Annotated in this window: 99 protein-coding genes, 8 tRNA genes and 2 pseudogenes (1 of these 109 running past the window's edge); 73 read left to right on the top strand and 36 right to left on the bottom strand. The window is 58.9% G+C overall.

Features of this window, described 5'->3' with window-relative positions; translation table 11 throughout:
• Window positions 1-78, top strand: partial view of a hypothetical protein gene (locus DFS28_RS16100; RefSeq protein WP_008151412.1) — the final stretch only. 156 nt of this gene lie to the left of the window's left edge; the window shows 78 of its 234 coding nt (coding positions 157-234); its start codon lies off the left edge, out of view; the stop codon is at window positions 76-78.
• 93 nt (window positions 79-171) lie between these two features.
• On the opposite strand, the gene sulA is transcribed toward DFS28_RS16100, so the two are convergent.
• Together sulA and lexA are read right to left on the bottom strand one after the other, a co-directional pair.
• On the bottom strand, window positions 172-645 hold the full coding sequence (gene sulA / locus DFS28_RS16095; RefSeq protein ID WP_076030379.1) for an SOS-induced cell division inhibitor SulA: 474 nt from the start codon (window positions 643-645) through the stop codon (window positions 172-174).
• 10 nt (window positions 646-655) lie between these two features.
• A complete protein-coding gene (gene lexA, locus DFS28_RS16090) occupies window positions 656-1264 on the bottom strand; it encodes a transcriptional repressor LexA (RefSeq protein WP_007933171.1) in 609 nt (202 codons plus the stop codon).
• A 229-nt stretch (window positions 1265-1493) separates the two neighbouring features.
• Here lexA and DFS28_RS16085 point away from each other — a divergent pair, with 229 nt between their 5' ends.
• The 3 genes from DFS28_RS16085 to DFS28_RS16075 all read left to right on the top strand — a co-directional run bounded on the left by DFS28_RS16085 (window position 1494) and on the right by DFS28_RS16075 (window position 4120).
• Window positions 1494-2201, top strand: a complete 708-nt coding sequence (locus tag DFS28_RS16085) for a TetR/AcrR family transcriptional regulator (protein ID WP_111450588.1) — start codon at window positions 1494-1496, stop codon at window positions 2199-2201.
• Window positions 2202-2371: 170 nt separating this feature from the next.
• The gene (nagZ, locus tag DFS28_RS16080; protein ID WP_178082215.1) at window positions 2372-3370 is read left to right on the top strand and encodes a beta-N-acetylhexosaminidase; all 999 of its coding nucleotides are present in this window, start codon (window positions 2372-2374) and stop codon (window positions 3368-3370) included.
• A 12-nt stretch (window positions 3371-3382) separates the two neighbouring features.
• Window positions 3383-4120, top strand: coding sequence for an S-methyl-5'-thioinosine phosphorylase (locus DFS28_RS16075; protein ID WP_111450586.1), 738 nt, complete (start codon window positions 3383-3385; stop codon window positions 4118-4120).
• Window positions 4121-4257: 137 nt separating this feature from the next.
• On the opposite strand, the gene DFS28_RS16070 is transcribed toward DFS28_RS16075, so the two are convergent.
• From DFS28_RS16070 to mfd, 3 genes are read right to left on the bottom strand one after another with little or no spacing between them, the layout of a single operon-like run.
• Window positions 4258-6945: a DEAD/DEAH box helicase gene (locus DFS28_RS16070; protein ID WP_111450585.1), complete on the bottom strand. Its 2688-nt coding sequence runs from the start codon at window positions 6943-6945 to the stop codon at window positions 4258-4260.
• A 10-nt stretch (window positions 6946-6955) separates the two neighbouring features.
• The gene (locus DFS28_RS16065) at window positions 6956-7522 is read right to left on the bottom strand and encodes a CsiV family protein (RefSeq protein ID WP_111450584.1); all 567 of its coding nucleotides are present in this window, start codon (window positions 7520-7522) and stop codon (window positions 6956-6958) included.
• Window positions 7523-7532: 10 nt separating this feature from the next.
• Window positions 7533-10982, bottom strand: coding sequence for a transcription-repair coupling factor (gene mfd, locus DFS28_RS16060; RefSeq protein WP_111450583.1), 3450 nt, complete (start codon window positions 10980-10982; stop codon window positions 7533-7535).
• A 362-nt stretch (window positions 10983-11344) separates the two neighbouring features.
• On the opposite strand from mfd, the gene DFS28_RS16055 reads away from it, so the two are divergent.
• Entirely contained in the window at window positions 11345-12808 is a 1464-nt protein-coding gene (locus DFS28_RS16055; protein WP_033061910.1) for a glyceraldehyde-3-phosphate dehydrogenase, read from the top strand.
• 171 nt (window positions 12809-12979) lie between these two features.
• Here DFS28_RS16055 and DFS28_RS16050 read toward each other — a convergent pair whose 3' ends face one another.
• Window positions 12980-14281, bottom strand: a complete 1302-nt coding sequence (locus DFS28_RS16050; RefSeq protein ID WP_111450582.1) for an MFS transporter — start codon at window positions 14279-14281, stop codon at window positions 12980-12982.
• A 258-nt stretch (window positions 14282-14539) separates the two neighbouring features.
• Here DFS28_RS16050 and DFS28_RS16045 point away from each other — a divergent pair, with 258 nt between their 5' ends.
• Both DFS28_RS16045 and sthA read left to right on the top strand, forming a co-directional pair.
• Window positions 14540-15526, top strand: a complete 987-nt coding sequence (locus tag DFS28_RS16045) for an FAD:protein FMN transferase (protein ID WP_111450581.1) — start codon at window positions 14540-14542, stop codon at window positions 15524-15526.
• Between the two features lie 207 nt (window positions 15527-15733).
• The gene (gene sthA / locus DFS28_RS16040; RefSeq protein WP_074875140.1) at window positions 15734-17128 is read left to right on the top strand and encodes a Si-specific NAD(P)(+) transhydrogenase; all 1395 of its coding nucleotides are present in this window, start codon (window positions 15734-15736) and stop codon (window positions 17126-17128) included.
• A gap of 42 nt (window positions 17129-17170) precedes the next feature.
• Here sthA and DFS28_RS16035 read toward each other — a convergent pair whose 3' ends face one another.
• Together DFS28_RS16035 and DFS28_RS16030 are read right to left on the bottom strand one after the other, a co-directional pair.
• Window positions 17171-17893: a glycerophosphodiester phosphodiesterase family protein gene (locus tag DFS28_RS16035; RefSeq protein ID WP_111450580.1), complete on the bottom strand. Its 723-nt coding sequence runs from the start codon at window positions 17891-17893 to the stop codon at window positions 17171-17173.
• Between the two features lie 14 nt (window positions 17894-17907).
• Window positions 17908-18489: a PilZ domain-containing protein gene (locus DFS28_RS16030; RefSeq protein ID WP_111450579.1), complete on the bottom strand. Its 582-nt coding sequence runs from the start codon at window positions 18487-18489 to the stop codon at window positions 17908-17910.
• A 94-nt stretch (window positions 18490-18583) separates the two neighbouring features.
• Between DFS28_RS16030 and DFS28_RS16025 the strand changes: the two genes are divergently transcribed.
• The 3 genes from DFS28_RS16025 to DFS28_RS16015 all read left to right on the top strand — a co-directional run bounded on the left by DFS28_RS16025 (window position 18584) and on the right by DFS28_RS16015 (window position 21834).
• Window positions 18584-19834 carry a lipoprotein-releasing ABC transporter permease subunit gene (locus DFS28_RS16025; protein WP_111450578.1) on the top strand — a complete coding sequence of 417 codons (1251 nt, stop codon included), beginning with the start codon at window positions 18584-18586 and terminating at the stop codon, window positions 19832-19834.
• Window positions 19835-19841: 7 nt separating this feature from the next.
• Entirely contained in the window at window positions 19842-20525 is a 684-nt protein-coding gene (lolD, locus tag DFS28_RS16020; RefSeq protein ID WP_165934003.1) for a lipoprotein-releasing ABC transporter ATP-binding protein LolD, read from the top strand.
• Window positions 20526-20589: 64 nt separating this feature from the next.
• A complete protein-coding gene (locus tag DFS28_RS16015; protein ID WP_111450576.1) occupies window positions 20590-21834 on the top strand; it encodes a lipoprotein-releasing ABC transporter permease subunit in 1245 nt (414 codons plus the stop codon).
• A 123-nt stretch (window positions 21835-21957) separates the two neighbouring features.
• On the opposite strand, the gene DFS28_RS16010 is transcribed toward DFS28_RS16015, so the two are convergent.
• The gene (locus tag DFS28_RS16010; protein ID WP_111450575.1) at window positions 21958-23307 is read right to left on the bottom strand and encodes a heavy metal sensor histidine kinase; all 1350 of its coding nucleotides are present in this window, start codon (window positions 23305-23307) and stop codon (window positions 21958-21960) included.
• Complete coding sequence (locus DFS28_RS16005) at window positions 23307-23987, bottom strand: heavy metal response regulator transcription factor (RefSeq protein WP_111450574.1); 681 nt, start codon at window positions 23985-23987, stop codon at window positions 23307-23309. The genes DFS28_RS16010 and DFS28_RS16005 overlap by 1 nt, the downstream gene beginning before the upstream one ends.
• Window positions 23988-24142: 155 nt before the next feature.
• Between DFS28_RS16005 and DFS28_RS16000 the strand changes: the two genes are divergently transcribed.
• Together DFS28_RS16000 and queF are read left to right on the top strand one after the other, a co-directional pair.
• Entirely contained in the window at window positions 24143-24673 is a 531-nt protein-coding gene (locus tag DFS28_RS16000; RefSeq protein WP_111450573.1) for a plastocyanin/azurin family copper-binding protein, read from the top strand.
• Between the two features lie 61 nt (window positions 24674-24734).
• On the top strand, window positions 24735-25565 hold the full coding sequence (gene queF / locus DFS28_RS15995) for an NADPH-dependent 7-cyano-7-deazaguanine reductase QueF (RefSeq protein WP_111450572.1): 831 nt from the start codon (window positions 24735-24737) through the stop codon (window positions 25563-25565).
• Window positions 25566-25737: 172 nt separating this feature from the next.
• Here the strand turns inward: queF and DFS28_RS15985 are convergent, their stop codons facing one another.
• Together DFS28_RS15985 and DFS28_RS15980 are read right to left on the bottom strand one after the other, a co-directional pair.
• The gene (locus DFS28_RS15985) at window positions 25738-26001 is read right to left on the bottom strand and encodes a DUF4404 family protein (protein WP_008151367.1); all 264 of its coding nucleotides are present in this window, start codon (window positions 25999-26001) and stop codon (window positions 25738-25740) included.
• 110 nt (window positions 26002-26111) lie between these two features.
• Window positions 26112-26732 (bottom strand): HAD family phosphatase, encoded by a 621-nt coding sequence (locus tag DFS28_RS15980; RefSeq protein ID WP_111450571.1) that lies wholly within the window; start codon window positions 26730-26732, stop codon window positions 26112-26114.
• Window positions 26733-26934: 202 nt separating this feature from the next.
• On the opposite strand from DFS28_RS15980, the gene DFS28_RS15975 reads away from it, so the two are divergent.
• The 3 genes from DFS28_RS15975 (at window position 26935) to rssC (ending at window position 29642) form a co-directional block, all read left to right on the top strand.
• Window positions 26935-27624: a VacJ family lipoprotein gene (locus DFS28_RS15975; protein WP_111450570.1), complete on the top strand. Its 690-nt coding sequence runs from the start codon at window positions 26935-26937 to the stop codon at window positions 27622-27624.
• A 354-nt stretch (window positions 27625-27978) separates the two neighbouring features.
• Window positions 27979-29160, top strand: coding sequence for a two-component system response regulator RssB (rssB, locus tag DFS28_RS15970; RefSeq protein WP_010456296.1), 1182 nt, complete (start codon window positions 27979-27981; stop codon window positions 29158-29160).
• Window positions 29160-29642 (top strand): anti-sigma factor antagonist RssC, encoded by a 483-nt coding sequence (gene rssC / locus DFS28_RS15965; protein ID WP_111450569.1) that lies wholly within the window; start codon window positions 29160-29162, stop codon window positions 29640-29642. Before rssB ends, rssC begins: the two co-directional genes overlap by 1 nt.
• 241 nt (window positions 29643-29883) lie before the next feature.
• On the opposite strand, the gene tal is transcribed toward rssC, so the two are convergent.
• Together tal and dusA are read right to left on the bottom strand one after the other, a co-directional pair.
• Window positions 29884-30810, bottom strand: coding sequence for a transaldolase (gene tal, locus DFS28_RS15960; protein ID WP_076030394.1), 927 nt, complete (start codon window positions 30808-30810; stop codon window positions 29884-29886).
• 178 nt (window positions 30811-30988) lie between these two features.
• Entirely contained in the window at window positions 30989-31984 is a 996-nt protein-coding gene (gene dusA / locus DFS28_RS15955) for a tRNA dihydrouridine(20/20a) synthase DusA (RefSeq protein WP_111450568.1), read from the bottom strand.
• Window positions 31985-32401: 417 nt separating this feature from the next.
• On the opposite strand from dusA, the gene DFS28_RS30430 reads away from it, so the two are divergent.
• Window positions 32402-33718 carry a hypothetical protein gene (locus DFS28_RS30430; protein ID WP_132834307.1) on the top strand — a complete coding sequence of 439 codons (1317 nt, stop codon included), beginning with the start codon at window positions 32402-32404 and terminating at the stop codon, window positions 33716-33718.
• A 335-nt stretch (window positions 33719-34053) separates the two neighbouring features.
• Window positions 34054-34890, top strand: coding sequence for a macro domain-containing protein (locus DFS28_RS15945; protein WP_111450566.1), 837 nt, complete (start codon window positions 34054-34056; stop codon window positions 34888-34890).
• A gap of 182 nt (window positions 34891-35072) precedes the next feature.
• On the opposite strand, the gene DFS28_RS15940 is transcribed toward DFS28_RS15945, so the two are convergent.
• The 3 genes from DFS28_RS15940 to DFS28_RS15930 all read right to left on the bottom strand — a co-directional run bounded on the left by DFS28_RS15940 (window position 35073) and on the right by DFS28_RS15930 (window position 36767).
• Window positions 35073-35582 carry a TIR domain-containing protein gene (locus DFS28_RS15940; RefSeq protein WP_111450565.1) on the bottom strand — a complete coding sequence of 170 codons (510 nt, stop codon included), beginning with the start codon at window positions 35580-35582 and terminating at the stop codon, window positions 35073-35075.
• 391 nt (window positions 35583-35973) lie between these two features.
• Window positions 35974-36204: a hypothetical protein gene (locus DFS28_RS30875; protein WP_256596887.1), complete on the bottom strand. Its 231-nt coding sequence runs from the start codon at window positions 36202-36204 to the stop codon at window positions 35974-35976.
• Between the two features lie 293 nt (window positions 36205-36497).
• Window positions 36498-36767 (bottom strand): hypothetical protein, encoded by a 270-nt coding sequence (locus DFS28_RS15930; protein WP_046057033.1) that lies wholly within the window; start codon window positions 36765-36767, stop codon window positions 36498-36500.
• A 471-nt stretch (window positions 36768-37238) separates the two neighbouring features.
• On the opposite strand from DFS28_RS15930, the gene DFS28_RS15925 reads away from it, so the two are divergent.
• Window positions 37239-37457 carry a hypothetical protein gene (locus DFS28_RS15925; RefSeq protein WP_111450564.1) on the top strand — a complete coding sequence of 73 codons (219 nt, stop codon included), beginning with the start codon at window positions 37239-37241 and terminating at the stop codon, window positions 37455-37457.
• Between the two features lie 78 nt (window positions 37458-37535).
• On the opposite strand, the gene DFS28_RS15920 is transcribed toward DFS28_RS15925, so the two are convergent.
• From DFS28_RS15920 to DFS28_RS15885, 8 genes are all read right to left on the bottom strand, one after another.
• Window positions 37536-38321: a transporter substrate-binding domain-containing protein gene (locus DFS28_RS15920; RefSeq protein WP_111450563.1), complete on the bottom strand. Its 786-nt coding sequence runs from the start codon at window positions 38319-38321 to the stop codon at window positions 37536-37538.
• Window positions 38322-38406: 85 nt separating this feature from the next.
• Window positions 38407-38676, bottom strand: a complete 270-nt coding sequence (locus DFS28_RS15915) for a heavy-metal-associated domain-containing protein (protein WP_111450562.1) — start codon at window positions 38674-38676, stop codon at window positions 38407-38409.
• A 99-nt stretch (window positions 38677-38775) separates the two neighbouring features.
• Window positions 38776-39198: a hypothetical protein gene (locus tag DFS28_RS15910; RefSeq protein WP_111450561.1), complete on the bottom strand. Its 423-nt coding sequence runs from the start codon at window positions 39196-39198 to the stop codon at window positions 38776-38778.
• A 282-nt stretch (window positions 39199-39480) separates the two neighbouring features.
• The gene (gene copD, locus DFS28_RS15905; protein WP_111450560.1) at window positions 39481-40416 is read right to left on the bottom strand and encodes a copper homeostasis membrane protein CopD; all 936 of its coding nucleotides are present in this window, start codon (window positions 40414-40416) and stop codon (window positions 39481-39483) included.
• A gap of 3 nt (window positions 40417-40419) precedes the next feature.
• Window positions 40420-40791, bottom strand: coding sequence for a copper homeostasis periplasmic binding protein CopC (gene copC / locus DFS28_RS15900; protein WP_111450559.1), 372 nt, complete (start codon window positions 40789-40791; stop codon window positions 40420-40422).
• 55 nt (window positions 40792-40846) lie between these two features.
• Window positions 40847-41758 carry a copper resistance protein B gene (locus tag DFS28_RS15895; protein WP_111450558.1) on the bottom strand — a complete coding sequence of 304 codons (912 nt, stop codon included), beginning with the start codon at window positions 41756-41758 and terminating at the stop codon, window positions 40847-40849.
• Window positions 41759-41769: 11 nt separating this feature from the next.
• The gene (locus tag DFS28_RS15890; protein ID WP_111450557.1) at window positions 41770-43467 is read right to left on the bottom strand and encodes a copper resistance system multicopper oxidase; all 1698 of its coding nucleotides are present in this window, start codon (window positions 43465-43467) and stop codon (window positions 41770-41772) included.
• Between the two features lie 110 nt (window positions 43468-43577).
• Window positions 43578-44282, bottom strand: a complete 705-nt coding sequence (locus tag DFS28_RS15885; RefSeq protein ID WP_111450556.1) for a murein L,D-transpeptidase catalytic domain family protein — start codon at window positions 44280-44282, stop codon at window positions 43578-43580.
• Between the two features lie 82 nt (window positions 44283-44364).
• Here DFS28_RS15885 and DFS28_RS15880 point away from each other — a divergent pair, with 82 nt between their 5' ends.
• The 4 genes and pseudogenes from DFS28_RS15880 to DFS28_RS15860 form a co-directional block, all read left to right on the top strand.
• On the top strand, window positions 44365-46122 hold the full coding sequence (locus tag DFS28_RS15880) for a murein L,D-transpeptidase (protein ID WP_111450555.1): 1758 nt from the start codon (window positions 44365-44367) through the stop codon (window positions 46120-46122).
• Window positions 46123-46315: 193 nt separating this feature from the next.
• The gene (locus DFS28_RS15875) at window positions 46316-47107 is read left to right on the top strand and encodes a lipopolysaccharide biosynthesis protein (RefSeq protein ID WP_165934002.1); all 792 of its coding nucleotides are present in this window, start codon (window positions 46316-46318) and stop codon (window positions 47105-47107) included.
• Between the two features lie 357 nt (window positions 47108-47464).
• Complete coding sequence (locus DFS28_RS15865) at window positions 47465-49036, top strand: GGDEF domain-containing protein (protein WP_111450554.1); 1572 nt, start codon at window positions 47465-47467, stop codon at window positions 49034-49036.
• Between the two features lie 21 nt (window positions 49037-49057).
• Window positions 49058-49171 (top strand): annotated as a pseudogene (locus DFS28_RS15860) (DUF1214 domain-containing protein); the annotation flags it as partial.
• Between the two features lie 32 nt (window positions 49172-49203).
• Here the strand turns inward: DFS28_RS15860 and DFS28_RS30870 are convergent.
• Window positions 49204-49542 (bottom strand): hypothetical protein, encoded by a 339-nt coding sequence (locus tag DFS28_RS30870; protein ID WP_111450553.1) that lies wholly within the window; start codon window positions 49540-49542, stop codon window positions 49204-49206.
• Between the two features lie 281 nt (window positions 49543-49823).
• Here DFS28_RS30870 and DFS28_RS15850 point away from each other — a divergent pair, with 281 nt between their 5' ends.
• From DFS28_RS15850 to DFS28_RS15840, 3 genes are all read left to right on the top strand, one after another.
• Window positions 49824-52394 (top strand): EAL domain-containing protein, encoded by a 2571-nt coding sequence (locus tag DFS28_RS15850; RefSeq protein ID WP_111450764.1) that lies wholly within the window; start codon window positions 49824-49826, stop codon window positions 52392-52394.
• A gap of 99 nt (window positions 52395-52493) precedes the next feature.
• The gene (locus DFS28_RS15845) at window positions 52494-53288 is read left to right on the top strand and encodes an exodeoxyribonuclease III (RefSeq protein WP_111450552.1); all 795 of its coding nucleotides are present in this window, start codon (window positions 52494-52496) and stop codon (window positions 53286-53288) included.
• A 110-nt stretch (window positions 53289-53398) separates the two neighbouring features.
• Window positions 53399-54226 (top strand): arylamine N-acetyltransferase, encoded by an 828-nt coding sequence (locus tag DFS28_RS15840; RefSeq protein WP_111450551.1) that lies wholly within the window; start codon window positions 53399-53401, stop codon window positions 54224-54226.
• Window positions 54227-54229: 3 nt separating this feature from the next.
• On the opposite strand, the gene DFS28_RS15835 is transcribed toward DFS28_RS15840, so the two are convergent.
• On the bottom strand, window positions 54230-54715 hold the full coding sequence (locus DFS28_RS15835) for a hypothetical protein (protein WP_111450550.1): 486 nt from the start codon (window positions 54713-54715) through the stop codon (window positions 54230-54232).
• Between the two features lie 239 nt (window positions 54716-54954).
• Between DFS28_RS15835 and DFS28_RS15830 the strand changes: the two genes are divergently transcribed.
• On the top strand, window positions 54955-56472 hold the full coding sequence (locus DFS28_RS15830) for a nucleobase:cation symporter-2 family protein (protein WP_111450549.1): 1518 nt from the start codon (window positions 54955-54957) through the stop codon (window positions 56470-56472).
• Window positions 56473-56743: 271 nt separating this feature from the next.
• On the opposite strand, the gene DFS28_RS15825 is transcribed toward DFS28_RS15830, so the two are convergent.
• Window positions 56744-57202 carry a hypothetical protein gene (locus DFS28_RS15825; protein WP_111450548.1) on the bottom strand — a complete coding sequence of 153 codons (459 nt, stop codon included), beginning with the start codon at window positions 57200-57202 and terminating at the stop codon, window positions 56744-56746.
• A gap of 269 nt (window positions 57203-57471) precedes the next feature.
• Window positions 57472-57547: transfer RNA gene (locus DFS28_RS15820), tRNA-Asn, on the bottom strand.
• 227 nt (window positions 57548-57774) lie between these two features.
• On the opposite strand from DFS28_RS15820, the gene DFS28_RS15815 reads away from it, so the two are divergent.
• Complete coding sequence (locus DFS28_RS15815) at window positions 57775-58005, top strand: hypothetical protein (RefSeq protein ID WP_008007186.1); 231 nt, start codon at window positions 57775-57777, stop codon at window positions 58003-58005.
• Here the strand turns inward: DFS28_RS15815 and DFS28_RS15810 are convergent.
• Window positions 58002-58202 (bottom strand): hypothetical protein, encoded by a 201-nt coding sequence (locus DFS28_RS15810; RefSeq protein ID WP_111450763.1) that lies wholly within the window; start codon window positions 58200-58202, stop codon window positions 58002-58004. The genes DFS28_RS15815 and DFS28_RS15810 overlap by 4 nt on opposite strands.
• 247 nt (window positions 58203-58449) lie before the next feature.
• On the bottom strand, window positions 58450-59646 hold the full coding sequence (locus tag DFS28_RS15800) for an amino acid aminotransferase (RefSeq protein ID WP_008151296.1): 1197 nt from the start codon (window positions 59644-59646) through the stop codon (window positions 58450-58452).
• A 351-nt stretch (window positions 59647-59997) separates the two neighbouring features.
• On the opposite strand from DFS28_RS15800, the gene uvrB reads away from it, so the two are divergent.
• Window positions 59998-62013 (top strand): excinuclease ABC subunit UvrB, encoded by a 2016-nt coding sequence (gene uvrB / locus DFS28_RS15795; protein ID WP_111450547.1) that lies wholly within the window; start codon window positions 59998-60000, stop codon window positions 62011-62013.
• Window positions 62014-62155: 142 nt separating this feature from the next.
• Here the strand turns inward: uvrB and DFS28_RS15790 are convergent, their stop codons facing one another.
• Both DFS28_RS15790 and DFS28_RS15785 read right to left on the bottom strand, forming a co-directional pair.
• On the bottom strand, window positions 62156-63706 hold the full coding sequence (locus DFS28_RS15790; RefSeq protein WP_111450546.1) for an MDR family MFS transporter: 1551 nt from the start codon (window positions 63704-63706) through the stop codon (window positions 62156-62158).
• Entirely contained in the window at window positions 63696-64745 is a 1050-nt protein-coding gene (locus DFS28_RS15785) for an HlyD family secretion protein (protein WP_111450545.1), read from the bottom strand. The genes DFS28_RS15790 and DFS28_RS15785 overlap by 11 nt, the downstream gene beginning before the upstream one ends.
• 219 nt (window positions 64746-64964) lie before the next feature.
• On the opposite strand from DFS28_RS15785, the gene gltX reads away from it, so the two are divergent.
• The 10 genes from gltX to DFS28_RS15735 all read left to right on the top strand — a co-directional run bounded on the left by gltX (window position 64965) and on the right by DFS28_RS15735 (window position 70947).
• On the top strand, window positions 64965-66446 hold the full coding sequence (gltX, locus tag DFS28_RS15780; protein WP_111450544.1) for a glutamate--tRNA ligase: 1482 nt from the start codon (window positions 64965-64967) through the stop codon (window positions 66444-66446).
• Between the two features lie 204 nt (window positions 66447-66650).
• Window positions 66651-66726 (top strand) — tRNA-Ala (locus DFS28_RS15775).
• Window positions 66727-66805: 79 nt separating this feature from the next.
• Window positions 66806-66881, top strand: a tRNA-Glu gene (locus tag DFS28_RS15770).
• Window positions 66882-66934: 53 nt separating this feature from the next.
• Window positions 66935-67010, top strand: a tRNA-Ala gene (locus tag DFS28_RS15765).
• Window positions 67011-67090: 80 nt separating this feature from the next.
• A tRNA-Glu gene (locus tag DFS28_RS15760) sits at window positions 67091-67166 on the top strand.
• A 184-nt stretch (window positions 67167-67350) separates the two neighbouring features.
• Window positions 67351-67890: a TetR/AcrR family transcriptional regulator gene (locus tag DFS28_RS15755; RefSeq protein ID WP_008151286.1), complete on the top strand. Its 540-nt coding sequence runs from the start codon at window positions 67351-67353 to the stop codon at window positions 67888-67890.
• Between the two features lie 31 nt (window positions 67891-67921).
• Window positions 67922-68755: an alpha/beta fold hydrolase gene (locus tag DFS28_RS15750; RefSeq protein WP_111450543.1), complete on the top strand. Its 834-nt coding sequence runs from the start codon at window positions 67922-67924 to the stop codon at window positions 68753-68755.
• A gap of 48 nt (window positions 68756-68803) precedes the next feature.
• Window positions 68804-69253 (top strand): thioesterase family protein, encoded by a 450-nt coding sequence (locus DFS28_RS15745; RefSeq protein WP_111450542.1) that lies wholly within the window; start codon window positions 68804-68806, stop codon window positions 69251-69253.
• A gap of 166 nt (window positions 69254-69419) precedes the next feature.
• Window positions 69420-70379: a tRNA-dihydrouridine synthase gene (locus DFS28_RS15740; RefSeq protein ID WP_008151277.1), complete on the top strand. Its 960-nt coding sequence runs from the start codon at window positions 69420-69422 to the stop codon at window positions 70377-70379.
• 121 nt (window positions 70380-70500) lie between these two features.
• The gene (locus tag DFS28_RS15735) at window positions 70501-70947 is read left to right on the top strand and encodes an Hsp20 family protein (protein ID WP_111450541.1); all 447 of its coding nucleotides are present in this window, start codon (window positions 70501-70503) and stop codon (window positions 70945-70947) included.
• A 104-nt stretch (window positions 70948-71051) separates the two neighbouring features.
• On the opposite strand, the gene DFS28_RS15730 is transcribed toward DFS28_RS15735, so the two are convergent.
• Both DFS28_RS15730 and DFS28_RS15725 read right to left on the bottom strand, forming a co-directional pair.
• Window positions 71052-74330 carry an EAL domain-containing protein gene (locus DFS28_RS15730; RefSeq protein WP_111450540.1) on the bottom strand — a complete coding sequence of 1093 codons (3279 nt, stop codon included), beginning with the start codon at window positions 74328-74330 and terminating at the stop codon, window positions 71052-71054.
• A 64-nt stretch (window positions 74331-74394) separates the two neighbouring features.
• A complete protein-coding gene (locus DFS28_RS15725; RefSeq protein ID WP_111450539.1) occupies window positions 74395-75285 on the bottom strand; it encodes a LysR family transcriptional regulator in 891 nt (296 codons plus the stop codon).
• A 146-nt stretch (window positions 75286-75431) separates the two neighbouring features.
• On the opposite strand from DFS28_RS15725, the gene leuC reads away from it, so the two are divergent.
• From leuC to DFS28_RS15550, 35 genes are all read left to right on the top strand, one after another.
• Window positions 75432-76850: a 3-isopropylmalate dehydratase large subunit gene (leuC, locus tag DFS28_RS15720; RefSeq protein WP_008151269.1), complete on the top strand. Its 1419-nt coding sequence runs from the start codon at window positions 75432-75434 to the stop codon at window positions 76848-76850.
• A 10-nt stretch (window positions 76851-76860) separates the two neighbouring features.
• A complete protein-coding gene (leuD, locus tag DFS28_RS15715; protein WP_024164598.1) occupies window positions 76861-77505 on the top strand; it encodes a 3-isopropylmalate dehydratase small subunit in 645 nt (214 codons plus the stop codon).
• 146 nt (window positions 77506-77651) lie between these two features.
• Entirely contained in the window at window positions 77652-78419 is a 768-nt protein-coding gene (locus tag DFS28_RS15710; protein ID WP_111450538.1) for a class I SAM-dependent methyltransferase, read from the top strand.
• 62 nt (window positions 78420-78481) lie between these two features.
• Window positions 78482-79564 carry a 3-isopropylmalate dehydrogenase gene (leuB, locus tag DFS28_RS15705; RefSeq protein WP_111450537.1) on the top strand — a complete coding sequence of 361 codons (1083 nt, stop codon included), beginning with the start codon at window positions 78482-78484 and terminating at the stop codon, window positions 79562-79564.
• A gap of 69 nt (window positions 79565-79633) precedes the next feature.
• Window positions 79634-80746 (top strand): aspartate-semialdehyde dehydrogenase, encoded by a 1113-nt coding sequence (asd, locus tag DFS28_RS15700; protein ID WP_111450536.1) that lies wholly within the window; start codon window positions 79634-79636, stop codon window positions 80744-80746.
• Between the two features lie 247 nt (window positions 80747-80993).
• Entirely contained in the window at window positions 80994-82004 is a 1011-nt protein-coding gene (locus tag DFS28_RS15695) for an aspartate-semialdehyde dehydrogenase (RefSeq protein ID WP_111450535.1), read from the top strand.
• Between the two features lie 207 nt (window positions 82005-82211).
• Window positions 82212-85109 (top strand): FimV/HubP family polar landmark protein, encoded by a 2898-nt coding sequence (locus DFS28_RS15690; RefSeq protein WP_111450534.1) that lies wholly within the window; start codon window positions 82212-82214, stop codon window positions 85107-85109.
• Window positions 85110-85306: 197 nt separating this feature from the next.
• Complete coding sequence (gene truA, locus DFS28_RS15685; protein ID WP_111450533.1) at window positions 85307-86161, top strand: tRNA pseudouridine(38-40) synthase TruA; 855 nt, start codon at window positions 85307-85309, stop codon at window positions 86159-86161.
• Window positions 86162-86224: 63 nt separating this feature from the next.
• Entirely contained in the window at window positions 86225-86845 is a 621-nt protein-coding gene (locus tag DFS28_RS15680) for a phosphoribosylanthranilate isomerase (protein ID WP_111450532.1), read from the top strand.
• A 182-nt stretch (window positions 86846-87027) separates the two neighbouring features.
• A complete protein-coding gene (accD, locus tag DFS28_RS15675) occupies window positions 87028-87948 on the top strand; it encodes an acetyl-CoA carboxylase, carboxyltransferase subunit beta (RefSeq protein ID WP_111450531.1) in 921 nt (306 codons plus the stop codon).
• Entirely contained in the window at window positions 87945-89252 is a 1308-nt protein-coding gene (gene folC / locus DFS28_RS15670; RefSeq protein ID WP_111450530.1) for a bifunctional tetrahydrofolate synthase/dihydrofolate synthase, read from the top strand. Before accD ends, folC begins: the two co-directional genes overlap by 4 nt.
• The gene (locus DFS28_RS15665) at window positions 89236-89895 is read left to right on the top strand and encodes an SPOR domain-containing protein (protein ID WP_111450529.1); all 660 of its coding nucleotides are present in this window, start codon (window positions 89236-89238) and stop codon (window positions 89893-89895) included. Before folC ends, DFS28_RS15665 begins: the two co-directional genes overlap by 17 nt.
• Window positions 89896-89993: 98 nt before the next feature.
• The gene (locus DFS28_RS15660; protein WP_008145596.1) at window positions 89994-90554 is read left to right on the top strand and encodes a CvpA family protein; all 561 of its coding nucleotides are present in this window, start codon (window positions 89994-89996) and stop codon (window positions 90552-90554) included.
• Between the two features lie 41 nt (window positions 90555-90595).
• A complete protein-coding gene (purF, locus tag DFS28_RS15655) occupies window positions 90596-92101 on the top strand; it encodes an amidophosphoribosyltransferase (RefSeq protein WP_008145601.1) in 1506 nt (501 codons plus the stop codon).
• A gap of 65 nt (window positions 92102-92166) precedes the next feature.
• Window positions 92167-93378, top strand: a complete 1212-nt coding sequence (locus DFS28_RS15650) for an O-succinylhomoserine sulfhydrylase (RefSeq protein WP_111450528.1) — start codon at window positions 92167-92169, stop codon at window positions 93376-93378.
• Window positions 93375-94151: an SDR family oxidoreductase gene (locus DFS28_RS15645; protein WP_008145603.1), complete on the top strand. Its 777-nt coding sequence runs from the start codon at window positions 93375-93377 to the stop codon at window positions 94149-94151. Before DFS28_RS15650 ends, DFS28_RS15645 begins: the two co-directional genes overlap by 4 nt.
• Window positions 94152-94310: 159 nt before the next feature.
• A tRNA-Val gene (locus DFS28_RS15640) sits at window positions 94311-94386 on the top strand.
• Between the two features lie 55 nt (window positions 94387-94441).
• Window positions 94442-94518 (top strand) — tRNA-Asp (locus DFS28_RS15635).
• A 93-nt stretch (window positions 94519-94611) separates the two neighbouring features.
• Window positions 94612-94688: transfer RNA gene (locus tag DFS28_RS15630), tRNA-Asp, on the top strand.
• Between the two features lie 392 nt (window positions 94689-95080).
• Window positions 95081-95590 (top strand): sigma-70 family RNA polymerase sigma factor, encoded by a 510-nt coding sequence (locus DFS28_RS15625; RefSeq protein WP_111450527.1) that lies wholly within the window; start codon window positions 95081-95083, stop codon window positions 95588-95590.
• Window positions 95587-96537, top strand: coding sequence for a FecR domain-containing protein (locus DFS28_RS15620; RefSeq protein ID WP_111450526.1), 951 nt, complete (start codon window positions 95587-95589; stop codon window positions 96535-96537). The genes DFS28_RS15625 and DFS28_RS15620 overlap by 4 nt, the downstream gene beginning before the upstream one ends.
• 67 nt (window positions 96538-96604) lie before the next feature.
• Window positions 96605-99028, top strand: a complete 2424-nt coding sequence (locus tag DFS28_RS15615) for a TonB-dependent receptor (RefSeq protein ID WP_111450525.1) — start codon at window positions 96605-96607, stop codon at window positions 99026-99028.
• Between the two features lie 355 nt (window positions 99029-99383).
• Window positions 99384-100760, top strand: coding sequence for a diaminobutyrate--2-oxoglutarate transaminase (locus DFS28_RS15610; protein ID WP_111450762.1), 1377 nt, complete (start codon window positions 99384-99386; stop codon window positions 100758-100760).
• A gap of 212 nt (window positions 100761-100972) precedes the next feature.
• Window positions 100973-102757, top strand: coding sequence for an IucA/IucC family siderophore biosynthesis protein (locus tag DFS28_RS15605; RefSeq protein WP_111450524.1), 1785 nt, complete (start codon window positions 100973-100975; stop codon window positions 102755-102757).
• A complete protein-coding gene (locus DFS28_RS15600; protein WP_111450523.1) occupies window positions 102750-103961 on the top strand; it encodes a type III PLP-dependent enzyme in 1212 nt (403 codons plus the stop codon). The genes DFS28_RS15605 and DFS28_RS15600 overlap by 8 nt, the downstream gene beginning before the upstream one ends.
• Complete coding sequence (locus tag DFS28_RS15595) at window positions 103958-105385, top strand: DHA2 family efflux MFS transporter permease subunit (RefSeq protein WP_111450761.1); 1428 nt, start codon at window positions 103958-103960, stop codon at window positions 105383-105385. The genes DFS28_RS15600 and DFS28_RS15595 overlap by 4 nt, the downstream gene beginning before the upstream one ends.
• A 19-nt stretch (window positions 105386-105404) precedes the next feature.
• Window positions 105405-107276 carry an IucA/IucC family siderophore biosynthesis protein gene (locus tag DFS28_RS15590; RefSeq protein WP_111450522.1) on the top strand — a complete coding sequence of 624 codons (1872 nt, stop codon included), beginning with the start codon at window positions 105405-105407 and terminating at the stop codon, window positions 107274-107276.
• On the top strand, window positions 107270-108043 hold the full coding sequence (locus tag DFS28_RS15585; protein ID WP_165934001.1) for an HpcH/HpaI aldolase/citrate lyase family protein: 774 nt from the start codon (window positions 107270-107272) through the stop codon (window positions 108041-108043). Before DFS28_RS15590 ends, DFS28_RS15585 begins: the two co-directional genes overlap by 7 nt.
• A gap of 4 nt (window positions 108044-108047) precedes the next feature.
• On the top strand, window positions 108048-109895 hold the full coding sequence (locus tag DFS28_RS15580; RefSeq protein WP_111450520.1) for an IucA/IucC family siderophore biosynthesis protein: 1848 nt from the start codon (window positions 108048-108050) through the stop codon (window positions 109893-109895).
• The gene (locus DFS28_RS15575) at window positions 109888-110808 is read left to right on the top strand and encodes an ABC transporter substrate-binding protein (RefSeq protein WP_111450519.1); all 921 of its coding nucleotides are present in this window, start codon (window positions 109888-109890) and stop codon (window positions 110806-110808) included. The genes DFS28_RS15580 and DFS28_RS15575 overlap by 8 nt, the downstream gene beginning before the upstream one ends.
• Window positions 110805-111794: an iron ABC transporter permease gene (locus DFS28_RS15570; protein ID WP_111450518.1), complete on the top strand. Its 990-nt coding sequence runs from the start codon at window positions 110805-110807 to the stop codon at window positions 111792-111794. The genes DFS28_RS15575 and DFS28_RS15570 overlap by 4 nt, the downstream gene beginning before the upstream one ends.
• Window positions 111787-112818: an iron chelate uptake ABC transporter family permease subunit gene (locus DFS28_RS15565; RefSeq protein WP_111450517.1), complete on the top strand. Its 1032-nt coding sequence runs from the start codon at window positions 111787-111789 to the stop codon at window positions 112816-112818. Before DFS28_RS15570 ends, DFS28_RS15565 begins: the two co-directional genes overlap by 8 nt.
• 12 nt (window positions 112819-112830) lie before the next feature.
• A complete protein-coding gene (locus tag DFS28_RS15560) occupies window positions 112831-113622 on the top strand; it encodes an ABC transporter ATP-binding protein (RefSeq protein ID WP_111450516.1) in 792 nt (263 codons plus the stop codon).
• Window positions 113619-114401: an IucA/IucC family C-terminal-domain containing protein gene (locus DFS28_RS15555; RefSeq protein ID WP_111450515.1), complete on the top strand. Its 783-nt coding sequence runs from the start codon at window positions 113619-113621 to the stop codon at window positions 114399-114401. The genes DFS28_RS15560 and DFS28_RS15555 overlap by 4 nt, the downstream gene beginning before the upstream one ends.
• Entirely contained in the window at window positions 114392-115024 is a 633-nt protein-coding gene (locus tag DFS28_RS15550; RefSeq protein ID WP_111450514.1) for an RraA family protein, read from the top strand. The genes DFS28_RS15555 and DFS28_RS15550 overlap by 10 nt, the downstream gene beginning before the upstream one ends.
• Window positions 115025-115084: 60 nt before the next feature.
• Here the strand turns inward: DFS28_RS15550 and DFS28_RS15545 are convergent.
• Window positions 115085-115343, bottom strand: a pseudogene (locus DFS28_RS15545) (FAD-binding oxidoreductase); the annotation flags it as partial.

Below are 115343 nucleotides of genomic sequence, written 5' to 3'. Positions count from 1 at the left end.
AGCGTCGGCGTTCAGATGGCCGGACGCTTGGTTGAAGGCGATTTCAATACGGACGAGGCGTCTCGGGTTCTTCATTGATCCCGCCTGTCGGTTTTTGTTGATATCGCTACAGGTTGGCTTCTCTATCCTTGGAGAAGCCCCGCGCTGTTCAGCACGCGCACTATTTGTCAGTTAACCCAGTCGAATATTCAGGCTTTGTGCGTCCCCGATCCGGGCGGCGCTGATCAACTGTTGCCGTGAAGTTGTACTCAATGGGTTGAGCCAGCTGACCACCGTGTGGCTGCGGCCCAGGCGCAAGGCCTCGCAGGTCAACTGCTGAGCGCTCTGAGTGCCGCGCGGTTGCAGCAGCAGGATGCGTTCGCGGTTAAGGCCGGCGTCCCGCAACCAGGCCTGGGTCAGGCTGGCGGGCGGAGCGATCAGCGTCAGCCAGCGCGCGTCCTGGTCTTGGCTCAGTTCCCTGAGAATCGGTGCAAGAAGGTTCAGGCAATTCCCGGCTGCACCACGCAGCGACAGCTCACTGAAGACTTCGGGCTCGGTACTCCAGGGTGACTCGACCACGTCTTTCAGGATCGGCGCCAATGGCTGCACCATGAAAGCCTCGAACAACGGCAGTTGGGCTTGCTGTGATGTGTGTGGGAACTGCATAAAGCCTCCTTTAGCGGCGAATGACGCCGACACTCAAGCCTTCGATCACCAGTTCCTGATCTTTCAGGTTCACTTCGATAGGGGCGAATTCAGGGTTTTCGGCAATCAACCAGACCTTGCTGCCATCGCGCTTGAAACGCTTGACGGTCACTTCGTCACCGATCCGCGCCACTACGATCTGGCCGTTGCGGGCTTCGCGGGTGGTGTGCACTGCCAGCAGGTCACCGTCGAAAATCCCCACATCCTTCATGCTCATGCCATGAACCCGAAGTAGATAGTCGGCGCGAGGATGGAAGAACGACGGGTTGATGTTGCAGGACTCTTCGATGTGCTGCTGGGCGAGGATCGGGGCACCGGCAGCCACTCGGCCAATGATCGGCAGGGTGGACTCGTCGGCCTTGGCTTCGAAGCCGGGGATGCGAATACCACGGGAAGCACCGGGCGTCATCTCGATCGCACCCTTGCGGGCCAGCGCCTTGAGGTGTTCTTCCGCCGCATTGGGCGACTTGAAACCCAGTTCCTGAGCGATTTCCGCGCGGGTGGGTGGGTAGCCGTTGTCTTCGAGGCAGCGTTTGATGAAGGCCAGAATCTCTGCTTGGCGTGGCGTCAGCTTTAGCATATTGATCGCTCTGTCTTTTTATACAGTGACTGGGATTATATACAGTGGAACGATCTTGGCAATGCTCCTTTTTTTGCCGACCGCCAGACGGTCGATGAGCCTGCTGATTCACGCTTGCGAGTTGTATGGTTAAATAGCTGACCGACCATTCCCAAAACGAACCGTCAGGCTTGACAAGGCCTGGGCTGAAACGTATGTTTCAAACAAGTGTTTGTCAGGCGGAGTAGCCATGGCCCAGTCGGAAACCGTTGAACGCATTCTTGATGCTGCCGAGCAATTGTTCGCGGAAAAAGGTTTTGCTGAAACCTCATTGCGTCTGATCACCAGCAAGGCGGGTGTCAATCTGGCGGCGGTGAACTATCACTTCGGTTCTAAGAAGGCGCTGATCCAGGCAGTTTTCTCGCGCTTTCTCGGGCCGTTCTGCTTAAGCCTTGATAAAGAACTCGAGCGGCGTCAAGCCAAGCCGGAGAACAAGCCGACGCTTGAAGAGCTGCTGGAAATCCTCGTCGAGCAAGCCCTGGTGGTGCAACCACGCAGCGGCAACGATCTGTCGATTTTCATGCGTTTGCTGGGCCTGGCTTTCAGTCAGAGCCAAGGGCACTTGCGGCGTTATCTGGAAGACATGTACGGCAAGGTGTTCCGCCGCTACATGATGTTGGTCAACGAAGCTGCACCGCGTATTCCGCCGATTGAGCTGTTCTGGCGTGTGCACTTCATGCTCGGCGCCGCCGCGTTCAGCATGTCCGGCATCAAGGCCTTGCGCGCAATTGCCGAGACAGACTTCGGCGTCAACACCTCCATTGAGCAAGTAATGCGTCTGATGGTGCCGTTTCTGGCCGCGGGCATGCGCGCCGAAACCGGTGTGTCCGATGTGGCCATGGCCACTGCGCAGCTGCGTCCGCGCAGTAAATCAACCCCGGTTGCCGCCAAGGTTTAACTGCACACGGGTGGGCGCGGCAGCTGACATCCGCTAAGCTAGCCGCCCATGCCGACTCTCGTTCTGAACCCGCTCCCTATTTATATCGTCGACCTGCCGGGCATAGCCCATGGCGGCGATTGCGTGCGAGCCGGGTTTATCGTTATCAAGGAATCTCTATGACTGCTGGCCTGCAAGGCTCGTTGATGGTGGACGTCGCCGGTACCTGGCTGACGGCTGAAGATCGCCAATTGTTGCGCCAGCCCGAAGTGGGCGGCCTGATCATTTTCGCCCGCAATATCGAACACCCGCGTCAGGTGCGCGAGTTGAGCGCCTCAATCCGCGCCATTCGCCCCGATCTGCTGTTGGCCGTCGACCAGGAGGGCGGCCGGGTTCAGCGTTTGCGTCAGGGCTTTGTACGACTGCCAGCCATGCGCGCCATTGCTGACAATCCGAATGCCGAGTACCTCGCCGAGCAGTGCGGCTGGATCATGGCGACTGAAGTGCTGGCCGTCGGTCTCGATTTGAGCTTCGCTCCGGTGCTGGACCTCGACTTCCAGCGCAGCGCCGTAGTCGGTACCCGTTCATTTGAAGGTGATCCCGAGCGTGCAGCATTGCTGGCGGGAGCCTTCATTCGCGGCATGAACAGCGCCGGCATGGCCGCCACCGGCAAGCACTTTCCCGGTCACGGCTGGGCCGAGGCCGATTCCCATGTTGCGATCCCTGTTGATGAGCGCAGTCTCGACGAAATTCGCGCCAATGACCTGGTGCCGTTCACCCGACTGAGCAAGCAATTGGCTGCGGTCATGCCGGCCCACGTGATCTATCCACAAGTCGATTCCCAGCCTGCCGGCTTCTCCCGCCGCTGGTTGCAGGACATCCTGCGTGGCGAGCTGCAATTCGATGGCGTGATCTTCAGCGATGACCTGTCCATGGCCGGTGCCCACGTGGTCGGCGATGCGGCCAGCCGTATCGAAGCGGCGCTGACGGCCGGTTGCGACATGGGCCTGGTGTGCAACGATCGTGCGGCCGCTGAACTGGCCTTGAGTGCCGCCCAGCGTCTGAAGGTCAAGCCGTCCGAGCGCATCGCGCGGATGCGCGGCCAGTCGTACGCCAGCACTGAATACCGTCAAGACCCGCGCTGGCTGACAGCCGTGGGCGCGCTCAAAGAGGCTCAACTGATAGATTGAGGACTTTTCGTGATGACGGTTTACGCGATTATCGGCGGCACCGGCCTGACTGAGCTCGAAGGCCTGAGCATTCGTCAGTCACTGGTTGTGGACACCCCTTACGGCGCGCCTTCGGCTGAAGTGCAGATCGGCGAGTACGCCGGCAAGGAAGTGCTGTTCCTCGCGCGTCACGGTCATCCTCACCGCTTCCCGCCGCATCAGGTGAACTACCGCGCCAACCTCTGGGCGCTGAAGCAGGCTGGCGCCGAAGCGATTCTCGCGGTCAACGCCGTGGGTGGGATTCATTGCGCGATGGGTACCGGACATTTCTGCGTGCCGCATCAGCTGATCGACTACACCAGCGGTCGCGAACACACCTATTTCGCCGATGATCTCGAACAGGTCACACACATCGACTTCAGTTATCCCTACAGCGAGCCACTGCGTCAGCAGTTGATCGCGGCGCTGGCGGCCGAAGGTGTCGGCTACAGCAGTCATGGCGTGTACGCCTGCACTCAAGGGCCGCGGCTGGAAACTGTCGCTGAAATCGCCAGACTGGAACGCGACGGATGCGACATCGTCGGCATGACCGGGATGCCGGAAGCGGCCTTGGCTCGTGAGCTGGAACTGGATTACGCCTGTCTGGCGCTGGTCGTAAACCCGGCGGCGGGCAAGTCGACGGCAGTGATTACCATGGCCGAGATCGAGCAAGCGTTGCGTGACGGGATGGGGAAGGTGAAGTCGACGTTGGTGCGGGTGCTTAGAGGCTGAGCGGTCGTCACCCCGAGTTGACCCCATCGCGAGCAGGCTCGCTCCCACATTGGATCTGTGTTTACCGACAATAATGGAGGAAAAACTAAACTAATGTGGGAGCGAGCCTGCTCGCGAAGGCGATCTACCTGTCGCCGCTATTTTTCGAGTTTATCCGGCAACGGCGCAAACAACGCTTCAATATCATCACTCTGCAACTTCCAGTCCCCGGTCTTGCGTCCATCCAGCACGCCAGCCGCCAAGTCGGATTTTTCCTTCTGCAGATGCTGAATCTTCTCTTCCACCGTGCCCCTGGCAATCATCTTGTAGACGAACACCGGTTTCTCCTGACCAATGCGGTACGCCCGGTCAGTCGCCTGATTTTCTGTCGCCGGGTTCCACCACGGATCGTAGTGAATCACCGTGTCGGCTTCGGTCAGGTTCAGGCCGACGCCACCGGCCTTCAAGCTGATCAGAAAGATCTGACGCTTGCCGCTCTGGAAGTCTTTGACCGGTGCGCGCCGGTCGCGGGTCTGCCCGGTTAGCAGCGCATAATCGACTCCGCGTTTTTTCAGCTCATCTTCGATCAACGACAGCATTGAAGTGAACTGCGAGAACAGCAGAATCCGCCGACCCTCATCGAACAATTCCTCAAGCATTTCCATCAGGCTGTCGAGCTTGCCCGACGTGCTGCCGCGAGTGGGCAGGGTGGCATCGTTGACCAGACGCAAATCGCAGCAAACCTGACGCAGTTTCAGCAGCGCCTCAAGAATGATGATCTGGCTGCGCGCCACACCCTTGCGGGTGATCTCGTCGCGGACTTTCTTGTCCATCGCCAGGCGCATGGTTTCGTACACGTCGCGCTGGGCTTCGTTAAGTTCGACCCAATGGATGATTTCAGTTTTCGGCGGCAGCTCAGTGGCCACTTGTTCCTTGGTTCGACGCAGCAGGAACGGTTTTATCCGACCGTTGAGGTGCTGAAGTCGCACTTCGCTGGCGCGCTTTTCGATCGGCACGCGGTAATCGCGGTTGAAGCTTTTTACGTCACCCAGCCAGCCGGGCAGCAGGAAGTGGAACAGAGACCACAGCTCACCCAGGTGGTTTTCCAGCGGCGTGCCGCTCAGGCACAGACGCTGACGGGCATTCAATTCGCGGGCAGCGTGGGCGGCCTTGCTGTTGGGGTTTTTGATGTATTGCGCTTCGTCCAGAACCAACACGTGCAAAGGCTGCGCAGCGAGACGTTCGACGTCTTTGGGCAGCAGTGCATAGGTGGTCAGGATCAGGTCGTAATCGGCCAGCGTGTCGAAATGCTTTTTGCGACTGGCGCCGTACAGCGCCAGCACTTTGAGTTGCGGTGTGAAGTGCGCCGCTTCATCCAGCCAGTTGGGGATCAGGCTGGTGGGCATCACCACCATGCACGGCCGATCGAGGCGTCCGGCGTTCTTCTCGCTGAGAATGTGCGCCAGGGTCTGTAGGGTTTTGCCCAGACCCATGTCGTCCGCGAGAATCCCGCCGACTTCCAGTTGTCGCAACGACTGCATCCAGCTCAAGCCTTCCAGCTGATAGGGGCGCAAGGTCGCGTTCAAGCCTTCCGGTGCGGTCGCGGTGAAGTCCTTGATGTCCCGCAGCCGCTGGGCAAAGGTGCGAATTTGCTCGCCGCCCTCCCAGAGCAAAGGCAGGTCTTCCAGCGGATTCAGTCGCGTGGCATCGGCCTTGCTCAGGCGCAGCGTCGTTTCGCCGGGCCCTTGCAGGTAGAACTCGCCGAGGGTCGCCAGTACCGGTTTCAATCGGCCGAAGGGCAGGGCGACTTGCAACGGCCCGTGCTCGGAGTTCGGTCGATTGGGAATATTCACCAGGATCAACTCGTCGTCGCGACGTCGTGCAAGGCGTTCCGGATTGAGGATCTCGGTGTGAGAGCGCATCAGGTTCAGCAGGATCGGCAGCAGGCTCAGCCGCTCGCCGTTGACGATGATTCCCAGCTCCAGATCGAACCAGTCGCGCTCCGGCGCTTGTTCGACGGTGGCGTACCAATCGTCCACGGCAGTCAGGTCGAAACCGAAGTCTTCGTCGATCTGCAACTCCCAACCCTGGGTACGCAGCTTCGGCAGTTCATTGAGGGTGAAGGTCAGCCAGGCGCTGTCGTTGACCATTTCGAAAAGTTCGCCGGCGCTTTCCGGCAAGGCCTTGCTTTGCCGGGTGGCAACCTTGAAACCGAGGATTCGCAGCTGTTCCCTGTAGGTCTGTTCGACTTCCGGGTGGCGTTTTATCCGTAACGTTTGCGTCTCCTGACGAATCAGAATGTCGGCGTTCTTCTGCCCGGAAACGTATTCATCCAGATAGCTGAATGACAACGCCGCGCGATGCTGAATGTAACGCTGCATTTTGCCATTGCGCGGTTCGAAGGCGCTGAACTCGATGCTCGCCAGCCACAAGCGAGGTACCGGTTGCACGTTATCCACCAGCACTTGCGGGGCCTTCGGGCTACGGTTTTCCAGTACGGCTTGAAGTTTCTCGAGTAGCTCGGCGTCTTGCGCGGCGGCTGGGTAGGCGAGGGTTTCCTGCACCTTCAGGAGCACCGCTGCGCAATGTTTGCAGTTGCTGTGGACCGGGCAGGTGCACGTGGCATCGATCATCAGCAAAGTGGCTTTGGCCGACTCGCGCAGGCGAATGGTCTGACGGTAAACGTTACCGCCAGAGCCCTCGCAGGCGGCAATGATCGTGGCGTCGCCGGCCTCGACGATCCTGACGCGGTTCTCCAAAGCGTAGCGACGGCCACGCTCCAGGCTCTGTTCCTTGAATCGGCTGACCCAGGAAGGTGCCAGGGGTTTGCTCAGGGTCGCTGACATAAGGACTCAATCAGTCCGGAATTTCATCGGGGGCTGGCCGAGGCGCAGGGGCGGTGAGCGAGGTGATCTTGATCAACATGCCCAAGTGGCCGTTGTCGAGGAAGTTCAGCTGGCCGTTCTTGGTGTGGCTTTCCTGGTTCATGCGTTCGCTGGCGGTGACCATGCCGTTGGCGTCGATCTGGTTAACCCAGAAATCCGCGTCTACATCAGTGAAACGTCCCAGTTTCAAGCTCAGGGTGCCTTCGATCGGGAACTGGCCGAACTGTTCCGCGCCGTCGCTGATCGCGATTTTGCTGGTTGTTTCACCGAGCATCTGTTGCCAGGCCTTGTGCAGCAGTACGGTGTAGTCGCTGCTGGCGGTGAGTTTTTTCACTTCGTCATTAAGGCTTGGCGTGCGCAGGCTGTCAGGGCTGATGTGTTGGGCGCCGGCCGCCCAGTCTTCCGGTGCGGCGCGGCTGATGATAGCGGGCACGGCGTTTTGGCGGACCAGAATCATTTCTATCTGATAGAGGTCATCGGCAAACGTCGTTGGCGCAACCAGGGTCATCAACAGGATCAGTGAGCGAAACAGGCGCATGCGGCGTCCTTCAAGCAGTTTTCGGAATGAGGTGCTCAAACAGCGCCTCTACAGTATTAAAGCGCTCTTCCGGGCGCTCCATCGGCACCTGGAACTTAAACATCGTGGCGCCTTCGAATTTGTAGCGTTTGGGCTGGCTCTGGATCAGTTTGATCAGCGTCAGCGGGTCGACCGGGGTTTGTGTCGCGAACTCGATTCGGCCACCTTGCGGGCCGCCGTCGACTTTCTTGATGCCCAGTAGCTCGGCCTGCAATTTCAGCGCGGTAATGCGCATCAGGTTCTTGGTCGGTTCCGGCAACAGACCGAAACGATCGATCATCTCCACCTGCAAATCCTTGAGGCCTTCCTCGTCGGAGGCCGAGGCGATGCGTTTGTAGAGAATCAGTCGGGCGTGTACGTCCGGCAGATAGTCCTCGGGAATCAACGCCGGTACCCGCAGATTGACTTCCGGACCACCGCCGAGCGGTTGATCGAGGTTCGGTTGTTCGCCCTTGCGGATCGACTTCACCGCGCGCTCGAGCATTTCCATGTACAGGGTGAAACCGACGGCCTGGATCTGTCCGCTCTGCCCGTCGCCGAGCAATTCACCGGCGCCACGGATTTCCAGGTCGTTGGTGGCGAGCACGAAGCCCGCGCCGAGGTCCTGGGTATTGGCGATCGCTTCCAGACGTTTTTCGGCGTCAGGCGTGATTTGCTGGCGCGGCGGCGTCAGCAAATAAGCGTAAGCCTGGTGGTGGCTGCGACCGACCCGGCCGCGCAACTGGTGCAGCTGCGCCAGGCCGAACTTGTCGGCACGCTCGATGATGATGGTGTTGGCGCTCGGCACGTCAATGCCGGTCTCGATGATGGTCGAGGCGATCAGCACGTTGAAGCGCTTGTGGTAGAAGTCGCTCATCACTTGTTCGAGATCACGTTCGCGCATCTGCCCGTGGCCGATGCCGATCCGTGCTTCCGGCACCAGTTCAGCGAGGTCGGCGGCGCATTTCTCGATGGTCTTCACATCGTTGTGCAGGTAGTAGACCTGACCGCCACGCAGCAGCTCACGGAGCAAGGCTTCTTTGACCGTGCTCTTGTTCTGCTCCATGACGAACGTCCGTACCGACAGGCGACGGGCCGGCGGCGTGGCGATGATCGACAGATCGCGCATGCCCGACACGGCCATGTTCAGCGTGCGCGGAATCGGCGTGGCGGTCAGGGTGAGAATGTCGACTTCACTGCGCAGGGCCTTGAGCTGTTCCTTCTGACGGACACCGAAACGGTGCTCTTCGTCGATGATCACCAGCCCCAGGTTTTTGATTTTCACGTCGTCCTGCAGCAGCTTGTGCGTGCCGATGACGATGTCGATCTTGCCTTCGGCCAGGTCCGCAACCGCAGCGTTGACTTCCTTGGTCGACTTGAAGCGGCTCATCACTTCCACGCTCACCGGCCAGTCGGCGAAGCGGTCGCGGAAGCTGTTGTAATGCTGCTGGGCGAGCAGGGTGGTCGGCACCAGAATGGCTACCTGGCGACCGCCGTGTACCGCGATGAACGCGGCGCGCATCGCCACTTCGGTCTTGCCGAAACCGACGTCGCCGCAGACCAGCCGGTCCATCGGTTTCGGCGCGAGCATGTCGGTGCGCACGGCGTCGATGGTGGTTTGCTGGTCCGGTGTTTCTTCGAACGGGAAGCCGGCGCTGAAGGTCGCGTAATCGGCTTTCGGGTCGGCGAACGCATAACCTTCGCGAGCGGCACGGCGGGCATAGATGTCGAGTAATTCCGCCGCCACATCGCGCACCTGTTCGGCAGCTTTGCGTTTGGCTTTCTGCCAGGTCTCGGAGCCGAGGCGGTGCAGCGGGGCCAAGGCATCATCGCTGCCGGTGTATCGGGCGATCAGATGCAGGTTGGCCACCGGCACGTAAAGCTTGGCGTTTTCGGCGTATTCGAGGGTCAGGAATTCAGCGGCCTGACTATCGATTTCCAGGATCGTCAGCCCGAGATAGCGACCGACGCCGTGATCGATATGCACCACCGGCGCGCCTTCGCGCAGCTCGGTGAGGTTTTTGATCACGGCGTCGTTGTTGGCGTCGGCGCGTTTTTCGCGGCGACGGCGTTGCATCACGCGTTGACCGAACAATGGGCTTTCGGCGACCAGCGCCAGCGCCGGGTCGTCGAGTACCAGGCCTTCGTCGAGCGGCGCGATGGTGATCGCCAGGCGCTCCTTGCTCGCGACGAAGTCCGGCCAGCTGTCGACGGTTTTCGGTCGCAGCTTCAGGCGTTCCAGCAACTCCAGCAGTACTTCACGACGGCCCGCGGATTCGGCGGTAAACAGCACGCGACCGGGGAACTCGTCGAGGAAACCCGCCAGCGCCGCCAACGGTTGGGTGGCCTTGGCTTCGATGGCCAGGTTCGGCAGCTCCCGAGCGGGGAAGCGCTCGCGGCCGACGCCGGTTTCCACGTCCTGTTGACTGGCGACCACGCGTGGCCAATTCTTTAGGCGCGCAAAGCAATCTTCCACCGGCAGGAACAACTCGGCCGGCGGCAATAAAGGACGGGCCGGATCGACGCGACGCTCTTCATAGCGATTGCGCACGTCGTTCCAGAAGTTTTCCGCCGCTTGCTCGATGCCCGGCAAGGAAAACACTTGCGTTTCCTGCGGCAGATAATCGAACAGCGTGGAAGTTTCATCGAAAAACAGCGGCAAGTAGTACTCGATACCGGCCGGTGTAATCCCGCTGCTCAAATCCTGAAAGATCGGGCAGCGACGGAAGTCGACATCGAAACGTTCACGGAAGCGCGCCTTGAAGCGGGTGACCGCATCCTTTTGCAGCGGGAACTCTCTCGCTGGCAGGAGGCGAACCGTTTCAACCTTGTCGATGGAGCGCTGGTTTTCCGGATCGAAGGTACGAAGGGTCTCGATTTCGTCGTCGAACAGGTCGATGCGGAAAGGCAGTTTGCTGCCCATCGGGAACAGGTCGATCAACGAACCGCGCACGGTGAATTCGCCATGCTCGTAGACGGTATCGACGTAGCGATAGCCGCTGGCCTCGAGCCGGGTGCGCATTTGCTCGACATCGAGCTTCTGGCCGATGTCCAGCACCAGGCTGCTGCCGAGCAGGAATTTGGTCGGCGCCAAGCGATGCAGGGCCGTGGTGATCGGCACGACCAGAACGCCATGACTCAGTTCCGGCAACCGATACAGGGCGGAGATTCGCTGGGAAATAATGTCCTGGTGCGGCGAAAACAGATCGTAGGGCAGGGTTTCCCAGTCCGAGAAATGCAGCACCGGCAAATCCGGGGCGAAGAAACTCAGCTCCTGTTCCAGCCGTTCGGCACTTTGGCTGTCGGCGGTCAGCAGCAGGGTGAAGCGCTTGGCAGCGCTGGCGGCCTCGGCAATAGCCAGGCTCAGGGCGGCACCGGGCAGGTTGCCCCAGTGCTGTTTACCTGCCGCGGCAGGGAGAAGCGGTAGACGCAGAACGGGCACGGAAGGTTGAGCTCCAAGCGTTGCGACAAAGTCGGTAATTGTAGCGGTCCCGGGTGCCGCCTGTCAGTTGCAGATGTGTCTATTACACAGGTTGGGCGAAATGTAGTGGTAAAGACAAAATCGGCCCGTTTTTTAGTAAAAATGACTGAATATGTAGTGGCAAAACGGTCGAGTGTTACGGAGGGTTACAGACAAGACAGCGATGTCTCCGAAAAAATGACTGCTTTGCAGGCCCCGGTTTTATTGGGCTTGAGCCGTGCGTCATTTTTTTGAAGAGGATTTTGTTACTGGCCGCGCGACAAGCGCGCATTGCTACGGGAGGCACTCGGCGGCATAATGTAGCCCCTTTTTTCTGCCCCTACATGTGGAAGGTTCCCGTGACTCAGAAGCCCGACCAGTGTCTTGGTGAATGGATCGACCGTGAAGCACTCGCAGAAGCGATGATTCCGCTTATCGGTCAGCTCTACCGCAATAACAACGTGGTGAGCTCGATCTATGGCCGCAGTCTGATCAACCAGTCTGTCATCGCGATTCTCAAAGCTCACCGCTTTGCTCGCCATCGCCAGTCCGATGACAGCGAATTGTCCGTCCACGAAACATTCCCGCTGCTCAAGGCAATGAGCGAGCTCAAGCTCGGCGCTGCTTCGGTAGACCTGGGCAAGCTTGCAGTCAAGTTCAAGGCTGAAGGCAATGGCCGCACTGCCGAGCAGTTCGTCCGTGAAGAACTGGCTGACGTCGTTGGTCAGCAAAATGTTTCCGCCCGCAAAGGCACCGACGTTGTTCTGTACGGCTTCGGTCGTATCGGCCGTCTGCTGGCGCGCATCCTGATCGAGAAAACCGGTGGTGGCGACGGCCTGCGTCTGCGCGCCATCGTTGTCCGCAAGGGCGCCGAAAACGATCTGGTCAAACGCGCCAGCTTGCTGCGCCGCGATTCGGTACACGGTTCGTTCAATGGCACCATCACCATCGATGAAGCCAACAACACCATCACCGCCAACGGCAACCTGATCCAGGTTATCTACGCGAAAAACCCGACTGAAGTGGACTACACCCAGTACGGCATCAAAGACGCACTGCTGGTGGACAACACCGGTGTATGGCGTGACGCCGACGGCCTGGGCCAGCACCTGGCTTGCCCGGGTATCGATCGCGTTGTTCTGACCGCGCCTGGCAAAGGCAAGCTGAAGAACATCGTTCACGGCATCAACCACGGTGAAATCACCGCTGATGACAAGATCGTTTCCGCGGCTTCCTGCACCACCAACGCCATCGTGCCGGTGCTCAAAGCCGTCAACGACAAGTTCGGCATCATCAACGGTCACGTTGAAACGGTTCACTCGTACACCAACGACCAGAACCTGATCGACAACTTCCACAAAGGCGATCGCCGTGGCCGTAGCGCCGCGTTGAACATGGTGATCACCGAGACCGGTGCTGCCACCGCTGCTGCCAAGGCGCTGCCTGAGCTGGCCGGCAAGTTGACCGGTAACGCGATCCGCGTTCCGACGCCTAACGTGTCGATGGCCATTCTCAACCTGAACCTTGAGAAAGCCGCCACCCGTGAAGAGATGAACGAGTACCTGCGCTACATGGCGCTGCACTCCGATCTGCATAAGCAAATCGACTACGTCAATTCGCAGGAAGTGGTTTCCACCGACTTCGTTGGCTCGCGCCACGCAGGCGTAGTGGACGCTGAAGCAACCATCAGCCAAGACAACCGCGTTGTTCTGTACGTTTGGTACGACAACGAATTCGGTTACAGCTGCCAGGTGGTTCGCGTGATGGAAGACATGGCCGGTGTAAACCCGCCTGCATTCCCGCGCTAAGCATTAGCTGCACATGAAAACGCCCCGACTTTGGTCGGGGCGTTTTTGTTTGTGTGGTTTGTCAGTTACAGGTGTGTTGCCTGAATAGGCCTCTTCGCGAGCAAGCCCGCTCCCACATTGGTCCTGCGTACACAGATCCACTGTGGGAGCGGGCTTGCTCGCGAAGGCGATCTATCGAGCGCCGCCTACTACAGCCGCCTGCGCAGTACGCAGTTCATGCTTGTTGCCACGGAACAACACCAGCGTCGCAATCAGCCCCAACACCGCCGCGCCACTGAGCCAGATCCCCGGCGCAGCCTTGTTGTCCAGCACATGAATCAGGTACGTACACGCCGCCGGCGTAAACCCCCCGAATGTTGCAGTCGCCAGGCTGTAGGCCAAAGAGAATCCAGTTGTACGAACTTCCACCGGTATGATCTCGGTCAGCGCCACCACCATGGCGCCGTTATACGAGCCATACAGGAACGACAGCCACAATTCGACGATCAGCAAGTGGCTGAAGCTCGGGTTTGCTACCAGCCATGACAGGGCAGGGTAGGCGGTGAGGATCGCCAGAATCGTCGCCGCCAGCAGTAAGGGTTTGCGTCCGATCCTGTCGGAAACAGAACCCATGACCGGCAGCCAGAAGAAGTTCGACAGGCCAATGCACACCGTCACCAGTAATGCATCCAGATCCGACAGATGCAGTTCGGCTTTACCGAAGGTCGGGGTGTAGGCGGTGATCAGGTAGAACGACACCGTGGTCATCACCACCAACGCCATGCCGGCGATGACGATGCCGAAGTTCTGTCCAATCGAACGAACGATGTCCCGCAGGGTAGGGCGATGTTTGCGCGCCTGGAATTCCGGCGTCTCTTCCAGCGAACGACGAATCACGAAGATCACCGGCACGATCATGCAGCCGATCAGGAACGGCACGCGCCAGCCCCAATCACCCATTTGTTCGGGGCTGAGCCAGTGGTTCAAGCCAACACCCAGCAGGCCGGCGAATACCACCGCCGCTTGCTGACTGGCGGACTGCCAACTGACAAAGAAGCCTTTGCGGCCCGGGGTGGAAATCTCGGCGAGGTAGACCGACACACCGCCCAGTTCCACCCCGGCCGAGAACCCTTGCAGCAAACGACCGAACAGCACAATCAGCGGCGCCGCAACGCCCAAAGTGGCGTAACCCGGCACACAGGCAATCAGTACCGTGCCGGCCGCCATCATCGCGAGGGTGATGATCAGCCCTTTGCGTCGACCATGGCGGTCGATATAGGCGCCGAGGAAAATCGCCCCCAATGGACGCATCAGGAAGCCGGCCCCGAAGGTGGCCAGGGACAACATCAGGGAGGCGAAAGCGCTATCGGCAGGGAAGAAGGTCTTGGCAATGGCCGTGGCGTAAAAGCCGTAGACCATAAAGTCGAACATCTCGAGAAAGTTACCGCTGACAACGCGAAAAATCGCTTTGCCTTTGCTCGTGTTGGAGGACATATGTAGGTACTCACGCTGGTACATCTTGTTTGAAACGCTGCACCTGTGGGAGTGAGCCTGCTCGCGATGGCGTGGGGTCAATCGGCATTGATGTTGGCTGACACACCGCTATCGCGAGCAGGCTCGCTCCCACAGGTTTTACGTTTGACTGACGGGCGCTGGCAGGCCTCGCTCTCGTGCGCTCTGAAGCCCATAATGGCGGGCGCGGTTTTGAGGGGGGATGAAGATTTGTTAACTGGACGGTGGACTGGGGTTGTGATGCTGGCCGGTATTTTGTCCGGTTGTGGCAACGGCGACAGCCTGGAACGCTTCGACGGCCCGACCATGGGCAGTCGTTATTCCATTCAATACGTAAGGCATTCCTCCACGCCCGGGCCGAAAGCGGTGCAGGCTGAAGTAGAAAGTATCCTCGCCGAAGTGGATCGACAATTCTCGACCTATCGCAGCGACTCGGTTATCGAACGCTTCAACGCACTGCCGGCCGGCCGCTGTCAGGTCATGCCTGGCCCAGTGCTCGAATTGATCCGTGTGGGCGAGCAACTGTCTTCGCAAAGCGAAGGCTCCTACGACCTGACCGTGGAACCGCTGCTCAATCTCTGGGGCTTTGGCCCGCAGGGCCGTAAGGAAAAAGTCCCGACTGCCGAAGCGCTCGCCGAAGTCAGGCAGCGTGTCGGTCACGCGCACCTGCGCATCGACGGCGATAAATTGTGCAAGGACGCCGCGGTCGAGGTCGACTTCAACAGCATCGCCGCCGGTTACGCAGTCGATACAATTGCCGCAAAACTCGAAGCAATGGGCATCCACAACTACCTCGCCGAAGCCACCGGCGAACTCAAGGCTGCCGGCAAAAAGCTCGACGGCTCACCGTGGCGCATCGCTCTGGAAGAACCCCGCGACGACCAGCAAGTGGCCGAGCGCATCATCGCCGTCGACGGCTACGGCGTTTCCACTTCTGGCGACTACCGCAACTATTTCGAGCAGGACGGTCGGCGTTATTCCCACACCTTCGATGCCCGCAGCGGAGCGCCGGTCCTACATGCCCTGGCGTCAGTCACGGTGATTCATCCTTCAGCGTTGATGGCCGATGGCTTATCGACGCTGTTGCTGATTCTGGGTCCCGAAAGGGGCTGGGACTATGCCGAAGCGCATGACATCGGTGCATTCTTTGTCATTCGTGCCGATACAGGATTCGTCACACGAACCACGCAGGCTTTTGAGCGCCTGAGTGGCGGAAAAACCGAGTGATCGCGGCGATTCAAGCAGCAAAGACTGGCGTTGTAGTGCAGGCAAAACTAGCCTACGACGCGACCAAGGGTTAATGTGCGCGGCGTTGACGCTTATATAGACTGTGTCCGGGTTCTGCACTGGCCCCAAATTGTTCCTTCACGCCGCAGATCGGCGTGATTTAGCCGCAGGTGCCGAGGGCGCCGCGGCCTGTTCTGAGGAGTATGCATGGCTGTCTACAACTACGACGTGGTGGTGCTGGGTTCCGGCCCGGCGGGAGAAGGCGCGGCAATGAACGCCGCCAAAGCAGGGCGCAAGGTGGCGATGGTCGATAGCCGTCGCCAGGTCGGCGGCAACTGCACCCACCTGGGCACCATCCCGTCCAAGGCACTGCGTCACTCGGTCCGGCAGATCATGCAGTTCAACACCAACCCGATGTTCCGGGCCATTGGTGAGCCGCGCTGGTTCTCGTTCCCGGACGTGTTGAAAAGCGCTGAAAAAGTCATCTCCAAACAAGTCGCATCGCGCACCGGCTACTACGCCCGTAACCGCGTCGACGTGTTCTTCGGCACCGGCAGCTTCGCTGACGAGCAAACCATTGAAGTGGTCTGCGCCAACGGCGTGGTCGAAAAACTGGTGGCCAAGCACATCATCATCGCTACCGGCTCGCGCCCTTATCGTCCGGCGGACATCGATTTCCACCACCCGCGTATCTACGATAGCGACACCATCCTCAGCCTCGGCCACACCCCGCGCAAACTCATCGTTTACGGCGCCGGCGTGATCGGTTGCGAGTACGCGTCGATCTTCAGCGGTCTGGGTGTGTTGGTTGAACTGGTGGACAACCGCGGTCAGTTGCTGAGCTTCCTCGACTCGGAAATTTCCCAGGCCCTGAGCTATCACTTCAGCAACAACAACATCACGGTTCGCCACAACGAAGACTACGACCGCGTCGAAGGCGTGGACAACGGCGTGATCCTGCACCTCAAGTCCGGCAAGAAGATCAAGGCCGATGCCTTGCTCTGGTGCAACGGCCGTACCGGCAACACCGATCAGTTGGGTCTGGAAAACATTGGCGTGAAGGTCAACAGCCGTGGCCAGATCGAAGTGGACGAGGCCTACCGTACCTGCAAACCGAACATCTACGGCGCCGGTGACGTGATTGGTTGGCCGAGCCTGGCCAGTGCTGCTCACGACCAGGGTCGTTCGGCCGCTGGCAGCATCGTTGACAACCAAAGCTGGCGCTTCGTCAACGACGTGCCGACCGGCATCTACACCATTCCGGAGATCAGCTCGATCGGCAAGAACGAGCAGGAGCTGACTCAGGCCAAGGTGCCGTATGAAGTGGGCAAGGCGTTCTTCAAGGGCATGGCGCGTGCGCAGATTGCCGGCGAACCGCAAGGCATGCTGAAGATCCTGTTCCACCGCGATACCCTGGAAGTGCTGGGCGTTCACTGCTTCGGTTATCAGGCGTCGGAGATCGTTCACATCGGTCAGGCGATCATGAACCAGCCGGGCGAACAGAACACGCTGAAGTACTTCGTCAACACGACGTTCAACTACCCGACCATGGCCGAAGCCTATCGGGTAGCGGCGTACGATGGCCTCAACCGGCTTTTTTGAGTGGCTCCGGCCGGTGGCCTGAGCCGGCCGGGGAGACCGATTTCAGCAATTCTCGAGCGTGGCGCTGGCCAAACCGGGAAAGTCTGTAATCAGGCTGTCAACGCCGAAGTCGGCGAGCCTGCGCATTAGTGCGGGCTCGTTGACTGTCCATACCGACACATGCAGCCCCTGACGCTGCGCCTTCTGCAGGCGTTCCGGCGTACACAGGGTCCAGTTCAGCGCCAAAATCTCACAGCCATAGCTTTGTGCGACCTTCAACGGATCGAGCCAGGCGTACTCGGCCACCAATCCGCGGGACACGTCCGGCACGAAGTCCAGCGCGGCTTTCAATACTTCCCGCGAACTCGAGGTGATCGTCACCTTGTCGAGCAGGCCGAAACGCTGAGCCATTTCGCGAATCGCCAGCACGGTTGTCGCCGCGCGAGTGCGTGAAGCGCTTTTGACTTCCAGTTGCCAGTGCTCGAAATCGCATTTCTCGAACAGTTCTTCCAGGGTTGGAATCGGGCACGGTTTGATCCAGCCTGGGCCCCCCTTGCGCGCATCGTAGGTCACCAGCTCGGCCGCCGTGTGCTCGACGACTTTGCCGCGACGGTCGGTGGTGCGCTTGAGTGTCGGGTCGTGGATGACCATCAGCTCGCCGTCCATGGACAGGTGCAGGTCCAGTTCGCAGCGGCGCACGCCGTGCTTGAGGCATTGCTGAAAACTGGTCAGCGTATTTTCCGGTGCTTCGCCCTTGGCGCCGCGATGGCCGTAGATGAGGGTCACGGTTCTTCCTTAAATTAAATGCCTGATTCGTTTTGTTCGCGGGCCAGACGTCGTTCCTGGGCCTGCTTCTGCAAAATGTAGCGGGCCAGCAATTGGCGCTGGGCATCGGTCGGGTACTCGAACTCGGTACCGACGTCGTAGCCGTCGCCTTTACGATCGCAATGGGTGACGCGAGCCCGCAACAAGAGTCCGAGGGCTTGCGGCATCAGCACCAGCTTCACCGACAGATGCGCGCCCGTGGCAAGTGGCGTCGGATGCTGAAAGTCGATCCCGCCTTCGGAAATGATCACCGGCTGCGGCTCGCCGATCTGCCCGAGTACGGTGATTGCGATCACCTGGCTCAGCAAATCGATGCGTTTATTCTGGGATTTCAGGAATGCAGCGAGGTTGCGGTCGCGCTCACTGATCTGGCGCAACAGGTGCTGTGACTCGAATTCGCTCAGGTGCAGCTCGCTGAGCAAGTTGAACAGAGGGGAAGCATCCTGCAACACTTCCTGGCCTGCGGCTTCGGGAGCGGACAGGGGCCGAATTTCCAGTGCGATCGTGTCCTCGATACGGTAGTATTCGCGGCGATCTTCTTCATCTAATGTCGACATGGCGAACCCATGGTAGCGGCGGTGGTCTGAGTGTAAAGCTGGTTATCGACCCCCGCCACAAGGACGTTCCTTTTCCCTCCGAACAAGCCCCGACATGTTCAGACCTCTCTTCGTATTTATTGGCACGCGTTATACCCGTGCAAAGCGTCGCAATCATTTTGTGTCGTTCATTTCCCTGACCTCGATGATCGGACTCGCCCTCGGCGTGGTCGTGATGATCGTGGTGCTGTCGGTCATGAACGGCTTCGATCATGAGATGCGCACCCGCGTGCTGGGCATGGTGCCCCACGCGACCATCGAGTCCGGTGAACCGATCAGCGACTGGCAAAGCCTGGCCGCCAAGGTCAAGCAGAACCCGCAGGTGACGGCCGTTGCGCCGTTTACCCAGATGCAGGGGTTGCTGACCAACAACGGCAAGGTGTCCAAAGTCCTGCTCAATGCCATCGACCCTGCGCTGGAACGGCAGGTCTCGATCATTGATAACTTCATGCAGCAGGGCAAACTCGATGACCTGGCGCCGGGCAGTTTCGGCATCGTCATTGGTGACAAGGCCGCGGCCAAGTTGGGTGCGGCGATCGGCGACAAGCTGACGTTCGTGGCGCCGGAAGTCACCGTGACCCCGGCCGGGATGTTCCCGCGCATGAAACGCTTTACCGTGGTCGGCATCTTCCATGTCGGCGCCGGTGAGCTGGACGGCTACCTGGGCATCACCAATCTGCAGGATCTGGCCAAGCTGCATCGCTGGAAACCGGATCAGGTCCAGGGCATCCGCCTGAAATTCGACGACCTGTTCCAGGCGCCACGCGTCGCGTGGACCATCGCCCAGCAACTTGGCGAAGACCGTTTCTATGCCCGCGACTGGACCCGTACCCACGGCAATCTGTATCAGGCGATCCGCATGGAAAAAGCCATGATCGGTTTGCTGTTGCTGCTGATCGTCGCCGTTGCCGCGTTCAATATCATTTCCACGCTGGTGATGGTGGTGAACGACAAGAAGGGCGACATCGCGATTCTGCGCACCCTGGGCGCCACGCCAGGTTCGATCATGGCGATCTTCATGGTGCAGGGCACCGTCATTGGTGTGGTCGGGACGCTGATCGGCGCCGTGGTCGGGATCTTCGCCGCGCTGAACGTCAGCGCCGCGATCTCGGCCCTGGAAGGGCTGATCGGGCACAAATTCCTCAACGCTGACGTGTACTTCATCGATTACCTGCCGTCGCAAGTGCAGAGCCAGGATGTGTTGATGGTCTGCGCCGCCGCGTTGGTCCTGAGTTTCCTCGCCACCCTGTATCCAGCCTGGCGTGCCGCGCGCACCCAGCCTGCGGAGGCGCTACGTTATGAGTGAGTTGGGCATGAGTGATAAAGCAATCTTGAGCTGCCGCAACCTGGGCAAGTCCTACGAGGAAGGTCCGGAGTCGGTAGAGGTTCTGGCTGGTCTGCAACTGGAGTTGCATCCGGGTGAGCGCGTGGCGATTGTCGGGACCTCGGGCTCGGGCAAAAGTACCTTGCTCAACCTGCTGGGCGGCCTCGATACACCGACCAAGGGCAGCGTCTGGCTGGCCGGCGAAGAGCTGTCGGCGCTGAACGAAAAGGCTCGCGGTTTGCTGCGCAATCGGTCGCTGGGTTTCGTTTACCAGTTCCACCACTTGCTGCCTGAGTTCACCGCGCTGGAAAACGTCTGCATGCCGCTGCTGATCGGCAAGACGGCGATCCCGCAAGCGCGTCAGCGTGCGACAGCATTGCTGGAGCGGGTAGGACTGGGCCATCGCCTGGAACACAAACCGGCCGAATTGTCCGGTGGCGAGCGTCAGCGTGTGGCCATCGCCCGCGCCCTGGTGAACAACCCAGGCCTGGTGATGCTCGACGAGCCGACCGGCAACCTCGATTCCCACACCGCCCAGGGCATTCAGGATTTGATGCTGGAACTCAGCACCTCGATGCGCACGGCGTTCCTGGTGGTGACTCACGACATGAACCTGGCTCGCCAGATGGATCGCGTCCTGCATTTGCAGGAAGGTTACCTGACGCCCATCTGATTGACCGAAACCCGACGTACTGAACAGTACGTTGGGTCTTTTATTTTTATACGGTGCCCAGCGAATGTTCAGACCGTTATCGATCTTTATCGGCGCGCGCTATACCCGCGCCAAGCGCCGCAATCGCTTTGTTTCCTTCATCTCGATGACCTCGATGATCGGTCTCGCCCTGGGCGTGCTGGCGATGATCGTGGTGTTGTCGGTGATGAACGGCTTCCAGCGCGAAATGAGCTCGCGCATCCTCGGCATGGTGCCTCACGCGACTATCGTTGGCGTCAATCCGATCGACGATTGGCAGCCCGTCGCGGCGGCGGCCATGAAGAATCCTGAAGTGACGGCCGCTGTGCCGTTCACCGAGATGGAAGGCATGCTGTCCTACAAGGGGACGATGCAGCCGATCCAGGTCAGCGGTGTTGATCCGGCGCTCGAAGGCAAGGTGTCGATCGTCGCCCAGCACATTGTTCAGGGACGTCTCGATGCCTTGAAGCCGGGTGAGTTCGGTGTGGTGATCGGTGAGATCACGGCGCGCCGTTTCCGCTTGAACGTCGGCGACAAGATCACCCTGATCGTGCCGGAAGTCAGCACCGCACCGGGCGGCATCACCCCGCGCATGCAGCGGTTGAACGTGGTCGGCGTGTTCAAGGTCGGCGCCGAACTGGATGGTTCCATGGCGCTGATCCACGTGGCCGATGCCGCGCAGATGCAGCACTGGGCGCCGAATCAGGTACAGAGCGTGCGCCTGGCGGTGAAGGATTTGTACGCTGCGCCGAAGGTTTCCAGCGATATTGCTGGCGGCCTGGGCACCGCTTACAAGGCTGATGACTGGACTCACACACAGGGCAGTCTGTTCAGTGCGATGAAGATGGAAAAAACCATGATCGGTTTGCTGTTGCTGATGATCGTCGCCGTGGCGGCGTTCAACATCATCGCAACCCTGATCATGGTGGTGAACGACAAAGGTGCGGACATCGCGATCCTGCGGACCATCGGCGCCACGCCGCGGCAGATCATGGCGATCTTCATGGTGCAGGGCACCGTGATCGGGGTTGTCGGTACGTTGATTGGTGGTGTGCTTGGCGTGATTGCGGCGCTGAACGTCAGTGAACTGGTGGGTTGGATGGAGCGGGTCAGCGGGCAGCACATCTTCACTTCAGACGTGTACTTCGTCAGTAACCTGCCTTCCGAACTGCAGGGGGCGGATGTGCTGTTGATCTGCTCCGCCGGGTTCATCTTGAGCTTCCTCGCCACCGTTTACCCGGCATGGCGTGCGGCGAAAGTCGAACCGGCTACTGCATTGCGGTATTCGTAAGCCTGTAGATCGCTATCGCGGGCAAGCCCGCTCCCACAGGGGTTTGAGTCGTTCACACCATTGTGATTCAACTCGGTCACTGTGGGAGCGGGCTTGCCCGCGAAGGGGCCAGACCTGCTGGCCTCAATCCCCCTTGGGCAACTCAATCACAAACCGTGTCCACCCGTTATCCGATTCACAATGAATCTGCCCGCCATGGGCGCGGATGATTGACTGAGTGATCGCCAACCCCAATCCCGCATGTTCACTACTGCCTTCCTGGCGCGCCGGATCAGCCCGGTAGAAGCGATCAAACAATCGTGGCAGCAACGCCTTGTCAATTCCGTCGCCGCTGTTCTCGACCGTCAGGCTCAATCCCTTGGGCTGATCAACAATCCGCAGCCGAACCTCGCCTTCGACCGGCGTAAACCGCAACGCGTTATCCAGCAAATTGGAGAGCGCCCGCCGCAACATGCTGCGATCGCCCTCCATGCGCGCACTGCCTTCACGACTCAACCTGACCTGCGCGTCCTCCGCCAACGGTGCAAAAAACTCCAGTAACAGATCCGCTTCTTCCGCCAGCTCCAGCGGTTCGCGCTTGGGCATCAACAACCCGTGGTCGGCCTTGGCCAGGTACAACATGTCGTTGACCAGTTGCGCCATCCATTGCAGTTCTTCGAGATTGCTGTGCAGTGCTTCGCGGTAATCCTCCATGGGACGTGGGCGGGTGAGGGTGACCTGGGTGTGGGTCAACAGGTTCGACAACGGCGTGCGCAATTCATGGGCGATGTCGGCGGAGAAGGCCGATAGCCGCTGAAAAGAGTCGTCGAGGCGTCCGAGCATGGCGTTGAAGTTGTGGGCCATTTCCGCGAGTTCTGGCGGCATGTTCTTTTCGGGCAAGCGCGCATTGAGCGATTGCGCTGAAACGCCGCAGGCAACCGCACTCATGCGTCGTAACGGCCGCAACCCACTGCGCGCTGCCCAGGCACCGAGCAGGGCAGTGGCCAGTGCCGACAAACCGACTGTCAACCAGATCAGGTGCTGCATGCGTTGCAGAAAGTGCTGGTGATGGGTGATGTCCAGCAGCAAGGTCAACTGCGGCGAATCGGGTTTGTCGAGGTACAACGGAGCGTTGAGGACGCGGTAGTCGGTGCCTTCGCTGCTCACCGTGGACAAACCCGCCTGGGTAGGTAATTCCTGGGGCAGGCGCGTCGAACTTTCATACCAGCGCTTGCCGTCACTGCCGGTGATCCGCAGCGACAGATCAGCCTGTCGGCTCAATTCATCGGCCAGTTTGACTTCGCTTTCACTCGACTGAATGTCATGAAGTGCCCGACGCAACCCAATCAACTTGCCGTCCAGTAACTGTTGATCGAGTTCAACGAAATGCGCTTCACTGGCCCGACTGAACAACACCCCGGCAAACAGCGACACCACGGCGGTGCACGCCGCAAACAGCAGCGCCAGGCGACTGCTTAACGAAAGTCGACGCATCAGGCGGGGCGCTCTTCAAGGACGTAACCCATGCCGCGTACGGTGTGAATTAACTTGTTGGGGAATTCGTCGTCGATCTTCAGGCGCAAACGACGGATCGCCACTTCGATGACGTTGGTGTCACTGTCGAAGTTCATGTCCCAGACCTGGGACGCGATCAACGACTTGGGCAGGACTTCGCCTTGCCTGCGCAGGAGCATTTCCAGCAAGGCGAATTCCTTGGCCGTCAGGTCGATGCGCTGACCGCTGCGTTCGACCCGACGGCGGATCAGGTCAAGGCGCAAGTCCGCCAGTTGCAGGGTGGTTTCCTGGGGTGTGGCGTTACCACGGCGCAACAGGCTGCGGACCCGGGCCAGCAGCTCGGAGAAGGCGAACGGTTTGACCAGGTAGTCGTCGGCGCCCAGTTCGAGGCCGTGGACCCTGTCCTCCACCGCGTCGCGCGCTGTCAGAAACAGTACCGGCGTGTCGAGGCCGGCACTGCGCACCGCTTGCAGAATTTGCCAGCCATCGCGACCGGGCAGCATCACATCGAGAATCAACAGCGCGTAATCGCCGGACAGCGCCAGTTGCTGGCCGGCGCTGCCGTCCGCCACCAGTTCAGTATTGAAACCGGCCTCGGTCAGGCCTTGGCGCAAGTAGTGGCCAGTTTTCGGTTGGTCTTCGACGATCAGCAGTTTCATGGGCGACTCGAGGTAAATGGAACGGACGCTTTATACCGTGGGCGGCGTTAATACTGGCCAACCTGACAAAGTTGTAATCTGGCTGTCAGGTTGCAGGCAGTCGCGGCAGTTTAGAGTTTTCCACAGGCTGAACCTTATCTTGTTGGAGTACGACTATGTTTTTGCGCAAATCACTGGTGCGAGCCGCGTGTTTGCTGGCGCTGAGCTCGCCGGCGTGGGCTGCCCCGGCGCATACCTACGACTTCGGCCAACCGGCCCCGGCGGCCAAGGCGACTCGCAGCGTTGAAGTCGTCATGGGCGACATGTCGTTCACCCCTAAGGCGATTGATATCAAGGCCGGTGAGACGGTTCGTTTTGTATTGGTGAATAAAGGTCAGTTGTTGCATGAATTCAACCTCGGTGACGCGGCAATGCACGCCAAACATCAGCAGGAAATGATGAAGATGCAGCAGAGCGGCATGCTCATGCCTACAGGCATGAAGGAAATGGACCACGGCGCCATGGCCGGTATGGCCGGCATGGAGCATGGAATGAAACACGACGACCCCAACAGTGTGCTCGTCGAGCCGGGCAAAACTGCTGAGTTGACCTGGACCTTCACCAAGGCCACCAACCTGGAATTCGCCTGCAACATCCCCGGTCATTACCAGGCCGGCATGGTCGGCAAGGTGACTGTCAGTCAGTAAGCACTCAAAGGCGGGAGCAAAGGCTGGTAGAATCCGCTGATTCTTCAGTCAGGTTTCCGCCATGCATCCCGCAGCCGAACACTCGCCGCTGGGCAAATCCAGCGAATACATCGCCACCTACACGCCGTCCTTGCTGTTCCCGATCCCGCGCACCGCGAAATGGGCCGAGCTGGGCCTGACGGCTGAAACCCTGCCGTACAAGGGCGTGGATTTCTGGAACTGCTTCGAACTGTCGTGGCTGTTGCCGTCCGGCAAGCCAGTGGTGGCGATTGGCGAATTCAGTATCCCGGCGGATTCGCCGAATATCATCGAATCGAAGTCGTTCAAGCTGTACCTCAACTCCCTGAACCAGACACCATTTGCCGACACCGCGAGCCTTGAAGCGACATTGGCCAGAGACTTGTCGGCCGCTGCCGGTAAACCGGTCGGCGTGCGGATTCGCAGCCTGAAGGACGTCGAAGCCGAAGGCGTCGTGGCGTTGCCGGGCATGTGCATTGATGATCTGGACATCAGCGTCAGCAACTATGAGCATCCGCGCCCGGAACTGCTGCGTTGCGATGAATCGCTCATCGTGGAGGAGAGCGTGCACAGCCATTTGCTCAAATCCAATTGCCCGGTTACGAGTCAGCCGGACTGGGGTAGCGTGGCGGTGCAATACCGTGGCGCTGCGCTGGATCACGCGAGTTTGCTGGAATACATCGTGAGCTTCCGGCAGCACTCGGACTTTCATGAACAGTGCGTGGAGCGGATCTTTCTCGACCTGCAACGGTTGTTGAAACCGGAGAAATTGACGGTGTATGCACGGTATGTGCGCCGCGGAGGGTTGGACATCAACCCGTATCGCAGCACTGAAACCATTCAACTGCCAAACCACCGCCTGGTCCGCCAGTAAAGAACCCCTGTGGGAGCGGGCTTGCTCGCGATGAGTCCAGCACATTCAACATTGATGTTGACTGACACTCAGCCATCGCGAGCAGGCTCGCTCCCACAGGGGATTGCATTGCAAATCCCGGATATGAAAAAGCCCCGCTATCACTAGCGGGGCTTTTTTGTATTCGGCGGGTTCAGATCCCCATGTTGGCCAGGGCTTGCACGATGTTGCGCAAGGTGCCAGCCAGGGTCGGGTGTTCGATTTCGAAGCGTTCAACGGCCAGGTTCACATTGTCGGCGAGGCTGGAGTCCTGGGTTTTGGTTTCGAGCTCCAGTTCCAGTTCGATCTGTTGCATCAGTGCGTGCAGGTCTTCACGTTCGGCTTCGGTCAGCGGTGGATTCTGTTCCAATTGCTCGCGCAGAGTATTGAGTTGTTGTTGCAGTTCGCGGGCAGGCATGGCGTTCTTCCTTTTATCGATAGGCACTGGCATAGACCGCAGCAGCACGCCAAAGGTCTATGGCTTGACCTTTAGATTAATCCACTCGCGCGCAACCTGCATGATCTCGATCAGGGCTTTTCGCCCTTGAGCCGGCGCAGACTGATGTCGGCCAGGCAGGTGTCGAGTTCACCGAGGTGATCGATCACCGAATGCACACCCAGGCCGAACAGTTGCATCGTTGCCTTGCCGCGTTTGAATTCTCGCTCCTGCTGAGTCAGCGCCTGCCACTCGTTGGGTGCCAGGCCGCAAAGTGAGCCGCAGGACGCCAGCCCAATCGTCCACAATCCGGCATTGAGCCCCGCTTGCAGCAATCGTGGTTCGCCGCTGACCAGCACGCAACCCTCCAGCCGTTCGACATTCAACGTCATCAGGGCTTGCCAACAGGCATGCGGTGCCGGCCATGGATTGTTTGTTTCAGGGTGTTGCGAGGGTTTGATCCATGAAGGCAAGGCAGCAGCCAGTGAATGGCTGAGGGCAGGGGGGAGTTCATCGAGCCAGGCACAGGGAATCTGCTGATGTTGCAAGCTGCGCAGGCTATCCAGTGCGCCGGGCGTAGCCTCGGCGTGTATGGCAGAGGGGATGCCCTGTGCGCGTGTGCGGGCACCGAAATCCACCAGGCAACCACTGAGGCCGAACAGGACGGCGCTCAGGCTGGGCGCAACGTGGGGCAAGGTTTCGGCGTGCGGCATATCAACGTCCCTGAAATAGCCTCAAGGCTAGGGCGCGACAGTGACAGTTGAGTGACACTGATGTGAATCGCTCACAATCATCACGAATGATCCGCAGGCTGCCTTGTGCGCGGTGCTGCCTAAAGCGGCTGTTCCGTCTTATACTAGCCCGCTTAACGCTTGGGCCAAGTGCCCGCGCCAGTACAATCCAAGGAGTTTTTCTATGCGCTGGAGCAATCATCTAGCTCAGTTTTGTGTGTTTACCAGCGTATTGCTGGTTCCGTTCGTTGCACAGGCAGCCTCGGAAGACGACCCTTGGGAAAGCATCAACCGCCCGATCTACAAGTTCAACGATGTGCTCGACACCTATGCGCTGAAGCCTTTGGCCCAGGGTTATCAGTTCGTGACGCCGCAGTTTCTTGAAGACGGCATCCACAATATGTTCCGCAACGTCGGTGACGTCACCAACCTTGCCAACAATATCTTGCAGGCCAAACCGGCCGCCGCTGGCGTCGACACCGCACGCTTGATCTTCAACACCACCTTCGGCTTGCTGGGCTTCTTCGATGTGGGCACCAAGATGGGCCTGCAGCGCAACGACGAAGATTTCGGTCAGACCCTCGGCTACTGGGGTGTAGGCAGCGGCCCTTACGTGATGTTGCCGTTGTTGGGTCCAAGCACGCTGCGTGACGCGCCGTCCAAGTATGTCGATGGCTACACCGGCCCGTACCCGTACATCAACGACATTCCCGTGCGTAACTCGATCTACGGCCTGAACATCATCGACACCCGCGCCAGCCTGCTGTCGAGCGAGAAGCTGATCACCGGCGACAAGTACACCTTCATCCGCAATGCGTACTTGCAGAACCGCGAATTCAAGGTCAAAGACGGCCAGGTCGAAGACGATTTTTGATCTCGACCGGTAAAACGAAGAAGGCGGCCCAGTGGGCCGCCTTCTTTCGTTTGGCTTTCCTGGCCGGTTTGGCTCGTGGGTTTTTAACCTTCCATTACGTTACGGTTTTGCCGGTTCTTATAACTCCCGGTGATTTGAAATGGAAAGACGTCAAGCGACCATCGGCGTGAGCTTGAAACGCCCCGCGGATGGGAGTACCGTCTGCGCCTTAGAAGGGCACCTCTGGTGTACCTGTGTGTAGGGCAAATGCTCGAAAACAGTGCAGTAGAGAGGCTAGAAAGCGAATCCAGTAGTGTGAGCCGGGACAAAGCCCCTGCCTGCTACGCCAACCTAATTCTGGCGCCGTTTGCCCACATGCCAAAAACCAGTGCCACGCTGCTGATAATCGATGATGACGAAGTAGTGCGCGCGAGCCTCGCCGCCTATTTGGAAGACAGTGGTTTCAGCGTCTTGCAGGCCAGCAATGGCCAGCAGGGTCTTCAGGTATTCGAGCAAGACAAGCCCGACTTGGTCATCTGCGATCTGCGCATGCCACAGATGGGCGGACTCGAACTCATTCGCCAGGTCACCGAGCTGTCACCACAAACCCCGGTGATTGTGGTTTCGGGCGCCGGCGTGATGAACGACGCGGTCGAGGCCCTGCGCCTGGGCGCTGCGGACTACCTGATCAAGCCTCTCGAAGATCTGGCTGTGCTCGAGCACTCTGTGCGCCGGGCCCTGGATCGTGCGCGCCTGCTGCTGGAGAACCAGCGCTACCGCGAGAAGCTGGAAAAGGCCAACCGCGAGCTCGCCGCCAGCCTGAACCTGCTCCAGGAAGACCAGAACGCCGGTCGCCAGGTGCAGATGAACATGCTGCCGGTCAGCCCCTGGACCATTGACGAGTTCCAGTTTGCTCACCAGATCATCCCGTCGCTGTACCTGTCGGGTGATTTCGTCGACTACTTTCGGGTCGACGAGCGTCGGGTAGCCTTCTACCTGGCGGACGTTTCCGGTCATGGCGCCTCTTCAGCCTTCGTTACCGTGCTGCTGAAGTTCATGACCACGCGCTTGCTGTTCGAATCCAAGCGCAGCGGCACATTGCCGGAATTCAAGCCTTCAGAGGTCCTTGGTCATATCAACCGAGGCCTGATCAGTTGTAAGCTGGGTAAACACGTCACAATGGTCGGTGGAGTCATCGACGAGGAGACAGGTTTGTTGACCTATAGCATCGGTGGTCATTTGCCGTTGCCTGTGTTGTACACGCCAGACAGTGTTCGTTATCTGGAAGGGCGTGGTCTGCCGGTGGGCCTCTTCAATGAAGCCACCTACGAAGATCACGTGCTGGAGCTGCCGCCGACGTTCAGCCTGACGCTGATGTCCGATGGCATTCTGGACCTTTTGCCAGAACCTACACTCAAAGAAAAAGAAGCGGCTTTGCCCCAACGGGTCAAGGCAGCGGGCGGCAGCCTGGATGGTCTGCGGCAGGTATTTGGATTGGCCACGCTAGGGGAGATGCCGGATGATATCGCCCTGTTGGTGTTGAGCAGGAATCTTTAATGAGTACCGGTAGAATCCAGTTCGCCGAGCAGGATGGCACCTTCGTCCTGAAGTTCGTCGGTGAAGTTCGCCTGACCCTGTGTTCGGCGTTGGATGCGACTATTGAGCGGATCTTCACGGCGTTGAACTTCAACGCAATCGTGATCGACCTGACCGAAACCCGCAGCATCGACAGCACCACGTTGGGCCTGCTGGCCAAGCTGTCGATCCTGTCGCGGCAAAAGGTCGGCTTGTTGCCGACCGTCGTCACCACCCACGAAGACATCACCCGTCTGCTGCAGTCCATGGGCTTCGAGCAAGTGTTCAACATCGTTGACCGCCCGATCCCATGCCCTGAGTGCCTGACCGACCTGCCAGACCAGGATCAGTCCGAAGAAGTGGTGCGGATCAAAGTGCTCGAAGCGCACAAGATCCTCATGGGCCTGAACGACTCCAATCGTGAAGCGTTTCATGATCTGGTGAATGCGCTGGAACGTCAGTGATCTCCTGAAAGTGATGTGGGCCTTACAGGCCCTATCGCAGGCAAGCCAGCTCCCACATAACCTCCGTCGTAAACACTATCGCGATCCATCACAAATCCCCTGTGGGAGCGGGCTTGCTCGCGATGGCGCCATAACAAGCCCCACATCCTTCAGTGCGAAGCCCATTCAATACCCAAATTCAACGCATCAAAAAAAGGCGAACCTATCAAGGTTCACCCTTTTTGCATTGCCTTGAACTAGATCACAGCTTGGCTTGCAGCAACGCCTCAAGCTTTTCCTGGTCGCGAGCAAACTGACGAATACCCTCAGCCAGTTTCTCGGTCGCCATCGCGTCCTCGTTGGACAACCAACGGAACTGCGCTTCATTCAAGCTCAAACGCGCTTCACCAGCGTGACCCGGCGCCAATTTGCGTTCCAGCTTGCCAGTGTCCGCCGCCAGCTTATCAATCAGATCCGGGCTGATGGTCAGACGGTCGCAACCGGCCAGTTGCTCGATCTGATTCAGGTTGCGGAAGCTCGCGCCCATAACCACAGTCTTGTAGTCATTGGCCTTGTAGTAGTTGTAGATGCGTGTCACCGACTGCACGCCCGGATCATCCGCGCCGGTGTAGTCGTTGCCGTTGGCCTTCTTGTACCAGTCGTAGATGCGACCTACGAACGGCGAAATCAGGAAAACCCCTGCATCAGCACACGCCGCAGCCTGAGCGAACGAAAACAGCAGCGTCAGGTTGGTCTGGATGCCTTCTTTTTCCAGAATTTCGGCAGCGCGGATGCCTTCCCAGGTGGAAGCGATCTTGATCAGCACGCGGTCACGGCCAATGCCGGCCTTGTCGTACAGGTCGATCAGACGGTGCGCACGCTTCAATACGGCGTCAGTGTCGAACGACAGGCGCGCATCCACTTCGGTGGAAATACGGCCTGGGATCACTTTCAGAATTTCTTGCCCTACCGCGACGCCAAAACGGTCGCTGGCCAGGCCCACATCGCCCTTGCAGTCGTGAATGCAGGCATTCAGCAACTCGGCATAACCGGGAATGGCCGCCGCTTTGAGCAGCAGGGAAGGGTTGGTGGTAGCGTCCACGGGTTTAACGCGAGCGATAGCTTCGAAGTCGCCGGTGTCGGCAACCACGGTGGTCATTTGTTTGAGTTGTTCCAGCTTGGAAGTCATGGGCGTGCTCTGTCCTATGGGTCTAATGACATTACCCGAGCGCTGACAGCCACTCAAGGGTGCATGTACGTATCGAAGGCCCCAGCGGCAACAACCTGAAAACGGCTGTTTGAATGTCGGGGCGCGGTATCGGTAAATACGATGCCAAATCAGACCACAGGTTCAACCCAAGCGACCGTTAACGCCCCTCAAGCAACTCCGCCGCCTGATCCAGCAACACCAAAGGCTCTTTAGCCTTATGAATATCCACCGACAACAACTGCCGAAACTTGCGCGCCCCGGGAAACCCGGTGCCCAGCCCCAGCACATGCCGAGTGATGTGGTGCATCGAGCCGCCCGCATCAATATGCGCCGCTATATAAGGCCGCAACTGCGCCAGCGCCTCCGCCCGGCTAATCACCGGCGCCGTGCTGCCGAACAGTTGCTGATCCACCTCGGCCATCACATAAGGGTTGTGATAGGCCTCACGGCCCAACATCACGCCGTCGAACGTCTGCAAATGCTCGTGACAGGCTTCCAGCGTCTTGATCCCGCCGTTGAGAATGATCTCCAACTCCGGAAAATCCGTCTTCAACCGCGCTGCCACGTCATAACGCAGAGGCGGAATGTCACGGTTCTCCTTCGGCGACAACCCCTCCAGAATCGCAATCCGCGCATGCACCGTAAAACTCGTGCACCCGGCATCCCGAACCGTACCGACGAAATCACACAACTGCTCGTAACTGTCCCGTCCATTAATCCCGATGCGGTGCTTCACCGTCACCGGAATCGACACCGCATCGCGCATCGCCTTCACACAATCCGCCACCAACTGCGGATGCCCCATCAGGCACGCACCGATCATATTGTTCTGCACCCGATCACTCGGGCAGCCAACATTAAGATTCACCTCGTCGTAACCGTGCTCCTGCGCCATTCGCGCGCAGGCGGCCAAGTCCAGCGGCACACTGCCGCCGAGTTGCAGGGCGAGCGGGTGTTCGGCTTCGTTGTGACGCAGAAATCGGTCGTGATCGCCGTTGAGCAACGCGCCGGTGGTGACCATTTCTGTGTAGAGGAGAGCGTGCTTGGAGAGTAGGCGCAGGAAAAAACGGCAGTGACGATCGGTCCAATCCATCATCGGGGCGACGGAGAAGCGGCGGGAGAGCGGGGCGGGTGTGGCGGTGATTGGGAGCATTGGCGGTTCTGAGATGGGTGAGGCTGGGAGGTGGGGGAGTTTATCAGGATTGGGGTTGTTGGGCTTAGGCCAGTCTTGCTGCGTTTGTTCAGTTCATCAGAGCAACGGCATGGGAGGAAATCGACTGGATCGCTACGAGTAAATAAGTCTGAGAATCATCTGGCCGGCCTCCCCACCTCACAGAGGTGGCGCAAAATTCAAGGTGCGAACTTAGACTTTTGCTGAGGAGGCCACTTCGAAAATCGAGCCTCAAAGCTGATATGTAGGAAGCCGGTGGTCATCGGCATCCGAAAATGATGGATGTCTATGGTCATAGCGTCCCCACAGTGTGCCCTTCTGGAAATGAGTGTATAAAGCCCTTCGACAGGCCCCGGACTATTACGAGGCGAGACTGACTATTGGCTGAAGGAGCCCAGCATGAGCGTATGGAACGAACTCGGATTCTCCGATAACCCGTATAGCCCTCGTCCGATTCAGGGTGATGAGCAAGGCATTAGACTGCTTGTCGGTCGGAATAAAGAGCTAAAGAGGCTGCTTACTTATCTAAGATCTTCCGACACACATCCGACCTTGGAAGGTCCGAATGGAGTTGGAAAAACAAGTTTAGTCTCGGTTTCTGGCTATATACTAAAACAAAATTTTGTAATCGGGACATCTCAGCAGGCACTTCTACCTATATCGGAGCCATTCCAGCTTACTCCAGACGACAGTACAGCTTCATTTAAGCGAAGAGTGCTGTTTAGAGTCGCTCAAGCCTTCATTGATAACAATGAGTCTTTGAAGGCGCGCGGATATAATGTTCCTGATGTTGCACAAATTAATGCGTGGCTTAATTCGCCAATTATTTCTTCTATCGGCGGTGGTGTTACCGTTTTTGGATTGGGGGGGGTGAATGGTGCGTCAGGAAATGCTAGCAACACTTCAGCAGGGTTCAGTGAGGACGGATTCGTTACCACGGTTCTTACGTGGCTAAGAAATTGCTTTCCCACTAGCGCATCAGGCGGCTTTGTATGCACCATCGATAATCTTGAACTTCTTCAAACGTCAAAAAGCGCAAGGGCATTGCTTGAAGGGATCAGGGATGAAGTCCTTGGCGTACGGGGCTTGCGTTGGGTACTGTGCGGGGCGCGAGGAATCACGAGAAGTGTCGCATCCTCACCTCGTTTGCAGGGTGTTCTCGCTGAACCGATTCTGATTGATCCTATCAAAGAAGAGTTTATCGAAGAGCTAATTACAGAGCGCTTGAATGTTTTCAAAATTGTGGATGATGCAACTATTCCCGTAGGTCCCCGTGGATTTGCACACCTGTATGCAATTGGCGGTCGGAACCTTCGCAATGCTATGAAATATAGCGAGGATTTTTGTATCTGGGCCGTTGAGAAGGAACATATAGATAAAGACGCGGACGGGTTATACGCCCTCATTGAGGCATGGATGGCGGAGCTTGCTGAACAGTACAATCACGATACAACGGGCGTCGGCGGTAGAGCGTGGGGCGTATTCGAAAAATTAGCTACTTTGGGCGGAAGTATCTCGCCAAGCCAATATGAAGAGTTTGGCTTTGAAAGTAATCAAGCTATGAGACCGCACCTCAGAGATCTTGAGGAAGCCAACCTTATTGAAAGTGCCATTGATGAAACAGATAAAAGGCGAAAAACAATTGGAATTACATCTCGCGGCTGGATAGTTAACTATAAGCGGTCGGGGTATGTCCAAGTAGGGAGTGAAATATAGAGATATATCTACCCAAATACACCTAGCTAAATGACGCCGTTTCGATGATTGTTTTTTTGTCGCGACGGCTTCAAAAGCTGTACCTTGTTCTGAAGGCTCTCTACCTCCTCGCAGCTTAATTTTTCTAAGAGAAAAAAAGGGCTAATATATTTTTGTATGTGGCAGCGTGGAAAATAAATATATTCCGGTTTTTTTGCTAAATAAAATGCGGGGTTTATTTAACGTAAAAAAATGAGCGTGTGTTTATATGTCTAAAGTGGATTTGTAAAGGTTTGCTCCCGTGCATCGCATATTCTGTATAGTGTGGAATTCAAGTATTTCTGGAGTTGGTTGGTATGAAAAAGGTTGGTTTTTTTGATAGGAAAGTTGCGAAGATATTTTTTGGATATACATCTGCAATCAGCACTGTTTTTTCATTGTTCTTGATTTTTATCGAAATCCCGAATAGCTATAAAATATTGCTGGGTGTTGTTTTTCTGCTGTTTCTTTTTGTTTTATATATTGGGGTATGGGTTCAGTCAAATAATATAAAAGAAGTGGAGTTGGATATTGAGGGTAGCAAGGTGACAGTGATGACAGGGGATATATTTAAGCAGTCGGGTTTCAAGGTTATTGCGTTTAATGAATACTTTGATACCCAAGTGGATGATAAAGTAATTTCTACTGCTTCGCTGAATGGGATTTTCGTGAGCGAGTATCTAGGGTGTCCTCCTGAAGTTTTGGATGGTCATATTGCAGGTTATGGTTTTGAAGACGGTGAGGTGGTGGGTAAAAATGACGAAAGGACCTCTGGAAAAAAAGTAAAGTATGACATAGGGACTATATGTGTTTATAAAGATTATCTTTTGACCGCGTTTTCAAGATTTGATGAAAAAAATAGAGCGTATTTGACAATGCCAGACTATCTCGGGTTTTTAATAAAGTTCTGGGATCAGGTCAATAAGGTTTACGCTCAAAGAAGTGTGTCTGTTCCAATTTTTGGTTCTGGAATAACAAGAATAAAAGAGCATCGAAATATTTCGGATGAGGACTTGCTTAAAATAATGCTTTGGACATTTAGAATTAGCGAGATGAGATTCAAGTATCCTGCAAAATTAACAATCGTTATACATAAAGATAAAATAGATCAAATAAATCTTCTGGAGATAAAGTCGGCCAGGAATGGTTTGTGAAATTAAGTTTCTAAAGGATTATTGGGTGGCGGGTTGTGCTGGAGGTTTGTAGTTTCTTGATTTTACTATTATTTGCTGTGTGGAAATGGATCTGTTTTGCCTAAGGGTAAAGCAAATCCATCCCCGTTTTATAGAAATAAGCCACGCTTAAGTCGCTAATGCCTTTAGGTTGAGCTTTTGATTTATAACCCCAGTTTCGTATAGTGCTCAGGTGTGTAGTAATGAGGCCCTTTTTTATCGCTACTTGCGAAAGCAGTGGCGTAGTTGTCCAAGGCATATTGGATGATCTTTGGTTGGTATGAAACCGAGAGAGTATAATAGTTTTCGTTTAATAGTGGGTTGGGGATGAAGTTTCTGTCCACGTTCCGATCTTGATCTAGGTTAACCACCACCACTGGTAGTTTGAGTTCAATGATCATTTGGATTTCGTAAGCTAAGTAGGAGACATCGTCGCCACCTTTGCTCTTTCCATCCTTGCTACCCAACAGAACTACCTGTTTTGCATTTTTAATCCGCTCACGCAGGTTCCGTTTTATCGTTTCTGGCTTGCTGGTGTCGCGAGATATGAAAAGGTCATGTGCATCAAAAAAGTCGAAGTCGATGTGTTCATTCGCCTTCCATGCTTCCATCATGCGGTACTTGCCAATATCCTCACTAGCAAAAGCCACGTAAGTTTTGTTTCGATAGCCCATAATTCCATTTTCCTTTGTCGTTGAATCGATAGTTGGAGGTGATTTAATACCACAGTCTGGAAAATACTTCAGCTTGTTTGGTCTGCTAATTTAGTCCGAATTTAGAAGTAGGACAGGAAAGAAGGTGGATTTATCTTTCCGAGTTTGCTTGGCTGCAGCAGTAGCAAAAAAACTGGCCAATCACCAGTTTTTATGCGCAATTCAAAGGCTGTCCAAATTTGGGGCGTCGAGCTTTCCAACAATCCAGGGCCCTACGATATCGCTGCGCATCACCCGCGGGAACGAACCCCATTCTTTTCGATTGTGAGCATCCGGCCCTGTAGCCGCGAGCAACAGGTATTCATCCCTGAAGTCGTCGGAGGCATAGATGAGCCAGAAGTCATTGTCAGGATCATCGACAAGCGCGGTTCGATAATACTGACGACTGATTTTTTTTCCAGCGGTTATGTGTCTCTTCTGTACTTGCGAGATGAATATGACCCATGTCGCTCAGGTCGAGCTTCTCGTCTCTACCGAAAATGGCAGGCAGTTCACCGAACAATTTATTGTTGTAGAACTGTGCGGTAATTGTTTTCCAGTGTTTTACTTTTCGAAAGACTGCAGCAATTTTGACTGCCGGCATCCAGGCCTACTTTGTAATTGGAAGCCTGCCAGTGATCACAAACGTATCGAACACTTTCTGCCCATTACGCACTGCTTCTCGAACATCCAGGAACGTCAGTTCTCTATGGATGACCTTTCTGCGTGGCTTGTCGGTTATTTTAGTGCTGGCCATCATAGCCTCCGAAGGATGTGACCAACTGATGTAATCGATGGTATCCGGGCAAACCGCATAGGGAGGTACACGGAGCTTCTTTTTGCTGGCAGCTTCCATGAGTCCGAAGGGGCGTCCGAGGAGGACGCCCCTTTGTGACGTCAGGACGGTTCAGCATCCATACGTCTGGCAACGACATCCAGCACATCACATCCATCGCGCAACGGTATGCAGCAAAGCATTGCGAAGTCGCTGAGTATCACCGAATCCGTGGTGATGTCGCCGCGCATTGCGAGGTTTTCCAGGATCTGTGTTACCGCGCCAATTCGGTAGCGTGCGGTGCTAAGCAGTGAATGCAGCGGTTGGGTGGTGTTTACGTACAGCGAGGGGAGGTCGTCGGCGTTGCTGGTTAAAGCCATATATTCTTTCATGTGAAGCTCCATTAATTTGAGAAAACTACTACTCAATCGTCGCCAAACGAATGGGTGGTAGCCGTACGCGGGTTGGCGAACCGGGCAATGGAGAAACCGGCAGACCCTAAGGTCTCCCGCGCACAGCCACCATAAAACAGGCAGCTAAGTGCGTTCCGAAACGCTACGAAAATGCTCGAAGGTTTCAGTTCAATTGCCATCGAGTCGCCAAACCCGACACGCCATTTTGGCGTTGGGTGGACTATAGGCCTCGAGACAAAAGCACAGCAATGCGCAAGTGTACGGACAATTCCCAGAGTCGTGTAGGACGTTGCTCTTTTGACAGTTTGTCTGGGGAACTCCCTTTTTTGCCTCAAGCAATCACTACCTGAACCAACGCTGTCGCCCAGCAGTTTCATAATTCCTTGCGGTCTTGCGGCATAGGATAACGACTTAAGGTCACCGCGCTTCCCACCCACAGGAAACTGAAAAATGATCTCGAACCTCTTCAAAGTCGCTCTGATCGCCGGTGCGTTGCTATTGAGCGCCTGTTCGGGTGCAAGCACCCATAGCGAATATTCGGAAGCCAACCTGCCGTCTGCCGGTTTTGGTCCGGGGCCTACCAACAACCCCAATAAGATGAATTTCCATGGCAGTGCGCTCGGCAACAGCTTCGGCGAGTACAGTTCGGGGTTGTTGCACGACGATTAACGGCGGAAGTGTTTCCGCCGTTTTGCGTTTTGCCTGATGTGCCGTGTGCTTTGGGTTGGCGACTGCTGTATAGCGCGGCTATTTGGGCTCGGGCGTGGCTATCCACTGGCCCAAAACTTTCTGGTAGTTGCCTGTCACCTTGGCCAGGTGCAGCCACTGATCGACGTACAACTTCCAGGTCATGTCATCACGCGGCAGCAAGTAAGCCTTCTCGCCGTATTGCATGAATTGCTTCGGGTTCACCGCGCACAAACCAGGTTTGAGTTTCTGCTGATACAGCGCTTCCGAAGCATCAGTGATCATCACGTCAGCCTTCTTGTCCAACAGCTCCTGGAAGATGGTCACGTTGTCGTGAAGCCGTAATTGCGCTTTGGGTAGAAAGGCGTGAACAAAGGCTTCGTTGGTGCCGCCGGCCGGTTCGACCAGACGAACCGAAGGCTGGTTGATTTGCTCGACGGTCTGGTACAGCGCCTGATCTTCGCAACGCACCAGCGGGATTTTGCCGTCGACGTCCAGCGTGGTGCTGAAGAAGGCCTTTTTCTGGCGTTCCAGCGTCACCGAGATGCCGCCGACGCCGATGTCGCATTTGCCCGCGAGCATGTCGGGCATCAGGGTTTTCCAGGTGGTCTGCACCCACTCGACTTTGACGCCGAGGCTGTCGGCCAGCGAGCGGGCCATGGCGATGTCGATGCCCGAGTATTCGCCGTCTTCGGCTTTGACGGTGTAGGGTTTATAGTCGCCTGTTGTGCACACGCGCAATTGGCCCTGTTGGATGACGCTGTCCAAGTGCGATTGCTCTGCCTGAGCACCAAACGATAGAGCGAGCAGGCCACCGAGCATCATTGTGCTTTTCAGGTTGTTCATTGTTTTCCGGCTTCCATGATGGAGAGGGTGCTGAGAGTACTTACTTTCTGCTGCTCCGCTCAACTTCATCCTCGCCGGGGTGGACTCAGTGACAGCAGCAACTTGAACCGCCGCAGCCAGATTTCTTCTTTACGCTTTCGTGTTTGTCTTCTGTCAGTACGCTTGCTGGATACCCTGCCTCCTTCAATGCCGATAACAGAACATCGCTCTGGGTATCTCCAGTCACCTTGACCCGACCGGACGCCAGATCGACAGTCACTTCGCCCACTCCTGCGAGCGGTTGCAACGCGGCGTTGATGTGTTTGACGCAACTCCCGCAGCTCATGCCTTCGACTTGCAGTTCAGTGCTGTTCATTACGTAAACCTCTTTGATTGTGAGCGGCAGGTGGTGTGATGAAGTAGATCGATGGTTGACCTTGTCACGATGGCAAGGTCAAGCGCTTCTTAAAGGGCGTTAGTTGTTCATCGGCATCTTCATCATGCTCGACTGCTGATCCATCATTTTCATCATCATGCCCATCATCTGGTCTGAGCGGTCCTTGCCGCCGGACATGCCTTTGCCCATTCCCATGCCTTGGCAATGGTTGTGCATCATGCCCATGCTGTCCTTCATCGTGGCCATGCCTTCTTGCATGGCGGCCTGGCGTTCGGCCGGGGTTTTGGCGGCAATCATTTTTTCGTGAGCGGCCTGCATTTTTTCCATCTGCTCGCTCATGGCCTTGTCTTGCGCGGTGGCGGTGGCGGTGGCGGTGGCGGTGGCGGTGGCGGTGGTCGGTGCGGTTGGCGGTGTGTCGGGGTGATGTTCCTCGACGGCCAGAGCAACCAATGGGCTACTGATGAGCAGTGCGGCGACGAGTGCTTTGAAGTGCGTATGCATGGCAATCTCCAGTGAGTCAGGGACGTACAGGAATTGAGCTGCGCTAAAGAGGCGAAGCCAAAGGGAGCGTCCGGTATTCCGGACGCTCGGAGATCGGTTTTAATTGTTGAAGCGAACGAAGCGCAGGCGTGCGGGCGGCCACAGTGCGAGCACTTGGCGGATCAGCAGCGGTAGGTGAGTGCGGAACCGGAGCATAGTGCGTACTCGATCCGAGGGGTGACCTTGAGCTTAGTCCCGAGCAAGAGGCTGTCATTGATCCATATCAAGTGGTGCCCCTTTACGTTACTCCGCGCTCATTTCCATCTCTGGACTCAACGTCCCCAGCCAGGCCACCAACCCCACAATCAACACCGCCGCCACCCACTCCACAACCACACTGCGCCGCAATGCATTCGCCGCTACCTGGTATTGCCTGTCCTGCAGCGAACGCTCCAACAGTGGCCCAAGGTGAAACCGATTCAACGCGGCCAGCACCAGCATTCCGGCAAACAACCCGACTTTGATAAACAGCAAAATCCCGTAGGTGCTGAGAAACACCTCGTCAAGTTCAGGGCCGACAATGAACAGGTAGTTCACGATTCCCGTCACGGTGATCACGATCACAATCACCGCGCCCACCCATTCAAACCGCTTAACAGCACGGACGAGCAGCCGGATGCGTTCTTCGCTTTGCAGTGCGTTGATCCTTGCTAACAAGGCAAAGGCGATCAACCCACCCAGCCACGCCCCCGCCGCCAGCAGATGCAAGATGTCGGTGATGAAATGCCAATACCGCCGGCTACCTTCATCCATCGCTCCGTGACCGCTCCAGGCCAGGCTGGCCAAGGCGATAGCGCCGGCAAAAGACGCGATCAGCAGGCTGAATCCGGGCGCACGTTGATTGAGCATCACTGCCAAACCGCCGACAACCAACGCGACAATGCGCACGACCCAGGCCAGCCCGACATCCGTCTCAAACACCATCATCTCGATATGCGGGCGCAGCTCGGCAAAGTCCGTCTCACCGCTCATGGCGCTCGCCATCATCACCATGCCGGCGATGGAAAGCAGCACAGCCAGCACTGCCGTTCCCCCCAACATCGACCGAAACGGCAATACCGCACCCGATATCCGTTCCTGTCCTTTCAGGCTATAGAGTCCAAACAGCGCCAGCCCAAACAACAACATCAAATCCACATACAACCCAAAGCGCAGTGCAATGCTGACCGAGTCGCTCATCAATCACTTCACTTTGAACGTAACGTTGCCGGTAATCGGGTGGGTGTCCGATGACACCGCGCGCCATTCGACTTTGTAGGTGCCGACAGGCAGTGGCGAAAGCGGTGTGATGACCATGGTTTTCGGATCGCTACCCCCAGAGACTTTGGCTTTCATCGGCATGGGGGAGTGCGCCATGCCGGGCATTTCGGTCATGACCAATTTTGCGCCGGAGAACTGGGTCATGAGGTTTTCCGAGAAGTGCAGTTCGACGGTGCCGGGTGCCGCGCCATCCGCACCTTCGGCCGGGGTGGAGGACAGCAGTTTCGGGTGTGCTTGAGCGAGCGCGCTCATGAGCAGTCCAATGACAACAGCGGTAGTTTTAATCATGCGCATGCAAGGCCTCTTACCGCTTTAAGCGGTTGTTTTTTTGGTTGTTGAGTTAATGCGTTTAGAACCACAGGCGAACACCGAGCACCAGGCGTGCTTCGCTGCGGTCCTCACCTTCATCGTTGGCGTAGTCGGCGGTTTTGCCGTAGGTCCGGTTCCAGGTCACGCCGATATAGGGCGCGATTTCCCGGCGGATTTCATAACGCAGTCGCAGTCCGGCTTCGGTGTTGGATAACCCGGAACCGATCCCCCGTTGCGGGTCGTTTTTGCCGTAGAAGTTGAGTTCGGCGGTCGGCTGCAGGATCAGCCGGTTGGTCAGCAGGATGTCGTAGTCGCCTTCCAGTCGTGCGGCGGTTTGGCCGCCTTCACCGATGAAGGCGGTGGCCTCGGTTTCGAAGTTGTACAGCGCCATGCCTTGCACGCCGAACGCAGCCCAGGTTTGCGGGTCGCCGGGTTTGAAGTCCTGGCGAACGCCGGTCACCACGTCCCACCACGGGGAGATCGCGTGCCCCCACAGGGCCTGGATTTCGGCGTCGTCGGTTTTGCCGTTGGTGCGTTCGCCTTCGGAGCGCAACCACAGGCGATCGATGTCGCCGCCGATCCAGCCGGAGAGATCCCAGGCCAGGGTGCTGCCGTTGTCAGCGTCCTGCCATTCGAGTTTATCGGCGAGGAAGTAGTAGTTGAGCGCGGTGTCATGCACGTTGTGCCCGGTCGGGCTTGCGTACACGGCGGCGCGGTCGGCATCGGTCAGCGCCGGGATCGGCGTGCGGCTTTCGATCGGCGCGGCGGGCTGCATCTGGCCGTCGTCCATGCTTTGCATTTGGCTGTGGTCCATGGCCGGCATCTGGCTATGGTCCATGCCCGGCATCTGGCTGTGATCCATGTTCTGCATGTCGTCGGTGGCTGCCATCGCCGAGGAGAGTGTCAGGCTCGCGGTCACGAGTGCCAAAGAAAGGGGAGTGAGTCTGGTCATGGATAGGCGCCTCATTCTTCCACCCGCACTTCACGGAACATGCCCATTTCCATGTGGTACAGGAGATGGCAGTGATAGGCCCAACGGCCGAGTGCGTCGGCGGTGACCCGATAGCTGCGTCGGGAACCGGGCGGCATGTCGATGGTGTGTTTGCGCACCATGAACTCGCCGTTCTCGTCTTCGAGGTCGCTCCACATGCCGTGCAGATGAATCGGGTGGGTCATCATCGTGTCGTTGACCAGCACCACCCGAACCCGCTCGCCGTATTTGAGGCGCACAGGTTCGGCGTCGGAGAACTTCACGCCGTTGAACGACCAGGCGAATTTCTCCATGTGACCGGTGAGGTGCAGTTCGATGGTACGGCTCGGGTCGCGACCGTCCGGGTCTTCGAAGGTGCTGCGCAGGTCGGAATAGGTCAGGACGCGGCGGCCGTTGTTGCGCAGGCCGAGGCCGGGATCGTCGAGTTTGGGGGCGGTGGTCATGGCTTGCATGTCCACCAGCGGGTTGTCTTTTTCCGTCTCGGGATGGGACTGCATGCCGGGCATGGCCATGGTGCTGTGATCCATGCCCGCCATGCTGCCGTGATCCATGCCGCCCATGCCCATGTCATCCATGGTCACCAGCGGCCGTGGGTCCAGCGGCGGTACCGGCGCGGATAAACCCGCCTTCGCGGCAAGCGTGCCGCGTGCAAAGCCAGTCCGATCCATCGACTGGGCGAACAAGGTGTAAGCGGCTTCGGTCGGTTCGACAATCACATCGAAAGTCTCCGCCACCGCAATGCGAAACTCATCGACACTCACCGGTTTGACGTGCAGGCCATCCGCAGCAACCACCGTCATTTTCAGCCCGGGAATGCGCACGTCGAAGTAGGTCATGGCGGAGCCATTGATGAAGCGCAGGCGCAGCTTCTCGCCCGGCCGGAACACGCCCGTCCAGTTCGAGTTCGGCGCCTGGCCGTTCATCAAGTAGGTGTAAGTTGCGCCGCTGACGTCGGCCAGGTCGGTGGGGTTCATCTTCATTTCGGCCCACATCTTTCGGTCGGCGACCGTGGAGCCCCAACCTTTCTCACTGACGTCGTGGATGAAATCACCCACGGTGGGCTTGTTGTAGTTGTAGTAATCGGACTGTTTTTTCAGCGTCTTCATCAGGCTGACCGGATCTTCATCGGTCCAGTCGGTCAGCATCACCACGTAATCGCGGTCGTACTGAAACGGCTCCGGTTCCTTGGCGTCAATCACCAGCGGCCCGTAAACGCCGGACTGCTCCTGAAAACCCGAATGGCTGTGGTACCAGTAAGTGCCGTTCTGCCGGACCTTGAACTGGTAAACGTACATGCCGTCCGGCTCGATGCCGTGAAAGCTCAGCCCCGGCACGCCGTCCATGTTGGCCGGCAGCAAGATGCCGTGCCAGTGAATGGAGGTGTTGGCGTTGAGTGTGTTCTTCACCCGCAGCGTCACCGTGTCACCTTCGCGCCAGCGCAGCAGGGGGCCGGGAATACCGCCGTTGATGGTCATCGCGGTGCGCGGGTTGCCGGTGATGTTGACCGGGGTTTCGCCGATGAACAGGTCGAAGTCGGTGCCCGCCAAAACCTGGGGCTCGCCAGGGCTGGTGACCGCCCAGACAGGCGTGCGCCATAACCCGAGCCCGCCGAGGAGCCCGCCCGCGGCCAGCCCCTTCACGAAGGTGCGTCTTGATGTGTTGGAATGCATTCCGTTTTCCCGGTCCGTCAGCGTGGAGAGAGCTTGACGACGAGGCTAACGGGCGGCGCCTTTCAGCAGGCTGAGGCGGGGATTACAGTTTTGTCAGGTTCATGCCGTATTTATTGGTTTGTACCAGGCGTTGACGTTGCGGCCACCGTGCCGCCACCGCAATTGATATACGAAGACGACTTCAACCAGCGCTGATCCGGATAGTAAGAAAACAACAACTGCCCATCTTTCATCGAATCAATCAACTTATGCGCAATCGCCGGCCGCACAGCCGGACAACCCAGGCTTCTACCGATCCGGCCATTCGCTCGGGCAAGAACCGGACTGACATAGGGCGCCCCGTGAATAACGATCGCCCGCTCTAATGCGTTGTCATTGAACCCCGGCTCCAGACCTTCCATGCGCAAGGAATAACCATTCTGGCCGACATAGCTCGATTGGGTCCGATATAAACCAAGACTGGTGGCAAAGCTTTCATTCTGGTTGGAGAACTTGACCGCCATGTTCTCGCCGCTGTTGCGACCGTGGGCGACCAGTTCGTGGAATAGTAATTTGCGTTTCTTCAGATCGAACACCCACAACCGTTGTTCGGTCGAAGGCAGTGAGTAGTCGATGACAGCGAGTCTTTGGACAGGGGCTTTACCTTGGGCCAAGCTGCATTGGGTAGCGCGTACGGCCAGCCCGATGACTTTGGCGTTGGCGTCAGGTGCTGCTTTGAGCAGCGCGGCTTCAAGCGAATCGGCGTAGGCTGCCGGTACTGAAACTGACGTCAGCAGCAGGGCCGTGAAGAGGAAGCCAAAGCGGTCTAGCGCCATATGTAAATCTCACATTAATGTTTCGAGTCTAGCAGTGTGCAGAAGTGCTAGCCGTTGAATACGGGGCGATTAAGGATTATCCATGGGGCAGTTAACAAGGTTATTCGTCATAAGCCGCATCTTTTTTATGGGCTTTCTGATCAGCGGCGCAGCGATTGCAGAAACTTCGCCGATTGAGGCGGTATCTGCCGTCATCAGCAGAGCTGGCGCGGCACCTGACGATTACGTCGCTCAAACGATTCAGGCGGCATTTGAGCCATTGAGTTCATCGTTTCCACCCTTGCTCACTTCCCGTGGCTATCGACGGGTGGATCCGAGTCGTGTGGTCATGGATTTTTACATGCATCGGGGTTATCGCTCGGCTTGGGCGAACGACAGCGATGTCATTCAGTTATTGAAAAGCCTGAGCGAGACGCAGGCCGATGGGTTGGACCCTGCGGACTTTCATATTGATGAGTTGGCGAAGGCCAGAGCATCGATGCAGGCAGCAGAGCCGACGGTGGCGCAACGGGCGGCATTCGATATCGCGGCGACCCGGACCTTTGTCACCGCGCTGCTGCAATTGCGGCGCGGCAAGGTTGACCCTTCGCGTCTGGACATCCATTGGAACTTCGACCCCGTCGGCGCCGATCCTCGTGGAGACATGAATAACTTGTTCGCCGCGCTCGATGCTCATGACGTGGCGCGCGCCTTTGCGCAAGCACCGCCACAAGAGGCGGTTTACCGCAGCCTGCGTGTGGGCCTGGCGCAACTGCGCAAGGTTCGGGACGCGGGCGGCTGGCCGAAGATTGCCGAAGGCCAATCGCTCAAGCCAGGCATGGATGACGCCTCTGTCGCGCAGTTGCGAGCACGTTTGGTGGCAGGTGGTTATCTGGCCCCATCAAAAAAGCCACGCACTGATTACGACGACAGCGTCGCCGCGGCGGTGAAAAAGTATCAGGCCGAGCAATACCTGGGGGCGGACGGCGTGGCGGGGGCCGCGACACTGGCGGCGTTGAATGTGCCCGTAGAGGCGCGGATAGACCAGGTCCGGGTGAACATGGAGCGTGCGCGTTGGTTGCTGTACAAACTTCAGGGCACTTTTGTCATCGTTGATATTGCGGGTTACAAGGTGGCGTTTTATCGCGACGGTAAGGCGATATGGCGTTCCCGAGTTCAGGTCGGTAAGCCGTTCCGCAGTACGCCGGTGTTTCAATCCGAGATTACTTACGTGACGTTCAACCCCACCTGGACCGTGCCGCCGACCATCCTCGTCAAAGACATGCTGCCGAAGATTCAAAGAGATCCCGGCTACCTTGCGGCCAACCGGATAAGAGCGCTTGATCGAGAGGGGAATGTGCTCGATCCAGCGACCGTCGACTGGAGTAATGCGCGCGGTATCACGTTGCGACAGGATGCAGGCCCGGACGGCTCGCTCGGGCAGGTGGCCATTCGGTTTCCCAATGAATATTCGATTTACCTCCACGACACGCCGCATCGCGAACTGTTTGCGCAATCGCGTCGAGCCACCAGTTCAGGCTGCATACGCGTGGAGAACCCACTGCAGTTAGTTGAACTGCTGTTCAACGACCCGGTTCGTTGGAACAGCGCCGGAATACAGGCCCAGTTGGCTAATGGCAAGACCGAAAACATCAGGCTTCCCGTCAAGGTGCCGGTGCTGTTGGCTTACTGGACAGTGGACCTGAGTAGCGATGGTCGAGTGATGTTTAAACCGGATGTATACGGCTACGATTCCGCGGTACTGCGGGGATTGAATCTGCCTTCGGAATTGCCTGTTCTGGATGTGCAACGAGCAGGAACTTCCGCTGTTGCAACGGGGCAAAACCGGCAATGGCCGTGAAGGAAGCGGGACTTGTTATCCGTATGTAACGGTCAGGTCATCGATGCACCAACGATGCAAGCGCTCTGCATCAACCTTTGCACTCCGTCGCAGATTCCGGGGTTGGCGAAGCCAAAAGGTTGGCTCACCCGTTGAAAACTATCACAATGCCGAATAGTCACCGATCATCGATGTAAGGGATAGGAAATTGAAGATGGATGTTGCGCAAAAAAAAACGTCACTCAACACAGGTATGCTTGATGTGCATGACCTCGATGAGTGCCGCAACATCCAAAAAGGTGCCGTGTTTATCATCGCCTCGGGGGCGTCAGCTAAAGATTTTCCGCTGGAAAAGTTTGCAGATGTTCCGATGATCACAATGAACGGCGCCATTTCCATGTTCTCCGGGACAGGTATCAAGCCGTTCTTTTATGCCTGTACCGATCAAGGCTTTTCCCGACAGCAACCCGAACTGTTTTCAGAGGGTATGCGCATCAGTCAGCGGGTTGCACTGTGGCAAGAGCACATCTGGCATACGACAGTAGCGCCTGAGGGCGAGCTGTATTTGCTCGGTCGAGCACCCAAGCTCTCCTGGACAGACCTGGTGTTCAGGGCCGATAAAGAACTCGTCAGAAGTCGCAAACTCGGAAATGGCCGTAATAGAACCCTTGGTTTCAGCAAGAACCTTAAACGCGGTTTTTTTGATGCACGTACTGTGGCCTATCTGGCGTTACAGATTGCCTATCACGTGGGGTTTACCAAGGTGTTTTTAGTGGGCGTCGACTTGAATCAGTCGGTGAGCCGTTTTTACGAAGAGGTCGGCACGTTAGCGTCGCCATGCCTGCTCGATCAGCATTTTTATACGAGAATCCTGCCGTCGTTCGAGATCTTGTCCAAGTACGTCGTGGATGAAGATTTTCAGGTCTACAACTTATCCAGTTCTTCAAGGATTCCGGGTGAGCTCATTCCGCGAGTGACGTTGGATGAGATCGACAAGTTGATCTAAAGGTTGTTCGTGCTTTATTGAAATGGGTGCCCTCGAGAATGGGGCTTGCTGAGCCCCTCTTATTGATTCCCTACAGCTCCTGATTCCTCCCGAAAAAACTCCACCAACGTCTGTTGCAACCCGGTCAGTGCTCCCTCGCGGCTGATCAATGCCAACTCGGTCGGTGGCAATTCGGACAGGTCGGTGCACACCGTGTGCTAATGCGCCAGGGGGGGCAGAAAGTGCTCGGGCGCAATTGCACCGTGCGATGCGGCGGCTAGCCAAAGGACATTTGCCCCATACCCCCCCGTAGACTAAGCTCACAAAAAATAAGGGTTTTGGGGTGCTACCCATGCCTTACCCTTACAGGACGAGCTTTTGCCTATCCCTGCGCACGATCCGCACCACGCCACCGGCGTCACGTTGAAACGGTTACCTCTGCGCAAAGCAGCGGTACTGTTTATTGCGGTCGTGTGCCTGAGCCTGTGCGGTTTGCTGTACCTGCAACTGGAGCAGTCGCGCCGGCATGACCTGGCCTTGGCGCAAGTGGCGTCATCAAACCTGACGCGGGCCATGGCGCAGCAGGCCGAAGACACCTTCATGCAAGCCGATCTGGTGCTGACCAGTCTGGCCGACTGGATTCAGGCTGACGGTTTCGGCGCGCCCCAAAAGGCACGCTTGCAGAAAACATTCGCCCGGCGGGTGCAGGCGCTGAATCAATTGCACGGGATATTTCTGTTCGACCAAAAGGGGCAGTGGGTCGTTACCTCTTTCGACGAACTGCCACGCGGACCGGGTGTAGGGGATCGCGATTATTTCAAGTTCCACCAGCAGAACGTCTCCTCCCTGGCGCACATCGGGCCGGCGATTCGCAGTCGGGAAAATGGCGAATGGATCATCCCGATATCCAAACGGCTGAACGACAAGAATGGCAATTTCCAGGGCGTCTTGTTGGCCGGTATCAAGATGGCGTACTTCGATCAGTTCTTCAAAAGCTTCAGCATTGATGATAACGGTTCGATGTTTTTGGGATTGACCGACGGAACGCTGCTGGCGCGACGGCCGTTTGTGGAGTCGCAGATTGGCACATCACTGGCCAAGAGCGAGATCTTCGAGAAATTGCTGCCCAACGCGCCTTCCGGTAACGCGATGTTCAGCTCGCTGGTCGATGGTGTTGTGCGGTTGTATGGCTACCGTCAGCTCGACGCTTATCCGTTGGTCGTGTCTGCCGCCTCGTCCAGGGAGGCGATTCTCAAGGATTGGTACGACACGGCATTTCGCTCCTCAGTCATCGTTGCCCTGGTGGTGTTGGGTGTGGGGCTGTTCGGTTGGATGTTCCTTTATCAGGTGCGTGTCGGCGAACAGGTCGAGGCGGATTTGCGCAAGGCAAAAGAAGCGCTGAAGTTGATCGCGACCCACGACAGCCTGACCGGCCTGGGCAATCGCCGGCTGTTCGAGGGCGCGCTGGACATCGAGTTCGGCCGAGGCGCCCGGCAGTCGAGTTCACTGAGCCTGATCATGCTCGATATCGATTACTTCAAGCGCTACAACGACGCTTACGGCCACGTGGCAGGGGACCATTGCCTGGCTGAAGTGGCGCGGGCGGTGAAGGGGTGCTGCCATCGAAAAGCCGATCTGGCCGTGCGCTACGGCGGAGAGGAGTTTGCGGTGTTGCTGCCCGACACCGACATTCACGGCGCGCTGGTGATTGCCGAGCAGATCCGTCGCAGCGTCATGGACAAGAACATCATCCACAGCGGTTCACCCACGGGCTTCGTGACGGTCAGTCTGGGTTGTTATTCGTTTGTACCGACGGGGCGGGACAGCATGGAAGTGTTCATCGAACGTGCGGATGCGGCGCTGTATCAAGCCAAGCATTCGGGGCGAAACCGCTCGGCGGTGCTGTCGATGGAGGGTGGTGTCGATGCGCTGCTGCGTTCGGATCGTTGAGGTGTCTATCGAGGGTGTTTCTCCAATTGGCTGCCGGCACCGAAGGGCGGGTTCAACCTGACCATGCGTTTATATGGGCCCAAGCCCGAGGTGTTGAACGGCAAGTGGAATCCTCCGCCGGTCAAGCCAACCTAGTTCCGCGTTTCAGGCCCAAAAGCAGCCGACGATCATCGGCTGCTTTTACGCGTCCAGCTGCCCGTCCCGCCGCCCGCACCACCCGTTCCACCGCCCGCCGCGCCCGTGCCACCCCCCGCGCCAGAGCCGCTGTTCCCGGGATTGCCACCATTTCCGCTACCCGACGAGTCCGAGCCACTATTGCTGCTGTTAGCGTTATGGTCGCTCGAGGGTTGGGCAGGGTAATTGTTGGGCGCCATGGTCGAGCCGCCGATTGAACCCGATCGGGTACCGGTCGCATCAGCGCCATCGCCTGAGGCTGCAAAAATGCCGACGGACAGGGTGCACAGCACTCCAGCCAGTAACAGCGAAGTCATTTTGATGCTCATCATGGTGCGTCTCCAGAGATGAGTCGTTACCTGATGTGGGTGTGATGGACAGAGCGCGTGGTGCCGCGTGGTTGACGAGTGGCCGGCGTGCAATTACAGGGCAGCGGTCTTCGATTAGCAATGGTTGTGTCAACGGTTCTTCAATTGCTGCAATGGCTTGCGTTATCCAGGCGCCAGGGCCCAGCATGGCTGCTATGTTCAATGAACGTTCGGCGAGTGCCCTGGTAAAAAAGCATTGCGAGCGTCGCATCCCGATCGGGCAATCGATTGACAGGATCAAGTGCATGGATATGACCGCTGCTACCACCGTCACCGTTCCCCGTCATACGCCGATAACCCGCAACCTGGTGTTTGTCGTCGGCTTGTTGTTTGTTCTGGGTGTGCTGATCGCCCTGTGGGCTTTGTTCAACATTGCCGGGAGGCTGGACACCCAAGACCTGACCAAGACCACGTTCTACACCCAGCGTGCGCTGGAAAACCGCATCACCGCCTCGAAAAACTACATCGCCAGTTATGCAAACTGGACGAGCGCCTACGACCATTTGAATGGCACGGTCGATGTGCAATGGGCCTACGTCGAGCAGAACCTGGGCAAAACCTTGTTCAGCATCGATCACTACGATGGCGTCTTCGTAGTCGATCATCAGCAAACCAAATACGCAATGGTGCGCGGGCTTCAAGTACAGGAGGCGGCGACCACCTATCTTTCGGCATCCATGGCGACGCTGATACAGGCAGTCCAGAGTCAGGAAAGTCTCATTGATCCCGTCAGCCAGTTCACCCTGTTCGAGGGCAAACCGGCATTGCTGACGGCCGCCGCGATCGTCCCCAATGACGAAAGACCGGCGGTCGATCCCCACAGCACCTCGGTGCTGGTGTTCGTCGACCAATTAAGCCCTGACAAGCTCAGCGCCCTGGGCGCCGATTACGGTTTGCATGATTTAAACCTGGCGCCTGATAACGCCATCTCGCCCGGCAGGCCCGCCGTGGCACTGGCGGGCACCGGCTATAGCCTGGTTTCCCGGCTTGAGCAGCCGGGTCATCAGTTGCTCTGGTCGTTGCTGCCGCCATTGGGCGGCGCGCTGCTGGTGCTGGCGTTGTTAACGGCTTATTTCTTCCGGTATGTCTTGCGCACGTCCGGGCACGTGGATGCCAGCTACACCAGCCTCGATTTATCGAACCAGGCGCTGGAGGCCAGTGAAGAGCGTTTTCGTGCCGTGGCTGAGGCTGCTTCCGACTGGATCTGGGAAATCGACGACAAACATTGCATCTCTTATCTGTCAGGACGTTTCGCCACCGTCACCGGTTTTTCCGATCAGCAATGGATAGGGCAGGACATCGGGCAACTGCTCAATTGCGACACGCTGCCCTTGTCGCTGTGGCTGCATAAGCTCAATGAAGAACAGCCTGTCAGCCATTTGCGCTGCTCCTATCGCGATCAGTCGGGGCAACAGCGTATTTGCCGGGTTTCGGCGCGACCGATCCATCGCCAAGGCGCGGTGCTGGGCTATCGCGGAACGGCCAGCGACATCACCGATGAAGTCGCCGCCCATGCCCAGATCCAGCATCTATCGTTGCACGATGCCCTGACGGGGCTACCGAATCGCAACAAGCTGGCACGTTTCCTCGACGAGGCCCTGGCGCAGAAAGAGCATTCGGCGGCGCTGGTGCTGTTGATGATCGATCTGGATAACTTCAAGCCGATCAACGATTCCCTCGGTCACCCGGCAGGCGACGCCGTGCTGCTGGAAGTGGCCACCCGATTGCGCGAGTGCACGCGGGACATCGATCTGGTCGCCCGGCTCGGTGGTGATGAGTTCGTGCTGGTGCTCAACGGCATGGACAGTCACGCCGAAATCGACCGGTTCTGCGAGCGTTTGCTTGAGAGCCTGCAGCAGCCGATTCATTACGAGCATCACACGCTGCACATCGGCGCGAGCATCGGTGTCGCCTTGAGTCGGCGTCAGGGGCACATTCCCAATGAACTGATCCGGTGTGCCGACATAGCGCTGTATCAGGCGAAATCCGATGGCAAGAAGACCTGGTGCTACTTTGCGCCGCACATGAACGATCAGATCCAGCACCGTCGGCAACTGGAAAACGACCTGCGCCGGGCGATCAAGAACAACGAGTTCGTGATGCATTACCAGCCGCGCTACAACATGGACGGCAAGCAAGTGGTCTCGGTGGAAGCGTTGCTGCGCTGGCAGCATCCGGAGCAGGGGCTGCTGAGCCCCGACGAGTTTATCCCTTTGGCCGAGCAGACTGACCTGATCGTGCCTTTGGGGCGCTGGGTGTTGCGCGAAGCCTGTGAAACGGCCCTGACCTGGCCCGGTGCGTTGATGGTGTCGGTCAATTTGTCGCCTGTTCAATTTGCCCGCAGCGATGTGGTGGAGGACGTCAGGGAGGCCTTGATCCAGAGCCGTTTGCCGGCCAGTCGCCTGGAGCTGGAAATCACCGAAAACGTCATGCTCATCGATGTGGAGGGCGCGTTGGCGACCATGAATGCACTCAAGGAGCTGGGCGTGCGGTTGAACATGGACGACTTCGGCACCGGCTATTCGTCCCTGGGTTATTTGCGCACGTACCCGTTCGACGGGATCAAGATCGACAAGCGTTTCATCTCGTCCATGAGCGGCGGCGGCAATGACCGCGCCGTGGTGCAGGCGATCATCAACCTGGGCAAAGCCATGGGCCTGACCGTGACGGCAGAGGGCGTCGAGACCCTGGAGCAACTGGACTTCCTGGTCTCGGACCAGTGCCATGAGGTGCAGGGTTTCTACTTGAGTCGGCCTATGGAAAAGCAGGCGTTACTGCCGTTGTTGAAGGCATCGCATGACGAGTTTTCAGTGTAGGGGCGTGCCTTTAGTCGCCTGTTTCGCTCGTAGAGGCAACTGCCGGGGCGCACCCCTGGTCACAACTGGACATCGACCCTGCGTTGCGAGCGTTGGCCCATGAAGAACTTGAAAATCGCGACATTCAACGTCAACGGCATGCGCGCCCGACTGCCGAACTTGCTCGCCTGGCTTGAGCGCGAGCAGCCGGACATCGCCTGTTTGCAAGAGCTCAAGTCAGTCGACAGTGCATTCCCCGCCGCCGAGCTTGAGGCCGCAGGATACGGCGCGCTCTGGCAAGGTCAGTCTTCGTGGAACGGCGTGGCGATTCTGGCGCGGGATGCGCAGCCGCTGGAGAGTCGTCGAGGTCTGCCGGGCGATGACAGCGACACCCATAGCCGGTATCTGGAGGCCGCCGTGCACGGGATTCTGGTGGGCTGCCTGTACCTGCCCAACGGCAACCCGCAGCCGGGGCCGAAGTTCGATTACAAGCTGGCGTGGTTCGAACGACTGATCCGCTACGCGCAGACGCTTCAGGCCAGTGATCATCCGGTGGTCCTGGCCGGTGACTACAACGTGGTGCCCACCGACCTCGACATCTACAACCCGCGATCCTGGCTGAAGGATGCGTTGCTGCAACCTGAAAGCCGCGAGTGTTATCAGCGCCTGCTGGCCCAGGGCTGGACCGACTCCTTGCGCCATCTGTATCCAGAGGATCGGCTCTATACCTTCTGGGATTATTTTCGCCAGCACTGGCAAAAAAACTCCGGGTTGCGCATCGATCATCTGTTGCTTAACCCGGCACTGAGTCCTTATTTGCAGGAGGCCGGAGTCGATGCCTGGGTTCGCAACGAGCCCCACGCGAGTGATCATGCGCCGGCATGGATTCGATTGAGTTCGCGCAAGCGGCGTTGAGATTGAAGTGGGTGGCGATTGGCTAAATCAATTGTCGGTCGAACCGCTTTTTCCCTTATACATGGCGCCCATCGGCGGAGAAATCCGGCCCCCTGCATAAGGACTGAGCAATGAGCGAGCCACAGCTGACGAATCTTGCGTTGTACCTGCAGCGACTGGGCTTCGATGCGCCTCCGGCGCCGACCCTGGACACCCTGCGCCAACTTCAACTGCGCCACACCGGCGTCTTCCCGTTCGAAAACCTCAGCACGTTGTCGGGCCAGCCGGTGCTCATCGACCTGCCGTCCATCGAGCAAAAGGTCCTGCACGATGGTCGCGGCGGTTACTGCTACGAACTCAACAACCTGTTCCTGGCCTTGCTCCAGGCGCTGGGCTTCGACGCTCGCGGCCTCTCCGGCCGAGTGGTCATGGGCCAACCCGAAGGCGCGTGGACTGCCCGTACGCACCGCTTGAGCCTGGTGACCCTGGACGGCGTGCGCTACATCACCGACGTCGGCTTTGGCGGCATGGTGCCCACCGCACCGCTGATGCTCGATACCCCGGCTGAACAGCTCACGCCCCACGAACCCTATCGCATCGAGCAGCACGAGGATGGCTACACCCTGCGGGCCAACGTCGGCGGCGAATGGCGGGCGATGTACATTTTCGATTTGCAGCGCCAGGAAGACATCGATTACGCCGTCGGCAACTGGTACGTCTCGACCCACCCCGAATCTTCGTTCGCCAGGCAGCTGATGGTGGCGCGCACCGGGGAAGGGTGGCGCCGCACGCTGAACAACGGCAGTTTTGCAATTCATCGGATCGGCCGTGAGACTGAACGGCGGCAGGTGGCGGATGTGGATGAATTGATGGGTTTGTTGCGCAGCGAATTCGACATTCGGGTGCCGCGGGAGGCGGCGTTGCGCCGAGTTATTGAAGGGCTGATTCAACAGCCCTAAACCTCACAGCTCCAGCCCCTCCTGCACCACCGAAAGCAGGGTGTCTTCGGTCATGGCGATCGCATCCGGTTGTTGCCCGGATTGATCGATCGCCTGCAGCCACCACTGTGTCTCGCCGTGTTCGCTCACGGTTCGCAGCATCGAGAGTGCCTTTCCTTGGGTGCGGATCTCGACCCGCCCGGCACCATCCTCGGTGAAACGAGCGACGGGGTCGAAGGTGATGCTGTGGTGGTTGCCTTCAATCAGTAACTGGTCGATGGCGTAGTCGTAGGTCGCCCCGTCAGGATGACGCTCGAAGACGTGCGTCGGCACTCGCCGAATGTTCAGCCCGGCTTCGCTGAGCGGCGCCAGCCAGGCTTCGATGAGGTGGTATAGCTCGTAAACCTGTGCAGGCCAGCTGTCGATCTGCTGATCGGCACAGTGTGTCGTGTCGGCACTGGACTGTTGGGTTTGCTTCAGTTTCGCGACGAGTTGGTCAGCCTTGCTCATGTCGATTTCCTATCGTGGTCTCAGTGAGAGCGTACCTCTATCAAGGTAGTGCACGTCTTGCCTTGCGTCATGTTGCCGGGAGGTTTTGGTTTCAAGGGGCTTGCCGACGATGAGTCTCGCGGGCTTGGAATGGCCATGTGTCCATAATCTGACTGGTTAGTTGTATACAACTCTATAGACATTTGTCCTGAGTCTTGCATACAGTGTGCGCATAACAAAAACCAGGGAACCCCCCAACCATGAAAACGCCCCATGTTTCACACCAACGGCCTGAGGACGAAAATCTCGGGATCGGCGCGAATATGGCTTACGGCCTGCAACACGTTCTGACCATGTACGGCGGCATCGTCGCGGTGCCTTTGATCATCGGCCAGGCGGCCGGGCTCTCGCCAGCGGACATCGGTTTGTTGATTGCTGCTTCATTGTTTGCAGGGGGGCTGGCGACATTGCTGCAAACCCTGGGCTTACCGTTTTTCGGCTGCCAATTGCCGCTGGTACAGGGCGTGTCGTTCTCTGGCGTCGCAACGATGGTGGCGATTGTCAGCAGTGGCGGGGAGGGCGGGTTTCAATCGATTCTCGGGGCGGTGATTGCCGCGTCGTTGATCGGCCTGCTGATCACGCCGGTGTTCTCGCGAATCACCAGGTTTTTCCCGCCGCTGGTCACAGGCATTGTGATCACCACCATCGGCCTGACGCTGATGCCAGTGGCCGCACGCTGGGCCATGGGCGGTAACAGCCATGCTCCGGACTTCGGCAGCATGTCGAACATCGGTCTGGCGGCGGTGACGCTGGTGCTGGTGCTGCTGTTGAGCAAGATCGGCAGCGCGACCATCTCCCGCTTGTCGATCCTGCTGGCGATGGTCATCGGTACGGTGATCGCGGTGTTCCTTGGCATGGCGGACTTCTCGTCCGTCACTCAAGGTCCGATGTTTGGCTTCCCGACGCCGTTCCACTTTGGCATGCCGACCTTCCACTTCGCCGCGATCCTGTCGATGTGCATTGTGGTCATGGTGACCTTGGTGGAAACCTCGGCTGACATTCTGGCGGTGGGTGAAATCATCGGCACCAAGGTCGACTCCAAACGCCTGGGCAACGGCCTGCGCGCCGACATGCTGTCGAGCATGATCGCGCCGATCTTCGGTTCCTTCACCCAAAGCGCGTTCGCCCAGAACGTCGGGCTGGTGGCGGTGACCGGGATCAAGAGTCGCTTCGTGGTGGCGACCGGCGGTTTGTTTCTGGTGATCCTCGGTTTGCTGCCGTTTATGGGCCGTGTCATCGCCGCTGTACCGACTTCAGTCCTCGGCGGCGCCGGTATCGTGCTGTTTGGCACTGTGGCGGCCAGCGGTATTCGTACGCTGTCCAAGGTCGACTACCGCAACAACGTCAACCTGATCATCGTCGCTACCTCCATCGGCTTCGGCATGATCCCCATCGCAGCGCCGAACTTCTACGACCACTTCCCAAGCTGGTTCGCCACGATCTTCCACTCGGGCATCAGCTCGTCGGCGATCATGGCGATCGTGCTGAACCTGACCTTCAACCACCTCACTGCCGGTAACTCCGATCAGCAGTCGGTGTTCGCGGCCGGTACTGAGCGGGTGCTGCGTTATCAGGATTTGGCGGCGCTGCGCGAAGGGGATTATTTCAGCGAAGGAAAACTGCGTGATTGCGACGGGAATGAGATTCCGGTGGTGGAGGCGGACCATGGATCGGCGGAACCGCGCTCGGTGCATGCGAAAAGCAGTGAGCACGTTTGACTGCACTCAAGGGCGGATTGAGAGTCAGGTTGACACTCACTCCAGTCATGATTGAAAATCGGACTCGAGGTCTGCAATTGCGCATCCTTGGGCTTGGCCTCCAGTATTGGCCCCCCATCTTGTTGGCAGCAGAGAAGCTGGCTCCCTCTGAAGTAGTGACGACTGGCATGCCGGTCGGATTCTGAACCCAAGGTCATTCGTGATCTGGAGCTAAAGAATCGCTGCGACTACTCCTCGAAATATTCAAAAGGCGTCCTTTGGGGCGCCTTTTTTATTGCCTGGAATCTGGTTTGGCAATGGTGCCGACCAAGGTGCCTTCAGCACGTCTCTTGGGATACCAGGTCACGACGTAGTAACCGAAACCACGACGCTCGTTCCTCGGCTCGAGAATGAGTGAGCCGGTGGGATTTTTGAGTACGGCGACTCTGTGGTCTCCTCGCATTTCCTTGAATTCGCAGTAGATGGGAGCGCCAGGTACGACCATTTTGGCTATGTGAGTCGCGACATCGTCGATAGTGTGGCAGCCATACTTTGCCAAGTCTGCTTTGTGGGCTTCCCAAACATGCCGGACGCCGAACCCTTTGTTGATTCCTTTGTGTATCCCGACCCTCAGGAAAATCTCACCTCCCCGTAAATCAAACTTGGGCATGTCAGGGAGCGTACCAAAGCTCAACGAGCCTGAAGGGTGAGGGACAAGGACGTTCTCCTTGAGCTTGAGTAACTCTGACACGCGAACAATCCGAGGCTGCCGCTAGGCGAAAGGCGCTATTCATAACGTACAAAGAGGCTGGTTTACAGGCCGCATCTGGCCATCACCGAAGTCGTTGCTGGTGCTCTGGGCCAAGGTTTACGGGGGTAAAAGGACAGTAGAAATCTCGGCTACAGAAAGACAGGAGATTTCCTACTTTCAAAGGAGGGATGATTTGAAGGATTGCGTGTATGGCGACCACAAAAAAGCCCCTGAACCTTTCGATTCAGGGGCTTTTCGATATTGCTGTCTGGCTCCACGACCTGGACTCGAACCAGGGACCCAGTGATTAACAGTCACTTGCTCTACCAACTGAGCTATCGCGGAATGGCGTGTATGTTACTGATTCAAAAAGAGAAGTCAAGCATCTGTTAGCAATTTGACGGGTTCATGGGGACGGGTGGTGGTTTATCGACCCTGGGCGGTTACCAGAATCGCCTCAGAGGTCTACCATGGCCGCCCGGAAGTGGTTACACGCGCTGCCGGCCATTCGCCGAAAAGGTACGCGCCATGAATCACCCAATCACCACACCTCGCCATAACGGGGTGTTCGCATGAGCATCGCTCAAATCAGCCTGCCCAAAGGCGTCGGCCCTCACGCCGAAAAACTGTTCGACGCAATCACTCAGGCCAGTACCGCTGATGAATTGAACCGTGCCGGTGGCAAGGCCGAAGGGTTTGTCCTGGGCCTGGAAAGCACCAAGGCCATCAAAAGCCAGGTCGCCGAATCGCTCTACGTCGCCTATGACGACGCTGCCAGCCAGCGCGCGACCGAATTGGCTTAACCGCCGAAAGTGACGGTGGCGAGCATCAGTTTGGCGTACAGCATGGTTGCGGCCAGCTGCACCAGCCACAAGGCCAGGCCGCCGAGAAACACGCCGGCAGCGACTTGCATCACCAGATTGTTACTGCGTTTGGCCGGGGTACGAGGCACGAAGTGGTCCAGCTCATCGCGGTTGGCGCGTAGGTCATCGTTTTTCATGTGGGTTCTCAAAAATTCTCGGGTGTACATAAAACCTTGTGGGAGCGGCGGTGCGGCGATCCGACTTGCTCGCGAATGCGGTGTGTCATTCAGCATAGATGTCGACTGAAACACCGCTTTCGCGAGCAAGCCCGCTCCCACATTTAGTATGTGTGCAGTCTAGAGCGGTCGTTCGCTGCGCTGGGAATTATCTGAGGCAAATAAAACGGGAAGCCCAAGGGCTTCCCGTTTTTTACCACTTGACGATTCAGATCACCGCAACGATGGCCTTGGTCACGACGTCGATGTTGCTCTGGTTCAGCGCGGCCACGCAGATGCGGCCGGTGTCCAGGGCGTAGATGCCGAACTCGCTGCGCAGGCGCGTCACTTGCTCAACCGTCAGGCCGGAGTAGGAGAACATGCCACGCTGACGACCGACGAAGCTGAAGTCACGTTGTGGCGCGTTTTTCGCCAGCAGGTCGACCATCTGAATGCGCATGCCGCGAATCCGCAGACGCATTTCAGCCAGTTCTTCTTCCCACTGGGCACGCAGTTCCGGGCTGTTCAGTACAGCGGCGACAATGCTTGCACCGTGGGTCGGCGGGTTGGAATAGTTGGTGCGGATCACGCGTTTGACCTGCGACAGCACGCGCGCGCTTTCTTCTTTCGATTCGCTGACGATCGACAGGGCGCCCACGCGCTCGCCGTACAACGAGAACGATTTGGAGAACGAGCTGGAGACGAAGAAGGTCAGGCCCGATTCAGCGAACAGACGCACGGCAGCGGCGTCTTCGTCGATGCCATCGCCAAAGCCCTGGTAGGCCATGTCGAGGAACGGTACGTGACCTTTGGCTTTCACGACTTCCAGCACGTTGTTCCAGTCCGCAGGGCTCAGGTCCACACCGGTCGGGTTATGGCAGCACGCGTGCAGGACAACGATGGAGCCGGACGGCAGGGCGTTCAAATCTTCCAGCAAGCCAGCACGGTTCACGTCGTGGGTCGCGGCGTCGTAATAGCGATAGTTCTGCACCGGGAACCCGGCCGTTTCGAACAGCGCGCGGTGGTTTTCCCAGCTCGGGTCGCTGATCGCCACGACGGCATTCGGCAGCAGTTGCTTGAGGAAGTCGGCACCGATTTTCAGCGCGCCAGTACCGCCAACGGCCTGGGTGGTGATGACGCGGCCAGCGGCGATCAGTGGCGAGTCATTGCCGAACAGCAGTTTTTGCACGGCCTGGTCGTAGGCGGCAATACCGTCGATTGGCAAGTAGCCACGGGAAGCGTGTTGAGCGACGCGAATCGTCTCGGCTTCGACAACGGCGCGCAGGAGTGGAATTCGCCCCTCCTCGTTGCAGTAAACACCGACCCCCAGGTTGACTTTGTTGGTACGGGTGTCGGCGTTGAATGCTTCGTTGAGGCCCAGGATTGGATCACGTGGTGCCATTTCGACAGCGGAGAACAGGCTCATTTTGCGGCGGCTCTGAATGGAAAATGGAGGGACGTGTCGCGCTCCAGCCGAATGCACTAGAGCGGTGCACAAACGGGGAGCTAGTATAGAGGCCATCTGCGATTGATGGCGACAGACGATTCGGCTTTTGCGGTAAGTTTTTCCGATTATTTCTCGACCGTTAGTCGATTGGCATCGTCAAAGGTTTTACCCGATGTAGGACGTTTGCCTTGAAAGCGATGGCAATCGGCTCCACATTGAGCACAATCCAGTTTTTTCCTCGGGCGACATCGGTCGTTTGCGGTCTTTCCCGTTGTTGCCCGGTTCACCCGGACAGGCGCGACTCCTGCTTCGAAAACCGAGAGGTATTTCATGTCTGAATTCCAGCTAGTCACCCGCTTCGAGCCCGCCGGCGATCAGCCGGAAGCCATCCGCCTGATGGTCGAGGGCATCGAAGCCGGGCTGGCGCACCAGACGTTGCTCGGTGTGACCGGCTCGGGCAAGACTTTCAGCATCGCCAATGTGATCGCCCAGATTCAGCGTCCGACCCTGGTGCTGGCGCCGAACAAAACCCTGGCCGCGCAGTTGTACGGTGAGTTCAAGGCGTTCTTCCCGAACAACGCCGTCGAATACTTCGTTTCGTACTACGACTACTACCAGCCCGAAGCCTACGTGCCGTCATCGGATACGTTCATCGAGAAAGACGCCTCGATCAACGATCACATCGAGCAGATGCGATTGTCCGCGACCAAGGCGCTGCTGGAGCGCAAAGACGCGATCATCGTCACCACGGTGTCGTGCATCTACGGTTTGGGCAGTCCGGAAACCTATTTGAAGATGGTGCTGCACGTGGATCGCGGTGACAAACTCGATCAGCGTGCGTTGCTGCGTCGCCTGGCAGACTTGCAATACACGCGCAACGACATGGAGTTTGCCCGTGCGACCTTCCGGGTCCGTGGCGATGTGATCGATATCCATCCGGCGGAATCCGATTTCGAAGCGATCCGCATCGAGCTGTTCGATGACGAAGTGGAGAGCCTGTCGGCCTTCGATCCACTGACCGGCGAAGTGATTCGTAAGCTGCCGCGTTTCACGTTCTATCCGAAAAGCCACTATGTCACCCCGCGAGAAACCCTGCTGGATGCCGTTGAAGGGATCAAGGTCGAGTTGCAGGAACGCCTGGAATACTTGCGCTCCAACAATAAACTGGTGGAAGCCCAGCGCCTGGAGCAACGCACCCGTTTCGACCTGGAGATGATCCTCGAACTGGGTTATTGCAACGGTATCGAAAACTACTCGCGCTATCTGTCGGGTCGCGAATCCGGGCAGGCGCCACCGACTCTGTTTGACTACCTGCCGGCCGACGCCTTGCTGGTGATCGACGAATCCCATGTCAGCGTGCCGCAGGTCGGCGCCATGTATAAGGGCGACCGTTCGCGTAAAGAGACGCTGGTGGAATACGGTTTCCGTCTGCCGTCCGCGTTGGATAACCGACCGATGCGTTTCGACGAATTCGAAAACATCAGCCCGCAGACGATCTTTGTCTCGGCAACCCCGGGCAATTACGAAGCAGAGCATGCCGGTCGTGTGGTCGAGCAGCTGGTGCGTCCAACTGGTCTGGTGGACCCGCAAATCGAAATCCGTCCGGCGTTGACCCAGGTCGACGATCTGCTCTCGGAAATCGGCAAGCGCGTGGCGCTGGAAGAGCGGGTGCTGGTCACCACGCTGACCAAACGCATGTCTGAAGACTTGACCGATTACCTGGCCGACCACGGCGTGCGGGTGCGTTACCTGCACTCGGACATCGACACCGTGGAGCGGGTAGAAATCATCCGCGATCTGCGTCTGGGCACCTTCGATGTGCTGGTGGGGATCAACCTGCTGCGTGAAGGCCTGGACATGCCGGAAGTCTCGCTGGTGGCGATCCTCGATGCGGACAAGGAAGGCTTCCTGCGTTCCGAGCGCTCGCTGATCCAGACCATCGGCCGGGCGGCACGAAATCTCAATGGTCGGGCGATTCTCTATGCCGATCGCATCACCGGTTCCATGGAGCGGGCGATCGGCGAAACCGAGCGCCGTCGCGACAAGCAGATTGCCTTCAACCTGGCCAATGGCATCACGCCCAAGGGCGTGTTCAAGGACGTCGCCGACATCATGGAAGGCGCCACCGTGCCGGGTTCGCGTAGCAAGAAGCGCAAAGGCATGGCCAAGGCCGCCGAGGAAAGCGCCAAGTACGAAGCAGAATTGCGTTCGCCGGGCGAGATCGCCAAGCGTATCAAGGCGCTGGAAGAGAAAATGTACCAGCTCGCCCGCGACCTGGAGTTCGAAGCAGCGGCGCAGATGCGCGACGAGATTGGCAAGTTGCGGGATCGGTTGATCACTGTTTGATTTGCTGCGCCTGAACCGGCCTCTTCGCGAGCAAGCCCGCTCCCACAATGATGAGGGTGGTCACACAATTTGTGTCCACCCACAGACCCTGTGGGAGCGGGCTTGCTCGCGAAGAGGCCAGTACGGGCGCTACAAATATCAATTAGTGTGCTTCGCCAGCCTTGAGTCCCGCCGGCAACGCCTTGGTCAGCAACACCGCCAGCATGCTGATCCCCAGCGCGATCCCGACAAAGTGAAACGCATCGTTGTAAGCCATGATCGACGCCTGCTGATGCGCAATTTCGCTGAGCTTGCCCAGCGCGGCCGTCTCACTGCCAAACCGATCCATCAGCGACGCCATGCGCTCGGCCACCTGCGGGTTGGTCGGCACAAGCGCTTCACGTAAATAATCAAAGTAAGTCTTGGTTCGCGCATCCAGCAACGTGGCGAGGAGGGCGATGCCAATGGCGCCGCCGAGGTTGCGCAGGATGTTGAACAGGCTCGACGCCGAACCCGCGTCCTGCGGCAGGATGTACGCCGTGGCGATCAACGAGATGGTCACCATGATCAGCGGCTGGCCCAGTGCGCGGATGATCTGGATTTGATTGAACTGCGGCCCGGCGAAGTCCGGGTTCAGCACGCCCGATGAAAAACTCGCCAATCCGAATAGCCCGAAACCCAGCGTGCACAGCCATTTCGGCGAGACGTACTTCATCAGCTTCGGCACCAGCGGTATCAAAAACAGCTGCGGCACGCCCATCCACATGATCACTTCGCCGATCTGCAGGGCGTTGTAGTTCTGGACCTGCGCCAGGTACAGCGGCAACAGGTAGATCGAGCCGTACAATCCGACACCCATCCCGACACTGGAAATACTCGATAAACCAAAGTTGCGATTGCGCAGGATGCCGAGGTTGATCAGCGGATTGGGCTTGGACGTCTGCACGATCACAAAGGTGATCAGGCTGACCAGCGCGATGCTGCCCAGGGCCACGATCAGGCTCGATTCCAGCCAGTCCTTGCGATGGCCTTCCTCTAGAAACACCTGCAAACAACCGAGGCCGACGCCCAGCGTGAGAATGCCGAGGTAGTCGGTGCTTTTCAGCAGTTCCCAATGGGCTTCTTTCTTCTCCAGGCCGTACATCAGACCGGCGATCATGATCAGGCCCGGCGGAATGTTGATGTAGAAGATGTATTCCCAGCCCCAATTCTCGGTCAACCAACCACCGAGGGTCGGGCCGATGGAAGGCGCGAACGTTGCGGTCATGGCGAACATCGCCATGCCTTTGGCTCGGTGGTGTTCGGGGAGTTTGATCAGCGTGAGGGTAAACGCCAGCGGGATCAGCGCACCGCCGGTGAAGCCCTGCAAGGCGCGGAAGACGATCATGCTTTCCAGGCTCCAGGCCATGGAGCAGAGCAGGGAAGCAGCGAGAAATCCGAGGGACACCCACACCGCCAGTCGCCGCGCCGAGAGCAACTGCACCAGCCACGCCGTCAGCGGGATCATGATGATTTCCGCGACCAAGTACGAGGTGGAAATCCACGAGCCTTCTTCCAGAGTCGCCGACAGCGCGCCCTGAATATCCTTGAGCGACGAGTTGGTGATCTGGATGTCGAGCACTGCCATGAAGGCACCGAGCATCACGCTCATGACCGCGATCCAGTCCCGCCGGGTCGGTTCGCCGACCGGGCGGATCAGTTGATCACCGGCCATCGTCAGGGGCGTCTTTAATGTTCACTTTGGCGGTGACTGACATGCCCGGACGAATCTTGCCTTGCAGCGGATTGTCCGCGGCGAAGGTCAGTTTTACCGGAATCCGTTGTACGACTTTGGTGAAGTTGCCGGTGGCATTGTCCGGCGGCAACAGGCTGAACTGCGCGCCCGAAGCGGCGAACAGGCTATCGACTCGTGCTTCGATGGGCGTGTCGCTGTAGGCATCGAACGTCAGTTCGGCTTTTTGGCCAGGCTGCATGTGGCCGATTTGGGTTTCCTTGAAGTTGGCCTGAATCCAGATGTCCTGATCCGGCACGATTGACATCAAGTAAGCACCCGCTTGCACATACTGGCCTTCGCGGGCGGCGCGCTGGCCGATCAGGCCGCTGATGGGCGCGTGGATTTCGCTGCGGGTCAGGTTCAGTTCGGCCTGGGCCAGATCGGTTTTGGCGTTGGCGATCATGGCGTCGAGGCGTTTGATCTCGGCGCTCAGTGAGTTGATTTGTTGGCGCTGACTTTGTGCGTCCGCCTGGGCCTTGGTCACTTGCGAGCGGGCGATGTGGTTGTCGGCGGAGAGGGTGGTCACCCGTTCTTCCGAGACATAGCCGGGTTTGCGCAGGGTTTGCGCGCGAGACAAATCGATCTGCGAACGACCGAGACTGGCCTGGCTGGACGCGACTTGCGCCTCGCTGGCGGCGATCAGACTGGCTTGCTGAGTCAGTTTGCTTCGGGCTTGCAGGCGTTCGGCTTCACGGGTGGCGAGGGTGGCGTTGGCGCGGTCGACGGCGAGGTGGAAATCATCGCCTTCGAGCTTGATCAGTAATTGACCTTTCTCGACGTGCTGGTTGTCCTGCACCAGCACCTGATCGATGCGCGCGCCCAATTGACTCGACACACGGGTGATCTCGCCCTGGACATAAGCGTTGTCGGTGCTTTCATAGAATCGCCCCTTGAAGAACCACTGGGCAAAAAAGCCCCCGGCAACCAGCAGGACGATCAACAGAAAAATAAACAGGCGACGCTTGAGTTGGACAGGCATGGGCAGACTGTAGTCGAGAATTTGTAAGGAAAGTTATCAGTGGTCAAATCTGGCATACAGCGAATGATGGGTAAATGCCATCGGCCGATAATCGGCCATTCACCAAGGCTAGAGCGCGTTGTAGACGCAACCTTGGCTTAAATGCCCTGCTCACTGGAGCCGGGCGGCCAACGCCTGTTACCATTCGCCCTTTGTTTTATCTTCATTTCGAGACTTGCCATGACCACCGTCCGCACTCGCATCGCGCCATCGCCTACCGGGGATCCCCACGTAGGTACCGCTTACATCGCTTTGTTCAACTACTGCTTTGCCAAGCAGCACGGCGGTGAGTTCATCCTGCGGATCGAAGACACCGACCAATTGCGTTCGACCCGCGAGTCCGAACAACAGATTTTCGACGCCCTGCGCTGGTTGGGTATCGACTGGAGCGAAGGCCCGGATGTTGGCGGCCCGCACGGTCCTTACCGTCAGAGCGAGCGTGGCGATATCTATCAGAAGTACTGCCAGCAGTTGGTCGAGATGGGCCACGCCTTCCCGTGCTTCTGCACCGCTGAAGAGCTGGACCAGATGCGCGCCGAGCAAATGGCCCGCGGCGAAACCCCGCGTTACGACGGCCGTGCGCTGTTGCTGTCCAAGGAAGAAGTCGCGCGTCGCCTGGCCGCTGGCGAGCCGCATGTGATCCGCATGAAAGTGCCGAGCGAAGGCGTTTGCGTGGTTCCGGACATGCTGCGTGGCGACGTCGAGATCCCGTGGGATCGTATGGACATGCAAGTGCTGATGAAAACCGACGGTCTGCCGACGTACTTCCTGGCCAACGTCGTCGACGACCATCTGATGGGCATCACCCACGTTCTGCGCGGCGAAGAGTGGCTGCCTTCGGCACCGAAACTGATCCTGCTTTATGAGTACTTCGGCTGGGAACAACCCGAGCTGTGCTACATGCCACTGCTGCGTAACCCGGACAAGAGCAAGCTGTCCAAGCGCAAGAACCCGACCTCGGTGACATTCTACGAGCGCATGGGTTTCATGCCGGAAGCGATGCTCAACTACCTCGGTCGCATGGGCTGGTCGATGCCGGACGAGCGCGAGAAGTTCTCGCTGCAGGAAATGGTCGACAACTTCGACCTGAGCCGCGTCTCCCTCGGCGGGCCGATTTTCGACATCGAGAAACTGTCGTGGCTCAACGGCCAGTGGCTGCGTGACCTGCCGGTGGAAGAGTTCGCTTCGCGCCTGCAAACATGGGCGCTGAACCCGGAATACATGATGAAGATCGCGCCGCACGTGCAGGGTCGGGTTGAAACCTTCAGCCAGGTTGCACCGCTGGCCGGTTTCTTCTTCGCCGGTGGTGTGAACCCGGACGTCAAGCTGTTTGAATCCAAAAAACTTTCGGGCGATCAGGTGCGTCAGTTGATGCAGTTGATTTTGTGGAAGCTGGAAAGCCTGCGTCAGTGGGAAAAGGACAGCATCACCGCAACCATCCAGGCGGTGGTCGAATCCCTGGAGCTGAAGCTGCGTGACGCCATGCCGCTAATGTTTGCCTCGATCACTGGCCAGGCCAGTTCGGTGTCGGTGCTCGATGCGATGGAAATCCTTGGTCCGGACCTGACCCGCTTCCGTCTACGCCAGGCGATCGACTTGCTGGGCGGCGTGTCCAAGAAGGAAAACAAGGAGTGGGAAAAACTGTTGGGCAACATCGCCTAAGGTTGTTTGATCCTGCGTAGGAGCTGCCGAAGGTTCGGGCCGTGTTCGGACGATCTTTTGATCCAGCTCTTCGGCGCTACCCCGGTTTTGCAGGGGGAGGGCGGTAAGTGATTGTTATGTCGGCAAAAAACTTTGAAATATTTTAAAAATAAGTTTGACAGCTTTCCGATGCGCCATTAAGATTCGCCCCGTCCTCAGCGATGAGGGGCTATAGCTCAGCTGGGAGAGCGCTTGCATGGCATGCAAGAGGTCGACGGTTCGATCCCGTCTAGCTCCACCAATTTACACTTCAAGGTCTGGCCACACCGGCCTTGAAGCGATCACCACTCAGCGGTGATCTGTTGTATAGAAGGGTTTGCGTCCCCTTCGTCTAGTGGCCTAGGACACCGCCCTTTCACGGCGGTAACAGGGGTTCGAGTCCCCTAGGGGACGCCAGTTTTACAGAAGCGATGTTGCAAGATGTCGCTCCGCCGCGAGGCGAAAAATCCGGGGCTATAGCTCAGCTGGGAGAGCGCCTGCATGGCATGCAGGAGGTCAGCGGTTCGATCCCGCTTAGCTCCACCAATTTTACAGTTCAAGGTCTGGCCACACCGGCCTTGAATCGATCAGCTCTCAGCACTGATCAGTTGTATAGAAGGTTTTGCGTCCCCTTCGTCTAGTGGCCTAGGACACCGCCCTTTCACGGCGGTAACAGGGGTTCGAGTCCCCTAGGGGACGCCACGATTACCCGCTCTGCGGGATTTTATAAGGGTCATTCAATTATTGAATGGCCCTTTTGTTTGTCTGGCGTTTGGCCAAATCCCCCTAATTCTTTCAAACTGTTCTTCAGACCAGCGGTCACATCCACGACTTGCGCAAAATTATTATGAGAATAATATTCTAGTCGTAATATTCGGAGGCAACGATGAACGATAAAAAAGCTCAAACCCGCGAACGCATCCTCAAGGCTGCCAGCGCAGCGCTGATTCAGCGCGGCCCGGCCGAACCGAGCGTGGGCGAAGTGATGGGTGCGGCCGGCCTGACCGTCGGCGGCTTCTACGCGCACTTCGAAAGCAAGGACGCGATGATGCTGGAAGCGTTCAAGCAACTGCTCGGTCATCGCCGTGGCTTGATCGCCGATATGGACGCCGAATTGACCGGCGAAGAACGTCGCGCGTTGGTTGCTGCGTTTTATCTGTCGCGCAAACACCGTGATTCCTCTGATTCAGCGTGCCCGATTCCGGCTTCTGTCGGTGAGCTGGGGCGTCTGCCGGACGCGTTTCGCGTGGCGTTGAATGAGCATGTGGAAATGATGGTCGCGCAGTTGGCGGCCAGCCCGGAAGACACCGACAAAGCCTTGGCCGACATGGCCTTGATGGTCGGTGGTTTGGCTTTGGCTCGCGCGTTGGGGCCAGGAGAATTGTCCGATCGATTGCTGCGCGCCGCCAAGTCTGCGGTGCTGTGACCTAAAGGCATTAGCCTGAGGAGTGAGAGCGATGAGCGCGTTAAAGTGGGTTCGTGGCGTTAATGGCACCTTGGGCTGGTTCGCACCGAAATTGGTCGCGAGCAAAATGCGATTGGCATTCATGACACCGCGAGAACTGCCGCCGCGTGATTGGGAATTGCCGCTGTTGGCGAAGTCCGAGCGAATCACCTTGCGCTTCGGTCTCTCGGCGCTGCGTTGGGGGCAAGGCCCTGCCGTGTTGCTGATGCACGGTTGGGAAGGCCGGCCGACGCAGTTTGCCAGCCTGATCACCGCGCTGGTCGACGCCGGTTACACCGTGGTTGCGCTGGACGGTCCGGCCCACGGTCGCTCGCCGGGTCGCGAGGCCAATGTGGTGCTGTTCGCCCGGGCCATGCTTGAGGCTGCTGCCGAGTTGCCACCGCTGCAAGCCGTCATCGGCCACTCGATGGGCGGCGCCAGTGCCATGCTCGCCGTTCAGTTGGGCCTGCGTACTGAAACCCTGGTCACTATCGCAGCCCCTGCGCGGATTCTCGGCGTATTGCGCGGTTTCGCCCGCTATGTACGGCTGCCACCGAAAGCCCGCTCGGCGTTCATACGTCAGGTCGAAAGAGACGTCGGCATGCGCGCTGCGGCCCTGGATGTCGCGCACTATCAGCTCGATATGCCCGGCCTGATCGTTCACGCCGAAGACGACTGCTACGTTCCGGTCAAGGAATCGCAGCTGATCAACGAGGCCTGGTTTGATAGCCGTCTGTTGCGCCTGGAGGAGGGTGGTCATCAACGGGTGCTGGCTGACCCTCGGGTGATCGAAGGCGTTCTCTCGTTGCTCGCCGGTCGCAGTCTGCAATCGCGCCAATCGGCCTGAGCATCCGTTACACTGCCCCGGTGAAAATTTTCTGACCGGGAGTGGGGCATGGGCTGGGATCGGGCAACGCCATTTATCATTGATCTGGAAGTCGGCGCAGAGGACATCGATGGGTTGGGGCACGCGAATAACGCGGTGTACGTGACCTGGCTCGAACGCTGTGCCTGGCGCCATTCCCAGCGGCTTGGCCTGGATCTGGTCGAGTATCGTCGGCTGGATCGGGCAATGGCGGTGGTGCGGCACGAGATCGATTACCTGGCGGCCGCCTATGAAGGCGATGAGTTGCAATTGGCGACCTGGATCGTCGATTGGGACCAGCGCCTGAAAATGACCCGGCACTTCCAGTTGAAGCGCCCCAGTGATAACACCACGTTGCTGCGGGCGCAGACCACCTTCGTCTGCATCGAATTGTCGACCGGCAAGCCCAAGCGCATGCCGGCGGAGTTCATCGAGGGCTACGGCCCCGCGTTGCAAGTCTTGGATACAACCACAATCTAATGTGGGAGCGGGCTTGCTCGCGAAGGCGGCGCATCGGCAGCATCACTGTTGGCTGACACAACGCTATCGCGAGCAGGCTCACTCCCACAGGGGAATCTGCGATGTTCTGCAGATTTTCCGCGCAATCCAGTAAACTGCCGCACGTTTTTCGTTGAGTGTGTTTCTCATGCAAATTGCTTTGGCGCCCATGGAGGGGTTGGTCGACAACATCCTGCGGGACGTGCTGACCCGTGTGGGCGGTATCGATTGGTGCGTGACCGAGTTCATTCGGATCAACGATCAACTGCTCACGCCTGCCTATTACCACAAATTCGGCCCGGAACTGCTGACCGGCGCCCGCACCGCCTCCGGCGTGCCGCTGCGGGTGCAACTGCTCGGTTCCGATCCGGTATGCCTGGCGGAAAACGCTGCGCTGGCGTGCGAACTGGGATCCGAGGTCATCGACCTGAACTTCGGCTGCCCGGCCAAGACCGTGAACAAGTCCCGTGGCGGCGCGGTGCTGCTCAAAGAGCCTGAGCTGCTGAACCAGATCGTCGAACACGTGCGTCGTGCCGTTCCGGCGCACATTCCGGTGACTGCCAAGATGCGCCTCGGTTTCGACAGCCCGGACGGTGCGCTGGTGTGTGCCACGGCCCTGGCCGAAGGTGGCGCGGCGCACATCGTGGTCCACGCGCGGACCAAAACTGACGGTTACAAGCCGCCAGCCCATTGGGAATGGATCCCCCGGGTGCAGGATGTGGTCAAGGTTCCGGTATTCGCCAATGGCGACATCTGGAGCGTTGAAGACTGGCGTCGTTGCCGTGAAATCAGCGGCGTCGAGGACATCATGCTCGGTCGCGGCCTGGTTTCGCGTCCGGACCTGGCACGGCAAATCGCAATGGCGCGGGCGGGTGAGGACGTCGTCGAGATGACCTGGGCCGAGTTGCTGCCATTGATTCAGGACTTCTGGCTGCAAGCCAAGGCGCAGATGACGGCACGGCAATCGCCGGGTCGCTTGAAGCAGTGGCTGGCGATGCTGACCCGCAATTATCCCGAAGCGGTCGAGCTGTTCACCGTGCTGCGCCGTGAGACCGAACTGGATCATGTCTCGCGTTTACTGGGTCTTCAGGTGTCCGAAGCTGCCTGAAAAAAATCTGTAGATAATCTCTTGAAAAGCAATCAGCGGTCCTTATTTAAGGATTACGCGATGCCGAATTCGGGTCGCGGAGACAAAAAAACTTGCTGATATGTTTCAGGAGATTTGAATCATGAGTACTGCATTTTCCATGGCACCACTGTTCCGTTCCTCGGTAGGTTTCGACCGTTTCAATGACCTGTTCGAATCCGCCCTGCGCAACGAGCCAGGCAGCACCTACCCACCTTACAACGTGGAAAAACACGGCGACGACCAATACCGCATCGTCGTAGCGGCCGCCGGCTTCCAGGAAGAAGACCTGGAGCTGCAAGTGGAAAAAGGTGTGCTGACCATCAGTGGCGGCAAGCGTGACGCGACCGAAGACGTCACCTATCTGTACCAAGGCATCGCACAGCGTGCCTTCAAACTGTCCTTCCGTCTGGCGGACCATATCGAAATCAAGGCCGCCGGTCTGAGCAACGGTTTGTTGAGCATCGACCTGTTGCGGGTAATTCCGGAAGAGGCGAAAGCCAAACGCATCCCGATCAACGGGACGCAAAAGCCAGCGCTGCAGCACTAAGGCAGCGCAATGAAAAGGGCGCCACTGGCGCCCTTTTTTGTGCCCATTTGTAGCCGCTGCCGAGCCTTCGAGGCTGCTGCTACAAAATTGCAGGTGTGCTGCTCTCACTTGAGCAGTTTCTGGAAGTCCTCCGCCGGCAGCGGCGGGCTGTGCAAATACCCCTGATAGAAATGGCAGCCCAGCCCCTGTAAGAATTCCAGCTGCTCCGGCGTCTCTACCCCTTCGGCAATCACTTTCAATTCCAGGCTGCGGGCCATGGCAACGATGGCGCGGATAATCTCGGCGTCGTTGGGGTCGGTGGTGGCGTCGCGGATGAACGATTGGTCGATTTTCAGGGTGTCGACCGGCAGACGTTTAAGGTAGGTCAGCGAGGAGTAACCGGTGCCGAAATCGTCCATCGCGAAACTCACGCCGAGTTTTTTCAGGCTACGCATTTTTTTGATGGTGTCTTCCAGATTCTGGATCACGATGCCTTCGGTGATTTCCAGTTTCAGCAGCGAGAAGGGCAGGCCGTGGCTTTCGAGGCTGTGTTCGATGCGTTCGACAAAGTCATTCTGACGAAATTGCCGTGGGCTGATGTTGACGCACAGGCTGAAGTCCAGCGGATTGACCAGGCCTTTGGCGATTAGTTGTTTGAAGGCGCTGCAGGCTTCGTCGACGATCCAGGTACCCACTTCCAGAATCAGCCCGCTGTCCTCCAGCACCTTGATGAATTCGGTGGGGGATTGCGCGCCGAGTTCTGGATGGTTCCAGCGCACCAGCGCCTCGGCGCCGACGATGCGGTCGTTCCGGGCGTCGACCTGAGGCTGGTAATGCACGCGGAACTCACCCCGGGAAAGGGCCAGGCGCAGGTCGGTTTCCATGCGCAAGCGTTCGCTCGCCGCCTTCTGCATGGTGTTGTGGTACATCTGCGCGGTGTTGCGGCCCGAATCCTTGGCCCGGTAGAGGGCGATGTCGGCGCGCTTGAGCAGGTCGGTCGGGGTCGAACCGTGATCGGGAATCAGCGCGATTCCGATGCTCGGAGTGACTTGCAGGCGTTGTCCGTCGAGGAACATCGGTTCCGACAGCAATTCACGCAAGGTGTCCGCCAGTTGCAGGACTTGCTCGCTGACCTCATTGCGCGAGCCTTCGAGTCCGCTGAGCAGCACCACGAATTCGTCGCCGCCCAGGCGCGCGACGGTGTCTTCCATGCGCACGCTGGCTTCGAGGCGCGCGGTGATGATTTTCAGCACGGTATCGCCCACCGGATGACCGAGCGAATCATTGATGTGCTTGAAGTGATCAAGGTCGAGAAACATCAGGGCGCCGCGCAGGTTGTGGCGCTTGAGCAGGGCAATCTGCTGACTCAGGCGATCCATCAGCAGGGCGCGGTTGGGCAGGTTGGTCAACGGGTCGTGGTAGGCCAGGTGGCGGATCTGCGCTTCGGCATTTTTCAACAGGCTGACGTCCCGCGCGGTCAGCAGCAGGCAGGCGGTTTCGTTGAGGGTGATCGGTTCTACCGAGACTTCTACGGTCAGCAACTCGCCGCGTTTATTGCGCCCGAGCATTTCCTGGTGATGCACCCGGCCCTTGATCTGCAGTTCGGCGAGCAGCGCCGAACGTTGTTTTTCCTCGGCCCAGATGCCGATCTGATACACCGTGCGCCCAACCACTTCATCGGCGCGGTAGCCGGTCAGGCGGCAGAAACCGTCGTTAACCTCCAGATAACGCCCGGTGTCGCGCTCGGTGATGGTGATAGCGTCGGGGCTGGAGTGGAAGGCCTTGGCGAACTTCTCTTCGCTGGCCTTGAGCGCGGCTTCCGAGCGTTGCTGCTGAGTGATATCGCGCAGGGTGGTGACGATGCACGGCTGATCGCCGACGCTGATCTGGCGGCTGGAAATCACGCAGGTCAGGGCTTGCCCGTCTTTGTGCTGAACGAGGATCGCCACATTGTTCAGACCCTGTTCGCGGATGACCTGCTCGATCCGTCGCAGGCTTTGCGCCGAAGCGTCCCATAGTCCGATTTCGTCGGCGACGCGGCCAATCACATCGGCGGCGCTCCAGCCGAAGGTCTGGGTGAAGCTGGAGTTGATCTCGATAAATTGGCCGGTGTCCTGACGGGTCACGCAAATCGGGTCCGGGCTGACCTGGAACAGGGTGGCGAACTTCTCTTCGGACGCCACCAGCAGCTGTTCGCGCTCCACCTGATCGGTGATGTCGAGCAGGGTTCCGGCCATGCGCAGCGGAGCACCGTTTTCATCGCGATAGAGTCGGGCGCGGCTTTCCAGGTAGCGCGAGCTGCCGTCCGGCAGTTGCACGCGGTAGGTCAGTTGATAATTGCCGGCCGGGCCTTCTCGCAGGCTGCGATAGGCGTCACGCATGGAGCCACGTTCTTCGTCGGGCACGCCTTCGAAAAACTCGTCGAAGGATTCATGGAAGGGTATGGCTTCCAGCCCATGTAGCTGGGCGGCGCGTGCCGAGCCGTACAGCATGCCGCTGGGGATGTGCCAGTCCCAGGTGCCCAATTGCGCCGAATCCAGAGCAAGGTCGAGCCGCTCCTGGCTGTCTTTCAGGGCAAGCTCGGCGGCTTTGCGTTCGGTGGTATCCAGAAATGTGCTCAGCAGATACGGCTGGCCTTCGAGCTCAACTTTTTGTGCGCTGAGGATGCCGTCGTGGATCTGGCCGTTGCTGGCACGAAATTGCACCTCCATGTTGATCAGTTCGCCCTTGGCCTTGGTGGCTTTGACCAGTTGCGCCCGTTGCTCTGGATGCACCCAGAGGCCCAGTTCCAGGGTGGTGCGACCAATAGCGTTCTGTACTGGCCAGCCAAACAGGCTTTCGAAATACTGGTTGGCTTCGCTGATCAGGCCGTCTTCCTGACGAGTCAGCAGGACCATGTTCGGACACAGGTGGAACAGCGTGGCGAAGCGTTTTTCCGAGCTGCTCAACGCCTGTTCGCGCTGGCGCTGGTGGGTGATTTCGCGGATGACGCCGATCATCCGTGGCCGGCCGTGTTTGTCCGGCAGCAGGCTGCCGTTGATTTCCAGCCAGTGCAGGCTGCCGTCGGGCCAGCGGATGCGGTGATGCATCGCCTGTTCCAGCGGGGCGCCGGCGATCACCGCGTCGAAGGCGCGAATGGTTTTCGCCCGATCCTCTGGCGGCAGCAAGTCGAGGTATTCCAGATCCGCCGGCAGCGGTTGCCGGGGATCGAAGCCGAACAGCGCCTGGGTACCCCGCGACCAACTGATCTGCCCGCGCTCGATGTCCCAATACCAGGCGCCCAGATGTGCACCGTTGAGGGCGGCCAGCAATTGTGGGGCGCTTTCCCAGCTCTGCTCGGACCGTTTTGGGTCAAGCGCCTGTATACGCGGCATCGGCGGAATACGGTCAACAGATTTCGGCATTGGCAAGCCTTGGCTGAGTGAGGTGTCAGGTCAGTGACTCGAGGCCCTATAGACGTAGCACAGCTTAGCCGAGAGTTCCTGGCAGATCGATTTGTGCATCCAGCAAGGCCATGAAGGCTCGCGCCGCATTCGATAGCGTCCTTTCCGTATGCAGGATATAGCCTAGCTGGCGAGTGAGTTGTATGCCCGGTAAAGGTATTCGGGCCACTTGATCGTCAAGCATAGTGCGCGGTAACACGCTCCAGGCCAGGCCGATCGAGACCATCATCTTGATGGTTTCCAGATAATTCGTGCTCATGGCGATGTTTGGCGTCAGGCCTTGAGCTTCGAACAGGCGCCGGACGATGTGGTGAGTAAAGGTGTTGCCACCGGGGAAAACCGCCGGGTGCAGGGCAATGTCCGCCAGGCTGACCGGGCCGTGGCTGATCAGCGAGTGCTCCGGAGCGACCACGAAGTCCAGCGGGTCGTCCCACACCGGCGTGGCCTTGACCAATGCGTGGGGCTCCGGCGCCAGGGTGATGACCGCCAGTTCGGCGCGGCCATGGAGGATTTCTTCGTAGGCCACTTCCGAATCGAGGAACTGAATATCCAGCGCAACTTGCGGGTAACGTCGGGTGAACTCCCTTAATAAGGGGGGCAAGCGGTGCAGCCCGATGTGGTGACTGGTGGCCAGGGTCAGGCGGCCGGACACTTCGCCGGTCAGATTGGTCAGGGCGCGGCGCGTGTCGTCCAGCACATTCAGAATCTGATAGGCCCGCGGCAGCAAGGCGCGTCCAGCCTCGGTCAGGCTGACTTCACGGCCCAGGCGATCGAACAGGCGCACCTTCAATTGCTGTTCCAACCCGGCAATGCGCTTGCTGATGGCCGGTTGCGTCAGGTGCAGCCGTTCGCCAGCGCCGGAGAAGCTACCGGTCTCGGCAATCGCGATAAAAGCATTGAGGTTGGCGAGGTCCATTGCAGTATTCCAGTTGGTTATCCAAAGCATAAAAAATATGAATTTGAGTTATTTAATGTAACCCCCTAGGATCGACCTCACAAGCCAAGGGGTTATTGAATTGTTCAAAACCCAGGGCATAGAAACACGCTGATGAGGACCGACTGATGGCCGGCAAAACGCTTTACGACAAGCTTTGGGATTCCCATGAAGTGAAACGGCGCGACGATGGGTCGTCGCTGATCTATATCGACCGCCACATCATCCATGAAGTGACTTCGCCCCAAGCTTTCGAAGGCCTGCGACTGGCCGGGCGCAAGCCTTGGCGCGTCGACTCGATCATCGCGACTCCGGACCACAACGTACCGACCACTCCGGATCGCAAGGGCGGCATTGAAGCGATTACCGACCAGGTCTCGCGTTTGCAGGTTCAGACCCTCGATGACTACTGCGACGAATATGGCATCACCGAATTCAAAATGAATGACGTGCGTCAGGGCATCGTTCACGTGATCGGTCCTGAGCAGGGCGCCACCTTGCCGGGCATGACCGTGGTCTGCGGCGACTCGCACACCTCGACCCACGGCGCGTTTGGCGCATTGGCTCACGGCATCGGGACTTCCGAGGTCGAGCACGTGTTTGCCACGCAATGCCTGGTGGCCAAGAAAATGAAAAACATGCTGGTGTCGGTCGAAGGCAAATTGCCGTTCGGCGTGACCGCCAAGGACATCGTGCTCGCGGTAATCGGCAAGATCGGCACCGCCGGCGGCAACGGCCACGCCATCGAGTTCGCCGGCAGCGCCATTCGCGATTTGTCCGTCGAAGGCCGCATGACCATCTGCAACATGTCCATCGAAGCCGGCGCTCGTGTTGGCCTGGTGGCTGCCGACGAAAAAACCGTGGCTTACGTCAAGGGCCGTCCATTTGCCCCGAAAGGTGCGGAATGGGACATGGCGGTCGAAGCCTGGAAAGACCTGGTGTCCGACGCTGACGCCGTGTTCGACACCGTGGTCGAGCTCGACGCTACTCAGATCAAGCCGCAAGTCAGCTGGGGCACCTCGCCCGAGATGGTCCTGGCGGTGGATCAGAACGTGCCGGACCCGGCGAAGGAAATGGACCTGGTCAAGCGCGGTTCCATCGAGCGCGCCTTGAAATACATGGGTCTGAGCGCCAATCAGGCGATCACTGACATTCAACTGGATCGCGTGTTCATTGGTTCCTGCACCAACTCGCGGATCGAAGACTTGCGCGCTGCGGCGGTGATCGCCAAGGGCCGTAAAGTGGCTTCGACCATCAAGCAAGCCATCGTCGTGCCGGGCTCGGGCCTGGTCAAGGCGCAAGCCGAGGCCGAAGGCCTGGACAAGATTTTCCTCGAAGCCGGTTTCGAGTGGCGTGAACCGGGTTGCTCGATGTGCCTGGCGATGAACCCGGACCGTTTGGAGTCCGGCGAGCATTGCGCCTCGACCTCCAACCGCAACTTCGAAGGGCGTCAGGGCGCCGGTGGCCGTACGCACCTGGTCAGCCCGGCCATGGCCGCGGCGGCTGCCGTCCACGGTCGTTTCATCGACGTTCGCGAACTGATCTGAGGAACCGCACATGAGAGCTTTTACCCAACACACCGGTTTGGTCGCGCCATTGGACCGTGCCAACGTCGACACCGACCAGATCATTCCGAAGCAGTTCTTGAAGTCGATCAAGCGCACCGGTTTTGGCCCGAACCTGTTTGACGAATGGCGCTACCTGGACGTGGGCTATGCCTACCAGGACAACTCCAAGCGTCCGCTGAACAAGGACTTCGTGCTCAATGCTGAGCGTTATCAAGGCGCCAGTGTGCTGCTGGCCCGCGAGAACTTCGGTTGCGGCTCCAGCCGTGAACACGCGCCATGGGCGCTGGAAGAGTACGGTTTTCGCAGCATCATTGCGCCGAGCTACGCCGACATCTTCTACAACAACAGCTTCAAGAACGGCTTGTTGCCGATCATCTTGACCGACGCTGAAGTGGATGAGTTGTTCCAGCAAGTCGAGGCGAATCCTGGCTACGAGTTGACGGTCGACCTGCAAGCCCAGACCGTGACCCGTCCGGATGGCAAGGTCTACAGTTTTGAACTTGACGAGTTCCGCAAGCATTGCCTGGTCAACGGCCTGGACGACATCGGCCTGACCTTGCAGGACCACGAAGCGATTGCGGCGTTTGAAGCCAAACACCGTGCGAGCCAGCCGTGGTTGTTTCGCGACGTTTGATTCTCGGTAGGTAGTGCCGGCCTCATCGCGAGCAGGCTCGCTCCCACAGTGGATTTGCGGCGTACACAAACCCCCTGTGGGAGCGAGCCTGCTCGCGATGACGGCAGCCCAGACAACACAAGGCTTAACCCCAAAAAGGAAGTCCCATGACCAGCACCGCCCAGCACAGCCAAGTCGTACAAAAGCAATTCGGTGAACAAGCCTCGGCCTATCTGAGCAGCGCCGTACACGCTCAGGGCACCGAATTTGCGTTGCTACAGGCAGAGCTGGCAGGGCAGGGCGATGCCCGGGTGCTGGACCTGGGTTGCGGCGCCGGACACGTGAGTTTTCATGTGGCGTCGTTGGTGAAAGAAGTGGTGGCCTACGACCTGTCCCAGCAAATGCTCGATGTGGTCGCCGCAGCGGCGATTGATCGTGGTTACAGCAATGTCACGACGGTAAACGGCGCCGCCGAGCGCCTGCCATTCGCCGATGGCGAATTCGATTTCGTCTTCAGCCGTTATTCGGCGCACCATTGGAGCGATCTCGGCCTGGCCCTGCGTGAGGTTCGCCGGGTGCTGAAGCCGGGCGGCGTGGCGGCGTTCATCGATGTGTTGTCACCGGGCAGTCCGTTGTTCGACACTTACCTGCAAAGCGTCGAAGTGCTGCGCGACACCAGTCATGTGCGCGATTATTCCGCCGGCGAGTGGTTGCGTCAGGTCAGCGAAGCGGGGTTGCATACCCGTAGCACTACCCGTCAACGGCTGCGTCTGGAGTACACCTCCTGGGTCGAGCGCATGCGCACACCAGAAGTGATGCGCGCCGCGATTCTGGAGTTGCAGCAATCGATGGGCAACGAAGTGCGCGACTATTTTGAGATTGAGGCCGATGGCTCGTTCAGTACAGATGTACTGGTGCTGATGGCTGAAAGATAAGCGTCAAACGAATTTTTCCGGGCGTGCCCCAAGGGCGCACCGACTGATGACATGAGGAAAGCATGAGCAAGCAGATTCTGATTCTCCCAGGTGACGGTATTGGCCCGGAAATCATGGCCGAAGCGGTCAAGGTGCTGGAGCTGGCGAACGACAAGTACAGCCTGGGCTTCGAGCTGAGCCATGACGTGATCGGTGGCGCTGCCATCGACAAGCACGGCGTGCCGCTGGCTGACGAAACCCTGGATCGTGCACGCGCAGCCGACGCTGTACTGCTGGGCGCCGTGGGTGGCCCGAAATGGGACACCATCGAGCGTGACATCCGCCCTGAGCGCGGCCTGCTGAAAATTCGTGCGCAACTGGGCCTGTTCGGCAACCTGCGTCCGGCGATCCTGTACCCGCAACTGGCCGAGGCTTCGAGCTTGAAGCCTGAAATCGTGGCTGGCCTGGACATCCTGATCGTCCGTGAACTGACCGGCGGTATCTACTTCGGCGCGCCACGTGGCACTCGCACCCTGGAAAACGGCGAGCGTCAGGCTTACGACACCCTGCCGTACAGCGAAAGCGAAATCCGCCGTATCGCCCGTGTCGGTTTCGACATGGCCATGGTTCGCGGCAAGAAGCTGTGCTCGGTGGACAAGGCCAACGTGCTGGCTTCCAGCCAACTGTGGCGTGAAATCGTCGAGGAAGTGGCCAAGGATTACCCAGAAGTCGAACTGAGCCACATGTACGTCGACAACGCTGCCATGCAGCTGGTGCGTGCGCCGAAGCAGTTTGACGTGATCGTCACCGACAACCTGTTCGGCGACATTCTTTCCGACCAGGCGTCGATGCTCACCGGTTCCATCGGCATGCTGCCGTCGGCGTCCCTGGATACCAACAACAAAGGTATGTACGAGCCGTGCCACGGTTCGGCGCCGGACATCGCTGGCAAAGGCATTGCCAACCCGTTGGCGACCATTTTGTCGGTGTCGATGATGCTGCGTTACAGCTTCAATCTGCAGGATGCGGCCGATGCGATCGAGAAGGCCGTCAGTCTGGTATTGGACCAAGGCCTGCGTACGGGCGACATCTGGTCGGCCGGTTGCACTAAAGTCGGTACGCAGGAAATGGGCGACGCAGTAGTCGCCGCGCTGCGGAATCTGTAATCTCTCGGGCCCGCTGCAACTTTCACTCTTGAAAGCAGCGGCCCACTTTTTAAAGAAGGTGTAGTTGCGATGAAACGTGTAGGTCTGATCGGTTGGCGCGGTATGGTCGGTTCCGTGCTCATGCAGCGGATGCTGGAAGAGCAGGATTTCGATCTTATTGAGCCGGTGTTTTTCACCACTTCCAATGTCGGTGGCCAAGGCCCGTCCGTGGGCAAGGACATTGCTCCGCTCAAGGACGCTTACAGCATTGATGAGCTGAAAACCCTCGACGTGATTCTGACCTGCCAGGGTGGCGACTACACCAGCGAAGTGTTCCCGAAGCTGCGCGAAGCCGGCTGGCAGGGTTACTGGATCGACGCCGCTTCCAGCCTGCGCATGCAGGATGACGCGGTGATCGTGCTGGACCCGGTGAACCGCAAGGTCATCGACCAGCAACTCGACGCGGGCACCAAGAACTACATCGGCGGCAACTGCACCGTCAGCCTGATGCTGATGGGCCTGGGCGGTCTGTTCGAAGCCGGTCTGGTGGAGTGGATGAGCGCCATGACCTATCAGGCGGCCTCCGGTGGCGGCGCGCAGCACATGCGTGAACTGATCAAGCAAATGGGTGTGACCCACGCCGCTGTCGCCGATCAACTGGCCGACCCGGCCAGCGCGATCCTCGACATCGACCGTCGTGTGGCTGAAGCCATGCGCAGCGACGCGTACCCGACCGAAAACTTCGGCGTACCGCTGGCCGGCAGCCTGATCCCGTGGATCGACAAGGAACTGCCAAACGGTCAGAGCCGCGAAGAGTGGAAGGCCCAGGCCGAGACCAACAAGATCCTGGGTCGCTTCAAGAGCCCGATCCCGGTCGATGGTATCTGCGTGCGTATCGGTGCCATGCGCTGCCACAGCCAGGCGCTGACCATCAAACTGAACAAAGACGTGCCGATCGCCGATATCGAAGGGCTGATCAGCCAGCACAACCCTTGGGTCAAACTGGTGCCGAACAACCGCGAAATCAGCATGCAGGAGCTGAGCCCTACAAAGGTCACCGGTACCCTGAACGTGCCGGTTGGCCGTCTGCGCAAGCTGAACATGGGCACGCAGTACGTTGGCGCGTTCACCGTTGGCGACCAACTGTTGTGGGGCGCGGCCGAACCGCTGCGTCGCATGCTGCGGATCCTGCTTGAGCGTTGATCGGTTGAAGTCATAAAAGAACCCGTTCCTTGAAAGAGGTGCGGGTTTTTTTGTTCCCGCCGATCGTTCCCACGCTGCGTGGGAATGCATCCCGTGACGCTCCGCGTCACTGCCTCAACGATGGACGCAGACCGTCCATGGCGGCATTCCCACGCAGAGCGTGGGAATGATCGGGGTGGGCGTGAATTGCCTGCATGCCAACCACCCGGTAAAGTGCCGCTCCCCCCGTTTCGCCAGAGGTAGAACCATGAGCCAGTCCTTTGATATTGCCGTGATCGGCGCCACCGGTACTGTCGGCGAAACGCTCGTGCAGATTCTCGAAGAGCGCGACTTCCCGGTCGGCAATCTGCACCTGCTCGCCAGCAGCGAATCGGCCGGGCATTCAGTGCCGTTTCGCGGCAAGAACGTACGGGTGCGGGAAGTCGATGAGTTCGACTTCAGTAAAGTCCAGCTGGTGTTCTTCGCTGCCGGCCCGGCGGTAACCCTGAGTTTCGCTTCGCGTGCCACAGCCGCCGGTTGCTCGCTGATCGACCTGTCCGGCGCCTTGCCGGCTGATCAGGCGCCACAGGTCGTGCCTGAAGCCAACGCGCAGGTGCTGGCCGGTTTGAAAAAGCCGTTCCAGGTCAGCAGTCCAAGCCCTTCGGCCACTACACTGGCGGTTGTGCTGGCACCGTTGCTCGGCTTGCTCGATCTGCAACGCATCAATTTGACCGCCAGCCTGGCCGTCTCCGCCCAAGGCCGCGAAGCCGTCACCGAGCTGGCACGGCAAACGGCCGAGCTGCTCAATGTGCGTCCGCTGGAGCCGACCTTCTTCGATCGGCAGATGGCCTTCAACCTGCTGGCGCAAGTGGGCAAGCCTGATGATCAAGGTCATACGCTGTTGGAAAAACGCCTGGTGCGCGAGCTGCGTCAGGTCATGGCGCTGCCTTTATTAAAGATTTCCGTGACTTGCATTCAAGCCCCGGTGTTTTTTGGCGATAGCTTTAACGTGACCTTGCAGTCAGCGAGTGACATCGACTTGGCAAAAGTCAACGCCGCCCTGGAAGACGCGCCCGGTATCGAGCTGGTGGAAGCCGGCGATTACCCGACGCCGGTAGGCGATGCGGTAGGGCAGGACGTGGTCTACGTTGGTCGGGTTCGCCACGGGATCGACGACCTGTCGGAACTTAATTTGTGGCTGACGTCAGATAACGTACGCAAAGGCGCCGCGCTCAATGCTGTGCAGGTGGCTGAATTGTTGATAAAAGACCTGCTGTAAAAGATACTTGGCAACAATTTGTCGAATGAATCCAGCCGGGCGCTATGCTTGGTCGGACTGCTGAAGGCGGGCTCCCTGGGGGGCTTTGCGTGGCATGAATGAAATGATCGCGCGCGACGACTCTTCGCCGCCGCACGCAATGCCTTACGGCAGCGACTATCAATACCTTCTCGCTGGCCGAGGAATGTTCAAACAAAGGATGAGGCTATGGTTCAAGTTCGCAAACTGGTGTTAGCAATAGCGGCCGCCTCGGCGCTGTCCTCCGGTATGGCGCATGCCCTCGGGCTCGGGGAATTGACCCTGAAGTCGACGCTGAACCAGCCCCTGGTGGCAGAAATCGAGTTGCTCGACGTCAAGGACCTCTCTGCTGCCGAAGTGGTGCCGAGCCTGGCTTCGCCTGAAGATTTCGCCAAGGCCGGTGTCGACCGCCAGGCGTTTCTCAATGACCTGACCTTTACCCCGGTGCTCAACGCCAGCGGCAAAAGCATCCTGCGTGTGACGTCCAGCAAACCACTCTCCGAACCCATGGTGAAATTCCTGGTGCAGGTGATGTGGCCCAACGGTCGCCTGCTGCGCGATTACAGCGTGCTGCTCGATCCGTCCAAATTCTCGCCGCAAACCGCTGAAGCGGCTGCGCAGCCTGCACCGACGCAAACCGTCACCGCACCGGTGACCGGTGGCACCAAAGCAACCCAATACACCACCGCGCCGCGCGATACCCTGTGGGAAATCGCCGAGAAGACGCGCAATGGCGGCTCGGTCCAGCAAACCATGCTGGCCATCCAGGCGTTGAATCCGGATGCCTTTATCGACGGCAACATCAACCGGTTGAAAGCCGGTCAGGTGCTGCGTCTGCCGGATCAGGCGCAGAGCACCAATCTGCCGCAACCGAAGGCAATTGCCGAAGTCTCCGCGCAGAACACCGCGTGGCGTCAGGGTCGTCGCTACGTGGCGAAGCCCGGGACCGGACAGCAGCAGCTCGATGCCACCAAGCGCGCTCGCGGTGAAGGCCCTTCGTCGCAAACAGCGACAGACAAGCTGAGTCTGGTCTCTGCCGAGTCCGGCAAGGCCGGTGGCAAAGGCGCTGCGGGCGATGCCAAGAATTTGAGCAACAAGCTGGCCGTGACCCAGGAAAGCCTCGACACGACCCGTCGTGACAACGCCGAACTGAAAAGCCGCATGACCGATCTGCAAAGTCAGCTGGACAAGCTGCAACGCCTGATCGAGCTGAAGAACAATCAACTGGCCAAGTTGCAGGCTGAAGGCGCAGCGGGTGCGCCGGCATCTGCTGAGACCGCTCCGGCGATGTCAGCCGAACTGGCGGCCAATTCTGATGCAACGCCTGCACCTGCGCCTGAAGCGGCTGCTCCCGAGGCCGCTGCGCCTCCGGCCGAGCAGCCTGTCGAGCCAACGCCGGCAGCCTCCGACGATCAGCAATTCAAGGAACTGCTGACTAATCCGTGGCTGCTGGGCTTGGCAGGTGGCGGTGCCGTGGTGGCGTTGTTCCTGCTGTTGTTGCTGGCACGTCGCCGCAAAGCCCAGCAAGAAGCCGAGAAGCATGTGCGCATGGCCCGTGATTTGGCCGAGGAGCAGGCGTTCTCCGCTGAACTCGACCTGCCAAAAGGCATCTTCGATGATTTGGAAGTGCCGCCGCCGAGCGTGAAGCTCGCTACCGCGCCAACCCCAACGCCACCGCCTGCACCAGCCAAGGCTCCCGCGCCGGCTCCGGTGATTGCTCCGGTTGTGGTAACGCCGCCGATCGCTGCGCCATTGGTTTCGCCTGCTGGCGAGCGCAATGACGATGTGTTGAGCAAGGCGCAGTCGCACATCACTGCCGGTCGTCTGAATCAGGCGGCTGCCTTGCTGGAGGACGGGATCAAGCAAGAGCCGCAACGCAGTGACTTGCGCCTCAAGCTGATGGAAGTCTACGGTCAGCAAGGCGACCGCGATGCATTCGTTGCCCAGGAACGCCAGCTGGTGGCCAACGGGGACAACTTTGCTCAGGTCGAAAAACTCAAGAGTCGCTTCCCGGCCATGGTCATTGCGGCAGCCGGTGGTATCGCAGCCGCTGCGATCGCTGCCGAACTGGACGCGCAATACGTCAAGGATCTGCTGCTGGACGAGCCTGAGGCGCCGGCACCGGCAGTGCCTGATGACTTCGACACTGCGTTCGATTTAAGCCTGGATGATCTGGAAACTGCCTCGGCGGCAGGGGTTGCACCAGAGCCAGAGCCAGAGCCAGAACTCGATGATCTCGACAGTGCTTTCGATTTGAGCCTGGATGATCTGGAAACTGCCTCGCCGGCAGTGGTTGCACCCGAGCCAGCACCCGAACCAGCATCAGAAAAACCTGAACCTGAACCTGAACCTGAACCTGAACCTGAACCTGAACCTGAACCTGAACCTGAGCTCGATGATCTCGACAATGCCTTCGATTTGAGCCTGGATGATCTGGAAGCGGCCTCTCCGGCAGTGGTTGCACCAGAACCAGCACCAGTGTCTGTGACAGATCTGGACGAATTCCCGCGGGACGACGACCTGAGCTTCGAGTCGGTGTTGCAGCAGCAGACCGACATCAAGGAAAACCTCGATGACCTGTCGGACTTCGACCTGGATATGGATCTCGGTGGGGATGCCTCGCCGGCGACCCTGGCCGAAGACGACTTCCTGTTGAGCCTGGATGACGGCGTCAAGGACCTTGATATACCTGTCGCTGAAGCGCCGGCTGTTCCTGCGGCTGCGCTGGACGATCTGGAGCTGCCAGCCGATTTCGACCTGTCGCTGGCTGACGAAATGGACGCGCCAGACGCTCCGGACGCGTTTGCCGCCGAATTGGAAGACGTCAACGCCGAACTGGATCGTCTGTCCCAGAGCCTTGGCGAGCCGAGCTTCACGGCGGAAGATGCGATGGCCTCCGCCGCTGACGAGCCGGAATTCGATTTCCTTTCCGGCACCGACGAAGTCGCGACCAAACTCGATCTGGCCCAGGCCTACATCGACATGGGCGACGCCGACGGCGCCCGGGACATCCTCAATGAAGTGGTGACCGAGGGTGATTCAGGTCAGAAGACCGAAGCCAAGGAAATGCTTTCGCGTCTGGCTTGATTGATCGGTAAGGCGTAAACAAAACGGCAGCCCATTGAGGCTGCCGTTTTGTTTCAGTCCACGACAGCTCGTTCCCACGCAGAGTGTGGGAACGATCAACCCCGACACGTCAGGCCACAAAAAACATACGCCTCTGGCGTCCCTGCCTGACAGCCTTATAATGCCCGCCTTTGCGTATATCAGCAGGCTGTCACTCCTTGGCAAATATAGATAATCCGGCCGCCGAACTGGCGGCCGAGGGCTTTTTCCGGATCGCTTTAGGCGTTGAATACAAAGGCTCGCGCTATCGCGGCTGGCAGCGCCAGGCCTCCGGCGTGCTCACCGTGCAGGAGACGCTCGAAAAGGCCTTGTCCAAAGTCGCCGACTCACCGGTGTCACTGCTCTGCGCCGGACGTACGGATGCCGGCGTGCATGCGTGCGGCCAGGTGGTGCATTTCGATACTCAGGTCGAGCGTTCGATGAAAGCCTGGGTCATGGGCGCCAATATCAATTTGCCTCACGACGTCAGTGTCAGCTGGGCCAAGGTCATGCCGGCGCATTTTCATGCGCGGTTCAAGGCCATTGCCCGACGCTATCGCTACGTGATCTACAACGATCAGATCCGCCCGGCGCACCTGAACGAAGAAATCACCTGGAATCACCGTCCGCTGGACGTCGAGCGCATGGCCGAAGCGGCACAGTACTTGGTCGGCACCCACGATTTCAGCGCGTTCCGTGCCGGCCAGTGCCAGGCCAAATCGCCGATCAAGGAACTGCATCACCTGCGTGTCACGCGCCACGGCAAGATGATCGTGCTGGACATCCGCGCCAGCGCCTTCCTGCACCACATGGTGCGCAACATTGCTGGCGTGCTGATGACCATCGGTGCCGGCGAGCGCCCGGTGGAGTGGATGAAAGAAGTGCTGGAGAGCCGCATTCGCCGTTCCGGTGGGGTGACGGCGCACCCGTACGGCCTGTACCTGGTGCAGGTCGAGTACCGCGACGAGTTCCAATTGCCCGAGCGTTACATCGGGCCGCACTTCCTGACCGGTTTCTCGGAACTTGACGGCTGACGACCTCGAACGCTTTTGTTACCATCCGGGACTTTCTCGGATTTACCTTGGGGTTCTATCGACATGTCGGCCGTTCGCAGCAAGATTTGTGGGATTACCCGCATAGAAGATGCGTTGGCGGCGGTTGAGGCCGGGGCTGATGCGATCGGATTTGTGTTCTACGCCAAAAGCCCTCGGGCCGTGACGTTTCAGCAGGCGCGCTCGATCATCGAGGCGTTGCCGCCGTTCGTGACCACCGTAGGGTTGTTCGTCAACGCCAGCCGCTGCGAGTTGGGGGAAATCCTCGACGCCGTGCCGCTGGACCTGTTGCAGTTCCATGGCGACGAAACCGCGGCCGAGTGCGAAGGCTGGCACCGTCCGTACATCAAGGCGCTGCGGGTCAAGGCCGGTGACGACATCGCGGCCGCATGCGATGCGTTTCCAGGCGCCAGCGGTATCCTGCTCGACGCCTACGTTGAAGGCGTACCCGGCGGAACCGGTGAAGCGTTTGACTGGTCTCTGATACCGCAAGGCTTGAGCAAGCCGATCATCCTGGCGGGTGGCTTGACGCCGGACAATGTCGCCGAGGCGATTGCAAGGGTTCGGCCTTATGCCGTGGACGTCAGCGGCGGAGTGGAGGCGAGCAAGGGCATCAAGGATCACGCAAAGATTCAGGCATTCATCAAAGCGGTACGCGGAAGCTGATGTGACGGCTGGCACACTGCCGCCGTCCACAGGCATGGCTGAGGGTTTTTGGGGTGTACGCAGGTCACGCTTCACTGACCCGGCAACCCATCGATCATCGCCACACACATGAATTTAGCTCAAGGGCATACGCGGGGCTGCGAACCAGAGTGTTCGGGCCGCCGGTACTGGAGAAAGAAAGCATGAGCAACTGGTTAGTAGACAAACTGATCCCTTCGATCATGCGTTCCGAGGTCAAGAAGAGCTCGGTGCCTGAAGGTCTTTGGCACAAATGCCCGTCTTGCGAGGCTGTGCTGTATCGTCCGGAGCTGGAAAAGACCCTGGACGTTTGCCCCAAGTGCAACCACCACATGCGTATCGGCGCACGCGCCCGCATTGATATCTTCCTTGACGCTGAAGGCCGTGCCGAACTGGGCGCGGACCTGGAGCCGGTTGACCGTCTGAAGTTCCGCGACGGCAAGAAGTACAAGGATCGTCTGAGCGCTGCGCAGAAGCAGACCGGCGAAAAAGACGCCCTGATCTCCATGAGCGGCTCTCTGTTGGGCATGCCGGTCGTGGTGTCGGCCTTTGAATTCTCCTTCATGGGTGGTTCGATGGGCGCCATCGTTGGTGAGCGTTTTGTTCGCGCTGCCAACTACGCGTTGGAAAACCGTTGCCCTATGATCTGCTTCGCCGCTTCCGGCGGTGCGCGGATGCAGGAAGCCCTGATCTCTCTGATGCAAATGGCCAAGACCTCTGCGGTGCTGGCGCGTCTGCGTGAAGAAGGCATTCCGTTCATCTCCGTGCTGACCGACCCGGTCTACGGTGGTGTTTCCGCCAGTCTGGCGATGCTCGGCGACGTGATTGTCGGTGAGCCGAAAGCCCTGATCGGCTTCGCCGGTCCGCGCGTGATCGAGCAGACCGTGCGTGAAAAACTGCCGGAAGGCTTCCAGCGCAGCGAATTCCTGCTGGAACACGGTGCGATCGACATGATCATCCACCGCCAGGAACTGCGTCCGCGTCTGGGCAATCTGCTGGCACAAATGATGGGCCTGCCGACGCCGAAATTCGTCGCCGCGCCAATCGAGCCAATCGTGGTTCCACCGGTACCCGCCAACCTATGATCGAACGTACCCTTGGCGAGTGGCTCGCCTACCTTGAGCAGTTGCACCCTTCAGCCATCGACATGGGCCTGGAGCGCTCGCAACAGGTAGCGTCCCGCATGGGACTGGGCAAGCCGGCGCCTCGGGTGATTACGGTCACCGGCACTAACGGCAAAGGTTCTACCTGCGCATTCGTGGCTTCGTTGCTGCGGGCGCAGGGCCTGAGCGTCGGTGTCTACAATTCTCCGCACCTGCTACGTTACAACGAGCGGGTGCAGGTCAATGGTGTCGAAGCCACTGATGCCGAGCTGTGCAAAGCCTTTGCTGCGGTCGAGGCGGGGCGTGGCGACACATCCCTGACGTACTTCGAAATGGGCACCCTCGCGGCGTTCTGGCTGTTTCAACAGGCCAGTCTCGATGCAGTGGTGCTGGAAGTCGGGCTGGGCGGGCGTCTGGACACGGTCAATGTGGTCGATGCCGATATGGCGCTGGTTACCAGCATCGGTGTCGATCACGCGGACTATCTGGGTGATACCCGTGAATCCGTAGCGTTCGAAAAGGCCGGCATCTTCCGCCAGGGCGCGCCTGCGCTGTGTGGCGACCTGAATCCTCCACAGCCTCTGCTGGATAAAGCGCGCGAGCTCAATTGCCCGTTTTTCCTGCGTGGGCGCGATTTCGACCTCGGCATCACCGATCACAACTGGCAATGGCGCGGTCTTGACGCTCAAGGGCGTGTGGTTGAGCTGCATGATCTGCCGTTGCTCGATCTGCCGATGGAAAACGCCGCGCTGGCGTTGCAGGCTTACCTGTTGCTCGGGTTGCCTTGGGTGGATGCCCACATTATTGCTGCGCTGAAAGCCACTCGGGTGGTCGGTCGCCTCGATCGCCGTCAGTTTGACTGGCAGGGCAAGCGCCTGAACCTGTTGCTGGACGTGGGGCATAACCCCCATGCGGCAGAGTATCTGGCTCGCCGTCTGGCCAGCCGTCCACCGGCCGGCAAGCGTCTGGCAGTGTTCGGACTGTTGGCAGACAAGGATCTGGATGGTGTTGTCGGTGAATTGAATGCTAGTGTCCAGCATTGGGCCGTCGCGCCGCTGGATTCACCGCGAGCACGCCCGGTTGCCGATTTGCACGCGGCGTTGCGCAACCTTGGCGCCTCGGTAACATCCTATGACAGCGTGGCCGCCGCCCTGGAAGGGCAGTGCGCGCTGGCGACGAGCGACGACGAGATTCTGTTGTTCGGATCATTTTATTGTGTCGCCGAGGCCCTCGAATGGCTGGCCCGGCGCTCCACGGAGGAAGCGGCAAATGGCATTGCTGGATAAGGCATACAAACAGCGCATGGTCGGCGCCCTGGTTCTGGTAGCGCTGGCGGTGATTTTTCTGCCGATGCTGTTTTCCCGTCAGGATGAACAGCGTCAAGTGACGGTTGACGCCCCGGCTGCGCCGCAAGCGCCTGCGGTGCCGCCAGTTCAGGTCGATCCGGTGGTGGTGCCTGAGCCGCAAGCGCTGCCTCAGGAACCTGTGCCGAGTGATGATGAAATCGCTCAGCAAGAAGCACCGTCGACAGCGATTGCCCCGAGTGCGCCGGTGGCGCCTGCGCCTGCCGCCAAACCGGTCGCGCCAGCACCTGCGCCGGTCAACAAACCAACGGTTGCACCTGGCCAGCCCATCACGGCTGCACCGGGCAAGCCGGACACGACTCAAAGCCGCGTCGATGCCAATGGCCTGTCGGTCAGTTGGTCGGTGCAACTGGCCAGCCTGTCGAGCCGAGCAAGTGCAGAAAGCCTGCAGAAATCCCTGCGCAGCCAGGGCTACAACGCCTACATTCGTACTGCCGATGGCAAGAATCGGGTGTTTGTCGGGCCGCTGATCGAGCGGGCAGAAGCCGATCGTCTGCGTGACTTGTTGAGCCGTCAGCAGAACCTCAAGGGTTTTGTGGTGCGTTTCCAGCCTGAGCGTGGCTAAAACTATCGACCTGATTTGAAATGCACTGACAATCGCAGCTTACCGACAGCCATGCGCTCTGCTAAAATGCGCCGCCTTATCCGTCTGTAGGCTGCACTGTGCCATTTACCTGGGTTGACTGGGCGATCGTTGCAATCGTCGCCATCTCCGCATTGATCAGTCTGAGCCGCGGCTTTGTCAAAGAAGCACTGTCGCTGGTGACCTGGATCATCGCAGGAGTCGTCGCCTGGATGTTCGGTGGTTCATTGTCCGAGTACCTCGCCGGATACATCCAAACGCCGTCGGCCCGTGTGATCACGGGCTGTGCCATCATGTTTGTCGCCACGTTAATCGTAGGCGCGATGATCAATTATCTTATCGGCGAATTGGTTCGCGTCACCGGGCTGTCCGGGACCGATCGATTCCTCGGCATGGCCTTCGGCGCCGCGCGTGGCGTGTTGCTGGTGGTCGTGGCGGTCGGGCTGTTGAGCCTGGGGCCGGTACAGCAGGACGGGTGGTGGAAAGAGTCACAGCTCGTGCCAAAATTTCTATTGGTTGCAGACTGGTCCAAAAACCTGATTCTGGGGTGGAGCAGTCAGTGGCTTGCCAGCGGTATCAGCGTACCCGCTGAGATACCGTTCAAGGAGCACCTCTTGCCGATGGCCAAAACGCCTCAGTGAGTTGTGTTCAGTTCAGATCCATTAAGTAGGGGTTGCGTCGCATGTGTGGCATCGTCGGTATCGTCGGTAAGTCGAACGTCAATCAGGCGCTGTATGACGCGCTAACCGTCCTCCAGCACCGCGGCCAGGACGCTGCCGGTATCGTGACCAGCCATGATGGCCGGTTATTCCTGCGCAAGGACAATGGCCTGGTACGTGACGTGTTCCATCAGCGTCACATGCAGCGCCTGGTCGGTCACATGGGTATTGGCCATGTGCGTTACCCGACCGCGGGCAGTTCGACTTCGGCCGAAGCCCAACCGTTTTACGTCAACTCGCCTTACGGCATCACCCTGGCGCACAACGGTAACCTGACCAACGTTGAACAGCTGGCCAAGGAGATTTACGAATCTGACCTGCGCCACGTCAACACCAACTCCGATTCGGAAGTGCTGCTCAACGTGTTCGCTCACGAACTGGCCCAGCGCGGCAAGTTGCAGCCAACCGAAGAAGACGTGTTCGCGGCTGTTACTGACGTGCACAACCGTTGCGTCGGTGGTTACGCGGTTGTGGCGATGGTGACCGGTTACGGCATCGTCGGTTTCCGCGACCCGCACGGCATCCGCCCGATCGTCTTCGGTCAGCGTCATACCGACGAAGGCGTCGAGTACATGATCGCCTCCGAAAGCGTTTCCCTGGACGTGCTCGGTTTCACCCTGATTCGCGACCTGGCGCCGGGCGAAGCGGTCTACATCACTGAAGACGGCAAGCTGCACACCCGTCAGTGTGCGACCAACCCGTCGCTGACCCCGTGCATCTTCGAGCACGTCTATCTGGCGCGTCCGGATTCGATCATCGACGGCGTGTCGGTCTATAAGGCACGCCTGCGTATGGGCGAGAAACTCGCCGAGAAGATTCTGCGCGAGCGTCCGAACCACGACATCGACGTGGTCATCCCGATTCCGGATACCAGCCGCACCGCGGCCCTCGAGTTGGCGAACCACTTGGGCGTCAAGTTCCGCGAAGGCTTCGTGAAGAACCGATACATCGGCCGGACCTTCATTATGCCGGGCCAGGCTGCACGGAAAAAATCCGTACGCCAGAAGCTCAACGCCATCGAGCTGGAATTCCGCGGCAAGAACGTGATGCTGGTGGACGACTCCATCGTTCGCGGCACCACCTGCAAGCAGATCATCCAGATGGCCCGCGAAGCCGGCGCCAAGAACGTCTACTTCTGCTCCGCAGCACCGGCCGTTCGTTACCCGAACGTCTACGGTATCGACATGCCGAGCGCTCACGAGTTGATCGCCCACAACCGTTCGACCCAGGACGTGGCTGATCTGATCGGCGCTGACTGGTTGATCTATCAGGACTTGCCTGACTTGATCGAAGCGGTCGGTGGCGGCAAGATCAAGATCGAGAAGTTCGATTGCGCGGTGTTCGACGGTCAGTACGTCACCGGTGACGTCGACGAGGCTTACCTGAACAAGATCGAGCAGGCACGTAACGATGCCTCCAAGGTCAAGACGCAGGCTGTCAGTGCGATCATTGATCTGTATAACAACTGAGTAACTACCGGCCCTGAGGGGCCGGTTTTGTATCTACTAAAAAGAGCAAGGCAAGGAGTGACAGCATGAGTCAGGATTGGGATGCCGGTCGGCTGGACAGCGACCTCGAAGGCGTAGCGTTCGACACCCTGGCCGTACGCGCCGGTCAGCACCGCACGCCGGAAGGCGAACACGGCGATCCGATGTTCTTCACTTCCAGCTACGTATTCCGTACCGCCGCCGACGCGGCCGCGCGCTTTGCCGGTGAAGTGCCGGGCAACGTTTACTCGCGCTACACCAACCCGACCGTGCGTGCGTTCGAAGAGCGCATTGCCGCGCTGGAAAGCGCCGAACAAGCCGTGGCCACGGCGACCGGCATGGCTGCGATCATGGCGGTGGTGATGAGTCTGTGCAGTGCCGGCGATCACGTGCTGGTATCGCGCAGCGTGTTCGGTTCGACCATCAGTCTGTTCGAGAAGTACTTCAAGCGCTTTGGCATTGAAGTCGATTACGTGCCTCTGGCGGACTTGTCCGGCTGGGATGCGGCGATCAAGGCCAACACTAAATTGCTGTTCGTCGAATCGCCCTCCAATCCGCTGGCGGAACTGGTAGACATCGCCGAACTGTCGAAAATCGCTCACGCCAAAGGCGCGATGCTGGTGGTCGACAACTGCTTCTGCACCCCTGCGTTGCAGCAGCCGCTGAAGATGGGCGCGGACATCGTCGTGCACTCGGCGACCAAGTTCATCGACGGCCAGGGCCGTTGCATGGGCGGTGTTGTGGCCGGTCGCAGCGAGCAGATGAAAGAAGTCGTCGGTTTCCTGCGCACTGCCGGGCCGACCCTGAGCCCGTTCAACGCCTGGATCTTCCTCAAGGGCCTGGAAACACTGAACCTGCGCATGAAGGCTCACTGCGCCAATGCCCAGCAACTGGCCGAATGGCTGGAGCAGCAGGAAGGCATCGAGAAAGTCCATTACGCCGGTCTCAAAAGCCATCCGCAGCATGAGCTGGCCCTGCGTCAGCAGAAAGGCTTTGGTGCGGTCGTGAGTTTCGAGGTCAAGGGCGGCAAAGAGGGCGCTTGGCGTTTCATCGATGCGACCCGTCTGATTTCCATCACCGCCAACCTCGGTGACAGCAAAACCACCATTACGCACCCAAGCACCACCTCTCACGGCCGTCTGGCGCCGCAAGAGCGTGAAGCCGCGGGCATTCGTGACAGCCTGATCCGCATCGCGGTCGGCCTGGAAGACGTGGCAGACCTGCAAGCCGATCTGGCGCGCGGGTTGGCTGCCTTGTGATCGAGTTGTCCACGCCAGGCACTGGCACCAACGGCCGCGTTGCACTGGTCACGGGTGCTGCGCGGGGCATTGGTTTGGGGATCTCGGCCTGGCTGATCAGCGAAGGCTGGCAGGTGGTGCTGACTGATCTCGATCGAGTGCGCGGTTCGAAAGTGGCGAAGGTGCTTGGCGACAACGCCTGGTTCATCGCCATGGACGTCTCGAACGAAGGGCAGGTGGCATTGGGCGTCGCCGAAGTGCTGGGGCAGTTCGGGCGTCTGGATGCGCTGGTGTGCAACGCAGCGGTTGCCGATCCGCACAACATCACCCTTGAAAGCCTGGATCTGGCGTACTGGAATCGGGTGCTGGCGGTGAATCTCAGTGGGCCGATGCTGTTGGCCAAGCACTGTGCGCCGTATCTGCGCGCTCACAGCGGCGCGATCGTCAACCTGGCCTCGACCCGCGCCGGGCAGTCGGAACCCGACACCGAGGCTTATGCGGCCAGCAAGGGCGGTCTGTTGGCCCTGACTCATGCCTTGGCGATCAGCCTCGGGCCGGAAATCCGCGTCAATGCGGTCAGCCCGGGCTGGATCGATGCGCGGGATCCCTCCGCACGTCGTGCCGAACCTCTGACCGATGCCGATCATGCCCAGCATCCGGCGGGCAGGGTAGGGACGGTCGAGGATGTGGCGGCGATGGTCGCCTGGCTGTTGTCGAAGAATGCCGGTTTTGTCACAGGCCAGGAGTTCGTGGTCGATGGCGGCATGACCAAGAAGATGATTTACAGCGAGTAATTCGAGCAGGGGCCGCGACAGCGGCGGCTTGAGGTTGCAGGCGGCCATTGGCAGCGCTGCGGGAAATGACATGATTTTGTCTTTTTTAGAAAAACTTCAAGCGGGGTATTGACTTAGCTTCGGTACCTGCGTAAATTTCGCGGCCTCGGAGATGCAAACGGGTGATTAGCTCAGCTGGGAGAGCGTCTGCCTTACAAGCAGAATGTCGGCGGTTCGATCCCGTCATCACCCACCACTTCCGAGAGTCTTGCGAAAGCAAGATGGAAGCTTTTAAAAGCCTCCACCGACGCGCAGCGGTAGTTCAGTCGGTTAGAATACCGGCCTGTCACGCCGGGGGTCGCGGGTTCGAGTCCCGTCCGCTGCGCCATATTTTCCGAGTCAGAGTTTATTCTGGTTCGAGATTGAAAGCCTCGAAGCTTTCAGTCAGACGAGTTACTTGGACGCAAGTCCAAAGCGATACGCAGCGGTAGTTCAGTCGGTTAGAATACCGGCCTGTCACGCCGGGGGTCGCGGGTTCGAGTCCCGTCCGCTGCGCCATATCTGCCTCAAGGCCCACTGAACGCCTTGGCGCTACGAAGAATGCCGCTGGTAAAGCCAGTGTCTACTTCGAGTCGATAGCAAAGACCCTGGTCGAAAGACCGGGGTTTTTTGTGTCTGCGATTTGGCTTTTCTCCTGGCCCCCGCAACCATGGGCATTCGTATCTGCCAGCCACATGCGGCCGTGTATCGAATTCTTACTCTTCTCGACAATTTCCCTCAATAACGCTCAGCCCTGACTTACCGGTGGCTGCGTGGCAGAAACACCTGTCTCTCATTCACGTATTCAAGTTTTTCCTGGGGGAAAAACGCATAAAGCGCTTGGTTTGACGTATCAACACTAATTAGAATGAGTCGCATTTAAAATATTTCTTCGCGCAGGGTTCCTTTAGATGAGTGATGCAGCGATGCCGGCGGCGCAAACCTTCCACGACCTGTACCGCGACCATCGTGGCTGGCTCGAAAGCTGGTTGAGACGACGCATGAGCAATGGCCATGATGCGGCGGACTTGAGCCAGGATACGTTCGTGCGTTTACTCGCCAGCTCCCAGCACATCGCTGACCTGCAAGAACCCCGCGCCTATCTGGCGACGGTCGGTAAGCGACTGCTCACCAATTTTTATAAGCGCCGCAGCCTGGAACAGGCCTACCTCAGTGCGCTGGCGCTGCTGCCTGAGGACTGCATGCCGTCTCCCGAGCAACGCTGGCTACTGCTGGAAACCCTGCAAGCCCTGGATGAATTGCTCGATGGATTGCCGACCGCGGTGCGGCGAGCGTTTCTCTGGAGCCAGTTGGAGGGGTTGGGTTATCACGAGATTGCTGAACGCCTGCAAGTCTCTGAGCGCACGATCAAGCGCTACATGGCGCAAGCCTATGAACATTGCCTGCTGGTGCAAATGTGATCGGTTCGACCCCTTCGGCTGAAGCCCGGCAAGTCGTGCGGGCTGCCGCTCAATGGCTGGCACTCATGGAGTCAGGCGCCGCCAACGAGCGCGATCGTGCCAATCTGCAGCACTGGCGTGACAGCCATCCCAGTCATGAACAGGCCTGGCAGAAAGCCCAGCTCTTGCGCCAACGCTTTGCCGACCTGCCGTCGGCACTGGCCATGGCCAGCCTGGATCGGCCGCAGACGAGTCGGCGCACGGTGCTCAAGCGCGCTGTCGGCGCGGTGGCGCTGCTGCCAACCGCTTGGCTGATCAGTCGGCAGCTACCTCTGGACGTCTGGCGTGCTGACCTGCGAACCGCGACCGGGGAGGGTAAAAAAGTCCAGTTGGCGGATGGCGGCTCGCTGCAATTGAATACCGCGAGTGCCGTCGATATCGACCTGAAGAATCGGCGACTGACACTCGTGGAAGGCGAAATAGCGCTGAATGTGCCCGGCACATCGCCGCTGACGGTCCAGACGCACTTCGGGCAAGTGGTCGTCAGTCAGAGCGAAGTGTGCGTTCGACAGGGGCAAACAGGGTGCAAGGTGTCAGTGCTTAAAGGCACGGTGCAGTTGCAGCCTTTGCGCGGACCGGTCTTTTCATTGCGCGCAGGCCAGCAAATCGGCCTTCAGGCGATGGGGGCCGGACGCGCCGAACCTTTCGATGTGCTTGCCCCAGGCTGGCGCGACGGCGTGTTGATGGCACAGAACCAGCCCCTGGGCGATTTTCTGCGCGAGCTCAGCACCTATCGTCCGGGACTGTTGCGCTGGGAACCGGAACTGGAATCCCTGCGCGTCACCGGCAGTTTCCGTCTGGAAGACACCGATCGCATCCTGACGTTGCTGGCGGCCAGCTTGCCGCTGGAGGTGCATAAGCGAACCCGCTACTGGGTCACGTTGCTGCCGCGCAAAAATAGTGTTTGAGGTGTGTCCCCTTTTTTCGCGTCGCTTGTCATTCAGGGCAAGTGAAACGAAATCAGAGAGATTCTCAATGCCCGTAGTGATGCCCTGCAGTCCGCGTCTGGGTTCTTCCAGGCTGCGCCCGTTGTTGCACTTGAGTCTGATGCTGAGTCTGAGTGCCTGTCCGTTGTTCATCACTGCCGGTTGGGCCGAAGACGCGCCTCGACGCAGTTACCAGGTGCCGGCAGGAAGCCTCAGTGCAGCGCTGACCCGTTTCGCCGGACTGGCCGGGGTCAATCTGTCAGTGGACCCGGCACTGGTGGGCAGTCGCACCAGCCCTGGACTTTCCGGCGAATACGCGGTCGAGGAGGGCTTTGCCCGACTGTTGCAGGGTTCCGGTTTGCAACTGCAGCCGGTAGGAGAAGAGTCGTACATCCTGACCCCGGCGCCAGAAGGCGGCAGTCTGCAACTGGGCGCCACCTCGATTGTCGGTGCCACTGACTCGGAGCACGGCGATCCGTATGTCGGCGGCCAAGTCGCGCGCCGCGGTTCACAGGGCCTGCTGGGCTCGAAAGACTTTATGGAGACGCCGTTCAGCATGACCACCTACACCAGTGAGGTGGTCAAAAACCAGCAGGCGCGTACCTTGGGCGACGTGATCGCCAACGATCCTTCGGTTCGCGTCACCAACCCGGCGGGTGGGCGCTATGAGCAGTTCACCATTCGAGGGTTGAGCCTGTTCAACAGTGATGTTTCCTACAACGGCCTCTACGGCGTCCTGCCGACCTATACGATCGACATGGAGATGGCCGACCGCGTCGACGTCCTCAAAGGTCCGAGCCAGCTCATCAACGGCATCTCGCCGCGGGGCAGCGTGGGTGGCGGGATCAACGTGGTGCCCAAGCGCGCGACCGACAAGCCCATCACTTCATTCACCGGCAGTTACGCGTCCGACAGCCAGGTCGGCGGTGCCGTGGATGTCGGCCGGCGCTTTGGTGAAGACAACAAGTTCGGTCTTCGTTTCAACGGCGTGAAGCAGTCTGGCGACACCGAATGGGATCACCAGAATGTCGACCGCGAGATGGCCGTGCTGGGCCTGGATTTTCGCGGTGAACGCCTGAGGCTCTCGACGGACATCGGGCGTACCGAACGTGATACCGACGCCCCGCAGGAACGCGTACAGGTTGGCCCTAACGCGCAGGTTCCGCATGCCAGCGATGTGCGCCGCAATTATGCGCAGCCCTGGAGCAAGGCGAGTACCAACGACACGTTCGGCATGGTGAACGCTGAATTCGATGTCAACGATTCCGTCATGCTGTATGGCGGCGTGGGCGCGCGTAAAAGTAATCATGACTTCCTCCGACATGCCGTTTCGGTCACCAACGACGCCGGCAATTTCAGCGTTCAACCGCGTGACTTCACCCGTGACGAAAATGTCCGGACGGCCAGGGCCGGTGTGCGCAACTGGTTCCATACCGGCCCGGTCAGCCATGAAGTCAACCTGGCCGCCAGCTATTACTACATGGACTTTGAAAACGGCGGCGCCCGTTATGCCGCGGCCAACAGCAACATTTATAACCCCGTTGAAACACCAACGCCTGGCAGACCCACGCGACAGGATTCGGAGGTCTATACCGAAAACCGTTCCACCGGTGTGGCGTTGTCCGACACCCTGGGTTTCTTCGATGACCGACTGCTGCTGACCCTCGGCGCCCGCTGGCAGCGCGTGAAGGTTGACGACTGGACCGATAACGTCAGAGGCGACACCGGCTACGACGAGGAAAAGGTTTCGCCGTCAGGCGGCATCCTGTTCAAGGCGACCGACAAGCTGTCGCTGTATGCCAACTATATGGAAGGCCTGAGCCAGGGCAAGATCGCACCGTCTACCTCGGTGAACGAGGACGAGATCTTCCCGCCGTTCATCAGCCGCCAGGTCGAGGTCGGCGCCAAGTATGACGCCGGTCCGTTCGCCGTCACCGCCGCCGTGTTCCGGATCAAGCAGCCGGCTTACGAGACCAATGCGATCACGCGCGTCTTCGGCCCGAACGGCAAGCGTGAGAACACCGGTGTGGAATTGAGTGTGTTCGGTGAACCGCTCGATGGTTTCCGTCTGCTCGGCGGTGTCATGTACATCGACAGCGAGTTGAAGGACACCACCAATGGCACCTTCGACGGCAACCGGGCACCGGCCACGCCGAAATACAACGTGAACCTGGGCGCCGAGTGGGACGTGCCGACTGTACAGGGCCTGACCCTGACCAGCCGTGGCATCTATTCGAGCTCGCAGTATCTGGACCAGTCCAACGTTAAGGAAATCGACTCCTGGGAGCGTTTCGACGTGGGCGCACGCTACGCGTTCAAGGTCGAGGAAAAGAACATCACCCTGCGTGCCAATGTCGAGAACGTGGCGGACAAGCGCTACTGGAGTTCGGCCGGAGCCTCGGATGACAGTGAGCCTGGCTTGACACTGTCGACCCCGCGCACCTACCTCCTTTCGGCGACTGTCGACTTCTGATTTACCCCTGTCATGCGCCCCAGGGACCGGGGCGTATTCGTTGGACCTTGACCTGATTCGTATAGAGGAAGGACATATGCAAACCCTCAGTTAATGAACAATCAAGACACTTGCGTATAAGTCGCTATCTGTCGGTAGCCTATATATAAGTTGTCAGCTGCATTACAAGAACATGGCCAGATCATGGCACTTCCGGAGTTCATACCAGGTTTATTAACTTGGTTTTTTTCGTGCCTGATTATTTTTAAAGTAGTTCAAATCGCTATATGTAAATTTCCAAATTGGTAGTAAGAATTAGTTGCAACAACTTCCAAATGAGAATAAGTTGCATATCGAATTTAACGAGGGTGAAGCGATGTTGAATGATGGCGTATTGCACTCTAATCCTTTGCAAAAGACCAATGCCGACTATTTGGCTCGACAAAGCAAGTTCGAATCTAATGTACGCAGTTATCCACGCAAGTTACCACTGGCGATCGCCAAGGCGCACGGGCTCTGGGTGACGGATGTCGAGGGCAATACTTACCTCGACTGTCTGGCCGGCGCCGGCACTTTGGCCCTGGGGCACAATCATCCGGCTGTCATGGCCAGCCTCGACAGCTTCCTCGCCTCAGGCCTGCCGATGCACACCCTGGACCTGACCACCGCGGTCAAGGACGCTTTCAGCGAAACCTTGCTCAGCCTGTTGCCGAACCAGGGCCGTGATTATTGCCTGCAATTTTGCGGGCCGTCCGGAGCGGATGCAGTGGAGGCCGCGCTGAAACTGGCCAAGACCTACACTGGGCGCAACAACATCATCAGTTTCTCCGGGGCCTACCATGGCATGACCCACGGCGCCCTGGCCCTGACCGGCAACACTGCGCCGAAAAATGCCATCGCCAGCCTGATGCCCGGGGTGCAGTTCATGCCGTACCCCCACGAATACCGTTGCCCGCTGGGCATTGGCGGTGAAACCGGGGTCGAGGCCTTGACCCACTACTTCACCCAGTTCATCGAAGACGTCGAAAGCGGCGTGTCACTGCCGGCGGCGGTGATCCTTGAAGCGGTGCAGGGTGAGGGCGGGGTCAACTGTGCCCCGGTGAGCTGGCTGCGGGCGGTCCGCGAGGTGACGCGCAAGCACGGCATCCTGCTGATCCTCGACGAAGTGCAGACCGGTTTCGGCCGCACCGGCAAGATGTTTGCCTTCGAACACGCCGACATCGAGCCGGACCTGATCGTCATGTCCAAAGCGGTCGGTGGCGGTTTGCCCATGGCGGTGCTGGGCATCCGTCGTGAATTCGACGCCTGGGAACCAGGCAATCACGCCGGCACTTTCCGCGGCAACCAGATGGCCATGGCCGCCGGGCTGGCCACGTTGCAGGTGTTGCAACAGCAAAACCTCGCCGCCCAGGCCGAGCGCCAGGGCCAGTGGCTCAAGGACCGACTGGTCGAGTTGCAGGCGCATTATCCGGCCCTCGGCCAGGTGCGCGGTCGCGGCCTGATGCTGGGCATCGAGATCGTCGATGAGCGCCAGCCGGCTGATCGCCACGGGCATTTCCCGACGGACCCGGCGCTGGCCGTGGCCATCCAGCAACAGTGCTTCAAACAAGGCCTGTTGCTGGAACGCGGCGGACGTAAGGGCAATGTCATTCGCTTGTTGCCACCCTTGATTATCGACGATGAACAATGCCAGCAAGTCATCCAGCGTTTTGATAATGCGATGGCGGCAGCGTTATTGCAGTTGCGCCCTTGAATGAGTTAATCGAAGTTGCGCTGGCAGTCCGCTGAATTGCAGTTTGATGACGGCGCTACTAGTAACTTTTATGGTCGTCTGATTGTTTAAAAAAGTTCAGTGAAGTGATGTCGTTACGTGGAATTTCGTCGGCTGTTAAACAGGTTGATCAGCAACTAATTTTTTCGCCATATAACGTGTCCAGTGGCCTCGTGGGCTATTGTGGAGCACCCATGAATCATCCAGATCGCAGTGTTTTATCGAATATGGTCAGTGAGTTGGCGACGACGCGCGCGTTGCTTAATTGTTTGATCAAAGAGTTCGCCTTGCCGGAAAACTGCCTCAGTTACAGTTGGCCGACGCAGATGCAAGGTATCGCCCCGGGCAGTTACCTCGAGGGCCTGGAATGGAAGGGTATTCCCCTGACCATCAGCCTGCCCAACCAGCAGCAATTCTTTGTGATGGTGGACCGCCGTGATGGTCTGGGCAGTCACCGTTACCTGTCGGACGTTTATGCCCGGCGTGGCGAGGGCGACTGGTCGTGCCTGAGGTTCACCGAGTTCGTCGAGCAGTTGCTCGCGGCGTGCGAACACATGACCCGCGCCAGCAACGACGAGTTGCTGGATCAGGTGTTGCAAAGCCAGTTGCTGACCGCGTCCATCGTCGGCCACAACATGGACGGGCAGCACCCGGCACCGCTCAGCGGTTACCTCGCCAGTGAGCAGGGCTTGTGGTTTGGTCATCCGAACCACCCGGCACCCAAGGCGCGGCTGTGGCCAGCTCATTTGGCCCAGGAAACCTATGCCCCGGAATTCCAGGCCCGCACGCCGTTGCACCTGTTCGAGGTGCCGCTGGAAGGATTGAACGTCGGGGCCAACGGCCTGAGCAAAGCCCAAGTGCTGGCCGGTTTTGCCGATCAGGCGCAGGCGCGGCCAGGACACGCGGTTATCTGCATGCACCCGGTTCAGGCCCAGCTGTTCATGCAGGACGGTCGGGTTCAGCGTTTGTTGAAATCCGCGGCCATCGTCGACCTTGGCGCCACAGGGCTGATGGCCAACCCCACGGCGTCCATCCGGACCTGGTACATCGAGGGCCATGAGTTTTTCATCAAGGGCTCGCTGAACGTGCGCATCACCAACTGCGTCAGGAAAAACGCCTGGTACGAACTGGAAAGCGCACTGATGATCGACCGGGTCTTTCGTAACCTCCAATTGACCCAACCCGAAACCCTTGGCGGGCTTTCGGTGGTCGCCGAGCCGGGCAATCTGAGCTGGGCGCCGCAACAGGCCAGCGAAGCCGATAACCACTGGTTCCGCGAACAGACCGGGGCGATCCTGCGGGAGAACTTCTGCCTCGACACCGGCACCGACTGCAGCATCATGGCCGGTACATTGTTCGCTCGCGGCCTGCATTTACCACCGTTGGTGCATGAGTTCCTGAGCCGGTTCAACGGCAATGACATCGACGATCAACAGCTGTTGAGCTGGTTCGACGACTATCAGGCGCTGTTGCTACGGCCAGTGCTGGCGTTGTTCTTCAACCACGGCATCGTCATGGAACCGCATTTGCAGAACAGCGTGCTGGTGCATGACAACGGTCGTCCACAACGCTTGCTGCTGCGGGATTTCGAAGGGGTCAAACTGACCGACGAACTGGGGGCCTCGCGGATCGACGCAGACGTTCATCCACGGGTGCGCGAGTCGCTGCTCTATTCCCGCCAGCAAGGCTGGAACCGCATCGTCTATTGCCTGTTCGTCAACAACTTGTCCGAGGCTGTGTTGGCCCTGAGTTGGGAACGTCCGCACCTGGCGCCGCTGATGTGGCAACGGGTGGAGCAGCAATTGATCAGCATCCGCGTCGAATTGGCCCGCGCTGCGCCAGAGTTGGACGCACTGATTGCCGGTCAGCCGATTGCCTGCAAAACCAACCTGAAAGTGCGCCTGGCGGCCAAGGCCGATCGCCAGGCCAGCTACGTCAGTCTGGTGTCCCCGTGGGGCAAGGAGGCCAAGCATGGATAAGCTGCCCGAAGCGGTATTGGCCGCCATCGACGAAGCCCGCACGCAGCACGAAGATCCACTGGCGCTGTTCGTCTATGACCTGGACGCATTGACGCAGCACGTGACGCAGGTGATGGCGGCGCTGCCTGAAGGCGTAGAGCTTTACTACGCGATCAAGGCCAACAGTGAGCCGCAAATCCTCGCCGCTGTGGCACCGTTGGTGCACGGCTTTGAGATTTCCTCCGGCGGTGAGATCGATCGTCTTCAGGCCTGCCCGACGCGCAAACCATTCATCTTCTCCGGCCCTGGCAAACTGGACTCCGATCTGCGTTCGGCGCTGCAACACCAGGTCGAAGCGATTCACATCGAAAGCCTGAATGAAATCGTCCGCCTGCAACGGCTGGCATTGGAAGCAGGGCGCGTGCAAAACGTCTTGCTGCGGATCAACCCTGAACTGCCGTCGCCGCTCTCCAGCAAACTGGCGATGGCCGGCACGGCCACACCGTTCGGGATCGATGAAGCGGAACTGGCCCAAGCGGTCAGCTGGGTCGATAACGCCAGTCACCTGCGGCTCAAGGGCTTTCATGTGCATGCGATGTCCCATCAGTCGTTGGTGGAACGCCATGAACAATTGCTCGATCTGTACCTGCAGCGCTGGCCGCAATGGAAAGCGCTGTCGGTCGATCCCGCGGCGATCACACACCTCAATGTGGGCGGTGGCATCGGGGTCAATTACCTCGGGCCGCAGCAATTCGATTGGCAGCGCTTGTGCGCGCACTTGGGCCAGTCCCTTGCAGCGTGTACCGATGCGCCCATCGTGCGCTTTGAGCCTGGTCGTTTCATCAGCGCCTTCTGCGGTTATTACGCCATTGAAGTGCTGGACAGGAAAACCAGTCACGGCAAGCACTTCCTGGTCTGTCGTGGCGGCACGCATCAGTTCCGTTTGCCGGTTGCCCAAGGCCATGATCACCCGGTCATTCATCTGCCCCGGCATCGCGTCACTTCAACGGCGCCACAACAGGAGTGGACTGTCGTTGGGCAGCTCTGTACGCCCAAGGATGTGCTGAGCCGCGATTGCCCGCTCACGGACGTGGAGATCGGCGACATGCTGGTGTTGCCGCTGGCGGGTGCCTATGGCTACAACATTTCCCACGCCGATTTCCTCTGTCATCCGCGACCGCCGCAGGTGTTTGTACAACAGGCCGGAGTCGCACCGTGGGATTGACGTTCGCCGTGCCGCGCTGGTTGGTGGTGGTCAATGTGCTGTTGGGCACGCTGACGGTCAGTCTGAACAACAGCTCATTGAATCCGGCGTTGCCGGCGTTCATGGAGGCCTTTGAGATTGGCCCGCTGTTGGCCACCTGGATTGTCGCGGCGTTCATGGTGAGTATGGGCATGACCATGCCGCTCACCAGTTTTCTCAGCCAGCGGATGGGGCGCAAATCCCTCTATTTGTGGGGCGTGGCGTTGTTTGTCTGCGGTTCGCTGCTGGGGGCGCTGGCCAATTCCATCGCGCTGGTGATTGCCGCACGCGTGGTGCAAGGCATCGCCAGTGGGCTGATGATTCCGCTGTCCCTGGCGATCATTTTTTCGGTGTACGCCAAGGGCGAGCGGGGCAGGGTCACCGGCCTGTGGGGCGCGGCGGTCATGCTGGCGCCGGCATTGGGGCCCTTGTGCGGGAGCCTGATGCTGGAGTGGTTCAGTTGGCGCTCGCTGTTCCTGATGAATGTGCCGATTGGCCTGTTGGCGCTGATCCTTGGCGTCGGCGTGCTGCCGGCTTCTGAAGCATCGGAACGCAAACCTTTCGACCTGGCGGGTTACCTGTTGATCGCGGCGGGCATCGGTCTGCTGATGATTGCCGTTGGCCGTCTGCGCCATGCCGAAGCCCTCACTGATCCGCTCAACCTTGGCATGCTGTTGGCGGCGATTCTGTGTCTGGTCGCGTTTGTTCGACTGGAACTGAACCGGACTTCGCCGCTGCTTAACCTGCGCATCTTTGCCCTGCGCGGTTATCGCTTGAGCGTGATCATCGCGGTGGTGCAGTCGGTCGGCATGTTCGAATGCCTGGTCCTGCTGCCACTGTTGGTGCAAGTGGTGATGGGCTACAGCGCTATCTGGACCGGACTGTCGCTGCTGTGCACGGCGATGTTCGCCAGCCTGTTCGGGCATCTCGGCGGCAAGTGGCTGGACCGACACGGCCCGCGCGGCGTGGTGCTCTGGGGACTGCTGCTGACTGGGGGCGCCACGCTGGGATTGGGCATGCTGGGGGCTGGCGCTTCAATCGGTGTGGTGTTTTTTCTGATGATGGTCCGCGGCGCCGGGCTGGGCCTTTCCTATATCCCCATCACCACCGCCGGGCTCGATGCGCTGCCTGAACCGATGGTCACGCAAGGCGCGGCGATGAACAACATTTCCCGTCGTCTCGTCTCGTCGCTAGCCATCGTGGTTGCCTCCCTGTGGCTGGAATTCCGCCTGACTGCCGAGACCGGGAGTGGGGTGGTTTCGATGGCCAGCTCGGGGGCGATCAGCGAGGTCTTCATGGCCACCGGCATCCTCATCCTCCTGGCATTGCCCTGTGCCTGGCGTTTTCCCGTTCACGCATCCGACGAGCCGGCCGAGGCACTGCCCTCGGCCCTCGAACACCGTTAATTCTTTCATGGACAAGGTTATGACTATGGCGACTTCTTCACAGGCAACACATCAGGCTGCGGATTCAGCGCCAGGCGTCTGGCTGGCGACGGCCGATCCGCGCCACTATCAGCAAGTGGAACAGCGCGTGGTGGGCCAACTGCTGCAAACGCTGCTGTATGAAAACGTCCTGCCGTATCGCCATTCGCTCCTCGATGGCGGCCAGTACCGTTTTGTCGTCAGCGGCTTCGATGCGCAGCAACAATCGGTGGAGTACCACTGCAGCGGATTGCTCAGCGAAAGCTTCGAGCTGATCCGCCTCGACTATGCCAGTCTCGAACGCGTTGACGCGTTGGGCGCACGCCGTCGGCCGCACCTTCATCAAGCATTGGCGGAGCTGTTGAGCGAACTTCAGGACAGCCCGCATCTACCTCGCTTCACCCATGAACTGGAGCAGACCCTGCTCAAGGATCTGCAATCGCGCAGTCAGGGTTATCAAGCGCCCCAGCCAACCCATCAACTGGATGTCGATGCGCTGGAACAGCACTTCATGGACGCCCACAGCTATCACCCTTGCTACAAATCGCGCATCGGTTTTTCGCTCAAGGACAACGCCAATTACGGGCCGGAATTTGCCGCGCCCATCGCGATTGTCTGGCTGGCAGTGGCGAAAACCTGCGGGGCGATGAACATCTCGCAGCGCCTGGATTACAACGGGTTTATCCAGCAGGAATTCGGACTTCAACGCTGGCAGCAACTGGCTGAGAGCCTCACCGACCAAGGCAAGTCGATGGGCGATTACTGGTTGATGCCGGTGCACCCGTGGCAGTGGGAAAACATCATTGTTCCCGTGTTCTACCCAGAACTGGTCAGCGGTGAAGTGATCCATCTGGGCACCACGGATGATCGCTATCAGGCGCAACAGTCGATCCGCACGTTGGCCAACGTCACTGAGAAAAAGCGGCCTTACGTCAAGCTCGCGTTGAGCATGACCAACACCTCCAGCACCCGAATTCTGGCCCGGCACACAGTGATGAACGGCCCGATCATCACCGACTGGTTGCAGCAGTTGATCGGCAGCGACAGCACCGCCCGCGACCTTGGCTTTGTGGTCCTCGGAGAGGTCGTCGGGGTCAGCTTTGACTACGATCACCTGCCCGCCACGCGGATGTCCCAGGCCTACGGCACGATGGGCACCCTGTGGCGCGAGAGCATTCACCAGTACCTGCAAGACGACGAGCAAGCGGTACCTTTCAATGGTCTGAGTTCCGTGGACAATCGCTACGGCAGCGGTGAACAGACCCCGTTTATCGATGCCTGGATCAAGCAATACGGCCTGCACGCCTGGACCCGTCAACTGTTGCAGGTGGCGGTGTCGCCGATCATTCACATGCTCTACGCCGAAGGCATCGGCATGGAGTCCCATGGGCAGAACATCGTCTTGATCGTGAAGCAGGGCTGGCCGCAACGTATCGCCCTGAAAGACTTCCATGACGGCGTGCGCTATTCGCCGCAACACCTGGGGCGCCCCGAGCTGTGCCCGACCCTGGTGCCGCTGCCCGCCAGCCACGCCAAGCTTAATCGCAACTCGTTCATCCTCACCGACGATCTGGATGCGGTCCGGGATTTTTCCTGTGACTCGTTCTTTTTCATCGCCCTGGCCGAGATGGCGATCTTCCTGCATCAGCACTATCAGCTCGAAGAGGCTCTGTTCTGGCAGATGACTGCCGAGGTGATCACCAGCTACCAGGCTGAACATCCGCAACACCGTCCACGTTATGCAGCGTTTGATGTGTTCGCGCCGTTCTATGAAGTGGAAGAGCTGACCAAGCGCCGCCTGTTGGGCGACGGCGAACGTCGTTTCAAATCAGTGCCGAATCCGCTGCACGCGTTCCGGCCGCAATCATGCTGAGGACCAATCTGCTCAAGCAGAAGCTCAGGACAGGTGAGCCGGCCTACGGCCTGATCAGTTCGATTCCGTCACCAGCGGCCATCGAACTGATTGCCGAGGCGGGTTTTGATTTTGTGATCATCGATATGGAACACGTGCTGATCAATCCCGAGACCGTGGAGAACATGATCCGCACGGCCGAAAGTTACGCGCTGACCCCGTTGGTGCGGGTGGCGGACCTCAACCCGAAAACCCTGCTGCGCCTGCTCGATGGCGGCGCCCAGGGCATTGTCTTGCCGATGATCGAAGGCCCCGAGCCTTTGGCCGAAAGCATTCGTGCCTGCAAATACCACCCGCAGGGTACCCGCAGCCTGAATGCCGGGCGCCCCGGTGCCTTTGGCAAACACAGCCTGGCGGAGTACGTCGCGCTGGCCAACGAGCAAACCATGGTCGTGGCGATGATCGAAAGTGCCGAAGGTGTGCGGCGGGCGGCAGAGATTGCCGCCGTGCCCGGCCTCGACATGATCCTCGAAGGGGCCGCCGACTTGTCGCAATCGATGGGCATGCCCTGGCAGATCGACCGACCCGAGGTGCAGCAAGCGCTGCTCGCCAGTTGGCAGGCAGCCAACGCTGTGGGCGTGCCGTATTGCGCGATTCCACGTCAGCCGGGCGACCACGAACGGTGCTTGAGCCAGGGCGTAAAAAGTTTTGTTTTGGGTGACGAGCGTGGCATCGCTTTTCGTGCCCTTCAGGCCAAATTGGCCGCCATTTCAGCAGAAGGAAAATAGTCGGATGAACTTCACCACAATGGCCGCCGACAAGGTGATGCAGGATCTGGTCGATTGTTTGCTGGCCGAACATTTTTTCGGGACCGAGCCGCTGAACCTGGTAGCGCCCTCGTCATCGGCCGATCAGCCGTTTACCGGGTTGAGCGCCGAACAACGGATCTGGGAATGGCCCATCGATCCCCAGGGGTGCATCGTCATTGCCCTGCGTCCCGGCATTACCCAGCAATGGGAAAAAGTACCGGGCACGCCGGTATGGGGGCGACAGAATGACCAACTGACCGCGCTGTCACCCGAGGCTTTCACGACCCAGGTGTTGGCCGGCATGACTGATCGCTACCCGGACAATGAAAAAGGCTTCGCCCTGTTTCTGGATGTGCTGCGCACCAGCGTTCGGCAAACCGAGTTGTCCCTGACCCATCGGGTTAACAGCGAACGCTTGCTGGAAAAGAGCAACGCGGACTTCTTCCTGGCGATGGAACAGTGGGCTTCGTTGCGTGATCGTCCCTACCATCCGCTGGCCAAAGCCAAGCAGGGTTTGGACGACGCGGAATATCAGCAGTATCAGGCGGAGTTCGCCCGTCCGGTGGCGCTCAATTGGGTCGCGGTCGACCGCACGTTGCTGCAGAGCGGCGACGGCGTGACGGACCTGGCGCAGAGTTATCCCGCCCAGTACTTGTTGCCATTCGCGTTACAGGTCGGCCTGCAACACGAATTGCAGCAACGGGGCATTGCCGATAGCCATATCGCGCTGCCGGTGCACCCGTGGCAGTTTGAACACGTGCTGGAGGCACAGCTCGGCGACGCGTTCGCCAAGGGTGATTGCCATCGACTGGACTTCTCCGACGGTGATTTCTTCGCCACCTCGTCGTTGCGCTCGATGACGCCGTGCTTCAACAGTGCCGATTACCTCAAGTTGCCAATGGCGATCTATTCGCTGGGTGCTTCCCGTTATCTGCCTGCAGTGAAAATGATCAACGGCGGCTTGAGCGAGGCGCTGCTGCGTCAGGCTCTGAGCAAGGATCAAACCCTGCAACAGTCCCTGCACCTGTGCGACGAAACCAAATGGTGGGCGTTCATGCCGCCGGACGCGACGCTGTTCGACGAAGCGCCGCGTCACTTGTCGGCGATGGTGCGCGGCTATCCGCCCGCGCTGCTCGAAGACCTGGACACCCGACTGGTGCCCATGGCGGCATTGGGCACATCGCTGCCGGGCAGCAACCAGCACTTCTTCGATGACTGGATGGCCTACCGCCAATTGCCGGCCAGTGCCGCGTCGGTGATGACCCTGTTCCGCGAGTTGTGCCACAGCTTCTTCGATATCAACCTGAGGATGTTCCGCATCGGCATGCTGGGTGAAATTCACGGGCAGAACGCGGTGCTGGTGTGGAAGGCCGGTTATGCCCAGGGCTTGCTGTTGCGCGACCACGATTCGTTGCGCATCTTCGTGCCGTGGCTGGAACGCAACGGCCTGGCCGACCCGGCTTACCGGTTGAAGAAGGGGCACGCCAACACGCTGTACCACGATCGCCCTGAAGACTTGCTGTTCTGGTTGCAGACCCTGGGTATTCAGGTCAACCTCCGCGCCATCATCGATACGCTGGCTGAGGTCTACGCATTGCCGGCGACCGGGTTGTGGACGGCGATGGGCGAAGTGCTCAACGAGTTGATCGACACCATCGAGTTTGACGCCGAGGCGCGGATCATGATCAAGCATCAGCTATTCGAAGCGCCACATTGGCCGCAAAAATTGCTGCTCACCCCGATGATCGAGCGCGCGGGCGGCCCTGGCAGCATGCCGTTTGGCAAAGGGCAGGTGGTCAACCCGTTTCACAGGCTCGATCGTAATGCCTGAACCGCGACGTGAACCCTCCAGGCGCACGCTGTTGCGCCTGTCCCTGGGGGCGCTCGCCCTCAGGTTTTCCGCGCCGGCGTGGGCCGAGGCTGGCGCTGCACCGTTGCGGGTGATCACCCTGTTTCAGGGGGCCACCGACTGCGCTGTGATGTTGGGCGTGACCCCGTGTGGCGTAGTCGATTCCTGGAGCGAAAAACCGACCTATCGCTATTTGCGCACGGCATTGGGCGCTGTGCCCCATGTCGGGCTGGAGACCCAGCCCAGCCTTGAAGACATCGCACTGCTCAAACCGAACTTGATCATTGCCTCACACTTTCGCCATGAGCGCATCGCCCCATTACTCAAGCAGATCGCCCCGGTGCTGATGCTGGAGGAAGTGTTCGAGTTCAAGAAGACCCTGGCGCTGATGGGCGCTGCATTACACCAGCAACAGAGGGCCGATGAGATTCTGAACCGATGGCAGCAACGCTTGGTACAGCTGAGTGAGCAACTGCGGCAGACATTTGCCGGACGCTGGCCTCCCACGGTGTCGATACTGGACATCCGCGAAGACCACATCCGCAGTTACCTGCCGGCGAGTTTTCCGGGCTCGGTACTCACCGAACTGGGATTCAACTGGAGTGACACTAGCCGTGAGGCGAGCGGGGTGTCGATCAAACTCACCAGCAAGGAAAGCCTTGCGGTGGTGAATGCCGACATCTTTTTTGTCTTTCTGCGCGCGCAGAACGCGGCGGTGCAGCGCAATTACGAGAGCCTGGTGCAACACCCGTTGTGGAAGCAGATGCGTGCCCCGCAGCAAGGACAGGTGTGGCAGGTCGATGGCGTCGCGTGGAGTCTGTCGGGCGGGATGTTGGGGGCCAACCTGATGCTCGACGACGTGGCCCGCGTGGCCGCCGCGCAGGTGGCCTCATGAGCCCGGGAGTCAAGCTGTGCAGCGCGGGTATCGTGTTGCTGCTGTGCTGCGTGTTGAGCCTGGCGGTCGGTGCCACCTGGATTCCACTGCCGCAGATTGCCGCGGCGTTTGTCCATCCCGACCCGCTGAGTATCAATCATGTGCTGGTGACCACCACGCGCCTGTCGCGCACCTTGATGGCGATTTCCGTAGGCGCCAGCCTTGCGGTCGCGGGCGCGCTGATGCAGGCACTGACGCGCAATCCATTGGCATCACCCGGGTTGTTCGGGATCAATGCCGGTGCGACTTTTTTTATCATCCTGTTTTCCTCGATCTTCTCGCTGTCATCCCCGGATGCCTGGCTATGGTCGGCGTTTATTGGCGCTGGCGTGGCGGGGTGTCTGGTATGGCTGATCGGCAACATGGGGCAAGGCAGTCTCAGTCCGCTGCGCATCGTGCTGGCGGGCGCGGCGATCGCCGCGTTGTTCTCCGCTTTCAGTCAGGCGCTGCTGGTGGTGAATCAGGATGGCCTGGACACGGTTTTGTTCTGGATGGCCGGTTCACTGACCGAACGCAGCCTGTCGACCGCTGCGCCGTTGTTGCTGTGCGCTGTGCTCGGGGTGGCGGGGGCGCTGCTGCTGGCCGGGCAGCTCAATGTGCTGAACGCCGGGGAAGAGATCGCCACGGGGTTGGGGCAGCGAACCGGTCTGATCCGGCTGCTGATGAGCGTGCTGGTGATCTGTCTCGCGGGCAGCGCGGTGGCGTTGGCCGGCAGCATTGGTTTCATTGGTCTTCTGGTACCGCACATGGTGCGCAAGGGATTGTCCATCGACCATCGATGGTTGCTGCCCGGTTGTGCGCTGCTCGGCGCCATTCTGCTGCTGTTGGCGGATACGCTGTCGCGGGTTTTGATCCTGGCTCAGGAGGTGCCGGTGGGGGTGATGACGGCGCTATTCGGCGCACCGTTTTTCATCCTGTTGGCCCGGCGTGGAGGTCGTTATGGATAAGGTGGTGACCTGGCGCCGGGGCGGGTATTCCCGGCGGGTCAACCTCTCCACGTGGTTGCGATTGGCGGCGGCGCTGGTGCTGACGGTGCTGGTGATGCTCGGCTCGTTATCGCTGGGGAAAGTCATCCTCTCGCCCCTCGAGGTGATGCGAATCCTGTTTTCCAGTCAGGACGCCAGCCTGACATTGATCGTCGAGCAACTGCGTTTTCCACGCATTGTGCTGGCGGCATTGGTCGGGGCTGCGTTGTCGGTGTCCGGGCTGATCCTGCAAAGCATCATCCGCAACCCGCTGGCATCGCCAGACCTGCTGGGCATCACCAGCGGTGCCAGTGCCGCTGCTGTGCTTTATCTGTCGTTCTTGTCGGCGACGCTGGGGCAACAATTTTTGCCCTTGGCTGCGATGCTCGGTGCGGCGCTGGCGACACTGGCCATTTATCTGCTGGCCTGGAAGCAGGGGACCTCACCGCTGCGACTGGTGCTGATCGGTGTGGGCGTCTCGGCGATGTTGACCGCCGCGACGACCTTCATTCTGGTGTTCAGTCCGCTGACCACCACCCTGTCTGCCTACGTTTGGCTGACCGGCAGCGTATACGGCGCCAGTTGGCCCGAACCGCTGGCGCTTGCGAGCTGGTTGTTGGGCATTTGCCCGCTGTTGGTGCTGCTGGCCCGTCAGGTGATGGTGCAACAGTTGGATGACAATCTGGCCCAGGGCATCGGCGTGCGCGTGCAATGGCTGCGGGCCGGTTTGTTGCTGGTGAGTGTGGCCTTGGCCGGTGCGGCCATTGCCTGGGGTGGGGCGATCGCGTTTGTCGGGCTGATCGCGCCACATATTGCCAAACGCCTGGTGGCCCCTGGTTTCGCTGGGCAGGCTGTGATGGCAGCCCTGATTGGCGCAAACCTGGTGATGCTGGCGGACCTGGTCGGGCGCACGCTGTTCTTGCCTCTGGATCTACCGGCCGGGATCTTTGTCGCGGTGCTGGGCACACCCTTTTTTCTCTATTTATTGATTAAACAGCGTCATTAAGGAATTCAACGTATGACGTCGATTGCAAGTCGCGGCCTGACCCTGAGTTATCAGCGCCAGGTGATTATTGACGCGCTGGACATGCAACTGCCCAAGGGCAAGATCTCGGTGCTGATTGGCAGTAACGGCTGCGGCAAAAGTACCTTGCTCAAATCCTTCGCCCGACTGCTGAAACCGCAGCAAGGCTCGGTGATTCTCAACGGCGTGGATATCCAGAAAAAATCCACGGCGGCGGTGGCGCGTGAGTTGGCCATCCTGCCCCAGACACCGACGGCGCCCGAGGGCATTACTGTTCGCCAGCTCGTGGCTCTGGGCCGATACCCTTATCAAAGCTGGATGCAACAGTGGTCGGCCGAGGATGAAACCATGGTCAATCGCGCGCTGACGCAGACCAGTCTGCAGGCGCTGGCGGATCGGCCGGTGGATGCCTTGTCCGGTGGGCAGCGCCAGCGTGCGTGGATTGCCATGACCCTGGCCCAGGACACCGGCATCGTGCTGCTGGACGAGCCGACGACCTTCCTCGACCTGGCTCACCAGATTGAAGTGCTGGACCTGCTGCGCGACCTCAACCGGCTCGAAAACAAAACCATCATCATGGTGCTTCACGACCTCAACCTGGCCTGTCGTTATGCCGATCATATGGTCGCGGTGCATGAGCGTACGGCATTTGCCCAGGGCCGGCCTGAAGACGTCTTGACTCAAGCGCTGGTCAAAACCGTGTTCGACCTCAACTGCAGGATTATTCCTGATCCGTTCTTTGGTACGCCGATGTGCATTCCGTTTGGCCGGGAATTGCCGCAATGAGTCTGGCTCACCACTTCACTGCGCAAGAATGGAACGTGCTGGGCGGTGGGTTGCGGTTGAAGGACTGCGCCGAACGTGACCCCTTACGCTCGCTGATGGCGCGTGACCTGTTGCAGGACGAGGTGTGCGAGCGTTTGCTGGACGCATTGAGCCCGGTCATTGGCTCACCGTCGCGGGCGATCACCGCCTCGCTGCTGGGTAAGCGCCTGTCTTTCCTGGCCACCGGCGCGTGTTTGTACGCCATGTCGGTGTACGACAAAGGACTGCTGCTGTCGCTGGACAACACGGTGATCGAGTACGGCCATGATGACGGGCTGTGGACGTCTTCGATGCCGCTGGCTCATTCCCTGCCGCTGACGTACGGGGCCGGTGAGCGCGAGGCCTGGCGGGAAACCCTGGTGCAGGCGCTGTTTGCCGGGCTGTTGAAGCCGCTGTGGCAAACCTTCAACCGTGTGAGTGGTGTTTCGCGGCGCATCTTGTGGGAAAACACCGCCGTGCGCGTGTATTCGTTGTATGAAAAACGCATGGCGAAAATCGACGAGCCGTCGGTGCGCGAGCGCTATGAAGCCGACTTCAGATGGCTGCTGACCCAGGCAGAACCTGCTCTGTTCGGCCTCGATTACAACCCGTTGAGCCATTTCCGCCGACCGCCGACACTGGTCGACGAGGGGCAGCGCACCATTCGCTTTCGACGAACCTGCTGCTTCTATTACCTGGCTACTGAGCCTGCTGAATATTGTTCAACCTGCCCATTGCTGCGTCCGGGGAAATGCCGATGAGTTATCAGATCAACCCTCGCCAGCAACTCGTCACCTCGGAGTTGCTCAATGCCTACCAGGCGATCCCTTCGTCGACCATCGGCCATTTTTCCGATCGGGGCTTCTTGCGGGGGATCAAGCCGCTGTTCAACGACATCCGCATGGTCGGCCATGTCGTCACCGTCAAAGTCTTCCCGCCGGATGGCAGTGTTTTGCGTGAAGCGCTGTTGCTGAGTGAGCCGGGCGACGTGCTGGTGATCGAATGTATGGGCGACGAGGAGTGTGGCTGTTGGGGTGAACTGCGCACCCTGGCCGGTCTGATCAAAGGGTTGGCCGGGGTGGTGGTGTCGGGTGCGGTCACGGATGTCAGCGCATTGCGTCGCCATGGGTTGCCGGTCTTTTGCCGGGACGTCAGTGCGTACACGACTCGCGGCATTGGCGCCCGAGGGGAAGTCAATCAGTCGATCAATGTGGGCGGCGTTCAGGTACAGCCGGGGGATCTGGCGATTGGTGATGATGACGGCGTCTTCATCCTCGATGCCCGGCGTGCGGCCGAGCTGCTTCCCGAGCTCTTGGCCAAAGAGGAAATGGACCAGCAGCGCAGGGCGGAATTCTTGCAGAGACTCGATCAGCGAAGGGGCTGACTTCCCGAGCTGAAATGAAAAGGGGCAACTGTGCAGTTGCCCCTTTTTTGCGTCGGTCGGTCAGAAGCCGAGTTTGTCTCGCAGTCCGTAATACCAGGCGCCCAACGCAGCGAACGGAGTGCGCAGCAGTTGTCCGCCGGGGAACGGGTAGTGGGGCAGGTCGGCAAACGCGTCGAAACGCTCGGCCTGACCACGCAACGCTTCGGCCAACACCTTGCCCGCCAGGTGCGTATACGTCACGCCATGGCCGCTGCAACCCTGGGAATAGTAGATGTTGTCGCCCAGGCGTCCGACCTGAGGAAGTCGTAACAAGGTAGCC

Origin of the sequence: Pseudomonas sp. 478 (genome assembly GCF_003254125.1) — a bacterium.
Taxonomy (GTDB): Bacteria; Pseudomonadota; Gammaproteobacteria; order Pseudomonadales; family Pseudomonadaceae; genus Aquipseudomonas.
The sequence above is the reverse complement of the archived record's forward strand: the minus strand, read 5'-3'. Positions and strand labels throughout refer to the sequence as shown.

Excerpts from the sequence above, each read along its gene's own strand:
- DFS28_RS15730 (WP_111450540.1), bottom strand. The coding sequence starts at position 74,330 with ATGCCGAAATCTGTTGACCGTATTCCGCCGATGCCGCGTATACAGGCG.
- DFS28_RS30430 (WP_132834307.1), top strand. The coding sequence starts at position 32,402 with ATGAGCGTATGGAACGAACTCGGATTCTCCGATAACCCGTATAGCCCT.
- DFS28_RS15835 (WP_111450550.1), bottom strand. The coding sequence starts at position 54,715 with ATGAGCAAGGCTGACCAACTCGTCGCGAAACTGAAGCAAACCCAACAG.
- queF (WP_111450572.1), top strand. The coding sequence starts at position 24,735 with ATGCATCCCGCAGCCGAACACTCGCCGCTGGGCAAATCCAGCGAATAC.
- DFS28_RS15695 (WP_111450535.1), top strand. The coding sequence starts at position 80,994 with ATGAGCCAGTCCTTTGATATTGCCGTGATCGGCGCCACCGGTACTGTC.
- DFS28_RS15600 (WP_111450523.1), top strand. The coding sequence starts at position 102,750 with ATGGATAAGCTGCCCGAAGCGGTATTGGCCGCCATCGACGAAGCCCGC.
- purF (WP_008145601.1), top strand. The coding sequence starts at position 90,596 with ATGTGTGGCATCGTCGGTATCGTCGGTAAGTCGAACGTCAATCAGGCG.
- DFS28_RS15580 (WP_111450520.1), top strand. The coding sequence starts at position 108,048 with ATGAACTTCACCACAATGGCCGCCGACAAGGTGATGCAGGATCTGGTC.
- DFS28_RS15895 (WP_111450558.1), bottom strand. The coding sequence starts at position 41,758 with ATGACCAGACTCACTCCCCTTTCTTTGGCACTCGTGACCGCGAGCCTG.
- DFS28_RS15815 (WP_008007186.1), top strand. The coding sequence starts at position 57,775 with ATGAGCATCGCTCAAATCAGCCTGCCCAAAGGCGTCGGCCCTCACGCC.
- uvrB (WP_111450547.1), top strand. The coding sequence starts at position 59,998 with ATGTCTGAATTCCAGCTAGTCACCCGCTTCGAGCCCGCCGGCGATCAG.
- DFS28_RS16085 (WP_111450588.1), top strand. The coding sequence starts at position 1,494 with ATGGCCCAGTCGGAAACCGTTGAACGCATTCTTGATGCTGCCGAGCAA.
- DFS28_RS15605 (WP_111450524.1), top strand. The coding sequence starts at position 100,973 with ATGAATCATCCAGATCGCAGTGTTTTATCGAATATGGTCAGTGAGTTG.
- DFS28_RS15940 (WP_111450565.1), bottom strand. The coding sequence starts at position 35,582 with ATGGGCTATCGAAACAAAACTTACGTGGCTTTTGCTAGTGAGGATATT.
- folC (WP_111450530.1), top strand. The coding sequence starts at position 87,945 with ATGATCGAACGTACCCTTGGCGAGTGGCTCGCCTACCTTGAGCAGTTG.
- DFS28_RS16055 (WP_033061910.1), top strand. The coding sequence starts at position 11,345 with ATGTGGAAGGTTCCCGTGACTCAGAAGCCCGACCAGTGTCTTGGTGAA.
- DFS28_RS15560 (WP_111450516.1), top strand. The coding sequence starts at position 112,831 with ATGACGTCGATTGCAAGTCGCGGCCTGACCCTGAGTTATCAGCGCCAG.
- DFS28_RS15615 (WP_111450525.1), top strand. The coding sequence starts at position 96,605 with ATGCCCGTAGTGATGCCCTGCAGTCCGCGTCTGGGTTCTTCCAGGCTG.
- DFS28_RS15570 (WP_111450518.1), top strand. The coding sequence starts at position 110,805 with ATGAGCCCGGGAGTCAAGCTGTGCAGCGCGGGTATCGTGTTGCTGCTG.
- DFS28_RS15610 (WP_111450762.1), top strand. The coding sequence starts at position 99,384 with ATGTTGAATGATGGCGTATTGCACTCTAATCCTTTGCAAAAGACCAAT.
- lexA (WP_007933171.1), bottom strand. The coding sequence starts at position 1,264 with ATGCTAAAGCTGACGCCACGCCAAGCAGAGATTCTGGCCTTCATCAAA.
- DFS28_RS16010 (WP_111450575.1), bottom strand. The coding sequence starts at position 23,307 with ATGCGTCGACTTTCGTTAAGCAGTCGCCTGGCGCTGCTGTTTGCGGCG.
- DFS28_RS15745 (WP_111450542.1), top strand. The coding sequence starts at position 68,804 with ATGGGCTGGGATCGGGCAACGCCATTTATCATTGATCTGGAAGTCGGC.
- DFS28_RS15740 (WP_008151277.1), top strand. The coding sequence starts at position 69,420 with ATGCAAATTGCTTTGGCGCCCATGGAGGGGTTGGTCGACAACATCCTG.
- DFS28_RS15980 (WP_111450571.1), bottom strand. The coding sequence starts at position 26,732 with ATGCCGCACGCCGAAACCTTGCCCCACGTTGCGCCCAGCCTGAGCGCC.
- leuB (WP_111450537.1), top strand. The coding sequence starts at position 78,482 with ATGAGCAAGCAGATTCTGATTCTCCCAGGTGACGGTATTGGCCCGGAA.
- DFS28_RS15690 (WP_111450534.1), top strand. The coding sequence starts at position 82,212 with ATGGTTCAAGTTCGCAAACTGGTGTTAGCAATAGCGGCCGCCTCGGCG.
- DFS28_RS15750 (WP_111450543.1), top strand. The coding sequence starts at position 67,922 with ATGAGCGCGTTAAAGTGGGTTCGTGGCGTTAATGGCACCTTGGGCTGG.
- leuC (WP_008151269.1), top strand. The coding sequence starts at position 75,432 with ATGGCCGGCAAAACGCTTTACGACAAGCTTTGGGATTCCCATGAAGTG.
- DFS28_RS15680 (WP_111450532.1), top strand. The coding sequence starts at position 86,225 with ATGTCGGCCGTTCGCAGCAAGATTTGTGGGATTACCCGCATAGAAGAT.
- rssB (WP_010456296.1), top strand. The coding sequence starts at position 27,979 with ATGCCAAAAACCAGTGCCACGCTGCTGATAATCGATGATGACGAAGTA.
- DFS28_RS15725 (WP_111450539.1), bottom strand. The coding sequence starts at position 75,285 with ATGGACCTCGCCAACCTCAATGCTTTTATCGCGATTGCCGAGACCGGT.
- DFS28_RS15755 (WP_008151286.1), top strand. The coding sequence starts at position 67,351 with ATGAACGATAAAAAAGCTCAAACCCGCGAACGCATCCTCAAGGCTGCC.
- DFS28_RS15735 (WP_111450541.1), top strand. The coding sequence starts at position 70,501 with ATGAGTACTGCATTTTCCATGGCACCACTGTTCCGTTCCTCGGTAGGT.
- DFS28_RS15885 (WP_111450556.1), bottom strand. The coding sequence starts at position 44,282 with ATGGCGCTAGACCGCTTTGGCTTCCTCTTCACGGCCCTGCTGCTGACG.
- DFS28_RS15840 (WP_111450551.1), top strand. The coding sequence starts at position 53,399 with ATGAGCGAGCCACAGCTGACGAATCTTGCGTTGTACCTGCAGCGACTG.
- DFS28_RS15985 (WP_008151367.1), bottom strand. The coding sequence starts at position 26,001 with ATGCCTGCCCGCGAACTGCAACAACAACTCAATACTCTGCGCGAGCAA.
- DFS28_RS15625 (WP_111450527.1), top strand. The coding sequence starts at position 95,081 with ATGAGTGATGCAGCGATGCCGGCGGCGCAAACCTTCCACGACCTGTAC.
- DFS28_RS15925 (WP_111450564.1), top strand. The coding sequence starts at position 37,239 with ATGATCTCGAACCTCTTCAAAGTCGCTCTGATCGCCGGTGCGTTGCTA.
- DFS28_RS16015 (WP_111450576.1), top strand. The coding sequence starts at position 20,590 with ATGTTCAGACCGTTATCGATCTTTATCGGCGCGCGCTATACCCGCGCC.
- DFS28_RS16030 (WP_111450579.1), bottom strand. The coding sequence starts at position 18,489 with ATGTCGACATTAGATGAAGAAGATCGCCGCGAATACTACCGTATCGAG.
- copC (WP_111450559.1), bottom strand. The coding sequence starts at position 40,791 with ATGCGCATGATTAAAACTACCGCTGTTGTCATTGGACTGCTCATGAGC.
- rssC (WP_111450569.1), top strand. The coding sequence starts at position 29,160 with ATGAGTACCGGTAGAATCCAGTTCGCCGAGCAGGATGGCACCTTCGTC.
- DFS28_RS15790 (WP_111450546.1), bottom strand. The coding sequence starts at position 63,706 with ATGGCCGGTGATCAACTGATCCGCCCGGTCGGCGAACCGACCCGGCGG.
- accD (WP_111450531.1), top strand. The coding sequence starts at position 87,028 with ATGAGCAACTGGTTAGTAGACAAACTGATCCCTTCGATCATGCGTTCC.
- DFS28_RS15590 (WP_111450522.1), top strand. The coding sequence starts at position 105,405 with ATGACTATGGCGACTTCTTCACAGGCAACACATCAGGCTGCGGATTCA.
- sthA (WP_074875140.1), top strand. The coding sequence starts at position 15,734 with ATGGCTGTCTACAACTACGACGTGGTGGTGCTGGGTTCCGGCCCGGCG.
- DFS28_RS30870 (WP_111450553.1), bottom strand. The coding sequence starts at position 49,542 with ATGATGAGCATCAAAATGACTTCGCTGTTACTGGCTGGAGTGCTGTGC.
- DFS28_RS15800 (WP_008151296.1), bottom strand. The coding sequence starts at position 59,646 with ATGAGCCTGTTCTCCGCTGTCGAAATGGCACCACGTGATCCAATCCTG.
- DFS28_RS15585 (WP_165934001.1), top strand. The coding sequence starts at position 107,270 with ATGCTGAGGACCAATCTGCTCAAGCAGAAGCTCAGGACAGGTGAGCCG.
- DFS28_RS15575 (WP_111450519.1), top strand. The coding sequence starts at position 109,888 with ATGCCTGAACCGCGACGTGAACCCTCCAGGCGCACGCTGTTGCGCCTG.
- DFS28_RS15915 (WP_111450562.1), bottom strand. The coding sequence starts at position 38,676 with ATGAACAGCACTGAACTGCAAGTCGAAGGCATGAGCTGCGGGAGTTGC.
- DFS28_RS15550 (WP_111450514.1), top strand. The coding sequence starts at position 114,392 with ATGCCGATGAGTTATCAGATCAACCCTCGCCAGCAACTCGTCACCTCG.
- DFS28_RS16075 (WP_111450586.1), top strand. The coding sequence starts at position 3,383 with ATGACGGTTTACGCGATTATCGGCGGCACCGGCCTGACTGAGCTCGAA.
- lolD (WP_165934003.1), top strand. The coding sequence starts at position 19,842 with ATGAGTGATAAAGCAATCTTGAGCTGCCGCAACCTGGGCAAGTCCTAC.
- DFS28_RS15880 (WP_111450555.1), top strand. The coding sequence starts at position 44,365 with ATGGGGCAGTTAACAAGGTTATTCGTCATAAGCCGCATCTTTTTTATG.
- DFS28_RS16070 (WP_111450585.1), bottom strand. The coding sequence starts at position 6,945 with ATGTCAGCGACCCTGAGCAAACCCCTGGCACCTTCCTGGGTCAGCCGA.
- copD (WP_111450560.1), bottom strand. The coding sequence starts at position 40,416 with ATGAGCGACTCGGTCAGCATTGCACTGCGCTTTGGGTTGTATGTGGAT.
- DFS28_RS16065 (WP_111450584.1), bottom strand. The coding sequence starts at position 7,522 with ATGCGCCTGTTTCGCTCACTGATCCTGTTGATGACCCTGGTTGCGCCA.
- DFS28_RS15565 (WP_111450517.1), top strand. The coding sequence starts at position 111,787 with ATGGATAAGGTGGTGACCTGGCGCCGGGGCGGGTATTCCCGGCGGGTC.
- DFS28_RS15875 (WP_165934002.1), top strand. The coding sequence starts at position 46,316 with ATGGATGTTGCGCAAAAAAAAACGTCACTCAACACAGGTATGCTTGAT.
- leuD (WP_024164598.1), top strand. The coding sequence starts at position 76,861 with ATGAGAGCTTTTACCCAACACACCGGTTTGGTCGCGCCATTGGACCGT.
- DFS28_RS15890 (WP_111450557.1), bottom strand. The coding sequence starts at position 43,467 with ATGCATTCCAACACATCAAGACGCACCTTCGTGAAGGGGCTGGCCGCG.
- DFS28_RS15710 (WP_111450538.1), top strand. The coding sequence starts at position 77,652 with ATGACCAGCACCGCCCAGCACAGCCAAGTCGTACAAAAGCAATTCGGT.
- DFS28_RS15930 (WP_046057033.1), bottom strand. The coding sequence starts at position 36,767 with ATGAAAGAATATATGGCTTTAACCAGCAACGCCGACGACCTCCCCTCG.
- DFS28_RS16025 (WP_111450578.1), top strand. The coding sequence starts at position 18,584 with ATGTTCAGACCTCTCTTCGTATTTATTGGCACGCGTTATACCCGTGCA.
- gltX (WP_111450544.1), top strand. The coding sequence starts at position 64,965 with ATGACCACCGTCCGCACTCGCATCGCGCCATCGCCTACCGGGGATCCC.
- DFS28_RS15555 (WP_111450515.1), top strand. The coding sequence starts at position 113,619 with ATGAGTCTGGCTCACCACTTCACTGCGCAAGAATGGAACGTGCTGGGC.
- tal (WP_076030394.1), bottom strand. The coding sequence starts at position 30,810 with ATGACTTCCAAGCTGGAACAACTCAAACAAATGACCACCGTGGTTGCC.
- DFS28_RS30875 (WP_256596887.1), bottom strand. The coding sequence starts at position 36,204 with ATGCCGGCAGTCAAAATTGCTGCAGTCTTTCGAAAAGTAAAACACTGG.
- DFS28_RS15785 (WP_111450545.1), bottom strand. The coding sequence starts at position 64,745 with ATGCCTGTCCAACTCAAGCGTCGCCTGTTTATTTTTCTGTTGATCGTC.
- DFS28_RS16045 (WP_111450581.1), top strand. The coding sequence starts at position 14,540 with ATGCTGGCCGGTATTTTGTCCGGTTGTGGCAACGGCGACAGCCTGGAA.
- DFS28_RS15945 (WP_111450566.1), top strand. The coding sequence starts at position 34,054 with ATGAAAAAGGTTGGTTTTTTTGATAGGAAAGTTGCGAAGATATTTTTT.
- DFS28_RS16005 (WP_111450574.1), bottom strand. The coding sequence starts at position 23,987 with ATGAAACTGCTGATCGTCGAAGACCAACCGAAAACTGGCCACTACTTG.
- DFS28_RS15850 (WP_111450764.1), top strand. The coding sequence starts at position 49,824 with ATGGATATGACCGCTGCTACCACCGTCACCGTTCCCCGTCATACGCCG.
- DFS28_RS15665 (WP_111450529.1), top strand. The coding sequence starts at position 89,236 with ATGGCATTGCTGGATAAGGCATACAAACAGCGCATGGTCGGCGCCCTG.
- DFS28_RS16050 (WP_111450582.1), bottom strand. The coding sequence starts at position 14,281 with ATGTCCTCCAACACGAGCAAAGGCAAAGCGATTTTTCGCGTTGTCAGC.
- DFS28_RS15920 (WP_111450563.1), bottom strand. The coding sequence starts at position 38,321 with ATGAACAACCTGAAAAGCACAATGATGCTCGGTGGCCTGCTCGCTCTA.
- DFS28_RS15810 (WP_111450763.1), bottom strand. The coding sequence starts at position 58,202 with ATGAAAAACGATGACCTACGCGCCAACCGCGATGAGCTGGACCACTTC.
- sulA (WP_076030379.1), bottom strand. The coding sequence starts at position 645 with ATGCAGTTCCCACACACATCACAGCAAGCCCAACTGCCGTTGTTCGAG.
- DFS28_RS15975 (WP_111450570.1), top strand. The coding sequence starts at position 26,935 with ATGCGCTGGAGCAATCATCTAGCTCAGTTTTGTGTGTTTACCAGCGTA.
- DFS28_RS15845 (WP_111450552.1), top strand. The coding sequence starts at position 52,494 with ATGAAGAACTTGAAAATCGCGACATTCAACGTCAACGGCATGCGCGCC.
- DFS28_RS16000 (WP_111450573.1), top strand. The coding sequence starts at position 24,143 with ATGTTTTTGCGCAAATCACTGGTGCGAGCCGCGTGTTTGCTGGCGCTG.
- DFS28_RS15910 (WP_111450561.1), bottom strand. The coding sequence starts at position 39,198 with ATGCATACGCACTTCAAAGCACTCGTCGCCGCACTGCTCATCAGTAGC.
- asd (WP_111450536.1), top strand. The coding sequence starts at position 79,634 with ATGAAACGTGTAGGTCTGATCGGTTGGCGCGGTATGGTCGGTTCCGTG.
- DFS28_RS15650 (WP_111450528.1), top strand. The coding sequence starts at position 92,167 with ATGAGTCAGGATTGGGATGCCGGTCGGCTGGACAGCGACCTCGAAGGC.
- dusA (WP_111450568.1), bottom strand. The coding sequence starts at position 31,984 with ATGCTCCCAATCACCGCCACACCCGCCCCGCTCTCCCGCCGCTTCTCC.
- DFS28_RS15830 (WP_111450549.1), top strand. The coding sequence starts at position 54,955 with ATGAAAACGCCCCATGTTTCACACCAACGGCCTGAGGACGAAAATCTC.